Source organism: Symbioplanes lichenis (assembly GCF_030709675.1).
Lineage (GTDB): Bacteria > Actinomycetota > Actinomycetes > Mycobacteriales > Micromonosporaceae > Actinoplanes > Actinoplanes lichenis.
Window position 1 is genome coordinate 166,742 of record NZ_JAUZQD010000009.1, and the last position, 111,382, is coordinate 278,123.

A 111,382-nucleotide genomic window follows, 5' to 3' on the forward strand; every position below is an offset into this window, starting at 1 on the left:
TCCAGCCGGAAACAGCTGGATCAAGCGATGCGGATCAATGGCGGGACACCGGGACGCCGGCGGGGAGGAGGTGCTCGATCCTCGGGGGGCCTTCGGCCAGGGCGAGCGCCTTCTCCTCCTCGTGCTCGTCGCTGCCGGTGAGACGGCCGTCGTGCTGGCGGAGGTGTTCGTCCCAGGTCGGCACCTGGTAGACCTCGACGAACTCGTCGGCCTGCTCGCCGTCGCGGAAGAGGCCCCAGCGCGTCGCGCCGGTGCGGAGGCGGGAGCGGCGGACCGTGGACATCGCGTCGACGAAGGCGGCCCGGTTCTCCTCGCGGACTCGGTAGCGGGCGGTCACCAGGACCGGGCCGTCGTCGAGGTGCGGTTCGAGCATCAGGTGCGGCTCGGGCCAGTAGGTCGCGGGACTGCGGTCGCCGGCGCGCTCGTGCAGCGGCAGGCGGCGGACGGTGGCCGTACCGGCGAGCATGCAGGCCGCGGCAGCGAGATAAGCCGCCGGCAGGCCGGTCAGCTCGGTGATCTGGCCCCACAGCAGGGCGCCGAGGGCCTGGGCGCCGGCGAAGACGACCCGGTAGACGGCGAAGCCGCGGGCGCGGACCCAGTTGGGCAGGAAGAGCTGCAGGCTCGCGTTCATGCGGGAGACCTGGGCCATCCAGGCCAGCCCGGCCAGCACGAGGGCGGGCACGGCCGCGAACGGGCTCGGGACCAGGGCGACGGTGACGAGGGCGGTGGCGTAGGCGAGGCCGGAGAGGACCAGCAGGCGGTTGGGGGTGAGCCGGTCGCGGAGGCGGGGCATGAGGAGCGCCCCGAGGATGGCGCCGGCGCCGAGGGCGGCGAGCAGGATGCCGTACCCGCGGGAGCCCATGTGAAGACGCTGGGCGACCAGCGGCACCAGGCCCCACACCACGCTGCCGGGCAGCACGAACAGCACGACACGCAGCAGGATGCGGCGGACCAGCGGGGCGTACCGGACGTAGCGCTCACCGGCGCGCAGCGCGGGACCGAAGTGCTCGGCCTGGCTGCCGCTGTGCGGGGGCCGCCGCCAGCGCAGCAGCGCGAGGGCGAAGACCACGAAGGACAGGGCGTTCAGGCCGAAGACCACGGGTACGCCGGCCTGCGCGACCAGGAGACCGGCCACCGCGGGCCCGGCCGACCGCGCGAGGTTGGTGTTGACGGCGCCCAGCGACGAGGCGGCGGGCAGGGCGTCGCGCGGGACGAGTTCGGGAATGATCGCCTGCCACGTGGGCAGAGTCAGCGCCTGGCCCACGCCGAGCAGGAAGGTGAAGACCAGCAGCACCGGCGGCGGCATCCGGTCCGTGGCGGTCAGGACGGTGAGCGTGGTGGCGACCGCGAAGGAGGCCGCCTGCACGGTCAGCAGCAGCCGGCGCCGGTCGAAGACGTCCGCGAGGGTGCCCGCGGGCAGCGCCAGGAGCAGGACCGGCAGCATCGTGGCGGTCTGCACGAGGCTGACCCAGGTGGCCGCGGCGGGCTCGTCGACCAGGCGCCACGACGCGCCGACGGTCTGCATCCAGGTGCCGACGTTGCTGGCCAGCGAGCCGATCCACAGCCCCCGGAAGATCTTGTCGCGCAGCGGCGCCCAGGCGGGGGTGGTCACGCGCCCGGAGCTTACTTCCTGCGGCGGGCGCCCGGTCCGGGGCGGGGGATCACCTCCTGGTACGCGGTGACGGCGTGCCCCTGGTCACAGTGCAGCTCGTCGTGGATCTCGCCCCCGCAGTCCCGGTGCGTCAGCGTCAGCGCGGGCCCCTCGGCATCGGCCAGGTAGCGGTCGCCCCAGGTCTTCACCGCCACGAGTACGGGGTACAGGTCGAAGCCCTTCCGCGTCAGCCTGTACTCGTGGCGGACCCGGGCGCCCGGCTCCTGGTACGGCTCCCGGCGCAGCACCCCGTGGGCGACGAGGTCGGCGAGGCGGTTGGCCAGCACCTGGCGCGGGATGCCGGTCCGCTCGCGCATGTCGGCGAAGCGGCGTACCCCCAGGAAGACCTCCCGCAGCACCACCACTGTCCACTTCTCGCCGAGCACCTCCATGGCCCGGGTGATCGTGCAGTTCTCGACGGACCAGTCCAGCGAGACGGGACGGGATGTGGCCTGGGTCATAGTCACGAGGCTAAGTCTCATTGACAGACACAGCAAGCCGTGGAAATCTGCGTCCATGACGCAGACCCAGAGCCGGTCCCGCACCTTCGAGTGGACCGACCCGGCCGAGCACGCGGCGCACGTCCGCGGGATGTCCGGGCTCGAGGTGCTGCGGGCCATGGCCACGGGCGAGCTGCCCGCGCCGCCGGTGCTGCGGATGCTCGGCATCACCGGCTTCGAGGTGGCGGAGGGCAGCGTCACCGTCCGGCTGGTGCCGCAGGAGTTCCACTACAACCCGCTCGGCAGCGTGCACGGCGGCGTCATCTCCACCCTGCTCGACACGGCCGCCGCCTGCTCGGTGCACACCACGCTGCCCGCCGGCGTCGGCTACACGAGCCTCGACCTGTCCGTGAAGTTCCTGCGGCCGGTCACCCTCGCGCTGGGCGAGATCCAGGCCACCGGCGCGGTCCTGCAGCGGGGCCGCCGCACCGCCCTGGCCGAGGCGCGCCTCACCGACCCGGCCGGCCGGCTCCTCGCCCACGCCACCTCGTCCTGCATGCTCTTCGAGCAGGGCTGAGAGCCGTCACAACAGGACGTTGAGCAGGATCGTCAGCACGACCGACGCGACGATCGAGAGCAGGATCATCGACAGGCAGCCGCCGGCGCCGCCGAGGACGCGAACTTCCGTGTTTCCGATGCGCATGGGGGTCGCGTACCCATGGCAGTCGATCTCATGTCTCCGTGTTGAGGCGGGCGGCCTGCCGGGTGAGGTGGTCGCGCTCGGCGAGGTTCGGGGCCTTGCGGGCCGCCTCGGCATAGAGCCGGGCCGCCACCGAGTGGTCGCCGGCGCGTTCGTGCAGGTAAGCCGCCACCGCCGTGTGGCGCGGCAGGCCCTCGTCGAGCTCCGCGAGCGCCGCGAGACCGGCCCGGGCCCCGTCGGCCTCACCCACGGCGACGGCCCGGTTGAGCCGGACGATCGGGCTGCCGGTCAGGCGGACCAGCTCGTCGTACCACTCGACGATCTGCACCCAGTCGGTCTCCGCCGCGGTGGGCGCGTCCGCGTGCAGAGCGGCGATGGCGGCCTGAGCTTGATATTCGCCCAGCCGGTCGCGGGAGAGCGCGGTCTGCAGGATGCCGACGCCCTCGGCGATCATGCCGGTGTCCCAGCGACCGCGGTCCTGGGCAGCCAGCGGCACCAGGCTGCCGTCGGGCGCGATCCGGGCCGCCCGCCGCGCGTGGTGCAGCAGCATGAGCGCGAGCAGCCCGGCGGCCTCCGGATGGTCGACCACCGCCGCCAGCTGCCGGGTGAGCCGGATCGCCTCCGCGACCAGGTCCACGTCGCCGGAGTAGCCCTCGTTGAACACCAGATAGAGCACCCGCAGCACGGTCGCGACGTCGCCGGGCTGGTCGAAGCGGACGCCGGCGACGGTCCGCTTGGCCCGGCTGATGCGCTGGGCCATCGTCGCCTCGGGCACCAGGTAGGCCTGGGCGATCTGCCGCGTCGTCAGCCCGCCGACCGCCCGCAGGGTCAGCGCGACGGCTGAGGCCGGAGACAAGGACGGATGCGCGCACAGGAAGTAGAGCTGCAACGTGTCGTCGGTCTCGGCGGCCGGCCCGGGTGGCGGCTCGGCGTCGACCCGTTCCTCCCGGCGCCGGCGGGCCGCGTCCGAGCGGGTGGTGTCCAGGAAGCGGCGCCACGCCACAGTGACCAGCCAGCCCTTCGGGTCCCGGGGCGGGTCGGCGCGCAGGGCCTCGATGAGCGCCTCCTGGACGGCGTCCTCGGCCGCCGCGAAGTCGGCTCCGCGGCGGACGAGGACCCCGATCACCTCGGGAATGAGCTCCCTCATTCGGTGACGGTCGGCGGCTCGGCGAGGAAGGGACGCAGCTCCAGCCACTCGTGGATCGGCTTCCCGCCGGCGCCCGGCGCGGCCGACAGCTCCCCGGCCAGGGCGACGGCCCGCTCGTAGCTGTCCACGTCGATCACCATCCACCCGGCGATCAGATCCTTGGTCTCCGGGAACGGCCCGTCCGTCACGGGCGGGCGGCCCTCCCCGTCGTACCGGACGAAGGTGCCCTCCGGGGCGAGCGCCTGCCCGTCCACGAACTCCCCGGTCTGCTCCAGCCGCGCCGCGAAGTCGTTCATGTACTTCATGTGGGCCGAGATCTCCTCCTGCGTCCACTTGTCCATCGGCACGTCGTTCACCGCCGCCGGGGCGCCGCGGTAGTGCTTGAGCAACAGGTACTTCGCCATGATGGTCTCCTCGTCCGATGCCGTTGTCACCCCGGGGACGACGCCGCGCCGCCGTTCTCGACATCCTTCCGCCATTCTTTTTCCGGAATCGCGTGACGAGCTGGTCGGCCCACTCGCCCCGCCGCGGACAACCGCCGAGGTGAGACAGTCGCCCTCGGCGGCCGGATCATCCGGTGAGGGTAGCCACGTCCTACAGTTCAGGCATGATCAATGGCATCCTGATCCCGGGGGGCAACGGCCGGATCGGCACGCTGCTCGACCTGGCGTGGGAGACCCTCGCCGACCGCACCGCGCACGTCGAGGACATCACATGGGAGACCCCGCGCGGCATCCTCGACGACGACGCGGCCGCCGCCGCCTTCGTCCGGGGGCACGTCGAGGCGGCTCTGGACCGCGCCCTCGAGGTGGCGCCGCGGGCCAAGCCGGTCCTGATCGCCAAGTCCCTCGGCACCTATGCGGCCGGTCTGGCCCTCGAGCGTTCCCTGCCCGCCGTCTGGCTCACCCCGCTGCTCACCCGCCCGGTCGTCGCCGAGGCCATCACCCGCAACCCCGCGCCGCAGCTCCTGGTCGGTGGCACGGCCGACAAGCGCTGGTGGGACTCGGACACCGCCCGGGCCACCGGCAAGCAGCTGCTCGTCGTCGAGGAGGGCAGCCACTCGCTGCGCGGGCCGGGCCCGATCCGCCGTTACACCGACGTCCTCGGCGACGTCAGCACCGCGATCGAGGCCTTCCTGGACGCCCTCGACCCGCCGCGCTAGTCGATTTTGCGGAGGAGGTCGGTGAGCTCGGCCGGCATCGTGATCATGCAGTCGTGACCGGTCGGGAGGGTGAGCAGCCGCTCGCCCGCGGGGGCCGGGCGACGGGTGATGCCGGGCGGCTCGTTGCCGGTGCAGTGGATGTGCGTACGCGGGATGGCGGCCGCCGCCGGGCCGCCCAGCCGGACCGGCTGCTGGTAACAGAGGGCCGGCTCGTCGGTGAGTGTCGTGCGCAGCCAGGCGACGTCGTCCGGGTCGGTCACCCCGAAGAGCCCGTACGGCGCCGGCAGCTCGGGCAGCGGCGGGATCCGCCACGGCGTGGCCGTCGCGGCGGCCCGGTCGAGCAGGGTCCGGGTGATCGGCATGACGTCGGTCGCGGTCTCGCCGTCGACCGGCACCATGGCGTCGAGGAAGACCAGATGGGCGATGCGCTCCGGGACGCGGCCGGCCACCCCCGAGATCGTCATCCCGGCGAAGCTGTGCCCGACCAGAATCACCTCGGTCAGGTCCTCGTCCTCGATCAGCCGGACGAGGTCCTCGACGTAGGTGCCGAGCCCGATGCCGGGGCCGAGCAGGTGGGCCCGGTCGCCGTGGCCGGGCAGCGTGGGCGCGTACGCCCGGTGGCCGGCGGCGGTCAGCCGCGGGACCACCCGGTCCCAGGCGCGGCCGTCGTGCCAGGCGCCGTGGACGAGCAGATACGTGGACATGGCGGTTCCCTTCGGTGCCTCGGTACTCTTTCGGTACCGCCACCAGGGTGACCCGCCCGCCGCGGGCACCGCAATCAGGCACTTCAATGTGCCTCGGTTCACCGGAGGTAACCATGACGAGCCCGGCCGCCGCCTGCCGGCCCCGCGAGGTGCTCGACATCGTCGCGGACAAGTGGTCGCTCTTCGTGGTGCGCGGACTGGCGGACGGGCCGCGCCGCTTCACCGAGCTGAAGCGGGGCATCGACGGCATCAGCCAGCGCATGCTGACCGTGACTTTGCGCAGCTTGGAACGCGACGGCCTGCTGACGCGGACGGTCCACAACATCATGCCGCCGCACGTCAGCTACGAGCTCACCCCGATGGGCGGGACCCTGCACGAGGCCACCGCCCCGCTGATGCGCTGGAGCTTTGAGAACCTGTCCCGGATCGATGCCGCGCGCGCCGCGTACGACGCGCGCGGCTGACCGCTCAGGCGCCCGCGATCTCCGGGGCGATGTCGGCGGCCGGGGGCTGCCAGGTGGCCGCGTCGGCGTCGACCTGGTCGCCCGAGCGGATGTCCTTGATCTGGTCGGGTTCGCCGTCGGCGCCGGGGAACCAGACGTACGGGATCCCGCGCCGCTCGGCGAAGCGGATCTGCTTGCCGAACTTGGCCGCCGTGGGCGCCACCTCGGTGTTGATGCCCCGCTCGCGGAGGGAGCGGGCGATGCGGTTGCTGGCCGGGCGCACGTCCTCGTTCGGGAGGGCGACGAGCACGGCCGTCGGCACGCTGCGGGAGATGGTCAGCGCGTCCCGGCCGAACAGCAGGCCCAGCATGCGGGAGACGCCGATGGAGATGCCGACGCCCGGGAAGCGCTCGGTGCCGGAGGTCGCGAGGTTGTCGTAGCGGCCGCCGGAGCAGATCGAGCCGTAGCGCTCGTAGCCCTCCAGCGACGTCTCGTAGACCGTGCCGGTGTAGTAGTCGAGGCCACGGGCGATCTTGAGCTCGGCCCGGACCAGCCCGGGGCCCGCCTCGACGACGCGCAGGAGCTCGTCGAGGCCCTCGTCGAGGAGGTCGTTGCTGACCCCGAGCGCGCGGACCTGGTCGACGAAGGAGCCGTCCGCCGTGGAGATCGAGGCCAGGGCGAGACACGCCCGGGCCTGGGCGTCGGTGGCGCCGGCCGTCTCGGCCAGGAGCGCGGCCACCTTCTCCGGGCCGATCTTGTCGAGCTTGTCGACCGTACGCAGGACCTGGTCGGGGTCCTCGAGGCCGAGCCCGCGGTAGAAGCCCTCGCACACCTTGCGGTTGTTGGCCAGGATCGTGGCGCGCGGGATCGGGAGCGAGCGCAGGGCGTCGCCGACCACGAGCGGCATCTCGGTGTCGTAGTGGAAGGGCAGCGTGTCCCGGTCGACCACGTCGATGTCGGCCTGGAGGAACTCGCGATAGCGGCCCTCCTGCGGGCGCTCGCCGCGCCACACCTTCTGGATCTGGTAGCGGCGGAACGGGAACTGCAGCTTGCCGGCGTTCTCCAGCACGAACCGCGCGAACGGCACGGTCAGGTCGAAGTGCAGGCCGAGGCTCGCTTCGTCCGACGAGTTCGGGTCCTCCTGGAGGCGGCGGAGGACGTACACCTCCTTGGAGGTCTCGCCCTTGCGCAGCAGCTGGTCCAGCGGCTCGACCGCCCGGGTCTCCAGCGGCGCGAAGCCGTACAGCTCGAAGGTCGTCCGGATGCGCTCGACGACGCGCTGTTCGATCATCCGCTGGGCCGGCAGATATTCCGGGAAGCCGGACAGCGGGGTGGGCTTGCTCATGGGTCGTCTCTCCTAATTGGCGCGCAGTTCCCGCAGGTACGGGTTGCCGGCGCGCTCGCGGCCGATCGTCGTGGCGGGACCGTGGCCGGGCAGGACCACCGTGTCGTCGGCCAGCGGCAGGATCTTGTCCCGCAGGCTGGTCAGCATCACGGCGGTGTCGCCGCCCGGCAGGTCGGTGCGGCCGATGGAGCCGGCGAAGAGCACGTCCCCGGAGAGGCAGACCTGGTCCGCGTCCCACGAGGTGTCCTCGCCCGGCAGCCGGAACAGCACCGACCCGCCGGTATGGCCCGGCGCGTGGTCGACGGTGATCTCCAGCCCGGCCAGGGAGAGCGTGGCGCCGTCGGTGAGCTCGGCGACCTCCTCGGGCGCCGCGTAGGGCAGCCGGCCGCCGAACATCCGGGCCAGCCCCTGACCCAGGAACTTCTCCGGGTCGGCGAGAATCTCGAGGTCGTCCGGGTGCACGTACGCCGGGATGCCGCGCGCCCCGCACACCGGCGCGACCGAGAAGGCGTGGTCGAGGTGGCCGTGCGTCAGCAGCACCGCGGCGGGCTGCAGCCGGTGCTCGGCCAGCACCTCCTCCAGCCGGTCGAGCACGCCGATGCCGGGGTCGACGATCAGCGCCTGCTCGCCCGGGCCGGCCGCCAGCACGTAACAATTCGTGCCGAACGCCTGCGCCTCGAATCCGGTGACGAGCACCCCACGCCCCTTCCCGTTCCCACCTCGCGTTTCCCACCTCGCGGAGAAAGCCTAGCGGGACACACCGTACGGACCGGGACGCAACCTCGCACGCCACATTCCCAGGAGTTACCCGTACACTCGTGCGGGCGTGTGGCACGGCGCACGTTTCAGCTCGAGGAGGGGAACACCCGGTGGCTTCCAGCAAGGACCGGCAGCGGCAGCTGGCGCGGGAGAAGCTCGACCGCCAGATGGCCCGCCGGGCCGCCCGGCAGCGCCGGCGACGCCAGATCCAGGCCGGGGTCGGCGCCGCGCTCGCGCTGGTCGTGATCGTGGGCGGCGTGGCCTGGCTGAGCGGGGCGTTCGACTCCGACGACGAGACCACCTCGGCCGCCGACTCCGACGTCTGCGTCTGGACCCCGCAGGACGCCACGAGCAACACCAGCCTCAAGGACGTGGGCGAGCCGCCGACCACGGGCATCCCCACCTCCGGCACGCGCACCATGACGATCACCACGGACAAGGGCGACCCGATCACCGCGTCGCTCGATCTGACGAACGCCCCGTGCAGCGCTGCCGACCTGGCCTTCCTGGCGGAGAAGAAGTTCTTCGACAACACCACGTGCCACGAGATCACCGCCGAGGGCGCCATCCGGTGCGGTGACCCGTCGGGCACCGGGCAGGGCGGGCCGACGTACTCGATCTACGACGAGAACCTCCCCGTCGCCGATGCCGCCGCCACCGCACCTCTTTATCCCAAGGGCACCGTGGCGATGATCGGCGACCCGCCGGGCACCAACGGCAGCCAGTTCCTGATCTTCTTCAAGGACTACGCCCCGAAGACCGATCCGCTCTACTCGATCATCGGCACGGTGACCGGCGGCATGGCCACCGTCGACAAGCTCGGCAAGATCCCGACGGTGGCGGACGCCGCCGGCGACAAGGTCAAGCCGAAGGAGACCATCACGGTGAAGAGCATCACGGTGGGTGACTACACCCCCGAGGGTGCCGTAGCGTCCACCGCGCCGTCGGCTTCCAGCGAGTCCTGAGCTTTCCGGAGCACAATCCCCCAGGCACACCCCTCATCGCACCGCAGGCATACAGGAGGAACACCGTGTCGTCGATCAAGGACAGGCAGCGCGCGGCGGCGCGGGCCCGCCTGGAGAAGGAGATGGCCGAGCGCGCCACCGCCGCGAAGAAGCGCCGCCAGCGCCAGGCGGTCATCGGCGCGGCCATCGGCGTCGTCGTGATCGCGGGCGTCGCGGTCTGGGTCGTGACCGCCCTGGGCAAGGACGACACGGACAAGACCTCCGCGTCCAGTGCGCCCGCCGGCACCGTGGCGTGCCAGTGGATCCCCGAGGACGGCAGCACCGGCTCCAAGGTCAAGGACGTCGGCACGCCGCCGGCCAACGTGCCCAACGTCGGCACCAGCACCCTGACCATGGACACCAACCTGGGCGCCATCACGGCGACGGTGGACCTGGCCAAGGCCCCCTGCACCGGCGGGGCGTTCACCTATCTGGCGTCGAAGAAGTTCTGGGACAACACCAAGTGCCACCGCCTCACGACCGAGGGCATCAAGGTCCTGCAGTGCGGTGACCCGACCGCCACGGGCAAGGGCTACCGCGACACCGACGGCACCGGCGGCCCCAGCTTCAAGTACGCCGAGGAGAACCTCCCGACCAACGCCAAGCCGGCCTACCCCAAGGGCACGATCGCGATGGCGAAGACGTCGGAGCCCAGCACGACGGGCAGCCAGTTCTTCATCACGTACGCCGACACCGACCTCCCCGCGGAGTACACGGTGCTCGGCAAGGTCACCAAGGGCATCGAGATCGTCGACACGGTCGCCAAGGCCGGCACCGACAACGCCAACGGCCAGGGCGACGGTCACCCGAAGAAGGAAGTCGACATCAAGACGCTGACGATGACCGCCGCGTCCTGATCGTCCGGTCGTAGCAGAAGGGCGGGTCCCCGAGGGGACCCGCCCTTCTGTCATGCCAGCGGCTTGATGAACCGGGCCGACGCCGGGCAGATGTCCTCATAGCCGAGCTGCTGGTAGAACAGGTGCGTCCGCTCCCGGTAGCGGCTGCTGGTGATCTCCATCTTCACAGCGCCCGCCGCCCGCGCCTGCTCCTCAGCCGCCGTGACCAGCGCTTGTCCCACGCCCTTGCTGCGGTAGCGCTCGTCGACGACAAGAGCCAGCAGGCGGGCGACCTTGCCGGTGACTTCCAGCATCGGCATGACGTGCAGGGCGGCGACCCCGATCAGCTTGCCGCCGTCGTCGGCGCCGATGAGCCAGCTCGCGGGGTCGTCCCGCCAGAGCCTCAGGCGATCGGTCACCTCTCGCTCGGTTGTCGGATAGCCCAGCTGATCGAGCAGTACGGTGAGCTCCGGAACATCCTGGCTTCGAACAGGTCTCATGCGCCCAGATCCAAGACCATGGCTTGCTGAGCGGCGAGAGCGGGCATCGGCAGGCCGGCTCGGACGAGGACCGCACCGGGCAGCGTCACGCCGCCGTCGAGGGCCTGCCGCACCCACGGCGAGTGGATCCGGCCGTGGAACTGCGGCAGCCCGAAGTCGCCGACGATCCGCACGGTGTAGTCACGGTCGGGGTCGAGGCCGGGAAATTGCACCTGCCCCGACAGGACGGCCGGTGACGTGACCGTGCGCGCCCAAATGTAGACCGCACGTGTCGCGTCGGCGTCCACCACGCCGCGGAGGGTGGTGGCGGGGTCGGGCAGGTCGGCGTTCACCACGGTGCCGCGGGCGATCAGCGGGCGGATGCTCTTGTGGTACGCGATGAACGCCCGGAGCGCCGCGAGCTCGTCCTCGTCCCGGGCGGTCAGGTCCCACTCCACCCCGGCGTGGCCGAGCAGGGCGCCGGCGAAGCGGAGCGTGGTGTCCGTACGGCGGCTGGTGGTGTGGGCGGGAGACGAGCCGACGTGCACGCCGACCAGCTCCGGCGGGAGCAGCTGCATGGTCCAGCGGTCGATCATCACGCGCTCGACCGGGTCGATGCAGTCCGACGGCCAGACCCGGTCGGTGCGCGCCAGCACGCCCAGGTCGATGCGGGAGCCGCCGGCCGAGCACGACTCGATCTCCAGACCCGGATGGCGTACGCGGAGCTGGTCCATGAGCTCGTAGGACGCCCGCGCCTGCGCCGCCACGGCCACCACGTCGCCGTTCCGGCGCGAGACGGCCTCCTGGAGTTCGCGATTGTGGTCCCACTTGACGTAGGCGACGCCGTACTCGGTGATCGCCGCGCTCATCGTCGTCAGCACGTGATCGAACGCCTCGGGGTGGGTGAGGTCGAGCACATACTGCTGGCGGGTCGGGGCGCCCAGGCCCGGCGACGGGCTGAGGATCCACTCCGGGTGCTCGCGGGCCGTCTCCGAGTCGAGGCTGATCATCTCGGGCTCGAACCACAGACCGAATTCCAGCCCCTTCGCGCGTACGTGATCAGCCAGCGGCCGCAGCCCGCCCGGCCAGACCACCGGGTCCGCCCGCCAGTCGCCCAGGCTCGTCCGGTCGTCGCGCCGGCCCAGGAACCAGCCGTCGTCGAGCACGAACCGCTCGGCGCCCACCTCGGCGGCCTTGTCCACGAGCGCGCGCAGCCGGTCGAGGTCATGATCGAAGTAGACGGCTTCCCACGTGTTCACGATCACGGGACGCGGGCGCACGGGATGCGACGGCCGGGCCCGCAGATATCCGTGGAAGCGCTCGGCGAGGCCGTCGAGCCCGTGGCCGGACCAGGCGAAGAAGGCGTCCGGGGAGACGTACTCGTCGCCCGGCCGCAGCCGCACCTCCCCCGGCCGCAACGCCTCGCCGCCGCCGAGCACCGGCGCGCTCTCGGGCAGCCGCTCGATCCGCCAGTGGCTTTCACCGCTCCAGGCCAGATGGAAGCCCCAGACCTCGCCCGTCCGGTTCGCGAAGCCGGTCGTGCCGGCCAGCAGCAGGAACGGCGAATCCGGCCCGGGCTTGCCGCGGCGCCCGTGCCGATGATGCGAGCCGTCGGTGATGTTCTGCCGCTGCGGCTGGCGCTCCCGCGCCCACCGCCCGGTGAAGTCGAGAATCTCGGTCGCCCGCGGCGGCAGCGGCAGCAGGGCGGTCACCCCGGCCAGCTCGTACGGCTGCCCGGGGTCGGCGTCGTCCGCGGGCCGGCGCACGCGGTGCCGCAGCCGCACGAGCCCCTGCGGCGTCAGCTGAACCTCCAGCCCGATCCGCAGTCCGGTGATGTCGTCGGCCAGCTCCGCCGCGAGCGTGTCCTCGGTGACCCGAGCATCCACGAGCACCGGGCGCGGCGTGGTCCGCCGGCCGGCCAGATGCCCCGCAAGCCCCGGCGTGCCCGACCAGAACTCCCGCTCACCGGGCAGCAACGTCAGGCGCCGCGGGACGTCCGGCGCGTTGTGGGGCACCTCGACCACGGCACTCCCGGCCAGCGCCCGCAGGCCGGCGTCACTCAGCTCACCGAGGTCGGCCCCCCAATGCAGCACCGTGGGCACCGGCCCGGCCAGGTCAAGCGCGAGGGAGACCCCGGCCGCGCGAAAATGAACGTACGTCAAGGGTGAACTCCGAGCTGCTCGATCAGGCACTTTCATGATCAAGTGTGCCCCACCCCGTCTGGCCAGCGCTCCATCAATCGACGATGTGACGTTGGGCTTACACCAGGAGGTCCTCAACCGAGGGATGGGCGGCAGGATCAGTCATGGCCGTGGTCTGCGGATCGGTCAGACCGGCTCGGCCGTGACCCGTCGCTGACGAAGCTGCGGCACGTAACGAGCAACCGTCTCGTAGTCGCCGTCCTCATGCAGAACGGTCATGTCCATCCGCAGAGCAGTCGCAGCGATGACGAGGTCCGCAACCGACATGCCACGATGCGCGCTGCGCGGTGTGAGTTCCTTCCGAATACCGGCGACGGATCGCCAGATGTCGTCCGGAACGACAACGTAGAGATATCGATCAACGATGAACTTCTCGAGTTCGTCGCACTTTTTGGTCTCCGCGACCAGCAGCGTCTCGGTCAGAGCCGGCTCGCACACGGAGATCAGGCCGCGATTCACGAGCGTCCCCCAGCCCGGATGCACCTGCTTCCGGATGATGCGAACCAGCGCGCTCGTATCGACCAGATAGTTGACCGGCTTGCCGCCCCCGGTCACCTGAAGTCCAGTTCGCCGTTCTCGACCATGCGCTCCAACGCCTCGCCCGCGAGCCGGCGTCGCTCACGATGCTTCTCCACCAGCAGTCGAAGCCCCTCGTTGAGCGCCTCGTTGCGCGATGCCGAAATCTGGCGCTGAGCCTCCTCCAGCAAGTCGGTGTCGAGTTCGACATCCTGCCGGCCGGCGACTTCGGGGGTGAGAGCGAGGTCGGTCATGTCCGCCTCCTGCGGATCGGTCATGTGCTGACCTCCTCACCATACTTGTCGCGGCGCCAGCTGTCACCCGACAACCAAGTGGCGTTCATCCCTCAACGGGCACGGTACTCGTGTCGCAGCATGAGAAGCAGCAGCGAGCGCCGCACTCAGAGCGCCGTTACCCAGAGCGGGCCCACCCAGAGCGGGCCCACCCAGAGTGGCCCTGCCCAGAGTCCGCTCCTGCCCAGAGTCCGCTCCTGCCCAGAGCCCGCCCTCCCGGGGAAGCCCCCGCTGGCCAGTCTGACGATGAATCCGGCGCAGCGCGAAGCGCCCTGTGGACAAGGCGCTGCTGTGGATAACCCTCAGGCGCCGGAGGTGACCCGGTACGCGTCGAAGACGCCGTCGACCTTGCGGACGGCGGCGACCAGGTGGCCGAGGTGCTTCGGGTCGGCCATCTCGAAGGTGAAGCGGCTGACCGCCACCCGGTCGCGGGTCGTGGTGACCGTCGCGGACAGGATGTTCACGCGCTCCTCGCTCAGGACGCGGGTGACGTCGGCGAGCAGCTTGTGGCGGTCGAGCGCCTCGACCTGGATGGCGACCAGGAACGTCGACGCGGCGGTCGGCTTCCAGCTGACCTCGACGACGCGTTCCTCCTGGGCGCGCAGGTCCTCGGCGTTGGCGCAGTCGTCACGGTGCACGCTGACGCCGCCGGAGCGGGTGACGAAGCCGAAGACCGAGTCGCCCGGGACCGGCGTACAGCAGCGGGCGAGCTTGACCCAGACGTCGCTGACGCCCTTCACCACCACGCCCGGGTCCTGGGCCGAGGTGCGGTTGCGGGGCGGGCGGGTCGCGACGGCGGTCTCGGCGATGTCCTCGACCGCGCCCTCCTCGCCGCCGAAGCCGGCGACGAGCTTCTGCACGACCGACTGCGCGGAGACGGCGCTCTCCCCCACCGCCGCATAGAGCGAGGCGACGTCGGCGAGGTGCAGGTCGCGGGCGATGGTCGTGAGGTTCTCGCTGGTCAGCATGCGCTGCAGGGGCAGGCCCTGCTTGCGCATCGCCTTGACGATCGCCTCCTTGCCGACCTCGATCGCTTCCTCGCGCCGCTCCTTGTTGAAGTACTGCCTGATCTTCGTACGCGCCCGCGGGCTCTTGACGAAGCCGAGCCAGTCCTGCGTCGGGCCGGCCGTGGCCGACTTCGACGTGAATATCTCGATGACGTCGCCGTTGGACAGCGTCGACTCGAGCGGCACGAGCTTGCCGTTGACCCGGGCGCCGATCGTCTTGTGCCCGACCTCGGTGTGCACCGCGTAGGCGAAGTCGACCGGCGTGGATCCCGTCGGGAGGGGGATGACGTCTCCCTTGGGCGTGAAGACGTACACCTCCTGGCTGGAGAGGTCGAAGCGCAGCGCGTCCAGGAACTCGCTCGGGTCGCTGGCCTCACGCTGCCAGTCGAGGAGCTGACGCAGCCACGTCATCTCGTCGATGTGGGCCGGCGGGCCGACGATCGTCGCGCCCTTCTGCTCCTTGTACTTCCAGTGCGCGGCGATGCCGAACTCCGCCGTCCGGTGCATCGCGAACGTGCGGATCTGCATCTCGACAGGCTTGCCGGTCGGGCCGATGACTGTCGTGTGCAGCGACTGGTACATGTTGAACTTCGGCATCGCGATGTAGTCCTTGAACCGGCCCGGCACCGGCTGCCAGTTGGCGTGGATGACACCCAGCGCCGCATAGCAGTCCCGCACCGTGTCGACCAGGACCCGCACCCCGACCAGGTCGTAGATGTCGCTGAAGTCGCGGCCCCGCACGATCATCTTCTGATAGATCGAGTAGAGGTGCTTGGGCCGCCCGGTGACCTCCGCCTTGATCTTGGCGGACTTCAGGTCGAGCTGGACCCGGTTGGTCACCTGGCGCAGCAGGGCCTCGCGCTGCGGCTGGTGCTCCCCGATCAGGCGGTTGATCTCCTCGAACCGCTTCGGGAAAAGTGTCCCGAAGGCGAGATCCTCGAGCTCCCACTTGATCGTGTTCATGCCCAGGCGGTGCGCGAGCGGCGCCAGGATCTCCAGCGTCTCCTTGGCCTTCTGCTCCTGCTTGGGCCGCGGCAGGAACGTGAGGGTACGCATGTTGTGCAGCCGGTCGGCCAGCTTGATGACCAGCACCCGGGGGTCCTTGGCCATCGCCACGACCATCTTGCGGATCGTCTCCGCCTTGGCCGCGTCGCCGAGCTTGACCCGGTCGAGCTTGGTCACGCCGTCGACCAGCAGCGCCACCTCGCCGCCGAAGTCCGTGCGCATCTGGTCGAGGCCGTAGTCGGTGTCCTCGATCGTGTCGTGCAGCAGCGCCGCCACCAGCGTCGTGGTGTCCATGCCGAGGTTGGCCAGGATCGTCGCCACGGCGAGCGGGTGCGTGATGTAGGGGTCGCCCGACTTGCGGTACTGCCCCGAGTGCCACCGCGCGGCCACGTCGAACGCGCGCTGCAGCGCCCGCCCGTCGGCCTTGGGGTGCGACGCCCGGTGCGTGGCGATCAGCGGCTCGAGGACCTCGCTGACCTGGGTGCTCTGCCACGGCGCGTTGAACCGCGCGAGCCGGGCCCGGACCCGCCGGCCGGTGGGCGCGCTGGCCAGCCCGAAACCACCCGTCTCCCCCGCGGCCGGCGACATCGGCCGGGTCACGTCGGGGTCGGGCATCTGCGACCCCGTGATCGGTACGCCGTTCGCGTCGATGGGCCGGCTGAGCTGCAGCGATCCGGGGTTCGGCCGGGTCGCGGCGGCCCGCGTCGGTGCGGTGTCGGCGGGAACCGGGGTGACCGGGACCGGAGTCGCCGAGACCGGGGCTGCCGAGACCGGGGTCGGCGGGACCGGGGTCGGCGGGACCGGGGTGGCCGGGACCGGCTTGGCGCCGGGCTTGGCGGGCGCTGCGGCGTTCGTGTCGGCCTTCGGCCCGGCCGGGCCAGTCTTCGCCGGGGCCGCGGTGTCCTGAGCCGTCCTCGGTGTGGCCGGGGCCGCGGTGTCCTGGGCCGGGGCGGGCTTCGCCGTGGCCGGAGTCGCGGTGTCCTTGGCCGGGGCGAGCTTCGCCGGCGCCGATTTCGGCACGGCTGGAGTCGCGCTGTCCTTGATCGGGGCAGTCTTGGGTGTGGCCGGGACCGCGTTGTCCTTGACCGGAGCCGCCCCACTCTTGGCCTGATTCGCGCTGTCCCTGGCCGGAGCCGCCCCACTCTTGGCCTGATTCGCGCCGTCCCGGGCCGGAGCCGCGCTTTTCTCGGCCGGAGTCGCGCGGGAGGTGGCCTGCTGTCCCGCGGAAGCAGCCGTGGCCTCGCCGGCGGACCCGCCGTCACGGCCGCCCGCACCACCCGGAGCGGAGCCGGCCCGCGTCACGCCGTCATCCGTCCCCGGGGCCACGCCATCGCCCGCCACCGAGCTCGGAGCCACACTGCCGCCCTTCACCGGAGTGGAATCCACCCCATCACCCGCGACCGGAGCCGGGGCCACGCCATCGGAAGCCTTGCCGTCGGTAGCGGTGGAGGTCAGGTCAGGCTCCGCCGTCGTCGCCGCGTCACTCGGCGGCGTCGAAGCCCTGGTCGCGTCGGTCGGCTGCACCGTGCCCTCCGTCGGAGGGGCGACGTCGCTGGACACCGGCCTCCTCACGTCGCTTCTGCTCACTCGGTTGGAAACGCCATCCTACCCGTGGCCGTTCCCGGCCGCCCCGGCCCGAACCGCCGAAAGAGTGCCGGCGCCCGCACGGAACCGGATCAAACGGTCAGCAGGGCATGCACCCCGCGCGCGCCCAGCCGCTCCCGGCCCCCGAGGAAGCTCAGCTCCAGCACCACGGTGAGCCCGGCAACCGTCCCCCCGGCCCGCTCGACGAGCTCCAGCGCCGCGCCGGCCGTACCCCCGGTGGCCAGCACATCGTCCAACACCAGCACCCGCTGCCCCGCAACGAAGGCATCCCGATGCACCTCGAGCGTCGCCTCGCCGTACTCCAAGGCGTAGGAAGCCGCGAAGACCTCCCGCGGCAGCTTCCCCGCCTTCCGCACGGGCACGACACCCTTCCCGGTGGCATAGGCCACGGCGGCCGCGAGCACGAACCCCCGCGCCTCGATCCCGGCCACCACATCGAAGGAATCCGCCCCGTAATGCGCGACAATCCCGTCCGTGACCTGCCGGAACACCTCACCGTCGGCGAACAGCGGCATCAGATCCTTGAACACGATGCCCGGCTTCGGGAAATCAGGCACATCAAGCACCCGCCCGGCCACCAGCCGAGCAACCTCCGGCCCGCTGTCCCCACGCACGTCTGCGGCAGTCTCCGTCACGCGCAAAGCCTAGGCCCCCGCCGGCCCCGCCGTCCCCCAGGGTGGAACCGGCCTCACATGCCGTTGCCAGCCCGTGTCGCCCGGATGCTTTCCCCACCGAAGGCCGCACACAGCTCGACAGCCGCCGCTGGCCCGAAAACGCCGGAACGCCCCACCGCGACCCCGCCCTCCCAGGGGGAGCCCCCGCTGGTCATTCTCCCGGATTTTCAGGCGTCGCGCGGACGCCCTGTGGACAACCCCTGGCTGTGGACGACGCCCTATCGTCCGGGCGACCGTCGGGACCGGCATCGCGGCCGCTCAGATCCGGTCGCCTCCGTCGGGACCGTCTCGGCCAGGTTCACGCCCGTCGAAGCCGGCATCGCGGTCGCCCCGCCCGGGACCACGCCCGTCGACGGCGACATCACGGTCACCCCCGCCAGGACCACGCCCGTCAAGGCTGGCGTCGCGATCGCCCCCGCCAGGACCATGCCCGTCAAGACCGGCATCCTGGTCGCCGGCCGCCACGGGACCGAAGAGTTGCGGCAGGTCGATGACGTCGAAGACGCGCTGGACGATGCCCTTCAGGTTGATCAGGCGGAAGGCGATGCCCGCTTCCGAGGCGGCCAGGTAGCCGTCGAGGATGGCGCCGATCGCCTCGGAGTCGATGAAGGTGACACCGGCGAGGTCGACGAGGAGTGCGCGGGGCCGGTCGTGGTCGATGAGGGCGAAGAGGGCGTCGCGCAGCTCGTCGCGCGCGCCGAGGTCGAGCTCGCCCTCGAGGCGTACGCGACGCTCCGGAGCTGCCCCGGCAGCCTCCGTGATGATGGCGTAGCCCGGCTCCTCCACAACTACTTGTCTACCAGCAAAGATCAGCCGGGCAACCGCTGCGCGGTCACGAATTGGCATTTGTCTCGGGCGCGACGCCGGCGAGCAGGACGGGCGCCGGCCACAAGCCCAGCGAAAACCGCCGGCCACGAACCCAGAAGAAGACGCCGGCCACGAGCCCAGAAAAGACGCCGGCCACGAACCCAGCAAAAACCGCCGATCACGAGCCCAGCGGGAACACCGCCCAGATGTGCTTGGTGGTCTCCGTGGCGTACCAGCCGACCTCGACGGCGAAGGCGTTGGCGAGGTGCAGGCCGCGGCCGCCGGCGTTGATCGGCCGGGTGTCCGCCAGCTCCGGTACGGAACTGAGGTCGTGATCGGCGACGTCGATGACGAACTCGTCCCGGGTACGCAGCAAACGCGTGATCGTCGGCGGCAGCCCGTGCTTGATGGCGTTGGTCGCGAGTTCCGTGGCGACCAGCACCATGCGGTCCGGGATGTCGGCCAGGTCGGTACGCGACACCGGGGCGTGCGTGTTGATGGCCTCGATCAGCCCGGCGCGCAGGAGCCGCAGTTCACTGGTCGAGTCGAGCACCCAGACGTGCAGTTCTTCGGCGTCCGGCGGGGGCGGGGAGGTGCGCAACTGGCTCACGAAAGGCACTATGCCCGCGATCGGGGCCGCCAAGGCCGGAGACGCGCGGATGTGGCGGGAACGACGACGAAACGACGACGGCCCGCCGCCCCCCGAGGAGGGACGACGGGCCGTGCGGTGTCGCGAGAGTGTCAGCGCCGCTTCTGGCCGCCACTGGGCCGGTTGCCGGCGCCGCCGCCGCGGTTGGTGGTGCGCTTGGCGACCGGGCGGGCGCCCGGGCGGGGCGTCGTGGTCGCGGGCGACCCGGCGTACGCCGGCACCTCGTCGCCCTCCTCCGGCGCCGACCGGGCGCGCTCGCCGCGGGCGACGTCGCCGGAGCGGGCCGACGAGCGGCGGGCCAGGACGCGGGCGTTGTGGCTCTTGATCCGCGGCTCCTGGTCCTTGAGCGCGGCCAGCATCGGTGAGGCGAAGACGATCGAGGACAGGACGCCGAGGCCCATGCCGACGAAGAGCACCAGGCCGAGGTCCTTCAGCGTGCCCGCGCCGAGCAGGCCGGCGCCGATGAAGAGCAGGCCGCCGACGGGCAGCAGCGCCACGAGGCCGGTGTTGATCGAGCGCATCAGGGTCTGGTTGACGGCGAGGTTGGTGGCCTCGCTGTACGTCCGGACGCTGCCGCCCGTGATGCCCCGGGTGTTCTCCTGCACCTTGTCGAACACGACGACGACGTCGTACAGGGAGAAGCCGAGGATCGTCAGGAAGCCGATCACCGTCGACGGCGTGACCTCGAAGCCGACGAGCGAGTAGACGCCCGCGGTGAGCACCAGGTCGAGCAGCAGCGACGAGACCGCCGCGACCGCCATGCGCCACTCGAAGCGGATGATCAGGTAGACCATCACCAGGACCAGGAAGATCACCAGACCGAGGACGGCCTGCCGGGTGACCTGGCCGCCCCACGCCGCCGAGACGCGGTCGTCACTGATCTGGTCGGCCGGGACGCCGAGGTCCTGGACGAGCTGATCCTTGACCGCCGACGCCTCCTCCTGGGAGAGGGCGGCCGTCCGCACGGTGTAGCTCGCGTCGTTGCCCGAGCCGACCTGCTGGACCGTGCCGATGGTGTCCTCGTCGCCGACGTTCGCCGCCCGCAGCGCCTCGGACACCGCGTCGCGGGCGCCGTCGGTGCTCTGGACCGCGGCCGGCAGCGAGAACTGCGTGCCGCCGGAGAACTCGATGCCCAGGTGGAAGCCGCGGAAGAGGAAGCTGCCGAGCGCGAGGACGACGAGCACCGCCGCCGCCACGAACCACATCTTGCGCCGGCCCACGATGTTCAGGTTGGCTTCGCCCCGGTAAAGGCGATCGGCAAAGCTGCCGGCGGCCATGTCAGGCCTCCTTCTCGGTCGGGGCGCGCTTCACGGCGCGGCCGAGGCCGCTGACCCGCGGCGACATGAACGCCTTGGTCCGCGCGAACATCGTCATGATCGGGTGCCGGAACAGGAACACCACGACCAGGTCGAGCACCGTGGACAGGCCCAGCGCGAAGGCGAAGCCCTTCACCGCGCCGATCGACACGATGTAGAGCACGACCGCGGCCATGATGGTGATGGTGTTCGCGGAGATGATGGTACGCCGCGCGCGGGCCCAGGCCCGCGGGACAGCGCTGCGGGCACTGCGGCCCTCGTGCAGCTCGTCCTTGAGACGTTCGAAGTAGATGACGAACGAGTCCGCGGCCACACCTAGTGACACGATGAAACCGGCGATGCCGGCGAGGGTCAGCGTGAAGCCCGTGGTGCGGCCGAGCACGACCAGCGCGCCGAAGGTCAGCAGACCCGACAGCAGCAGGCTCAGGAAGATGACCGAGCCGAGCAGCCGGTAGTAGAAGAACGCGTAGATCGCGACCAGGCCCATGCCGATCGCGGCGGCGATCAGGCCGGCCTCGAGCTGCTGGATGCCCAGCGTGGCGGAGACGGTCTGGGCGCTCACCTGGGTGAAGGTGACGGGCAGGGCGCCGTACTTGATCTGGTCGGCCAGCTCCCGCGCCGTGGTGGCGTTGAACGAGCCGGTGATCTGCGACTGGCCGGTCAGCACGCCCTGGATCTCGGGGGCCGAGATGACCGTCTTGTCGAGGACCACGGCCACCAGGCAGTGGGTGGCGGTGCCGCCGGAGAGCGCCTGCGCGGCGGTGAGGCAGCTGTCGTCGGCGGCCGGCTGGAAGGCCTCGCGGGTCAGGTTCGCCCACTTGGTCTGGCCCGCGCCGGTGAAGTCGAGCGAGACGACCCACTGGCCGCCCTGCTGGTCGTACTGCGGGCTGGCGGTGTCGATGTCGGTGCCGACCACCTTGGCCTTGTCGAGCAGCATCTTGGCGCCGGTCTGGCAGGCCACGACCTGCTGGTCGACCACGTCGATGGCGCCGGAGGGGCGCTTGTCGAGCTGGTCGCAGCTGATCGTCGGCACGTTGTACTGCATCGCGGCCGGCAGCGCGTTGACCTCTTCGGGGGTCAGGGTCGCGAACGCCTTGTACGGCTGCCCGGCGGTCGGGTCCGTGGAGAGGTCGACCGTGTCGGTCAGCTTCTCGGCCTGGGCGTAGATCTTCGCGCCGACCTTCTTCTCGATCGCCGCGCGCTGCTCCTTGACGTCGGCGGTGACCGGCGCGGGCGCCGCGGAGGCCGACGGGGCCGGAGTCGCGGAAGCCGAAGCGCTCGGCGACGGTGCCGGCGCCAGCTCGACGCCCACGCCACCACCCTGGCCACCGGTCGACGCCGACGGCGCGCTCGAAGCGGCGGGGACGCTGGCCTGGGCCGACGGGGCAGCCGCGGAACCGCTCGGGGCGGCCGACGGCGCGGCGGACGGCGGGTTGACCGCGGCGGCCGCGTTGTCACCGGTCGCCTTGACGACCTTGCGGAAGCGCATCTGCGCGGCCTGGCCGACATTCTTGAGCTGGTCGTTGGCCTCGCCGGCGACGGACACCACGATGTTGCGGCTGCCCTCGACGACGACCTCGGCCTCGGCGACGCCCAGCGCGTTGACCCGCTGGTCGATGATCTTGCGGGCCTCCTCCATGCTGGTCTCGTTGGGGACCTGGCCGTTGGCCAGCAGCGACGCCTCGTAGGTGGCCTGGGTGCCGCCGATCAGGTCGAGACCCAGCTTGGGGTGCAGCCGCTCCTCGTAGCCCATCCCCTTGGTGCCCGGTCCCCAGAACACGAGCGCGTAGAGGATCGCGAAGAGGAGACCGAGAACGGCGAGCTGCCTCCCCGGATGCGGTTGGCCCTGTGGTGGTCGTGCCACGACGTTCGATCTCCTCGTGCTGAGAGCTGCCGCGGGAGCGCGGCGGCAGGTAGGGATGTGTGGGGCGTTCCGGCCGGTTTGCCCGGCGCCATTATCCACAACGCCGGGCCCTCCGCCCGACCCTGCGGCGGGCGAAAAGACACAACGCCGGCCGGCCCACCCCGGGAACGGGCAGGCCGACCGGCGTCGCGGTCAGTCCTTCTTCTTGGTCTCCACGACCGGGCTCTGGATCGGCTCGTCGGCGGCGGGGACCTCCGGCTCGGCCGGCACCGGCTCCTCGGCGAGCGCGGCCGCCGGCTCCTGCTTGAGCACCCGGGCGATCGCCGGACGGGCGTAGCGGGCGGTGACTCCCGGCGAGATCTCCAGCGTCACGACCTCGTCGTCCACCGTGACCACGGTGCCGTGCAGCCCGCCGATGGTGACGATCTCGTCGCCGGGGCCCAGCGCCGACTGCATGGCCTGCGCCTCGCGGCGCCGCTTCTGCTGCGGGCGGATCATCATGAAGTACATGACGCCGAAGAGCAGGACGATGAGCAGCAGCGGGACGAAGCTGCCGCCACCCTCCTGCGCCTGGGCTGCGAAGTAATACACGAGGTGACCTTCCGTGGGGCCGGCACCGCGGCTCGTGGCACACAATGCGGCAATAGCGACGGGCGCGAGTCTAAACCTAGATTCTGGGAACTTGATGGACGGCCTACGTCACGTTCACATCACGGAGAGATATCGCCGTTGCGTGTGAACAGGTCAGGCTGCTGCGCCGCGATGCTCCGCCCCTCCGGCGGCGTCTTCCCCAGGTGCAGCCACCCGGCGTCGGTCGCGATCCGCCCGCGCGGCGTCCGCGCCAGCAGCCCCGCCCGTACGAGAAACGGCTCGCACACCTCCTCGACGGTGTCCGCCTGCTCCCCGACCGCGACGGCCAGCGTGGACAACCCGACCGGCCCGCCCCGGAACGACTCGATCAGCGCCCGCAGCACGGCCCGGTCCAGCCGGTCGAGGCCCAGGTCGTCGACGTCGTACACCTTGAGCGCGGCCTTGGCCGTCGGAAGATCGACCACCCCGTCCCCGCGTACCTCGGCATAGTCCCGCACCCGCCGCAGCAGCCGGTTGGCGATGCGCGGCGTCCCCCGCGACCGCCCCGCGACCTCGGCCGCGCCCTCCGGCGTGATCTCCACCCCCAGGATCCGCGCCGACCGCCGCAGCAGCAGGTCGAGGTCGCCCTGCGAGTAGAAGTCGAGATGCGCCACGAACCCGAACCGGTCGCGCATCGGCCCGGACAGCAGCCCGGCCCGTGTCGTCGCCCCGACCAGCGTGAACGGCTCCACGTCGAGCGGGATCGCGGTCGCCCCGGGCCCCTTGCCCACGACCACGTCCACCCGGAAGTCCTCCATGGCGCTGTAGAGCAGCTCCTCGGCCGGCTTGGCGATCCGGTGGATCTCGTCGATGAACAGCACGTCGCCCTCGGCCAGCCCGGTGAGGATCGCCGCCAGGTCGCCCGACCGCTCGATCACCGGCCCGCTCGTGGTCCGGATCCCCGTCCCCAGCTCCGCCGCCACGATATTGGCCAACGTCGTTTTCCCGAGGCCAGGTGGCCCCGAGAGGAGGATGTGGTCGGGGGCGGTGCCGCGCTTCATCGCGCCCTGGAGCAGCAGGTCGAGCTGGTCGCGGACGCGGTGCTGGGCGATGAAGTCGGCGAGGCGGCGCGGGCGGACGCTGGCTTCCGCGTCGAGGTCGGCGTCCTCGGCGTACGGGGAAACCAGGTCGTCGTCGCTCATCGCGTGCGTCCCAGCAGGCGGATCGCCTGCCGCAGCAGCACGGGTACGGGCGGGACCTCGCCGTCGATCGTCTCGCCGACTGCGGCGACGGCCTGGTCGGCCTGCTGGGCGGACCAGCCGAGCGCGAGGACACCCTGGCGGACCTGGTCCTGCCAGCCGCCGTGCAGCGCCCCGGCGACCCCGTCGGCCCCGGTGGAGACCATGCCGACCTTGTCGCGCAGTTCAAGAACAAGGCGCTCCGCGCCCTTCTTGCCGATCCCGGGTACGCGCGTCAGGGCGGCCGTGTCCCCGGAGGAGATCGCCCGCCGTACGGCCTCGGGCTGGTGCACCGCGAGCACGGCTTGAGCGATCTTGGGTCCGATGCCGCTCGCGGACAGCAGCAGCTCGAACAGGTGCTTCTCGTCGTCGTCGGCGAACCCGTACAGCGTGAGCGAGTCCTCCCGCACGATCAGGCTCGTCGCCAGGCGGGTCTCGGCGCCGGTCTTGAGCGTGGCGAGCGTGCCCGGGGCGCAGAGCACGGCCATCCCCACGCCGCCGACCTCGACGACGGCCCGGTCGGCGAAGATCGCGGCCACCACGCCGCGCACGCTGGCGATCATCAAACGGCTCCTGTCCTGCGGATCATGCCCGGCCGGCGGGGCTTGACGGCCTTCGCGGCCTGCGCGGCCTTGAGCGCGGCGGCTTGGATCCGGTCCCGGGTGCCGCCGCGCCAGATGTGACAGATGGCGATGGCGAGCGCGTCGGCGGCGTCGGCGGGCTTGGGCGGCGCGTCGAGGCTCAGCAGCCGGGTCACCATGCTGGTCATCTGCGCCTTGCCGGCCGTACCGGATCCGGTGATCGCGGCCTTGACCTCACTCGGCGTGTACGTCTGCACGGGCAGCCCGGCCCGCGCCCCGGCCAGGATGCCGATGCCGCTCGCCTGGGCCGTGCCCGTGATCGTCTGCGTGTTGTGCTGGCTGAACACACGCTCGACCGCGACACTGTCCGGCTTGTGCTCCGCCACGAGCGCGGCGAGCGACGTGTCGAGGTGCAGCAGCCGCAGCGCGAGGTCCTCGTCCGGCTCGGAGTAGACCACGTAGTAGCCGACCAGCGTGCACGGCCGCCCGGGAACCCCCTCCACGACGCCGACGCCGCACCGGGTCAGGCCGGGGTCGATGCCGAGCACCCGCACGGTTCCCCCTCATCATCGGACGTGTGTTCGACACCCTAGTACGCCCCGCCCCGGCGCCCTCGCCCGCCACACCCGTCACCCTCTTGTGCGGTGACCTGGGTCACCTCAGCATGGAAGGGTGGCGTACCTCATCCCGCCCATGACCGACGAACCACCTCCGGACTACCTGCGCTTCGCCGCCGCCCGGCGCACGACCCTGCACCACGAGGCCGCCGCCCTGGTCGGCGGCAACGCGGATGTCGGCGACGCGATCGCCATGGAAGTCCTCACCGACATCGCCGGCCACTGGCGCCGCCTCACCTGGCGCACCCGCCTGACCGGCCACGACGCGGCCGCCGCCTTCCTCCGCACCCGCCTGACCAAACGCACCGCCCACTGGCGCGACGAGCAGCTCTATCCGGTGGAAGTCGTGCGTCCGCCGGCCCCGGCCCTCTTCACCCGCCGCCCGAGCGCCTCGGTCGCCCTCCGCCTGGCCCCCCTCACCCCCACGACGGTACGCGACCCCACCACCGCCACGGCCGAAGCCGAAATCGCCTGGCTCCACGCCTACCGCCGCTCGATGTGGTGGCGTTACGCCCGCGTGTGCGGCGGCTTCCTGCTGATCCTCTTCTACCTGATCCACTTCATGGAGCAGGCCTCCGGCACCTGACGTGGCTACGCGCTCTTGGCCCGGTATTCGGCTTCGAGCTCGGACAACAGGAGCGAGCGCTCGCGCACATAGGCCGGCGCGGGACCGGCGAGCGACAGCCGATGCAGGTGCACCATCCCGTCCTCGTGGGAACGATCGGCCGTCCGGTCGACGATCCAGTACTCCGGGATGCCGCGCGCCGCGTACCAGTGGGCCTTCTCGGTGTATTCGCCGTTCGGCGACTTCTCCGAGACGACCTCGACGACCAGCCCGAAGGCCGATCCGGGCAGGCTCGAGTAGTCGGCCTTGTCCGGCGGCAGGGTCGTGACGACCACTCCGATGTCGGGCAGGCGGCTGTCGCGAGGCAGGTCACCCCGGACGCTGGGGTCGTGGAAGACCTTCTGTCCCGCCGTACGCAGCATGAGCCAGAGACGATCCCCCATCTCTTTGTGCCAGAAGCTGGACGGGGTCATGATGACGAGATTTCCCTCGTGGAGTTCGTAGCGGAAGCCCTTGGGCAGGGCGCCGAGACCCTCGACGTCCAGCGTCTCGAGCATCGACATGTCGAGATCTTCCATAACGGCGATCACCCCCTCACCATACTTGTCGCTGCGCCAGATGTCACTGGTCAACTGACGCATTGGCTATGCCTTCTCGGCACGGTACTCGTTCTCGAGCTCCGAGAGCAGCAGGGAACGCTCCCGGACGTACGCCGGAAGCGGGCCGCCGATCGTCAGGCGGTGCTGGTGGACCTGGGCGTCGTGGGGCTTGTCCTCCGGCGCGCGGTCGACGATCCAGTACTCGGGGATGCCCTGTTCGGCGTACCAGTGGGCCCGGTGGGTGTACTCGCCGGTCGGGTGGTGGCCGGAGACGATCTCGACGACCAGCGGGTAGGCGGACGCCGGGAGGTGGGAGCATTCCAGGACGTCGGCGGGGAAGGCGGACAGCACGCCGAGGTCGGGGATGCGGCTGTCGCGGGGCCGGCCGCCGCGTACGCCCGGGTTGGTGAAGGCTTCGAAGCCGCGGTCGAGCAGCAACAGGAGAACGCGCTGCATCATGCCTTGATGCCAGAAGGTCCCCGGGGGTGCGATGACGAGGTTGCCGTCGTGGAGTTCGTAGCGGTGGCCCCGGGGCAGGCGGACGAGGTCGTCCACGGTCAGCGTCTCGACCGAGGGCAGATGAAGGGTGCTCACGATGTCCGAGCTTCCTCGCCCGGGTGTGGTCAGCTGACAAGAAACGGGGCCGGCCCACAGGTGGACCGGCCCCGCACTCGCGCTGGATCAGGCGTCGATGGCCGCCAGGATCTCGTCGCTGATGTCGGCGTTGGCGAAGATGTTCTGGACGTCGTCGCTGTCCTCGAGGACGTCGATGAGCTTGAGCACCTTGCGCGCGCCCTCCTCGTCGACCGGGACGGTCATCGTGGGGACCAGCGAGGACTCGGCCGAGTCGTACTCGATGCCGGCGTCCTGCAGGGCCTTGCGCACGGCCGGGAAGTCGGCCGGCTCACTGACGACCTCGAAGCTGTCGCCCAGGTCGTTGATCTCCTCGGCGCCCGCCTCGAGCACCGCGAGCATCAGGTCGTCCTCGGAGAGGTCACCCTTGGGGACGACGATCACGCCCTTGCGGTTGAACAGGTACGAGACCGAGCCGGCGTCGGCGAACGTGCCACCGTTGCGGGTCAGGGCCGTGCGGACCTCGGTCGCCGCGCGGTTGCGGTTGTCGGTGAGGCACTCGATCAGCAGCGCGACGCCGTTGGGGCCGTAGCCCTCGTACATGATCGTCTGCCAGTCGGCGCCGCCGGCCTCCAGGCCGGAGCCGCGCTTGACCGCGTTGTCGATGTTGTTGTTGGGGACGGAGCTCTTCTTCGCCTTCTGGATGGCGTCGTAGAGCGTCGGGTTGCCCGCCGGGTCACCGCCACCCGTGCGGGCCGCGACTTCGATGTTCTTGATGAGCTTCGCGAACATCTTGCCGCGCTTGGCGTCGATGACGGCCTTCTTGTGCTTGGTCGTCGCCCACTTGGAGTGGCCGGACATGCAAAACCTCCGTGAATCGCTACCGTGCGTCTGCGGCCTGGCGGACCATCTCGACGAAGTACCGGTGAACGCGGAGGTCTCCGGTGAGCTCCGGGTGGAAAGCCGTGGCGAGCAGGTTGCCCTGCCGAACGGCGACAATCCTACCGGCGGCGGGCCCGTCCTTGACGCGGCCCAGCACCGTGGCATCGCCGGACGTCTTCTCGACCCAGGGCGCGCGGATGAAAACCGCGTGAAAATCGCCCCCCGCGACGCCGTCGATGCCCACGGCGGCCTCGAACGAGTCGACCTGCCGCCCGAACGCGTTGCGCCGCACGGTCATGTCGATGCCGCCGAACGACTCCTGGTCCGGGCGACCGTCCAGCACGGTCGCCGCCAGCATGATCATGCCGGCGCAGGATCCGTACGCGGGCATGCCGCCGGCGATCCGCTCGCGGACGGGCCCCATCAGCCCGAACGCCAGCGCGAGGTGGCTGATCGTGGTCGACTCGCCGCCCGGGATCACCAGCGCGTCGACGTCGTCGAGCTCGGCGGGGCGGCGTACGGGCCGGGCCAGGACGTCACTTCCGGCCAGAGCCGACAAGTGCTCCCGTACGTCGCCCTGCAGCGCCAGGACCCCGATGCGCACGCTGGTCACCAGCCGCGCTCGGCCAGGCGGTGGGGCTGAGGGATCTCGTCGACGTTGATGCCGACCATGGCCTCGCCCAGCCCCCGCGACACCTTGGCGATCACGTCGGGATCGTCGAAGAACGTCGTCGCCTTGACGATCGCCGACGCCCGCTGCGCCGGGTTGCCCGACTTGAAGATGCCCGAACCGACGAAGACTCCCTCCGCGCCCAGCTGCATCATCATGGCCGCGTCGGCCGGGGTCGCGATCCCGCCCGCGGTGAACATGACCACCGGCAGCTTGCCCGCGGCGGCGACTTCCTTGACCAGCTCGTACGGAGCCTGCAACTCCTTCGCGGCGACGAACAGCTCGTCCTCCGGCAACGACGTGAGCCGGCGGATCTCCGCCCGGATCGTGCGCATGTGCGTCGTGGCGTTCGAGACGTCCCCGGTGCCCGCCTCGCCCTTCGACCGGATCATCGCCGCCCCCTCGGTGATCCGCCGCAGCGCCTCACCCAGGTTCGTGGCCCCGCACACGAACGGCGCGGTGAAGGCCCACTTGTCGATGTGGTTCGCGTAGTCGGCCGGGGTCAGCACCTCCGACTCGTCGATGTAGTCCACGCCCAGCGCCTGCAGCACCTGCGCCTCGACGAAGTGCCCGATCCGCGCCTTCGCCATGACCGGGATGCTGACCGCGCCGATGATCCCGTCGATCATGTCCGGGTCACTCATCCGCGACACGCCGCCCTGGGCCCGGATGTCCGCGGGCACCCGCTCGAGCGCCATGACAGCCACGGCGCCGGCATCCTCGGCGATCTTGGCCTGCTCCGGCGTGACCACATCCATGATCACACCGCCCTTGAGCATCTCGGCCATGCCCCGCTTGACGCGGGCGGTTCCGGTGGCGGGACGGCTGTCGGACACGATGGCACACTCCTCGGACAGGGGACGTCGCGCCGAACTCTACGAGCGGGCCGGCCGCCCGCCGACAGCCAATCGACCCCCGGGTGGACTGCTCACCGCGGCGCGAACTCAGCCCAGGGGAACGGCCAGGTCCGGCGAGTCGTCCGGCGCCGGGCGGGGCGCCACGGTCACCGGGTCCAGCAGCGTCGGGTCGACGATTTCGAAGTAGTGGGGGCGCTCGTAGCGGTGGGCCAGGCGCAGCACGCGGACCAGCGGGCGGCGGCGGGCGGTCAGGGCGTCGCGGACGAGGTCGGTGTGGACCTGGCGGGCGAGGCCGACGCGGCGGCTGGTGTCGACCAGGGCCCGGGTCGCCTCGTCCGAGACGCTCAGCGGGACGACGCGGAGCTGGCGGGTCAAATCATTCTCGGCGGCTTCGCGTTCGTCGGTGCCGGCGTCGAGGGCGAGGCGGGCGGCGGCGTAGAGCTCGACGAAGTCGGTGCGTTCGGCGACGACGGCGGCGGCCGCGGCCCGGCGGACCAGGTGGGCGTCGAGGGCGCGGGAGGCGGACTGGGCGCGCACGTGGACGCGCTCGACGCGGTGGGCCGTCCAGGCCAGATAGGCCGCCAGCAGAACCACCGCCGCGACCGAACCCAGGACCCACCACATGCGGGGCATCGTAGTGCCTCCGCGCCCGCCATGGTCACTCGCCGTGGCGTGGTCCTTGCCACTCCTCGAGCGCCAGGGGGGCGTCGATCACGCGGCCGTCGGTGGCCTCGATGGCCGCCTGGTAGACCTCCAGCACCCGCTGGGCGACGCTGGGCCAGTCGAACGCCTGGACCGCCTCGCGGGCGCAAAGGGCCAGCTCAGCCCGGCGCGCCGGGTCGTCCAGCAGGTTGCCGAGCAGCGTGGTCAGGGCGTCCGGGTCGCCGGTGGGGAAGAGGGCTCCGGCCCGGCCGCCGTCGAGCACCCGGCGGAAGGCGTCAAGATCACTCGCTGCGATCGCCGCCCCGGCCGCCATGGCCTCGGTGAGGATCATGCCGAAGGATTCGCCCCCGGTGTTGGGCGCCACATAGACGTCCACGCTGCGCAGCATGCGCGCCTTGTCCGCCTCGCTGACCAGGCCCAGGAACGTGACGCGGGAGTGCAGCGACGGGGGGATGCCCGCGAACAGCTCGTCCCGGTCCCCCGGCCCGGCGACCAGCAGCCGCAGGCCGGGCCGGGCGGACGCGAGCGCCACGAACGCCGTACGCAGATGGTCGAAGCCCTTGCGCGGCTCGGTGAACCGGCCCAGGAAGCCCAGCGCACCACCCTCGCCGGGCCACCCGGGCAGCGGGAGCGCGCCGGCGAACTTGGCCACCGCGACGCCGTTGGGGATCTCGACCGCGCCGCCGCCGAGATGCTCGACCTGCACCTTGCGGGCGAGCTCGCTGACGGCGATGCGGGCGGTGATCTTCTCGACGACGAGCTGGAGCAGGCCGGCCGAGGCGGCGAGGGCGCGGGATCGGGTCATCGCCGTGTGGAAGGTGGCGACGACCGGCCCGCGGGCGGAGAGCACGGCCAGCATCGACAGGCTCAGGGTCATCGGCTCGTGCACGTGCAGGACGTCGAAGTTGCCCCGGGCGATCCAGCGGCGTACGCGCCGGGTGGAGACCGGGCCGAAGGCGATGCGGGCCACCGAGCCGTTGTACGGGAGCGGCAGCGCGCGGCCGGCCGGCACCACGTACGGCGGGAGCTCGCTGTCCTCGTCGGCCGGGGCCAGCACGCTGACGTGGTGGCCCAGCCCGATCAGGGCCTCGGCGAGGTCGACGATGTGGTTCTGCACACCGCCGGGCACGTCGAAGGAGTAGGGCGAGACGATCCCGATCCGCACGAGCGCCGCCTCAGATCCGGGCGGCGGTGTTGAGCCACAGCTTCTGCAGCATGTGCCAGTCCTGGGGATGGTCGGCGATGCCCTGCTCGAAGGCGTGCGCCAGCCGTTGCGTGGCCTCGCGGACCCGGGCGTCGAGGGCGCCTTCGGCCGGCAGCTCGATCGGGCGCAGCTTCGCCATCGTCTGCGTCTCGGAGAACCACAGGTCGACGGCCACCAGCGGCAGACCGGTCCGGATGGCGAGCAGCGCGGGCCCCGGGGGCATGCGCGTGCGCCCGCCGAAGAACTCCACCTCGACCCCGCGGGCGGACAGATCACGGTCGGCGAGCAGCGCGACGACGTACCCCTGCTGGGCCTTCTCGGTCAGGACGTCCAGCGGTGGCCGCTCGCCGCCGGTGTGCGGCAGGACCTCCATGCCGAGCTTTTTCCGGTACGCGAGGAAGCGCTCGGCCAGCCCCTCGGGCTTGAGCCGCTCGGCGACCGTGATCATCTTGTAGTCACGTGACGCCAGATAGGCCGCGGCGGCGTCCCAGTTGGCGACGTGCGGCAGTGCCAGGATGACCCCGCCCTCGGCCAGCATCGCGTCCAGCTCCGCCTCGTGGACGAGATGGAAGTCACGCAGGTGGTCCTGCTTCGACTGCGAGGGGAGGCGGAAGGCTTCCATCCAGTACCGGGCGTACGAGCGCAGGCCGTCGCGGACCAGAGTGTCGAGCTCCGCCTCGGGCACCTCAGGGCCCACCACCTGGCGCAGGTTGCGCCGCAGCCGCTGGGTGCCGGGCCCGTTGCCCCGGGCGGCCCGGTCGGCGGCCGCCCGGAAGAGCGCACGGGCAGCCGGCAGCGGCAGGGCCCGGACCAGCCGCCACCCCGCCGCGTAGCCGAACTCGGTGAGCCTGTCCCTCACGAAGGCCGGTCCGACTTCGCCGCGTGGATCAGCCGCTGGAAGACGGTGATCACCGAGAGCAGCGCCAGCACCCACAGCGCGGCGGGCAGGCCCCAGTCGAGGCCGAAGCCGCCGAGGATGCCGCCGATGCCGAGGATCACCAGCCGCTCGAGGCGCTCGGCGATGCCGACGTCGGCGTTCAGGCCGAGGCTCTGCGCGCGGGCCTTCACGTAGGAGACGACCTGCCCGCCGACGAGGCAGACCAGGGCGGCCCACCCCCCGTTGTACGGGTTGCCCTCGCCGACGAACAGGTAGTAGACGACGGCCGCGAACACGGCGCCGTCCGCGACCCGGTCCATCGACGAGTCGAGCAGGGCACCGAAGTGGCCGCCGCCGCCGCGCATCCGGGCCATCGTGCCGTCGAGCACGTCGGTCAGGGCGGAGGCGGTGACGATGAAGGTGCCCCAGAGGAGCTGCCCCCGGGCACCGAAGACGGAGCCGATGAGCACGCCGACGGTGCCGGCGATGGTGACGGCGTTCGGCGAGACGCCGATGCGCAGGAGGAAACGGGCGGTCGGATTGACGCCGTACGCGACGACGGCACGGGCGGGCACGCTGACGATCTTTGCCATGGCCGTCCCACCATAACGGCGCGCGACCACCGGCGACACCGCGCGCGTCACGCGTCGCCGGATCGTCATCCGACCCGGGCCCGCTGCTCACCAAGGGTTGCCCTCACGACTGCGCTGGGTGTCCCATCCATAGACGTGAGGTAACAGCAGGCCACCGCGGACCGCCGGCCCCCGGTCCGGAACAATGGCCGGCAGGGGTCGAGGAGGAGCAATGGCGCTGAAAACACAAGATCAACCCGGACCGGTGGTGACCGAACCCGGCAGAGTACGCAACGTGGTGCTGGTCGGCCACTCCGGCGCGGGCAAGACCACGCTGGCCGAGGCCCTGCTGGCGGCCACCGGGACGATCCCGCGGGCCGGCACCGTCGCCGACGGCACCACGGTCAGCGATCACGACCCGGCCGCCGTGCGGCAGCAGCGTTCCGTCGCCCTGGCGTGCGCCCCGCTCGTCCACGGCGGGGTGAAGGTGAATCTGCTCGACACCCCCGGCTATGCCGACTTCGTCGGGGAGCTGCGCGCCGGCCTGCGGGCCGCGGACGCCGCGCTCTTCGTCGTCTCGGCCGTCGACGGCGTGGACGACGCCACGGTCGCGCTCTGGGAGGAGTGCGCCTCGGTCGGCATGCCGCGCGCGGTCGCCATCACCCGGCTGGACCACCCGCGCGCCGACTACGAGGGCACCCTGCAGGACTGCCAGGACGCCTTCGGCGAGAATGTGCTGCCGATCTACCAGCCGATGCTGGGCGACGACGGCGACTCCATCGCCGGGCTGATCGGGCTGGTCACGCTGCGGGTGCTGGACTATTCGGCGGGCTATCCGCCGGTCGAGGGCCAGGCCGAGACCAACCACATGATGCCGATCAAGGACGACCGGGACACCCTCATCGAGGCGATCATCGCCGAGAGCGAGGACGAGGACCTGATGGACCGGTACGTGGCCGGCGAGCTGATCACCACGGCCACGCTGATCCCGGACCTGGAGAAGGCCGTGGCCCGCGGCACGTTCCACCCGGTGATCCCGGTCTGCGCCGCCACCGGGGTGGGCCTGGACGCGCTGCTCGACGGGCTCGTCAACGCGGCGCCCTCGCCCCTGGAGCACGACCTGCCCGTGGTCACCGGCGTCGACGGCAGCCCGCGCCCGCCGCTGACCTGTGACCCCGAGGGGCCGCTGGTCGCCGAGGTCGTCCGGACGACGATCGACCGGCACGTCGGCCGGGTGTCGCTGGTCCGCGTGTTCTCCGGCACATTGCGCCCCGAGCAGGTGCTGCACGTCTCCGGCCACGGCCTCACCGAGCGCGGCCACCCCGACCACGACACGGACGAGCGGGTCGCCCACGTCTACTCCCCGCTGGGCGCCCAGCTCCGCGAGGTCGCCGCCTGCGTGGCCGGCGACATCTGCGCGATCACCAAGTCGGGCAGCGCCGAGACCGGCGACACGCTCAGCGCCAAGGACGACCCGCTGCTCATGGAGCCGTGGGTCATGCCCGAGCCGCTGCTCCCGATCGCGGTCGTCGCCAAGTCCCGCTCGGACGAGGACGCCCTGGCCAAGAACCTCGCCCGCCTCGTCGCCGGCGATCCGACCCTGCGCCTGGACCGCAACCCCGACACCCACCAGCTCGTCCTCTGGTGCATGGGCGAGGCGCACGCCGAGGTGGTCCTCGACCGTCTGCGCGCCGGCGGGGTCGACCTCGACACCGAGCCGGTCCGGGTGGCGCTGCGCGAGACCTTCACCGCCCCGGCCAAGGGCCACGGCCGGCACGTCAAGCAGTCCGGCGGCCACGGCCAGTACGCCGTCTGCGACATCGTGGTCGAGCCGCTTCCCCGCGGCTCGGGCTTCGAGTTCGTCGACAAGGTCGTCGGCGGCGCCGTGCCGCACAACTACATCCCGTCGGTGGAGAAGGGCGTCCGCGCCCAGCTCGACCGCGGCCTCACCGCCGGCCATCCGGTGGTCGACGTCCGCGTGACCCTGGTCGACGGCAAGGCCCACAGCGTCGACTCGTCCGACGCCGCCTTCCAGACGGCGGGCGCCCTGGCCCTGCGCGAGGCCGCCGAGGTGGGGCAGGTCACGCTGCTGGAGCCGCTCGACGAGATCGTCGTCCGGGTGCCCGACGACTATGTCGGCCCGGTCATGAGCGACCTCTCCGGCCGCCGCGGGCGCCCCCTCGGCACGGACACCGACGACGACGGCCACGCGCTGGTCCGGGCCGAGGTCCCGGCCACCGAGCTGATCCGGTACGCCGTCGAGCTGCGCGCCCTCACGTCGGGCGCGGGCACCTTCACCCGCACGTACCTGCGGCACGAGCCGATGCCCGCCCACCTGGCCGAAGCCGCCCGCAAGGAACACAGCTAGTTACGATCTCCGGCATGGCGACGCGGCTCGTACAGGTCAACATGAAGGCGCACGACGACGCCGCACTGGGCGCCTTCTGGGCGGCGGCGCTCGGCTGGAGCGTCTCCAGCGAGGGCCCCGGGGTGACGAACCTGGAGCCCGCGGGCTTCGCCTACCCCGGCCCGGCCGCCGTCGTCCTCGACCTCGTCGCCTCGCCGGAGCCCAAGACGGGCAAGAACCGCGTCCATCTCGACCTTGCGACCAGCTCGAAGGCCCATCAGGCGGAGCTGGTCGCGCGGCTCGAGGGGCGGGGGGCCAGGCGCGTGGACGTGGGGCAGGGCGACGTCCCGTGGGTGGTCATGGCCGATCCGGAGGGCAACGAGTTCTGCGTGCTGGACTGGCACGACCCGGACTCGGACACCGGACCGGTCGCCTCGGTCGTCGTCGACTGCGCGGACCCGGAGGCGATGGCCCGCTTCTGGGGCGAGGCCACGGACTGGACGCTGCTCAAGGTCACCGGGCACAGCGCGGTGCTGCGCTCCGCCGCGGGCGTCGGCCCCTATCTGCAGTTCCTGCGCACACCCGACGTGAAGGCCGGCTGGAACCGCGTGCATTTCGACGTCCGTCCCTACCCCGGCGACGACGCGGCGGACGAGGTGGCCCGGCTGCGAGCGCTGGGCGCCACCGTGATCGATCTCGACGTCCCGTGGACCGTTCTCACCGACCCGGAGGGCAACGAGTTCTGCCTGCTCACGGCAATGTGACCGCGTTCGCGGCCAGGTGTAGCGGCTTCGTGACCTGCTCGATGATCTGCCGCTTCCACGGGTTGAAGCGCAGCGTCCGCAGCCCGTAGTTGCGGAACGCCACCGAGAAGCGCCCGCCCGGCACCATGTCGCCGGCCATCTTGCGGCCGTAGGCCAGATTCTTCTCCACGTACGGGCGCATCACCGTCTCGTACCCGGCGAAGGCCGCCGCGTGGTCGTCCGTCGCGGCCAGCGCGCGGCCCAGCACGTACGCCCCGACCAGCGCGAGGCTCGTCCCCTGCCCCGACGCCGGCGACGGGCAGTACGCGGCGTCGCCGAGCAGCGCGACCCGCCCCGACGAGTAGCGCGGCAGCTCGACCTGGCTCAGCGAGTCGAAGTACGGCTCAGGGCCGGCGTCGAGCGCGTCGAGGAACGAGTCCACCCGCCATCCCATGCCGGCGAACCGCTCCCGCAGCACCTCCTTCGGCCGGACCGCGCCGAGCGGCGGCGACGCGAAGACCAGGCCCACCCGCGCCGGGTCGCCCGGCCCGGTCTGATAGGCGAAGACCATCCGCCCCGGGTCGCTGAAGAACACCTCCTCCCGGTCCAGGCCGAGGTCCGGTGGCACGTCGAAGATCGAGATGTACGCGCCCAGATGCCGCAACCGCACCTCCCCCAGCACCTGCCGCCGGGTCGCCGAGTGCAGCCCGTCCGCCCCGACGACCAGGTCGAAGCGCCGCGAGCCGCCCGACGCGAAGGTCACGTCCACCCCGTCGGGCGTCTCTCGCAGCGACGCGATCGAGTCCCCGAAGACGGTCGACTCGTCGGCCAGGATCGTGACCAGGTCGGTCCGCATGATCTCGAGGTCGTCGCCGCGCCGCCCCATGAGCAGGTTCGCGTCGAGCGAGGCGATCCGCCCGCCGTCCGCCTTGACGTAGGTGACCGTGCGCATCCGCGTGTCGGCGGCGCGGGCGGCCTCGAACAGGCCCATGCGCTTGAGCACTTCGACGGCGGCGCCGCGTACGTCCACCTTGTAGCCGCCGTCGCGCCGAGCCGGCGCCCGCTCGACGACCGTCGGCCGCAGCCCGCCGCGGCGTAGCCAGTGGGCGAGGGCCGGCCCGGCGAGCCCCGCCCCGGAGATCAGAACCTCTCGCTGTGTCATGCACCGAACTATACATACGTCTTATACGCTTGTATAGATTCTAGGATGGCGGCCATGGGACACCGCGAGAACCTGCTCGAAGGCGCCAAGCGCTGCCTCGCCGAGAAGGGCTATGCGAACACGACCGCGCGCGACATCGTGGCGGTGTCCGGGGCGAACCTCGCGTCGATCGGCTACCACTACGGCTCGACCCAGGCGCTGATGACGGCGGCCATGCTCAGCTCCATCGAGGAGTGGGGCGACGCGATCGGAGCAGCGCTGGCCGGTGAGGGAGACGACGATTCCCCCGACCCCCTGGTGCGTTATTGGCGGCGAGTGCTCGGCACCCTCGACACCCAGCGCGCGCTCTGGGTGGCCAGCGTCGAGGCGTGGGTCCAGGCGGAGCACCAGCCCGAGCTCAAGGCGCAGCTGGCCGCCGGGATCCAGCAGGGCCGCAGCGGGCTGGCCGCGATGCTGACCGGCAAGCCGGAGGACAGCCTGGACGACGAGACCGTACGCGGCCTGGGCTCGGTCGCCATGGCGCTCATGTCCGGCGTCATGATCCAGTGGCTCACCGACCCGGCGCACGCCCCGTCGGCCGAACAGATCGCCGCGGGAGTCCGCGCGCTCGCCGCCCTCTGAAAGACTCAGGACCACCGGCGCGCGGCCGATGCGCAAGCCCATGAGAAGACGCCGGGAGAGCCGCGCGGAGGAAAGCACCGGAACGCAGTGGACGCTGGAGCTCCACCACCAGCCGATCTTCACGGCCGGCGGCGACGTCCGGGAGCTCGAGGCGCTGCTGCGCTGGCACCACCCCGAGCACGGCCTCCGGCCCGCCGGCGCGTTCCTCGACGCGGGTCACCGCGAGCTGACGGCCCGGATCCTGCACGCCGCCGCGACGGCGACGGCGGGGTGGCGTACGCAAGGTCATGAGGTCCGGGTCGTGGTCAACCTGGCGGCGGACGACCTGCTCGACGAGGGCCTGCCCGCCCTGGTGACCGCGAGCACCGCGCGGGCCGGCCTGCCCGCGGGCGCGATCGCGGTGGAGTTCAAGGAGGCCGCCCTGGCTCGGGACCCGGCGGCGGCCGCGCGGGCGCTGACCCGGCTGGCCGGGGCGGGCGTCGCCGTGGACCTCGACGGCGTCGGTGCCGGGGGCACACACTGGCTGACGGTCGCGCAGGCGCCGGTCTCCCGGCTGCGGCTCGACCGTGATCTCGTCCGGCTGCTGCCCGAGAGCATGGCGGCCGAGCGCATCGTCGCCGGCCTGCTCGGCATCGCCCGCGACCTCGGCCTGGGCGGGGTCGCCGTCGGGGTCGAGAACCGGGTCGCCGCCGAGCGGCTCATCGCGCTGGGCGTGGACGGCCTGCAGGGTTACGGCCTGGCCCGCCCGCTGCCCGCGGCGGAGGTCGCCGGCTGGCTCACGAACTGGAGGGAACTGCGGACCACGCCTTCGCCAGCAACTCTCTAGTGTCGCCGAGCAGCTGCGGCAGAATCTTCGTCCGGCCGATCACCGGCATGAAGTTGCCGTCGCCGCCCCACCGGGGCACGACGTGCTGGTGCAGGTGCGCGGCGATGCCCGCCCCGGCGACCGCGCCCTGGTTCATGCCCAGGTTGAAGCCGTGCGGGCTGCTCGCCTGCCGGATCGCCCGCATCGCCCGCCGCGTGAAGGCGGCCAGCTCCACCGTCTCCTCGTCGGTCAGGTCGGTGTAGTCGGCCACGTGCCGGTAGGGGCAGATCAACAGATGACCCGGGTTGTACGGGTAGAGGTTGAGCACCGCGTAGACCCGCTCGCCCCGCGCCACCACCAGGCTCCTCTCCGGCGGCAGCCCGGTCGCCAGGCAGAAGGGGCAGCCCGTCGGCTCCTCGTAGCCCTCCTCCGCGTCCCGGTCCTCCCCGGAGACGTAGCCCATCCGGTGCGGCGTCCACAACCGTTCCAGCCCGTCGGGTTCCCCTGGCGTCTCGCTCACGCCCACACATTAATCGCACAGCAGATCCGGGGCTCGTGGCGTCTGCGTGGGGAAGAGTGTCCATCGGCGGGAGGCCGGATGAGATTCGAGGAGTTCGCCGCGGCGCGCTCACCCGCGCTGCTGCGGTACGCGATGCTGCTCAGCGGCGATCGCGAACAGGCCCGGGACCTGGTGCAGGAGGTGCTCACCCGGGCCCTGGTGAAATGGCGGCGCGTCGAGGGGACCGACGAGCCCTACGCGTACGTGCGCCGCATGCTCACCAACGAGTACCTCTCGTGGCGCCGGCGCCGCCGGGTCCCCACGGTTCCGCTGCTCGACACCCTGGACCGGCACGCCGGCGACGCCCCGGCCGCGGACGGCCTGATCGAGGGCGCCTACGCCGGCGCCGCCCGAATCCACCGCCGACGCAAGATCACCGCCACCGTCACGGCCGCCGTCGCCGTGGTCGCCGTGGCCGCCGGGCTCCCGCTCGCCCGGCACCTGGAGTCCGCGCCGCCGCTGCCCGTGACGAACGGGCCGCGCACCGAGACCCGGTCCACCGTGACGGTCGACCCGGACGCCGACTTCGTCGTGTGGGGCCGCCAGTCCACGATCGACCGGCAGACCCTCTACGTCGACCGGAACGGCAACGCCACCGACGGCGAGCCGAACTACACGGTCGTCGTGCAGTCGGAGGACCGGTTCAAGCCGGCCGACCTGCCCGCCGGGGAGCCGGTGCGGGTCGGCGACCACGACGCCCGGCTGCTGCCCTCGCTGCGCAAGGACAACGGCGGCGTCCCGAACACCCTGTCCCTCGCCTGGCAGAACACCGACGGCAGCTGGGTGACGATCGCCCCGGACCACGACGGGGACAAGGAGACGCTCCTTGCCCTCGGCGCGGCGCTGCGGGGCTCGGAGCCCGAGCCGGTGATCGGCCCGTTCCAGCTGACGACGACGCCCCCGGGGTTCGCGGTGCGCCAGGTCAGCACCAGGGCGGTCGAGGTCATGCTGCTCGCCGCCCCGGACGCCCGGGTCTTCGGCGACAGCGCCATCGACTACGTCAAGGGCGGCGTCATCGTGGAGCTGGAGATGCGCAACGCCGACAACGACAAGTTCCTCAGCGAGCTGGGCCCGGCCACCGACACGGTGCAGGGCTCACCCGCCTGGTACTCGATCGGCCGGACGAGCAAGAGCGGCAACTTCTACCTGCGGACAGCCACGTGCCACGTGCGGGTCTGGACCCGGGACCACGCCGACTTCCCCCGGGAGGACGCGAAGCGGCTGCTGGAGTCGGCTCGCATCGGGGCCTGCGACAGCAAGGACGGCTGGGGGCCGGTCGCGCCTTAGAACCGTTCGAGGGGTACGGGCGGCTGCCGCCCGTACCCCTCGAAGGTCTTAAGCGGTGGGCCCGGCGTTGGTGCGCGAACGGACCACCTCGACCACGTGGGCGATCGCCTCGTCGAGCGGAACATTGTTGCGCTGCGAGCCGTCCCGGTAGCGGAAGGAGACCGTGCCGCCGCTCACGTCGTCGTCGCCGGCGATCGCCATGAACGGGATCTTCTGCTGCTGGGCGGTGCGGATCTTCTTCTGCATGCGGTCGGTGGAGTGGTCGACCTCGGCCCGGATGCCCTGCTTGCGCAGCTTGTCGGCGAACTCCTGCAGATAGTCGCCGTGGTCGTCGCGGATCGGGATGCCGACCACCTGGACCGGGGCGAGCCAGGCCGGGAAGGCGCCCGCGTAGTGCTCGACCAGCACGCCGAGGAAGCGCTCGATCGACCCGAACTTGGCCGAGTGGATCATCACCGGCTCCTGCCGGGTGCCGTCGGCCGCCTGATATTCAAGGCCGAAGCGGGCCGGCTGGTTGAAGTCGTACTGGATCGTCGACATCTGCCAGGTGCGGCCGATGGCGTCCTTGGCCTGCACGCTCATCTTCGGGCCGTAGAACGCCGCGCCGCCCGGGTCGGCCACCAGCTCGAGGCCGGACTCGGTCGCCACGTCCTCGAGCACCTTCGTGGCGATCTCCCACTGCTCGTCGGAGCCGATGAACTTGTCGCTCTCCGGGTCGCGGGTGGACAGCTCGAGATAGAAGTCGTCCAGCCCGAAGTCGCGCAGCAGCGACAGCACGAAGTTCAGCAGGTGCTTGATCTCACCCGGGGCCTGCTCCGCGGTCACGTACGAGTGGGAGTCGTCCTGGGCGAAGCCGCGCACCCGGGTCAGGCCGTGGATGACGCCCGACTTCTCGTAGCGGTAGACCGAGCCGAACTCGAACAGCCGGAGCGGCAGTTCCCGGTACGACCGGCCGCGCGACCGGTAGATCAGGTTGTGCATCGGGCAGTTCATGGCCTTGAGGTAGTAGTCCGCCCCCTCCATGTGGCTCGGGGGGAACATCGTGTCCTTGTAGTACGGCAGGTGCCCGGAGGTGTGGAACAGCCCCTCCTTGCTGATGTGGGGCGTGCCGACGTACTGGAAGCCCTCCTCGATGTGCCGCGCGCGGACGTAGTCCTCCATCTCGCGCTTGATCACACCGCCCTTGGGGTGGAAGACGGGCAGGCCGCTGCCGATCTCGTCGGGGAAGCTGAACAGGTCGAGCTCGGTGCCCAGCTTGCGGTGGTCGCGGCGCTCGGCCTCGGCCAGCCGGGTCTGATAGGCCTTGAGGTCGTCGCGGCTGGCCCACGCGGTGCCGTAGATCCGCTGCAGCTGCGGGTTCTTCTCATTGCCCCGCCAGTACGCGGCGGCCGAGCGCATGAGCTTGAACGCCGGGATGAGCCGGGTGCTCGGCAGGTGCGGGCCGCGGCACAGGTCGCCCCAGACGCGTTCACCCTTGCGGTCGATGTTGTCGTAGTGGGTCAGCTCCCCGCCGCCCACCTCCATGACCTCGCTGTCGTCGACGTCGCCCTTGATGTCGACGAGCTCCAGCTTGTAGGGCTCGTGCGCCAGCTCGGCCTTCGCCTCGTCCAGGCTCGCGTATTCCCGGCGCCGGAAGGTCTGGCCGCTCTTGACGATCTCCTGCATCTTCTTCTCGAGCTTGCCGAGGTCGTCGGGCTGGAACGGCTTCTCGACGTCGAAGTCGTAGTAGAACCCGTCGGTGATGAACGGCCCGATGCCGAGCTTCGCCTCCGGGAACGTCGCCTGCACGGCCTGCGCGAGCACATGCGCCGTCGAGTGCCGCAGCACGTTGAGCCCGTCCGGCGTGTCGAGCGCCACCGGCTCGACCTCGGTGTCGGCGGCGGGCGCCCAGTCCAGGTCGCGCAGCCGGCCGCTCGGGTCCTTCACCACGACGATCGCCTTCGGACCGTTGCTGGGCAGGCCCGCGGCGGCCACCGCGTCGGCCGCCGTCGTCCCGGCGGCTACGACGAGAGCGTCGGACACGGTGGTTCTCCTCACGGTCTTGTGATGGGTCAATGACGATGCTAATGCGGTCGCCCCCGGCACCGGCTCCGTGGGTACCGCCGGGTGCGTCGGCCGGCTGGCATCGAGACTAGATGTCGTACGACACAATCACGCACGGCCGGGCTTCGTTCGGACGTACCATCGAGACCAGGAGGTACGGCGATGACAGCGACCAGTGGCGCGGCGCCCGGCTCGCGCTATGCGGACCAACGGCATTACGTCGTGCCGGCGAGCCTCGCCGATCTGCGGGGCCCTCGACGCGGGCAGATCACCCTCGACCGCTCCCTCGACTGGTCCGGCGACAGCACCTACGACCTCGACGATCCCGGCGACCTGCAGGTGATGTACCAGACCGTGCTGAACCAGGCCGCCACCCCCGACGATCTCGCTCGCTGCCTCGACGCCGGCACCCTTCGCCGGATATGGCCGGCCCTGTGGCTCCCCGACCGGCTGCGAGCCGTGTGGCAGGCCCGGTTCCCGGAGCTCACCACCTCGCCGCGGACTCTCGCCGGCTGATCGTGGACCCGGCCCACCTCAAGCTGGCCGAGATCGGACTCCGGGTCGCAGGCCGTTACGGCTTCGCCCTCGCCGGCGGATACGCCGTCCAGATTCACGGCATCCTCGAACGCCCCAGCGAAGACGTCGATCTCTTCACCGCCTGGGATCGTCGTGATGAGTTCGCCGCTGCCGTCGAGGCCGTGATCAGTGTGGTTGCCGCACTGGTGACCGGCCGCTACACCCGCGAGCAACTGCTCGGGCTGGCGGAGGAGGCCGACGCGGGCTTCGACCGCCGCGTCTTCGCCGACCTCGTGGCGATGATGCAGCGCTACCCGGACCGGCGTTTCGCCGCCTATGGCGTCCCTCCTGAACGCATCGCGGCCATGCGCGAGCGCTTCGCCGAGTGGCATGACGATCTAGTCAACCGGCAGTAGTCACTGGACCGTCAGCCATTCCGGCAGCGGCTCGCGGGCGTCGAGCCATTCCTTCGGTACGCCCTCCGCTCCCGTGAAGGCGGCCACCACCCCGCCCGCCATGGCCGCCGTGGTGTCCATGTCCCCGCCCGCGGCCACGCACGTCTCGACAGCCGTCCGGTAATCGCCGAGGTGGTGTGCCGCAACCCACACCGCGAAGGGCACCGAGTCGAGGGCCAGCGCGCCGGAGCCGTTGCCGAGCTCGTAGGCGGCCTCCTCCGCGGTCTTCAGGCGCACGGCCCTGGAGAGCGAGCCGCGCACCCGGCTGTCGGGGGTGTGGGCGATCACCGCGCCCAGCAGATCCACCGGCTCACCGCTCAACCGGGCGCCGGCCGCGGCCGCGGCGGCGACGGTGACCGCCACGGCGCCGGCGACGCCTTCGGGGTGGGCGTGGGTGACCTCGGCGGCCCGGGCGCCCTGCGCGGCGGCGTGGGCGAGTGAGTCGGCGTGCCAGGCGCCCAGGGGTGCGGCCCGCATGGCACCGCCGTTGCCGGCCGAGCCCTGCCCGTCGAAGGCGGCGGCCGCGGCGATCGGCCACGGGGTGCCCGCCCGGATTCCGCGCAGGGTCATGAGCGCCCCGCGCCCGTAGCCGCGGCCGGGGTCGAAATGCCGCCCGAGCAGCTCGGCCAGGCGGTCCTGATCCAGCACCAGCTCGTCACCGTCGGTGATCGCATTGACGACACAGCATGCTTCCTCGGTGTCGTCCGTCCAGCGCCACGGCGGGGCGCCCGCATCGCCACCCAGCGCGCCGACCGCATCACCGACGGACAGGCCGATGAGGCTGTCGGCGGCGAGGGCCGCCCGGGTGCCGGGAAAGAGTGTGAAAGGCATCGGAGAACGGATTCTAGCTCACCCTGCGTGATTCAATCATGGCCCTGAATGACGGATTCGGTCTATGCCGCCGCGTGCACTACCTTCTTCGCATGGCCACGGTGTTGCTCGTCGAGGACGATCACGTCGTGCGCGGTGCGATGCTGCGGTCCCTGGCCGACCGCGGGCACGCCGTGCACGCCGTCGGCACGGCGCTCGACGCCCTGCGGCGCGTGGCGGCCGAGACGCCCGACCTGGTGGTGCTCGACCTCGGGCTGCCCGACCTCGACGGCTCCGACGCGCTGCGGATGCTGCGCGGCATCACCGACGTGCCGATCATCATCGCGACCGCGCGCGACGACGAGCAGACCGTCGTGCGGCTGCTCCGCGCCGGCGCCGACGACTACATGGTCAAGCCCTTCACCGGCGCGCACCTCGACGCCCGCATCACCACCGTGCTGCGCCGCGTCGGGCGGGCCAGCCGGGCCGCCCAGCCCGCCGTGCACGAGGTCGGCGAGCTGCGGGTGGATGTCGGCGAGCGCAGCGCCGCGCTGGGCGACCAGCAACTCAACCTGACCCGCAAGGAGTTCGACCTGCTGGCCTACCTGGCCGCGCGCCCGGGCCGGGTGGTCTCCCGTCGTGAGCTGTTGGAGGAGGTATGGCGACAGCCGTCAGTCGGCGAGGACCAGACGATCGACGTGCATCTGTACTGGCTCCGTCGGAAACTGGGCGAATCCGCAGCGAAGCCGCGCTACCTGCGCACCGTGCGGGGGGTCGGATTCCGGTTGGTGGCGCCGGACTGAGGGCCCGGCTGGCCTGGACCACGGCCGCCACCACCGCCGTCGCCGCGTTGTCGTTCCTGGTCCCGCTGGGCTGGGAGCTGCGCTCGGACCATCGCGAGCAGGCCCTGGCGGCCGCCGCCGAGAGCAGCGCCCGGGTCGCCGGGGCGGTCACGGCCGGCGCTTCCAAGAAGGGTCTCGAGGCCGCGGTCAAGTCCGCCCCGAACGCGGTGCTGCACTACAACGGCGCCACCACGAACAGCCGGGTCAGCCCGACGGATCTCGCCGCGGCCTCCGCCCGGACGAAGGAGCAGGAGGTCGACGGCGGGCTGGTCCGGCTCGAGCCGGTCACCGCGGGCGGCAAGACGTCCGTGGTGGAGGTCTTCGTCAGCGACGCCGAGCTCGCGGAGGGGACGGCCCGCGACTGGTGGATCCTGCTCGGCATCATGGCGGGGCTCGTGCTCGGCGCCGTGATCGTGGTCGACCGGCTCGCGCGGGGCGCCGTGGTGTCCGTACGCAATCTGGTGCAGGCGGCGATGGCAGTCGGCGGCGGTGATCTCGGGGTGCGGATCCAGCCCTCGGGGCCGCGCGAGCTGGCCGAGGCCGGCTACGCGTTCAACCGCATGGCCGACCGGCTCGTCACCTCGCGCACCAGCGAGCGGGAGCTGGTGGCCGACCTGTCGCACCGGCTGCGCACGCCGCTGACCGTGCTGCGGCTCGACGCCGAGGCGCTCGACCCGGACGACACGCAGATCATCGACCTGTCGGCGGCCGAGGTCGACCGGCGGCGCGGGATCCGGCGCATCCGGCAGGCGATCGTCACCCTCGAGGGCGAGGTCGACCAGCTCATCAACACCACGCGCGCCGCGGTGGCGGCCCAGGTGGCCGAGGCGCCCGAGGAGGGGCTGTGCGACGCCGCCGAGGTCGTCCGCGATCGCATGGTCTTCTGGTCCGCGCTGGCCGGCGACCAGAACCGCAAGCACCGGGTGGTCGGGGCTCAGCTGCGGATTCCCGTACCGGTGGCGCGGGCCGAGCTGGCCGCGGCGCTGGACGCCGTCCTGGGCAACGTCTTCCGCTACACGCCGCAGGGCACCGCGTTCGAGGTCGCCCTCACCCGGCGTGACGGCTGGGTGGCGTTACGGGTCGACGACGCCGGGCCGGGCATCCCCGATCCGGAGAAGGCGCTGCAGCGCGGCCAGAGCGACCAGGGCTCGACCGGCCTGGGCCTGGACATCGCCCGGCGCGCGGCGCAGGACGCGGGCGGCTCGGTCAGCCTGGCCCGGGCGCAGCTCGGCGGGGCCAGCGTGGTGATGCTGCTCGCCGACGCCGAGGCCCCGCCGAAACAGGCGAACCGGTTCGGCCTGGTGGGCCGGCTCGCGCGCGAGCGTGACCAGGCCCGCCGCAAGAAGACGGACGGATCGTGAGACATGGCCGGGAATTACCCCATCAGCGCATGCCTTGCTTAGATCTGGATTAAAGGCGTTCCCCTGACGCGGGCGGGCTGGCACTCTCGGACCCGATCCCATCCGGCTTCGCGGCCCGATGTCCCGCAGCAGTCCCCACGCCCTGGGTCCGCGAAGCCCCCGCGCGGTGGGAGGTGGTCACCCCATAGCCCCCTCCCACCGCGCACCCGCTGCACGAGGAGATGGTTTGTCCGCCCACCGACGGCTCGCGCTTCGTGGGGAAGCATCCAAGGGACGCCCGCACCGCTGGCTGCCCCTGGCTCTGGGCATCGCTGTGCTCGGTGTCGGCGGCGTCGTCGGCCCCGGGATGGTGACCGGCACCCTGCGCGGCGGCAGCAGCGGCGACACGACGGAGACGGCCACGGGGCTGCCCGCCGACAACCGCGGCAACGGCATGGTGTTCGCCGGGCTGCGGGCGCCGGCGGCGGACTCGCTGTGCTCGGGCACGTACGTGCTGGACACCGAGACCTGCACCACCGGGCCGGACACCGCCCCCGCGGGCCTGGCCGTCGGTGCCGACGTGGCGCCCGTCACGGCCAAGGCGGCCGAGCCGCGGACCCCCGAGCGCGAGGCGGCCGTGGTGCCCGCCGACGCCGAGGTCATCCGGGACGAGGGCGGCGTCGCGCTGTCGGCCACCGCGCCGGGGCTGATCCCCGACTTCGCGCCCGGCGACGCCGACTTCGTGATGGGGCCGCACGACGTGGCCTGCGCCGGCGACGGCCGGACGGGCAAGCGCCTGCAGACCCTCTACCTGCACGAGTACGGGACCCCGAGCCGCTTCACCGACTATCTCGGCTCGATCCGCACGTGGACGGCCGGCGTCGACCAGATCTTCGACGCCAGCGCGGCCGAGACGGGCGGCTCCCGGCACATCCGGTACGTGACCACGCCGAGCTGCCAGGTGGACGTGGCCGAGGTCCAGCTGCCCGCCGGCGCCCTCGCCTCGTTCCCGGCCACGATCGCCGCGCTGCAGACGCTGGGCTACAACCGGACCGACCGCAAATATCTGATGTTCGCCGACGCCAACGTCTACTGCGGCATCGCGTCCTACGTGCCGGACAACCGGCGGGGCTCGGGCAACCGCAACAACGGCGGCCCCTCCTACGGGCGGGTGGACGCCGGCTGCTGGAGCTCCGCGATCGCCGCCACCGAGACCACCCGCATGCTCGGCGCGGTGCTCCAGGGCTCCCCGAACGCCACGGGCGCCGGGCGCTGCACCGACGACTTCGACCTGCTCTGCGGCCCCGACCGCTCCGGCGCGAAGGTCCGCTCGGTGTGCCCGCCCAGTCACGAGCTGCTCCTCGACTGCGGCCACGACGACTACTTCAGCACCGACCCGGAGCCGAAGAGCTGGCTCGACCTGAACTGGAACGTCGCCCTGAGCGAGTTCCTGCTGCGCGGCGACGGCGGCGACGACGTGCCGGACGCCCCCAACGCGCCCGCTGCCGCCTCCGCGTCGCCCTCGGTGCCCGCCGGCATCAGCGGGGGCATCGCGGACGGCGGCGGCGACGGCGTGGCGCCCTCGGGCAGCTCACCGGTGGCCGCTCCGGCCGGTGCGGTGCAGGCTGTCCTGGAGGTACGCGACCAGGACACCACCTCCGTGCAGCTGCTCTGGAGCGCCGCGGCGCCCACCGCCAAGTACGAGGTGGAGGTCGACGGGGTCAAGGTCGCCACCACGTCGTCCACCCGCGCGCGGCTGGTCGGCCTGCGGCCCGGCAGCAAGTACACCGTCGTGGTCCGCAGTCCCGGCACGAAGTACGCGGCCAAGGGCGTCGCCCGGTCGGCGCCCGCGGCCCGCCCGGCGGCGAACGCGTGGTTCGTCCTGAAGAACTCGCTGACCGGCGGGTCCGCGGATCTTTACGCGGCCCGCGACGCGGACGGCACCCCGATCACCCTGGGCGACGCGGACGGCGACGCCCAGGAGCAGTGGCAGCTGGTCCCGGCCGGGACGGACACGTTCTCGCTCCGGTCCCAGGCGTCCGGCAAGTGCGTCGTGCCACTCGGCGGCAACCCGGTGGCCGGAGCGCCCCTCGTGCAGGGCGACTGCGGCCGCGACGACGGCCGGTGGCGGCTCTTCGCCACCCCGTACGGCTTCAGCCTGCGGACGGACGTCGGTGGCCTGGCCGCCGGCGTCGGCTCGCAGCGCTACGGCTGGGCGCGGCTGCTCGTCCTGCAGCAGCCGGACCAGGCCCGGCACCAGAGTTGGACCGCGGTGCCCGGCTGAGGCCGGGCCCGTCTACCGGCGGCGGATCCGCCGCCCGGAGGAGAAGACATGTTGGACACGGATGTACGCCCCGAGCTCGAGACGGACGAGGACGACCGCGGCGGCTTCAACCGGCGCCGCCTGATCCGGGTGGTGGCGGTGCTGACCCTCGGCATCCTCGCCGTCCTCGCCGTCTGGCAGGACCCGGTGCACGCGGGTCTTTTCTAACTTCCCGCCGTGTAGTCGTCGATGGCGGTCAGCAGCTGCTCCTTGCCCGCGTGGTCGAGGAAGGAGGCGCTGACCGCCGCCTTGGCGAGCCCGGCGACGCCGGCCGCGTCCAGGTCGAGCAGGCGGGCCGCGACCGCGTACTCGCCCTCCAGGGTCGTCCCGAACATCGGCGGGTCGTCGGAGTTGATCGTCACCGGCACGCCCGCCTCGACGAAGAGCGGCAGCGGGTGGTCCTCCAGCGCCGCGACCGCGCGGGTGCGCAGGTTGGACGTCGGGCAGACCTCGAGCGCGATCTGATGCTCGGCCAGATAGGCCAGCAGCTGCGGGTCGCGCGCGGCGGACGTGCCGTGGCCGATGCGCTCGGCGCCGAGCTCGCGCAGCGCGTCCCAGATCGTCTCGGGGCCGGTCGTCTCGCCCGCGTGCGGGACGCTGTGCAGCCCGGCGGCGCGGGCCTGGTCGAAGTACGGCTTGAACTGCGGCCGCGGCACCCCGATCTCCGGCCCGCCGAGCCCGAAGCTGACCAGCCCGTCCGCCTTCTCCTCCAGCGCGATGCGCAGCGTCTCCTCGGCGGCGGCCAGCCCCGCCTCGCCCGGGATGTCGAAGCACCAGCGCAGCTCGATGCCGAAGTCGCGGGCGGCCGAGGTGCGCGCGTCCTCGATGGCGGCGACGAAGGCGGGCGCCGCGATGCCGCGCTTGACGCTGGAGTAGGGCGTGACGGTCAGCTCCGCGTACCGGACCTGCTGGCGGGCCAGCTCGCGCGCGACCTCGTACGTGAGGGTGCGCACGTCCTCGTCGTCGCGGATCAGGTCGACGACGCTCAGGTAGACCTCGATGAAGTGCGCGAAGTCCCGGAACGCGAAGTAGTCGGCCAGCGCCGCCGGGTCCGCGGGCACGGGCGAGGTGCCCTCGTGCCGGGCCGCCAGCTCGGCGACGATCCGGGGCGACGCCGAGCCGACGTGGTGCACGTGCAGCTCCGCCTTCGGCAGGCCGGCGATGAAGCTGGTCAGGTCGGTCACGTCACTCTCCCTTTGTGCGCTACCACGAAGATGCGGCGGAACGGGAAGGCCACATGTCCGCTCCGGGCAGGGTAGACCTCGGCCAGGCGCGCACCGAGGGAGGTACGGAAGGCGCGCCACCGCGTGTCGTCCAGGGCCGCCTTGACCGGGCGCAGGGCGGTGCCCTCCATCCAGGTCAGGACCGGATGGTCGGGGCCGGTGGCGGGGAGCAGGTGGAGGTACGTGGTCTCCCACGCGTCAACCGTGGCGGTCGGCAGGAGCCGGGCCGCATAGCCCGCCGCGTCGTCGACCGGTGCGTCCCTGATCCCCCGGATGTCGTACTCCTTGCTGTGGGCCAGCTCCCGCAGCGCCCGGTGCGAGGGGGCGTCGAAGTTGCCCGGCACCTGCATCGCGAACCAGGCATCGTCGGGGAGCGCACCCATCCAGGTGCTGATCAGCTCCTGGTGCCCGGGCACCCACTGCAACGCCGCGTTCGTCACGACGACATCGGTCTCGTCGTCCGGCCGCCAGGTCGCGATGTCCTGCTGCTTCGCGTCGATCCTCGCCTTCGCGATCATCTCGGCGGACGAGTCGATGCCCTTGACGCGGGCGGCCGGCCAGCGATCGGCCAGGGTGGCGGTCAGCTCACCGTCGCCACACCCCAGATCCATGACGGTACGCGGCTCTCGCGCACCGATCCGGGCGACGAGATCGGCGAAGGGGCGCGAGCGCTCGCCGGCGTAGCGGCGGTAGACGGCGGGATCCCACATGGCGCCTCCTGTTATCAAACCGTACGTACGTCTTGTTTGCACCGTACCATCGGGCGGTTACTGTTCACGGTGTGGAAAAGCGCAGCTTCGGCCGGTTGGGCCGCGACGTCGGAGTGATCGGTCTGGGCGCCTGGCAGCTCGGCGCCGACTGGGGAGAGGTCACCGAGGAGGACGCCCACGCGACCCTCGCCGCGGCCGTGGACGCGGGGGTCACGTTCATCGACACCGCCGACGTCTACGGCGACGGGCGCAGCGAGCAGGTGATCGGCAGCTTCCGCAAGGAGCGCCCCGGCCTGACCATCGCGACCAAGATGGGCCGCCGCCTGCCCCAGGAGCCGGAGAACTACACGCTCGGCAACTTCCGGGCGTGGACCGACCGCTCCCGCGCCAACCTCGGCGTCGAGACGCTCGACCTGGTCCAGCTGCACTGCCCGCCCACCCCCGTCTTCTCCAGCGACGAGGTCTACGACGCGCTCGACACCCTCGTCGAGGAGAAGCGCATCGCCGCGTACGGGGTCAGCGTCGAGAAGGTCGACGAGGCGCTCGCCGCGATCGCCCGCCCGGGCACCGCGAGCGTGCAGATCATCCTCAACGCCCTGCGCCTCAAGCCCCTCGAGCGCGTCCTCCCGGCGGCCGCCGAGGCCGGGGTCGGCATCATCGCCCGCGTCCCGCTCGCCTCCGGCCTGCTGTCCGGCCGCTACGACGAGCACACCACCTTCGCGGCCGACGACCACCGCACCTACAACCGCCACGGCGAGTCCTTCGACGTCGGCGAGACCTTCTCCGGCGTCGACTTCACCACCGGCCTCGAAGCCGTACGCCGCCTGCGCCCCGCCGTCCCCGACGGCTTCACGATGACCCAGTTCGCCCTCCGCTGGATCCTCGACCACCCCGCCGTCACCGTCGTCATCCCGGGCGCCCGCAACGCCGGCCAGGCCCGCGCCAACGCCGCGACGGCCGCCCTGACCCCGCTCCCGGCCGAGGCCCACGAGACGGTCCAGGCGGTCTACGACGAGCTGATCCGCCCCCAGGTCCATGACCGCTGGTGACCGTCGCCCGGGCCCCCAGCCCGGCGACAACCACCCCACCCCCGGCCCCGCCCCTCGCGGCGGCCCGGGCGCTCCCGGCGTGCCCGGCGGCTTCCCCCACGCGGGCGGCCCCGGCGCGGGCGTTCCGGGTGCGGGCATTCCGGGTGCGGGCGCTCGCGGAGCGGGCAATCCTGGCGCGGGCGGCCCCGGCGGTCCTCGCATCACCGGCTGGCAGCCTGCGAACGGCCAGGGGCAGCCCGCCGCGGGCCGGCCGCAGCCGTTCGGCGGGCGACCCGGCGCGGGCGAGCCCCAGCCCTTCGGCGCGCGACCCGGCACAGGTGAGCCTCAGCCCTTCGGCGGGCGACCCGGCGCAGGTGAGCCTCAGCCCTTCGGCGCGCGACCCGGCGCGGGCGAGCCGCAACTGTCGCGGCCGGTTCCGAGCCAGCCCGAGCCGAACGCCGCGGACACCATCGTCACGACCGGCCCCCTCGTGAGCAGCCGGCCCACCGGTTCGCCCGGGGCGGCGGGCGACGCGGACGCGACCAGCGCCTACCCGGAGGTCTCCCGCCCGGTGTCCCCCGAGTCCGGCCCGAGACCGTCCGCTTCCGCCGGCCCGATCTCCGGCTCGCCCGGCGCCACGCCGGCGGGGGACGGGTCCGGTGGCGCGGAGGTGCCGCTCAAGGGCTGGAGCTGGCTCACCGCCGGCATGCTCGCCCTGGTCGCCGGCGTTCTCTGGACCGCGCAGGGCCTGGACGTCATCGAGGACAGCCTCCTCAGCGGCCAGTCCGCCCTCATCTTCGCCGGCCCGGTCGTCGCCGTCGCCGGCCTCGCCCTGATCGTCACCGGCGTCCGGGTCCGCGCCCGCTTCAAGCGCGAGCTCACCGCCGCGGACCCCGCCACCGCCTGACCCACCCACCGCCTGACCGACCCACTGCCCGGCCCGGCTCCGCCCATCCGCGGAGCCGGGCCGGCGGCACGGCATGCGCGCGGTCTCTCGCTCGGCCCTCGCATGATCCGGCGGCTACGGCGGCAGGGTCGCCACGCCCGCCGTCGACTATCCGACTATGCGTCACCGGGCGGAGCAAGAGCCGACGATGCGTCACCGGGCGGAGCAAGAGCCGGGCGGCCATTACGCACTGTGCCGACAAAGAGTCCGTGCCGCCGGAAGGCGGAAGCCGAGTCGCGACCGCAAACCCGCAGTCCCCGGCGCCCGCGGCAAAGGGTCACCCATCGAGCGGCGCCACGAAACTGCCCCGCGAACGTGCACTTTCGGTCATCGGCAAGAAATGCAGCCTGCACTTTCGTGCACCGGGCGAAGCGACTCACCCGACGAGTCATCGGAAGCCTGACCGGGAAATGCGGAACCCCGCTCCCCCGGCAGGCGACCGGGACAACGGGGTTCATCGCTGGAGCCGGTCTCCGCCAGGCGACCGGCTGCCGGCGTCGCCGCCGACGGGGTTGGTCTCAGATGGGGCGAACCTGCTCCGCCTGCGGGCCCTTCTGACCCTGGGCGATCTCGAACTCGACCCGCTGGTTCTCCTCCAGAGTGCGGTAGCCGCTCGTCTGGATGGCCGAGAAGTGGACGAACACGTCAGCACCCCCGCCGTCGACGGTGATGAAGCCGAAGCCCTTGTCTGCGTTGAACCACTTCACGGTTCCTTGCGCCATGCTGAACTCTCCTTCTGAAAATTCCGGCCCCATGATGCAGGGCCGATGGTCGTTTTCGAGCAGCGGCGCCGCGCACGGCCTTCAGAAGGAGCTGCCCGTCGCGGAAAGGTCGTCCCCGCGAAAGGCTTACCACCTGAACCACTTACACAAAAACTGGCCACACTGTACCCGAAGAACCGCCCCCGAGGCTTCCCCTTGAGCGAATCGAATGCAGTTAGGCCGATGTCGAGGCAGCGCCAAGGGGCGATCGGCGGCGGGCACGGAAAAGGCTCCCGGCATCGCCGGGAGCCTTGACCACGGTCTATGCGTGCCGGGGTGGTCAGTCCGGCCAGGAGCCGGTCACCTTGCGGACGCCGATGTCGCCACCGCGCTGCACGGCGGCCCGGACGACCGAGAAGATCGCGCCCTGCAGGGCGGCCGCGGCGAGAATCTCGCCCCAGCCCCGGTCCTCGTCGTGCGGGTCCGGCGCGTCGTCGTCGCCGGCGGCCAGCTTCCAGACCTCCTTGAAGATGACGCCCGCGATGGCACCGGCGGCGAACCCGAGGGCGAGCCCGACCGGCTTCGTGGCGACCTTCTGGAGCTTGCCGCTCACCGGCGCCTCCCCCGGACGATCAGGATGATGCCGACCAGGGCCACCCCGGCGGCCAGCAGCGCCGCGTAGTTGACCGGGTTGCGGCGCACCTGCTCGGGGGCCTTGTCGAGGACCGTGTCGACGGTGCCGGACTCGCGCACCTTGTCGTTGGCCAGCGCCACCTTCTGCTCGGCCTGGGCCGTGGCGGCCTTGACCTTGCCCGTGGCGGCCGCGGCGGCCGTGGTGGCGGCGTCGCGCACCTTGCCGGTCGCGTCGTGCAGCTGGGCCCTGGCCTTCTGCTTGGTGACCTCGACCTGCTCCTTGGCGCGCGCCTTCACGTCGGCCTTGGCCGCGAGCGCCTGGACGGTCTCGCCCAGCTCGGCCCGCGTCTGCTTGATCTCCTCGCGCAAAGCCTCGACGTCGGGCTTGCCCCCGGATCCGTTCTTGTCGCTCATGCCCGGCTCCTACCGCTCTTGATCGCGTGCTTGACCTCGTCGACGTCCGCCTTGGCGCTCTCGATGGCGGACTTCGGCTCCGGCGGGACGGCCTGCGTGACCTGCTTCTTGCCGAGCAGCGCCAGCACACCGGCCGTGGCGAACAGCACCACGGTCCAGATCAGCGCGGCCGCCCACAAGGGCAGGAAGATGTCGAAAACGATGATGAGCGTGGCGATGAGCGCGCCCACGCCGTACATCGCGAGTACGCCGCCTCCGCCGAACAGACCCACACCGATGCCGGCGTGCTTGCCTTTCTCGGCCAGCTCCGCCTTCGCTAGTGCGATCTCGTCCCGGACAAGGCGGGTGATCTGTTCGCTCGCCTTCTGGACCAATTCCGAGGTGGACTGGTCGGTCCCCGGACGGACCGGGCTACCGTTCAGGACATCGGCCATGGTGTCCTCCTTTCACAGCACGTGTATGCCCTGCGTAGCGGCAAGTCAATCCTCGTACCGGCGGGTCACCTCAGGCGCGTTTTCCGCCCGATCCGGCAGACACGGGCGAACCCGTCGCACCGCCGCCTCCCGGCCCCGGAAGCGGCACGGTGCCGGCATCCGGCCCGGCCCGGAAACCCGGCCCGGCGGAGGAGCCAGGCCCGGCGGAGAGGCCGGCCTCGGGGGAAGGCTCAGGCTCGGCGGAGGGGCCGGTGAAGGCCGCCGCCCGCTCGTCCCCGTCGCTCGCCCCGCTGAAGACCAGCGCGTCGTCGGACGGCGGCGCGCTCACGTGCGTGTCGTAGTCGTCCGCCCCCGCACGGCGGGCGGCTCCGGGCGTACCCCGGACGGCCTTGGCGGTTTCCAGGCCCGACCGCTCGATGTTGGTGACGTCCGCGCGCATCCGCGGCAGCGAGTCCTTGCGGTGCTCGAAGACCCACGCGACGAGCCGCTCGCGGACGAGGCAGCGCAGGTCCCACAGCGAGGGCGCGTCGTTCGCGCTCACCAGGGCGCGCAGCCGGATCATGCCGCCCGTGGCCTCGGTGACCTGCAGCACGCAGACCCGGCCGTCCCAGAGCTCGGTGCCCTCGCAGACGGTACGCAGCTCGGCGCGCAGCGGCTCCACGGGCAGCGACCAGTCGACGTCGATCTCGGCGGTGCCCAGGACGGCGGAGCCCCGGCGCGTCCAGTTCTGGAACGGCTTGGTGGTGAAGTACGAGGTCGGCATGATCAGCCGCCGGTCGTCCCAGATCTGCACGGCCACGTACGTGAGGGTGAGCTCCTCGATCCGGCCCCACTCCCCCTCGACGACCACCACGTCGTCGACCCGGACGGCGTCGCTGAACGCCAGCTGCAGACCGGCGAAGACGTTGCCGAGCGTGCTCTGCGCGGCGAGCGCGGCGACGACCGAGACGAGGCCGGCCGAGGCGAGCAGGCTCGCGCCCACCGCCCGTACGCCGGGAAAGGTCATGAGCATCACGCCGATGGCCACGATCACGATCGCCGCCACGGTCACCCGGCGCAGCATCTGCACCTGGGTCTTGAGCCGCCGGGCCTTCATGTTGTCCGACACGTCGGTGCGCCACCGGGAGAGCGCCAGATCCTCCAGGACCAGCAGCAGGGCGCCGGTGAGCCACGCCACCGCGCCGATCACGAACAGCACGAGCGTGTGCAGCACCCCGGCTCGCGCGGGGAAGTCGCCGCCGAAGCCGCGGACGGCCGCCTGCACGGCGAACACCGTGGCGGCGAACAGGAACGGCCGGTGGGCCGTGGTCGCCAGGTCGCGCAGCAGCTGAGACTTGCGGCCGAGACGTTGCGTGATCCGGTGCAGGATCTCGACGACGACGATCGCCGCGGCGGCCGCCGCGGCCACGGCGAGCAGGACTTTCAGAACGCTGGGCACGTGGTTCCCTCTCCTCGGGAGTCTCTTGCCAGCGACCTAGCTTGCCCCTTCCGGCTGTGGGTTCCACCTGGTTCGGCCAGGTCCGGGCTTGGTGTTGATCACATCTTCATCGGGGGTCCCAGGAGGTAACACGCGCGCAAAGAAGCGGCCGCCCGTGCCAGGGCGGCCGCTTTCGTGAAGTCAGGTGTCAGACCTTGCGGTAGCGTACCTGGAAGAAGCAGTAGATGCCGAACGCGGCGACGCCGAGGGCGATCAGGCCCAGCGCCCACGGCCCGTACGACTTCGAGGCCAGCGTCTTCACCGCGGCGTCGAGGCCCCGCGCCTTCTCGGGGTCGTACTGGACGGCGGCGGTGACGACCAGCGCGCCGGCGATGCCGTAGGCCACGCCCTTGGCGGAGTAGCCGGCCTGGCCGAGGCGGGTGGTGGTCTTGCGCACCGACGGGCTCATCTGCTGGGTGTTGAGGTGCTTGAGGAAGCCCTTCTTCACGCCGTAGATCACCAGGCCGATGCCGACGCCGAGCACGACCACGCCGATCAGGCCGACCAGGAAGCGGCCGCCCGAGCTGTCCATGAGGGTCGACGCGCCCTGCTGCGAGCTGTCACCGGTGGTCGAGCCGCTGCCCTGGAGGACCTTGATGCCCAGGTACGCGAAGTAGAGATAGAGGATCGTGCGGCAGCCCGACAGGACCCGCTCGGCGAGGGCCTGCTTGTCCTGCTCGCCGCTCTCGCCGATGGCCGCCTCGAACGCCTGCCACAGGGCGAGGCCGATCATGCCGACGACCGTGATGACCACGAGCGTCTTGCCGAGCGGCTGCTGGGCGAGCGTCTGGAAGGCCCCGGACTGGGAGCCCTCCGCGCTGGAGTCCCCGAAGGCCAGCTGCAGGGCGATCCAGGCGAAGAGCAGGTGAATGACGCCGTACGCGACGAAGCCGCCGCGGGCGAGATATTCGAGCGGCTTGCTGTCGGCCGCTCGCGATGCGGTGCTGCGAACGTGGGAGGAGGCAGTCATGGCCACGTATGTGACCCGGCGTAAATTTTTTCAAACCTGCTGTACGCAGCAGCTATGTGTGCTAGCGCGACACCTGGATGCCGATCTGGTCCGCGGTGATGCTGTCGAGCGACACCTGGAGCCCGCCGACGTCGACGGCCTGCTGCCCCTTGGTCAGCTGGATCTGCTCGCCGGCGACCTCGAGGGTCACGGTGTTCTGGTCGGCGCTGACGAACTTCGCCTCGACGCCGAGCACGCTGGCGCTCGCGTTGACGGTCCGGTCGATGGTGACGGTGCACTGGTCCAGGCCGCAGGAGACGTTGTCGCCCCCGCATCCGGTGAGCAGGCCGAGGCCGAGCGCGGCTGCGGTGAACAGGGCTGCGATACGCGGTGCGGTGTTCATCACCTGGTCAAGGGTACTTGGCGTGATCCAGCTTAAGCTCGGAGTCATGGACGTCTCTGTCAAGGACAACCCGGCGCAGCACCGCTTCGAGCTGCTGACCGCCGACGGCGAGGTGGCCGGCTTCGCCACCTATCGCGAGCGCGACGGCGTGACCGTCGTGGTCCACAGCGAGGTCGACCTCTCGCACCGCGGCGAGGGCCTGGGCAACAAGCTGGCCCAGGGCACGCTCGACCTGCTCCAGGGCCGCGGGGCGAAGGTCTACCCCGCGTGCCCGTTCTTCGCCCACTACGTGACCGAGCACCACGACTGGGACGCCATCCTGGTCGACTAGACCGCCTTCAGGAGCTTGTGCTCGAGGACGACGGGCACGGCGAGGGTCTTGTAGCCGACGCTGTCGAAGAGGACGGTCATCTTGTCCTCCTCGTAGCCCATGACCATGCCCTCGCCCCACTCCGCGTGGCTCACCTTGCTGTGCACCGCGAAGGGCTCGTCGCCCGTGCTCTCCTCGACCTCTTCGGCCACGCCCTCGGCGCAGTTGTCGCAGTGGCCGCAGACCTTGGTGACCTCTTCGCCGAAGTAGGCGAGGAGGGTCTGCGTACGGCAGGCGTTGGTCTCGGCGAAGGCGCGCATCATGTCGGTGCGCGACTTCTGCACGGTCTGCTGCCGCTCGAAGAGCTCGGCGGCGAGCGTGGCCGCCCGGTCGGGCCGCGGCGCGTACCGCGGGACCGTCCACTTGCTCCCGTCGCCGGCCTTCGCCGCGCCGGCCTGTTCGAGCAGGGCGAGGAACTGGCCGAGCTTGCGCGGGCCGAGGCCGGTCTTCTCCTTGAGCGCCGTCTTCGTGGTGGGCCCGGCGCGCAGGGCCGCGGCCAGTTCTTTCAATTCCACGGGATCGGGGCTGCCGCCGGCGAAGAAGCGCTGGATGCCCTCGTCCTCGGCCCGCCACAGCAGCAGGGCCCGGCCCGGCTCGCCGTCGCGGCCCATCCGGCCGATCTCCTGGAAGTAGCTGTCCGGGGAGTCGGGCAGGGCGACGTGGGCGACCCAGCGGATGTTCGGCTTGTCGATGCCCATGCCGAACGCCGACGTGGCGACCATGATGTCGATCTTGTCGGCGGAGAAGTCCTCGTGCCGCTGCTCGCGCTCGCCCTTGCTCATGCCGCCGTGGTAGTACTCGGCGGGATAGCCGGCGTCCGTCAGCTTGGCCGCCAGCTCCTCGGCCGACTTGCGGGTGGCGACATAGATGATGCCGGGCCGGTTCGTCTCGTCGAGCAGGTTGGTCAGCCGGCGCCAGCGGTAGTTCTCGTCGGGGCAGTAGGCGACCTCGAGGAAGAGGTTCTTGCGGTCCAGCCCCGAGACGTGGATCTCCGGGTTCTTGAGCCCCAGCCGCTCGATGATGTCGTCGCGCACCGGCGGCGACGCCGTGGCGGTCAGGGCCAGGACAGGCGGGCGGCCGATGCCCTTGATCAGCTGCCCGAGCTGCAGGAAGTCCGGACGGAAGTCGTGACCCCAGGCCGAGATGCAGTGCGCCTCGTCCACCGCCACGAGGCCGGGGCGCAGGGCGCGTACCTCGGACAGGCGCTCGGGATCGCTGAGCTGCTCCGGCGTGATGAAGAGGAACTCCGCCCGGCCCTCGCGGATCTCCTGGATCGCCTCCCGCTGCTGGGCGGGCGTCTCGGCCGAGCTCACCCGGACCGCGCGGACAGCCGGGTCGTCATAGGCGTTGAGCGCGGCGATCTGGTCCTGCTGCAGCGCGAGCAGCGGGGAGATCACCACCGTGGGGCCGGGCAGCAGGACCGCCGGGATCTGGTAGATCGCCGACTTGCCGGCCCCGGTGGGCAGGACGACCAGCGCGTCGCGGCGGCGCAGGACCGCCCGCATGGGCTTGAACTGGCCGGGGCGCAGGGAGGGCCAGCCGAAGTGCTTGCGCGCCACTTTGCGCAGCCGGGGCCCATAGATCGGGAGCTTCATCGAGCGTCCGTTCTGCCCCGGCCACTCCCGCACCAAACCTTGCTCCCCCGCGGCGGAAAACCGAAAGGAACCCAAATCAGGAGCCATGCTTAGGCAAAATCTCGCTCGCGTAGAGATCGCACAGACCCTGCCAGTTCGGGCCGGTGTTGGCGACGTAGACCTCGTCGAAGCCCGCGTCCTCGTACTGCTTGAGCTGCTCGAGGTGCGGCTCCACGGCGTTGCCGCAGACGAAGGCCTCCTTGATCATGTCCTGGGTCACGAGCTGCGACGCCTGCTCGAAGTGCTTGGGCGCGGGCAGCACCTGGGACAGCTCACCGGGCACGCCCGCGTTCGGCCACTTCTCGTACGCGATCCGGGCGCCCTCCTCCTCGGTGGGCGCGAACGCGGCCTTGAAGCCGGCCTGCGCGGTCCGATCGCCGCCGCCCTGCTGCCGGAACTGCTTGACCAGGTCGCCGTCGGGCATCGTGCTCACATAGCCCTCGCCGATCCGCGCCGCGACCTCGACCGCCTTGGGCCCGAACCCGGAGACCAGGATCTCCGGCGGCGCGGCCGGGAGCGTGTAGACCCGCGCGTTCTCGACCGTGTAGTGCTTGCCGCGGTAGGAGACGTTGCCGCCCTTCCACAGCTCACGCATGATCTCGACGGCCTCCTCGAGCATCTCCAGCCGCACGTCGGCCTCGGGCCACGCGTCGCCGAAGATGTGCTCGTTGAGGGCCTCGCCCGTGCCGATGCCGAGCCGGAACTTCCCGCCCGTGAGCACCGCGCTGGTGGCTGCCGCCTGCGCGATCACGGCTGGATGGATGCGTACGGTCGGGCAGGTCACCGCGGTCGTGATCGGCAGCGACGTCGCCTGGCTCAGCGCGCCGATCATGCTCCAGACGAAGGCGCTCTGGCCCTGGGCGTCGACCCACGGGTGATAGTGGTCCGAGATCCACAGCCCCGAGAAGCCGGCCCGCTCGGCCGCCTTGGCCTGCTCGATCAGCTCGGCCGGCGTGTACTCCTCGCAGGACAGGAAGTATCCGATTCTCATGGCGACCGGATACCCGCCGGATCACTTCCGGAACATGCGCTTGATGGCCCAGATGAGGAAAATCGCCGCGAGTGCGACACCGAGCAGGCGAACGGCGTGAACCTCGGACCAGTCCACCCCGGATGCGGCTTCCATCACAGCGGCCAGCCTAGCGGTCCCACAAATAGGAAGGTTTGTTGACTATACCGGGTAAGTGGGAGACCATCGGTCACCGAAGGGAGACGTGTCCTCCGGGGGGAGGCCGCGTCACATGCTTACCGGAGGTTTCCGACGTCATGCCGATTCCTGACGAGTTGTCCGAGCTGGCCGCGGCGGTGCTGCAGCCCGGGTTCGAGGGCACCACGGTGCCCGGCTGGGTGCGCCGGTGGCTCGGGGAGGGTCTGGGCGGCGTGGCGCTCTTCGCGCGCAACGTCGAGAGCCCGGCCCAGGTCGCGGCGCTCACCGCCCAGCTGCGGGCCGAGCGCCCCGACGTCATCGTGGCCATCGACGAGGAGGCCGGCGACGTCACGCGCTTCGAGTCGCGCCAGGGCAGCTCGCGCCCCGGCAACCTGGGCCTGGGCAGCATCGACGACGTCGAGCTGACCGGCGCCGTCGCCCGCGACCTGGGCCTCGACCTGGCCCACGCCGGCATCACGCTCGACTACGCGCCCGACACGGACGTCAACAACAACCCCGACAACCCCATCATCGGCGTACGCGCCTTCGGGGCGGATCCCGCCCTGGTGGCCCGGCACGGCGCCGCGTGGATCCGGGGCCTGCAGGACGCCGGCGTCGCCGCGTGCGCCAAGCACTTCCCGGGTCACGGGGACACGGCCGTCGACTCGCACCACGACGTCCCGGTCATCGGCCACGACCTCGCCCGCCTGCGCGAGGTGGAGCTGGTCCCGTTCCAGGCCGCGATCGCCGCCGGGGTCCGCTCGATCATGACCGGTCACCTGGTCGTCCCGGCCCTCGACCCGGAGCTGCCCGCGACCCTGAGCCGCCGCATCCTCACCGGGCTGCTCCGCGAGGAGCTGGGCTTCACCGGTCTCATCGTCACCGACGGCATCGAGATGCAGGGCGTCCGCCGCAAGTACGGCCTGGAGGGCGCCACCGTCCGGGCCCTCGCCGCGGGCGCCGACGCCATCTGCGTGGGCGGCGACCACGCCGACGAGCACACCGCGATCCGCCTGCGCGACGCGATCGTGGCCGCCGTCCGCGCGGGCGACCTGCCCGAGGAGCGCCTCCGCGACGCCGCCGCCCGGGTGCGCGAGCTCGCCACCTGGACCGTCGGCATGCGGGCCCGCACCGTCACCCCCGGCACGGCCGTGGCCGGCCCGTCCGCCGTCGGCCGCGCCGCCGCCCGCCGGGCCCTCAAGGCGACCGCCACGACGGACGCGCCGGCCCTGCCGCTGCGGGTCCCGGCCCACGTGGTCGAGTTCGCCCCGCCGCGCAACATCGCCATCGGCGCCGAGACCCCGTGGGGCGTCGGCGCTCCCCTGAGCCGCCTGCTGCCCGGCACCACGTCCGTCCGCCTGAGCGCCGACGACCTGGCCGGCATCACCGACCCGGCCGCCCCGGTCCTCGCCGGCGCCACGGGCCGCCCGCTGGTCCTGGTGGTCCGCGACGTGCACCGGCACCCGTGGATCGCGGACGCGGTGGCGGCCACACTGGACGTACGCCCGGACGCGATCGTGATCGAGATGGGCGTTCCGGTCGCCGTCAGCGGCGGCCTGCACCTGGCCACGCACGGCGCGACCAGCGCCTGCGGCGAAGCGGCGGCCGAGCTCCTCGCGGGCGCCGCGGTCCCCGAGCCGGCCGAACAGGCCCTGGCCGCCTGACGACCGGGAGCACCCCGCGGGTCCATCGACATTGGTCAAAGACTCAACTATCTTACCGATGTCGATGCCTGCGGGGTGACGCCCGCTGTCGAAAGGTCCGCCTTGAACAAGCGCATTGCCGCCGTCCTGACCGGCGGGGCGTTCGCCCTGACCGCCTCCCTCGGCCTCGCGACCGCGGCCTCAGCCACCCCCGGTCCCGGCGACACCCCGTCGCCCACCCCCTCGGTGAGCCCGTCCGCACCGGACGTTCCCGGCACCGACCTCCCGGCCCTCCCCGGCACCTCGGGCACGCCCGTCACCCCCGGCGTCCCGACCGCACCGGGCGGCGGCGCCCCGGGCGTGCCGGCCGGCCCCGCGATCATCACCGCCGACGAGGCCAAGGCGATCGCCCTCACGGCCAGCGGCGGCGGCACGATCACCAAGTTCGAGCTCAAGGACGAGAACTCGGACCACCCCGAGTACCGCGCCGAGATCCGCAACGGCCGCACCGAGCACAAGCTCCGCATCGACGCCCGCACCGGCGTCATCACCCGCCACGACATCAAGAACTGAGCCACCCCGGCCGGCCGGGCGGACAGCCGGGGAAAATCGCTACCACCCCCTGCGCCGCCCGGCGCGCGACAATCGGGGACATGACCGAGCTCGGCACCACCCTGCGCGCCTGGCGCGACCGTCTCTCGCCCGCGGCGGTCGGGCTGCCGGCCGGTCACAACCGCCGGGCCCGAGGGCTGCGCCGGGAGGATGTCGCCGAGCTGGCCGGCATTTCCGTCGACTATCTCGTCCGGCTCGAGCAGGGCCGGTTCGACAGCCCGTCCGCGCAGGTGGTCGCCGCGCTCGCCCGGGCTCTGCAGCTCGACCCGGCCGAGCGCGACCATCTCTACCGGCTGGCGGGCCTCCACGCGCCGGGCGCCGGGGAGATCAGTGACCACATTCCGGCGAGCGTGCAGCGGGTGGTGCGGCGGCTCGGGGACGCCGCGGTGGCCGTCTTCGCCGCCGACTGGCAGCTGCTCTGGTGGAACAAGACCTGGGCGGCACTGTGCGGCGACCCGCTGACCGTGCCACCGACGCGCCGGAACTTCGTACGGGACACGTTTCTCCCCGACGGGCCGCGGCTGACCCAGCACAGCGTGACATCGCTCGTCGTCGGCTCGCCGGAGGCCGCGCTCGTGGCCGACCTGCGCCGGGCGACCGGTCGCTTCCCGGCCAGCCGGCGTCTCGCCGCGCTGATCGAGGAGCTGACGGCCGGCAGCCCGCGCTTCGCCGAGCTGTGGGCGGCCGGGACGGTGGGCCTGCACTACAACGATCAGAAGATCGTCGACCATCCGGAGGCGGGCCCGGTCGCGGTGGATTGCGACGTGCTCACCGACGGCGAGGCCGACCTGAAGATCGTCGTCATGAGCGCGGTCCCGGACTCCGCCGACGAGGCCAAGCTGCGCCTGGCCGTCCTGGCCGGCAACTGACGGTCACCAGGGCAACGGGCCGTTCTCGTCCTGGAGGGTGCCGGTCGGGCCGTCCACCAGGGTGGCGAGCCGGGCGACGACGGCGGCGCTCTCCTCGGCCGGGCGCCCGATGCCGTAGGCGGCGGTGAAGTCGGTCGCCGTGGCGCCGGGCTCGACGGCATTGAACCGGATGCCCGGGTACGCCTTGGCGTACTGCACGGTGAGCATGGTGGCCGCCGCCTTGGACGCCGCGTAGAGCGTGAGCGGGAGGGCGTACTCCGGTCGATCGGGGTTGGTGACCGCCCAGAAGGACCCCATGCTGCTCGACACGGTGACCACCGCCGGGGTTGCCGACCTCCGCAGCAGGGGCAGCGCCGCCTCGGTGACCCGGACGACCCCCACCGCGTTCACGTCGAACGCCCCCAGCGCCGTGGGCCCGTCGACCGCGCTGTCCGCGAGGATGCCCGCGTTGTTGATCAGGAGGTCGAGCCGGCCCTCCGCGGCGTCGATCGTCGCGAGCGCGGCCCGGACCGAGGTGTCGTCGGTCACGTCGAGCTGTACGTATCGGACGCCCAGCGCGGCGGCGGCCTTCTCCCCCCGCTCGGCGTCCCGGGAGCCGAGATAGACGACATGGCCCTGCTCGTGCAGCTGCCGGGCGGTCTCGAAGCCGATGCCCTTGTTGGCCCCGGTGATCAATGTGACTGTCATGCCCCGAACGCTAGGAACGGCCGGCGGGCCCAGCCAGACTCCTCCGCTGCCGGGGGCATGACAGGACCCCCGATATTCCGTGTACGCCGTCCTACGCTGGACCGGTGGGTGAGACGACGAACGCGCTGGGCGCCTTCCTCCGGGCCCGGCGTGAGCTGGTGACGCCGCAGCGGGCGGGCATCCCTGGCGGGGGTGTGCGGCGGACGCCGGGGTTGCGCCGCGAGGAGGTCGCCCTGCTGGCCGGCATCAGCGCCGACTACTACCTGCGGCTGGAGCGTGGCCGCAACCGCAACCCGTCGGTGCAGGTGCTCGAGTCGATCGCCCGCGTGCTGCGCCTCGACGCGGAGCACCGCGCGCACCTGATGGCCCTGGCCTGCGAGTTCCAGCCGCCCGTGCGGCGACAGGCCCCGCCGCCCTCCGCGCTCGACCTGATGGCCTCGCTCGCCCAGCCCGCCTTCATCGAGGACCGTGGCTTCGACATCCTCGCCGCGAACGACCTCGCCCGGATGCTCTCGCCCCGCCTCGTCGCGGGCGGCAACCAGCTGCGCGACCTCTTCCTGGACCCGGACGAGCGAGCCCTGCACCGCGACTGGGAGATCGTCGCGGAGTGCTTCGTCGCCGGCTTCCGGCAGGCGGTGGGCAGCGACGGCGGCGACCCGCGCTTCGCCGGGCTCACCGGGGAGCTGACCCGGGCGAGCCCGCACTTCCGCCGGCTGTGGGCCCGTCACGAGGTCCGCGGCCACCGCAGCGCCCCGATCCGCCTGGACCATCCGCGGGCCGGCGAGCTGGTCCTCACCCGCGAGCAGCTCACCATCAGCGGCACCGACGGCCTGAAACTGATCGTCTATCACCCCGAGGCCGGCTCGGAGACCGCCGGGAAGCTGAGCCGGCTCGGCCCGGCCGGGACCACGGTGCCGCGCGTCACCCACTGAGACCGGCGGGCCGATCGCTCCGGCGCCCGCGTCAGCCCGACAACCCGGCGCGCGTCGGCGATGAAGCCGGCGCTCGGCTGCACGGGTGAGGGGCGTGCGTCGGCCCCGGAGCCGGTGCGTCGCCACCGGGGCCGCGACCCGGCCGGCACTGCCCGCGCCGAGTGGTGGTCATGGGGTGAGAATCGCGCGGCCGCGGACCCGGCCGGCGGCGAGGTCGTCGATCGCCTCCTGGAAGTTGTCGAGGGCGTACTTCTGGGTGTGCAGGGTGACCTTGCCCTGGGCGGCCAGGGCCATGAGGGCGGCGAGGTCGTTGTACGAGCCGACCAGGTTGCCGATCACCGAGATCTCGGCGGAGATCAGGTCGATCGTGGGCACGTCGACGTTCTCGCCGTAGCCGACCACGTGGTAGTCGCCGGCGCGCCGGGTCATCGCGAGCCCCTCGGCCGTCGAGCCGCCCTCGCCGACGAAGTCGATCACGACCTCGGCGCCGTGGCCGGCGGTCAGGTCGCGTACCTGGTCGATCTGGGTTCCGGCGGCGACGATGCCGTGCCGGGCGCCGATCTGCAGGGCGAGTTTGACCGCGTCGGGGTTGCGGTCCACGACGATGATCTCGGCAGGCGACAGGGCGGCCAGGACCTGGATGCCGATGTGACCGAGCCCGCCCGCGCCGATGAGCACACATCTGTCGCCGGGGCGCAGGCGACGGGCCGCCTTCGCGACGGCGTGATAGGCCGTCAGTCCCGCGTCGGCCAGCGCGGCGACGTCGGCCGGTTCGAGCCGGTCGTCGATCTTCACGACGCTGCGGGCGGAGGTGCGCAGATAGTCGGCGTACCCGCCGTCGGTGTCGATGCCCGGGAACCGCGACACCTCGCAGTGCACGTCGTCGCCGTCCCGGCAGGCCCGGCACAGTCCGCAAGTGATCAGCGGGTGGAGGATGACCTTGTCGCCCTCGGCCACGTTGGTGACCGCGCTGCCGACGGCGGTGACCCAGCCGGCGTTCTCGTGCCCGATCGTGCAGGGCAGCGTGACGCCCGACTTCTCCGCCCATTGTCCTTCGAGGATGTGCAGGTCGGTCCGGCAGACACCGGCGCCGCCGATCTTGACGACGACATCGTGCGGGCCTTCGATCGCCGGCTCCGGCACGTCCTCCATCCGCAACTTCTCGTGGTAGCCGGCGACGCGGACGGCTCTCATGTCAGCACCTCGTTCTCGTAGCGGGTGGCCAGCAGGCCCCGGCAGAAGTGGGCGTTGCCCTCGACGGAGATCCGCACCGAGCGGGCGCGGCGCAGTTCGAGCGGGCCGGGCGGGCCGCCGTACTGATCGGTGAGCAGCGGCTCGGACCCGTCGAGCGACAGGCCGAGCGCGGCCCGGTGCCGGAACACGGGGTCGCCGTCCGGCACGTCGGCCAGGGTGAGCTCGGCGACGTTCCGGGGCAGCAGCCTGGTGATCGCCCGCTCCATCGCGACCACGTACGCCTTGCGCCGGAAGGTCTCCCGCAGCTCGTCCAGCGACTCCAACGCCTCGTGACCGAACGTCTCGCGGTAGCCCTTTCCGGCCGCCAGACCGCGATTGATCAGCTCGGAGTCGTGGTGGTCGTCCAGCTCGACGACGACGTGCCGGACGCCGGGGACATCGGCCACCGCGTCGTACGCGTCGGAGGCCATCAGCCACGCGAAGTTCGGCGCGCAGAACGACGTGGGCAGCCGCAGGTGCACTTCGACCGCGGCCCCGTCGATCGCCACGGACCGCACGAACCCGAGCTCGGTCAGCGGCCGGTCCAGCTCGGGGTCGACCACCGTCGCGAGCGCCGCCCACACCTGGTCCCTCACGACGCGGCCGCCGGCTCGCGCGGTCCCGTCAGCGGCTCACCCGCGTCGGGCAATCGGAGGCGCTCGGGCACGTCCAGGTCATAGAGCCGGGCGGCGTTCAGACCCAGGACCTTCTTCTTCTGTACGGTCGTCAGCGGCGCGTACTCCGTCATGCCGGCCGGGATCTGGAAGTCCACGAACCGCTCGACCAGCCATTTCGGCGTCCACAGGGCATAGTCGCTGGAGAACATGATCCGGTCCTCGCCGAGCCAGTAGAGCAGCTCGCCCATGATCTGCGCGAAGTACCGCGGCCGGGTGTGGATGAACGGCATGGCGACCGCGAGCCCGGCGTACACGTTGGGCTCCTGCGTCGCGATCCAGCAGAAGTCCTCCAGCCGGGGCAGCCCGCAGTGCTCGACCACGAACGTCAGGTCGGTGAAGTCGGAGGCGACGTGGTCGACGTCCGCCACGTCGAAGGCGTCGCGGTCCAGCGGCCGGATCGTCGGTCCCTTGTGCACGTGGATGTTGCGGATGCCCAGCTCACGGGCGACTTCGAGATATTTGTACGCCCACGGGTCGGTCAGCTTGTAGCCGCGCGACTGCCCGTGCCACTCGGCCGTGTAGAGCTTGACCCCCGTGAGCCCGAACCGCTCGGCGTCGGCGCGGAGCTGGTCGAGCCCCGCCTCGCCGTTACGCGGGTCGAAGCAGTGGTTGTAGGTCAGCTTGTCCGGGTGCTTGCGGGTCAGCTCCCACGCCTCGTCGGTCTGCCCGAAACCGGTGCGGTAGAACTCGCCGAGCAGCGCGGGCTGGAAGATCGCGTGGTCCACGTAGCCGTCGTCGAACAGGTCGCGCATCAGCCGGTCGCTGCCGTAGTAGAGATAGTCCTCGTACGGCCAGAGCTCGGACTCCGGGCTCAGGTTGCGGTGATAGTCGTAGAAGCAGTCGATGAACTGCTTGCCGTGGATGTTCCGCTGGTTCCCGGGGCGGGCGTCCCACAGCGCGATGTGGGCGTCGACGATGAAGTAGTCCTCGCCATCCTTGCGATACATGGCCTGCCTCCCTCAAGTGACGCCCGTCACGCTAGGACGGCTCTCACGATGCGGGCAATGCATGCACATGTCTCACCTTGAGACACGCTGCGACCAGGCAACTCGGCGTACGCTGTAACGCGGACATCGCTGGGAGTACACGTGGACGACACATTGGTCAACCAGCCGGCGCCCGCGCGGCTCCGCGACTCGTGGCTGCGCAGCGAGCGCTACGGCGTCCCGCCCGACGAGATCAGCCCGGTCTTCACCGACGGCTTCGACACCGGGTCGCTGCTCTACGACTGCGCGACCGAGGTGCTCGCCGGACTCCAGGCCACGATCGCCAACGAGCCGGTCGCCCTGATGGTCGCCGACCGAGACGGCTTCGTGCTCGCGCGGCTGTGCCCCGACACGACGATCCGGCGGTCGCTCGATCGCGTGCACCTCGCGCCCGGGTTCTCGTACGCGGAGAAGAACGCCGGCACCAACGGCCTGGGCCTGTCGCTCGCCGACCGCGCCCCCACCCTGGTCCGCGCCGACCAGCACTATTGCACCGGACTGAGGCGCTACACCTGCGCGGCGGCGCCCGTGCTCGGTCCCGTGCCCCCGCAACTGGCCGGCAGCGTCAACCTGACCACCTGGTCCGACGCGTCGTCCGGCCTGCTGCTGGCCCTCGCCCAGGCCGCGGCGGGAGCGACGAGCGCGCTGATGCTCGCCCGCTCCCGCACCTCCGCCGACGCCCCCCGGCGCCTCACCCGCCTGGAAAGCGTCGAACGCGACGAGATCGTCCGCTGCCTGGCCGAACCCGGCATGACCATGACCCGCGCGGCCGAAGAACTCGGCATCGGCCGCGCGACCCTCTACCGCAAGATCGCCTACTACCGCATCGCCGCCCGCTGACCCGCCTCCGACCGGCGACCGGCGGTGGGCCGTCCCGGGCCGGTCGAACTGCACCACGACCACGACTTCGGAGTCCTCCGGCCGCTTGGTCGTGATGGGCCAGTGCCGGCTGGGCGGCGCCGCCATGCAGGAGATCGGCTATGTGAAGAACAGGATGCCGATCAGCTGGATCAGCAGGATGGATCCCATTCCGACGCCGAGACCCCACCGGAACTGAACGGGGATGCGGCTGATCCATCCGTTGTTCTCCACGGCCCGGTCGGTCGCGGCTCCTTCGGACTGGGCGTCCCTGTCCGAGTTCTCCTTCGGCCGCGACGGGGGCGCACCGGACTCGCTGCACTCCGCCGCCTCGGGCCGAACGGTCAATGTGTTCAGCGAACCTGCGACTTCCGCGAGCCTCTCGACCGATGCGTCGACGCGGGTGACTGCCTGGTCGACTCGGCTCGCCCCCATTTCGAGCGTCGCGGACACGTATTCAGCGTTTCCCAAGGCGGAAAGGTCTGGCATGTTCTCCACTGCTCGGGCGAAGCTCTGCAACGGACCGCTGTAGTCCACCAAGTGACCGATGGCCTCGGCCGACCGGGCAAGCACTGGCGTGTGGTCATGGAGAAAGGACAACATGCCGGCCGAACGTTCGAGTGACGCCAGACCGTCAGGGTCGACGGTCTGCCGGCGGAACGGCTCGTCGACAATCTCTTTCAAGGTGGCAACCACCTCGTCCGCGACACCTCGGAGATCGCCGATGGCCGTGAGGACTTCGTCCCGCTGCTCCGACGCGGCCTTTTGCAAGTGACTGAGGAGCTGCTCCTCTGTGAGGTGCGACAGTCCTTTGATGCGCGAAGCCAGCGCTCGCTCGCGCCGCTCCTTCCACTGCCGCAGGACGTCAGCGGGGAACTTCTTCTCGTTCAGCTTGTTGTCCACTGCGGTGTGGTGGAACTTGCACAGCAGTATGAGGTTGTCGAAACTCCTGCGCTCCTCCAGGCTCAAGTCTCCGCGCCCTCGCGGTCCCCGTTCCCCGGCGGACTGGATGTGTGCCCGGTCATCTACTCGCACGCGGCGCGGACCGGCGGGTCGTGCTGCAGGCCATGCACTCGGTCGTCGACTGGCTGGGCTTCGCGGTGTGGGGGACGGGCGCTGGTCCGCTCGCTGAGCCTGTCGCCGGACAGTGGCGTCCTGGAGAACATCGGCGAGCGTGTCGCAGGCATCGGCGGGCGCTGGGGCGTACTCCGGACGGGGTCGTGCGTTTGCCGCCGCGGCCTAACGGTTAGATCGGGGGCGCGACCTTCCTGGGCGCGACCTGAGGAGTGAGGATTGCTGTGACGGACGAACCGTTGTACGCCCAGTTCGGCTTCACCGACGCCGAGTGGGGGCTGCTCGTCGGCCTGCCGCAGGCCGTGCTGACCGCCGCGAGCGTGGCCGAGCGGGACAGCGCGCGCAAGACGCGGCAGGAGGCGCAGGCCGGGCTGGACGAGATCTCCGACGCGCGGGCGTCGGCCAGCCCGCTGGTCACCGCGGTGGCCAAGGCGGTGCTGGCGGCGACGGGCGACCCGGATCGGGGCGAGGAGCTGCCCGTGATCGAGCCGGCCGACCCGGTCGGTTACGCGCAGGATGTCATCACCCGGGCCGCCGAGGCCAACGCGCTGCTGGCGGCGAAGGCGACCCCGGCCGACGCGGAGACCTACAAGCACTGGCTGGTGGAGATCGCGGAGAACGTGGTGGGCGCGGCGTCCAGCGGCGGCGTGCTCGGGATCGGCGGCGACCAGGTCACCGACTCCGAGCGGGCCTTCCGCGACGAGCTGGCCAAGGCGCTCGCGGACTGACGGGGCATGGCCCGGGACGAAGTGCCCGGGCCATCACAGCAGGTCGTAGGCTGCGGCCACGGCCGCGGCGCGGTCGCGGACACCCAGTTTCGCGTACGCGTGCAGCAGATGCGTCTTCACGGTCGCCTCGCTGATGAAGAGTCGCCGCGCGGCCTCGCGGTTCGAACAGCCCTGTGCGATCAGCCGCAGCACTTCGAGCTCGCGCTGGCTCAACGCCGAGGCCGCCGGGGCCCGCAACTCGCCCATCAGCCGTCCCGCCACGGCCGGCGACAGCACCGACTCGCCGCGGTGGGCCGCCGTCACCGCCCGGAAGAGCTCGGCCCGCGGTGTGTCCTTGAGCAGGTAGCCGGTCGCGCCGGCCCGGATGGCGGGCAGCACGTCGGTGTCCGTGTCATAGGTGGTCAGGACCAGCACCCGGGCCCGGGAGCCCTGGTCGCGCAGCGCCTTGATCGCGGTGACGCCGTCCATGCCGGGCATGCGCAGGTCCATGAGCACCACGTCGGGGTCGACCGCCCGCGCCACGACGAGGGCCTCCGCGCCGTCGGCGGCCTCCCCCAGCACCTCGAACCGGTCCTCGCCGGCGAACATCCCGCGCAGGCCGTCGCGGACCACCGGATGGTCGTCGACGACGATCAGCTTGATCATGCGGCGCCGCCCAGGGCCGGGGCCGGCACGCACGCGGACAGCGCGGTGCCCGAGCCCGGCTCCGACTCGATCTCCAGCGAGCCCGCGATGCGGTGGAGCCGGTCGCGCATGGCGGTCAGGCCGTAACCGCCGGCGGCCGTACGCTCCCTCGGGGCCGCCGGGTCGAAGCCGGCGCCGTCGTCGCGGACGTCCAGGGTCACAAGGTCCTCCATGTAGGACAGGGTGAGCGCGACGCGGCCGGCCGCGGCGTGCCGGGCCACGTTGGCCAGGGCTTCCTGGGCCGTCCGCAGCAGGGTTGCCTCGATCTCCGGCCGCAGCGGGCGCGGCGGGCCCGTCGTGATCAGCTCGACGGGCACCCGCTGCTGCGCGGTCCACGCCGCGGTGATCTCGGCGAGCGCGTCCGGCAGGGTCGCGGCGTCGAGCGGGCGGGGGCGCAGCGCGTGCACCGAGCGGCGGGCCTCGGTGAGGCTGTCGCGGGCCAGCCGGCGGGCCGTGTCGAGGTGCCGCCGCCGGTCCGTGGGCCGGTCCGCGGCCTGGTCGGCGGCCTCCAGCTGGGTGACGATGCCGGTCAGCCCCTGCGCCAGGACGTCGTGGATCTCCCCGGCCAGCCGCTGCCGCTCGTCTTGGACGCCGGCCTCACGCGCCTGGACCAGCAGCTGGGCGTGCAGGCCGGCATTTTCCTCCAGGGCGGCGGTGAGCTGCTTCATCATCTCGGCCCGGCGGGCGTGCGCGGCGTTGGTGAGGGTGCTCAGCAGGGTCATCGCCACCCCGATGCCGATGTTGAAGCCGAGCACCGTGGCCAGCGCACCGTAGTCCTCCGGGCGGCCGTAGACGCCGAAGCCACCCATCTGCGAGGTCGCGGTGCAGACGCCGACCGCCGCCGCTCCGAGGAGCTGCCGGCGCCGGCCCAGGGCGTGCAGCAGCAGGTAGCCGGTCCAGGCGTAGAACCCGTACAGCGGGTTGGTCCAGACCAGCACCGCGCTCAGCGTGACCAGGCCCGCGAAGAAGAATCCCATCAGGCGCCGCCGGGACTCCCACCCCGGGTGCAGCGTCACGAACCACAGGATCCAGAGACCGGCGACCGCCGCGACGGCCACCGACAGGCCGAGCGGCTTCCGGTCGATGGTCGGGTCGTCGCGCGTGACGACCGCGAACACCGTGGCGCCGGCCAGCGCGAGGTAGGGCATCAACCGCAGGAACCGGTCCAGGCGGCGCCGGGTGGCGTCCACGTGAGCCTCCTAACTCCAGCGGAAGAGGCGGGCCGCGGCGAGCCCGGCCACCAGGATGTACGCCACCAGCACGGTAAGCGAATCCCAGGCCGGCCACGACCCCGTCATCGCGTCGACCAGCGCCCGCTCCCCCGCGCCGAACGGGGTGAAGTCGCTGATCCGCCGGAGCACCTCGGGGAAGACCTCCCGGGGCGTCCACAGCCCGGCGAAGAACATCAGCGGGAAGAAGACGAGCGTGCCGATAGAGTTGGCGGCCTTGCCGGACGGTGCGACCGCCGCGATGACCAGGCCCAGGACCAGGGCGGTGCCGGCGCAGGCGAGGAAGGCCACGAGGTACGCGACGGGTTGCCGGGGCAGGGCGACGGCGTAGAGGATCCGGCCGGTGACCAGCACGAGCGCGATGGCGGCCACCGCGGCCAGGAGGTTGGTCAGCAGTTGGGCGGCGAGCAGGGCGGCCGGGCGTACCGGGGTGGCGGCCAGGCGCCGCAGCACCCCCCGTTCGCGGTACGTGGCCAGCGCCGGCGGTGCCACCTGCAGACCGAGCGACCCGAGGGCCATGACGACGGCGATGGCGACGTAGACGTCGACGATCCGCAGGCCCCCCAGCGCGCCGACCGGTTCCCGGAAGTCCGGCACGGCGCCGAGGATCACCACGAGCAGGGCCGGGAAGAGGACGGTGAAGAACACCTGGGCGGGCTCGCGGCGGAAGAGGCGCAGTTCCTGGGCGGTGAGCTTGCCGAGCGTACGCATGGTCAGGCCCCGTTCCCACGGCTCGTCAGGCGGACGAAGGCGTCGTCGAGGTTGTCCTGCTCGACGCGGAAGTCATGGGCGATGATCTGGTGCGCGGCCAGCGTGGCGGCGACCGCCTGGACGACGGCGCCGGTGCCGGTGACCTCGATCCGGTCGCCCTCCTGGCGTACGGACTCGACCTCCGGCAGATCCGTGAGCAGCACCTCGTCGAGGGGCACCGACGGCCGGAAGCGCAGCCGCCGGAGCGCGCCGGCCCGGTCGACCAGTCCGGCCGGGGTGTCCAGCGCGACGACGGCGCCCCGGTCGATGACGGCGATCCGGTCGCAGAGGCGCTCGGCCTCCTCCATGAAGTGGGTGACCAGCAGCACCGTGACGCCGCGGTCGCGGACTTCGCGGATCAGGCTCCAGGTGTCCCGGCGGGCCTGCGGGTCGAGCCCGGTGGTCAGCTCGTCCAGGATCGCGATGCGCGGGTTGCCGACCAGGGCGAGCGCGATCGACAGGCGCTGCTGCTGGCCGCCGGAGAGCCGGCCGAAGCGCTCCTTCAGCTTGCCGCCGAGACCGAGGTCGCCGGCGAGCGCGCGCCAGTCGGCCGGATCGGGATAGAACGCGGCGAAGAGCTCGAGCGCCTCGCCGACGGTGGTCTTCTCGGGCAGCCGGCTCTCCTGCAGCTGCACGCCGACGAGCTCGCGCAGCTCCCGGTCGCCGCCGGCGCGGCCGAGCACCCGGACCGTGCCGCCGTCCGCGGTGCGCAGGCCGGCGACGCACTCGACGGTCGTGGTCTTGCCCGCGCCGTTCGGGCCGAGGATGCCGAAGATCTCCCCCGTCTCGACGGCGAAGGAGACGTCCCGGACCGCGACCGTGTCCCCGTAGCGTTTGGTCAGATGGGTGACCTCGATGGCTGACATGCCTTCGAGCATCGCGGCCGGGCGGGGTCACCGCGTCGACCGGCGGACTGCTCCGCCGGTCAACCGGTTGGTGGATGTGCGGTTACGCCACGGCCTCCGCTTCGGCCTCGGAAACCCGGCGGCCCGCGACGGCGGAGTAGACCGAGCCGACCTGGGCGGCGACGCGCTTCCACGAGTACGCCTGGCGGGCCCGGTCGAGCGCCGCGGTGGCGTACGCGAACCGGCGCACCTTGTCGTTGATCAGCCGGCGCAGCGCCCCGCCGAGCGCGCGGGGGTCGCGGGCCGGGACGAGGTCGCCGGTCAGGCCGTCGACGATCGTCTCCTTGATGCCGCCCACGGCCGCCCCGATGACCGGGACGCCGCACGCCATGGCCTCGAGCGGCGCCAGCTCGAACTGCTCCCGCCAGCCGGCCGCCACGAGCAGGTCGGCCGAGCGGTACCAGCGCGGCATGTCGGCCGCCGGCACCGCGCCGACGAGCCGCACCCGATCGGCGACCTGGAACTTCTCGGCCATCGCGCGCAGCTTGCGGGCCTGCGGGTCGGTGCCGAGCTGCCGGGCCGGCGGGCCGCCGACGACGACGCACTCGGCGTTCGGCACGAACCGCATGGCCTCGATGACGTCGGTGAAGCCCTTGTGCTCGACGAGCCGGCCGACGCTGAGGATGCGGGGCCGCTCCGGGTCGCGCTCGATCGCCGGGCCCTCCGGGGTGAAGAACCGCTCGCTGTCGACGCCGGCCGGGACCACCGCGAGCCGCGAGCGCGGCACGCCGATGCGGACGAGGCCGTGCAGCTCGTCCTGGCTCTGGGCCACGACCCGGTCCACCGCCCGGCCGAGCGCGCGCTCGTAGCCGGTGCGGGAGGCGCCGCTGCCCGGCTGGGCGGCGTCCGGCAGGGTGTCGCCGGCGAGCTCGTGGAACGACTGGACGACGGGGATGCCGACCTGACGGGCGGCGGTCACGGCCGCGAGCCCGCTGGTCCAGTAGTGGGCGTGGGCGACGTCCGGCAGCCAGTCCGACTCGCGCCACTCGGTGCGCAGCCACTGGGCGAAATCCCCCATGTGGGGCAGCAGCGCCTCGGCGGGCAGCGAGCGGGCCGGGCCCACCGGGACGTGCACGACCCGGACCCCCGCGCCGAAGGTGCCGACGGCGGGCTGGGCGGGGTCGTCGCGGCGGACGTAGACGCGGACGTCGTGGCCCAGCTCCGCGAGGGCGGTGGAGAGCTCGGCGACGTGGCGCTGCTGAGTGCCCGTCGCCCCGCCCTCGGCGGTCAACGGGGTGGCGTGCTCGGCGATCATCGCAATGCGCACGGGTCCTCCTCCGACAGCTCGGTCCGGGAGAAGACCGGAGTAATGGCTGGAGATACGCGGAGCGTCTTGCCCTGAGCCCGTACGGGTAAACATGGCCCGTGCGGGTACATGACGCTCGTGGCTATCGTGCAGCGTACCGTGGCGGCCCCGCCGGACCGGGTCTTCGCCGTCCTCGCGGACGGGTGGACCTACAGCGACTGGGTGGTGGGAACGGTCCACATCCGGGACGTCGACAAGAGCTGGCCCGCCGTGGGCGCCAAGTTACACCACAAGGCCGGGCCGTGGCCGTTCTCCCTGCAGGACGAGTCCGAGGTGCTCGAGGTCGAGCCGGACCGGCTGCTGACCCTCCGGGCCGGCCTGTGGCCCGCGGGCGAGGCGACGATCAAGTTCGAGCTGGCGCCGGACGGGCCGGGCCGCACCCGCGTGACCATGTACGAGGACTTCCACGCGGGCCCCCTGCACTGGATCCGCAACAAGATCAACGACCTCGTCCTGCACCGCCGCAACATCGAGTCGCTGCGGCGTTTGTCGGACATCGCCATCCGGGAAAAGAACTCTGTATGAGCCAGGTTGTCGTCATCACCGGAGCGAGCGCCGGCGTGGGCCGCGCTGTCGCCACCGCGTACGCCCGCCGCGGCGCCCGACTGGCCCTGATCGCCCGCGGGGCGGCCGGGCTCGAGGGCGCCTCCCTGGAGGCCCGGGCCGCCGGCGCCGCCGACGTACGCACCTTCCAGCTGGACGTGGCCGACGACGAGGCCGTCCGCAAGGCCGCCGACGAGGTCGCGGCCACATGGGGCGGCATCGACGTCTGGATCAACGACGCCATGGTGTCCGTCTTCGCCCCGGCCTGGGAGATCTCCCCGGCCGAGTACAAGCGCGTCACCGAGGTCAACTATCTCGGCACGGTCAACGGCACCCTCGCCGCCCTCGCCCACATGCGCCCGGCCGCGCACGGCACGATCGTGCAGATCGGGTCCGCGCTGGCCTACCGCGGCATCCCGCTGCAGGCGCCGTACTGTGCCTCGAAGCACGCCATCCAGGGCTTCAACGACTCGCTGCGGGCCGAGCTGCTGCACGACGGCAACAAGGTCAAGCTGTCCATGGTCCAGCTCCCGGCCGTCAACACCCCGCAGTTCTCCTGGGTCCGCACCCGCCTGCCCAACCACCCCCAGCCGGTGCCCCCGATCTATCAGCCCGAGGTCATCGCCAAGGCCGTCCTGTGGGCCGCCGACAAGGGCAAGCGCGAACTCAACGTGGGCGGCCCCACCCTCAAGACCCGGCTGGGCAACATCGCGGCGCCGGCCTTCCTCGACTGGCTGCTCTCGAAGGACAAGGAGGGCTACCAGGGTCAGCAGACCGGCGAGAAGATCGACCAGGCCACCTGGCAGGACAACGTCGACAAGCCGGCCGACGACGTCCGCGACCACGGCTCGCACGGCGTCTTCGACGACCAGAGCCGGACGAGCTCTTTCGCCCTGTGGCTCACCACCCACAAGCCCCTGGTCGGCGCCGCCTCAGCCGGCCTCGCCGGCCTGGCCGCCACCGCCCTGCTCCGCCGCCGCTGACCGGCGGCCGGGGCGGGCCAGCTCCAGATAACGCTCGAGATAGCGATCCAGCAGGCCGTCGAAATCCTCGGCGGCCTGCTGCCACAACGCGTCGAAGGTCGTCCTGTACGCCCGGATGTCGGCGCTGCCCTGCGTGGTGAGACCCGTGTTGAGCAGGTCTATCTCGACGCACTGGTCGTCGAGGATGTCGAAGCCGTGCATGGGTGGCACCGCCCATTGGCGGTCGAACGGGACGACGCCGATGTCGACGTTGTCCTGCCGGACGGCCGTGCGGAGACGCTCGATCTGACCGAGCATCACCGCCGCCGGGCACAGCAGGTTGGCGAGCGCACCCTCGGCGAGGAGGAAGTGGAATCGCTTGCGGCGGCCGGTCAGCACCTCCTGGCGCTTCATCCGGGCGGACACGGCCTCCGCGACCGCGCCGTAGCCGAACGCGGCCAGGTCGAACTTGCCCATGACCGCGCGGGCGTACTCGCTCGTCTGCAGCAGCCCGTGGATCATGACCGGCTGGAAGACGCGGTAGGTGGTCGTGGCGGCCTCGAGCTCCGCCATGCGCTCCTGGTTGCGCACGAGCCCGGAGCCGGTCATCCGCCAGTCGGTCATGCGGTTCTGCATCCGCATCACGGCCCGGGCGACCAGCCGGCGGCCCTCGTCCTCGCCGAGGTCGAGGGCGCGGGCGATCGTCCCCACGTCGCCGGGCTCCGTGGTGCCCGCGCCGGTCTCGATGCGGGAGATCTTGGCCTGGCTCATCCCGACGATCTCGCCGAGCTGACGGCCGGTCAGCCCGCGCCGTCGCCGGTGCCGGGCCAGCTCCTCCCCCAAAGTCGGCTCCGGCCCGGCCTCGATCGCCACGACTCCTCCTCAGTCCAGCCGGCGAGCAGCCTCCCGCACGAGCTCCGCCGGAATCCGGACCACCAGCTCGCCGTCCGGCAGCGCGCCGGCCCCGGCGACGGCCTCCACGGCATAGCCCTGCACCAGCACGTCCGCGCCGTCCCGGTAGATCGTCGGGCAATTTCCCGACGAGCATTGCGCCGCAATGGTGATCAAATCGGAGGTGTCAACCGTGTCCACACAAATATTTTAAATGTGCAAATTGCAGTCATCTGCCCAGGGCGGCGACTGCGGCTCGCCCCGGACCCGCGGCTGCCACTCGGGCCCGGCCGGGGCGAGACCGATTCACGCGATTCATCAGCTTCGAAGCCGCAACCCTGCGTGAAGGCATCGACGGCGATACGAACGCTACCCAAGTGGCCCTTCTCGGCGCCAGAGCGCGGATTCGCGCCATCAGAATATGCATGCGGTCTTGAATCAGGATCACGCAGAGTAGGGGGTGGGCCACATCGCGCGGCCATGAGCCGCCCAACGAAGGGGACGTCATGAGCGATCTCGCTGTCATCGGCCTCGTAGCTGCCGTCCTGATGTTCATCGTGCTCATCGAGTTGCTGAGCGCCGCCGTGCCGCTGCTGATCGTGGTGACCCTCGTGCCGCCCGCCGAGCGGCCCGCGCTGGCCGACTGCCTGGCCGCGGCCGACAGCCGGCGGCGGTTACGCCTCTGGCCGGCGTTACGGGCGGCGGCGGAGGCGAGGCGGCGGACAGCGCATCAGCGGGACGGCAGCGTCCCGGCGGACGCCGTGCGCCGATGGGACGAAAAGGCCGGGACCGTGCGTCAGCGGTAGATCAGCTTCTGCGCGCCCCCGACCACGCCGCGGTAGAGCGACCCCGTCACCCACCCGTTCCGGGCCAGGGCCGCGCGGGCGGCATTGGCGCCGGGGGCGCCGTGCACGCCGCCGCCGGGGTGGGCCGACGAGCTGGCCATGTAGAGGCGGTCGATCGGGGTGTCGGCGCGGCCCAGGCTGGGGATCGGGCGCAGGAAGAGCTGCTGGAAGGCCGCCGCCGTGCCGCCGCCGAGGGCGCCGCCGACCAGGGACGGGTTCTCCTTCTGCATGTCGGCCGGGCTGTAGACGTTGCGGCCGACGACGAGCTGCTTGAAGCCGGGCGCGTGCTCCTCGAGGACCTGTTCCATGCGGTCGACGTGGGCGGCGATGTCGTCGGCTTGCCAGCCCTGGCGGTGCGGGAGATGGGTGTACGACCAGACCGACTCGGTGCCTGCGGGCGAGCGCGCCGGGTCGCTGGTCGTCATCTGGCCCAGCAGGAGGAACGGGTGCTCGGGCACCTGGTCGGTGGCGAGCTCGGCCGAGTAGCGGGTGAGCCCGTTCATGTCGGCCCCCAGGTGCACGGTGCCGGCGGTCGCCGCGGCCGGGGTCTTCCACGGGATCTTGCCGGAGAGGGCCCAGTCGACCTTGACCGTGGCGCCGTCCCAGCGGAAGTGGGCGAGGTCCTCGGTCAGCCGGGGCGGCAGCCAGCGCTCGCCGACCAGGTCGAGGTAGAGGGCCGGGGCCGGGACGTCGGCGAGGACGGCCCGGTCGGCGCGCCAGTTGCGGCCGTCGGCGCTGCGGACGCCCATGGCCCGACCGGCGGCGACGAGGATCTTGGTGACCGGGGTGTCGTACTCGATGCGGCCGCCGCGCGACTCGAGCCGGGCGACCAGGGCGTCGGTGATCTTGAACGCGCCGCCCTCGGGGACGGGCCAGCCGTACTGCTGGCCGAGCATGGCGAGCAGCCAGCCGTAGACGCCGCCGCCGGCCTCCTCCGGGGACAGGTCGGTGTGCAGGGCACAGCCGGCCAGGGCGAGCTGTGGTCCCTCGCCGTCGAAGAGCTCCGACCCCAGCTCCCGTACGGACAGCAGCAGTCGCCGGGCCAGGCGCAGCGAGCCGCCCGTGCCGAGCTTGCGGACCAGCCCCACCCCCGTCCGTACGGGCGGGAACGGCGTCAGGACGGCGTCGAGGATGCTGTCCGACACCTCGCACCAGTCGGTGAACGCGTTCTTCCAGCGCTCGCCGTCGCCCGGGGCGAACTGCTCCATCGACGCCATGGTCGTCTCGAGGTCGCGGTTGATCGTGGCGGCGCGGCCGTCCGGGAGGAGATGGGTGAGCACGTCCGGGGCGTGCCGCCAGTGCAGCCCGAACTCGTCGAGGCCGAGGCCCTTGAGGACCGGCGACGCGTACCCCAGGGGGTAGAAGGAGCTGAACAGGTCGCTCAGATAGCCGGGAGCCGTGACATAGCCGGACCGGACGGCGCCGCCCGGCTGCGGGGTCGCCTCGAGGACCTGCACCCGCCAGCCCGCGTCGGCCAGAAGATTCGCGGCGACGAGCCCGTTGTGCCCGGCACCGATGACGATCGCGTCCGCTCGTTCCACTCCGGCGACGGTACCCCTCGCCGTTTGCTGCAAACCCCCGCCGGGTAGTGATCGATGCGCACTCTGTGACGAATGGGAGCCTGCCGATGACCGCCTCCACCGCGGCCCTTCCGGCCAAAGTGCGTCAGCTGCACTGGTCGACCTGGCGCGGGGCGGTGTGGCGCAGCGTCAAGGGCTATCTCGACGACGAGTGCGGCGACCTGGCCGCGGCGCTGACCTATCAGGCGGTGCTGGCCGTCTTCCCGTCGGTCATCGTCATCGTCGCCCTGGTCAACCTGGTCACGGACGGCGCCACGGCCGTGCAGTCGGTGCTGGACATGCTCGACGACCTCGGCGCGGGTTCGGTGGTCGGCAACGAGGCCTTCACCTCGGTGCTGAACGCGATCATCGCCCAGGACAGCTCGGCCAAGGTGCTGCTCAGCGTCGGTCTGCTCGGGGCGCTCTGGTCCGCCTCGGGCTACGTCGCCATCTTCACGCGCGCGTCCAACCGGATCTACGGCGTCGCCGAGGGCCGGCCGTTCTGGAAGCTGCGGCCGCTGCAGATGCTGCTGAGCGCGGTCGCCCTGGTGCTGATGGCGCTGGTGGGCGTCGGGCTGGTGGTCAGCGGGCCGCTCGTCGACGCGGTGGGCGACCTGGTGAACGCCGGGGACACGGCGCGGACGGCGTGGTCGATCGGGCGGTGGCCCGTACTCGTGCTGATCCTGATGTTGTTGCTCTCGCTGTTGTTCTGGATCGCCCCGAACGTCAAGCAGCCGCGCTTCCGCTGGATCACCCTCGGCGGCACGGTCGCGCTCCTGGCCTGGGCGGTGGCGTCCGCGGGCTTCGGGCTCTACGTGGCGAACTTCAGCTCCTACGACCGGACGTACGGCAGCCTGGGCGCGATCATCGCCTTCCTCGTGTGGCTCTATCTGGCCAACTCGGCGCTGATGCTCGGCGTGGAGATCAACGCGGAGGTGCAACGGGGGCGCCGGCTGCAGGCGGGCGACTCCGGCGACGATCCGACCCTCCCGCCGGCAGAACCTGCGGAGTGATTGTTTAGCCGAAAAACGCTCGGGAACCACTCTGATCGTGAGGCACTGAACTACCCGACAAGGAGTGAGTCATCGTGAGCACCGTGACCGAGTCCGTCGACGTCGATGTTCCCGTGCGCACGGCGTACAACCAGTGGACCCAGTTCGAGGAGTTCCCGAACTTCATGGGTGGCGTGACCGAGATCCGCCAGCTCGACGACACGACGACGCACTGGAAGACCAGCATCGACGGCGTCAAGCGCGAGTTCGACGCCAAGATCACCGAGCAGCTGCCGGACGAGCGGGTCGCGTGGACCAGCGTCGAGGGCAGCAAGCAGGCCGGCGTGGTGACCTTCCACCGGCTGGACGAGAACAAGACCCGGGTGACCTGCCAGATGGACTTCGAGCCGGACGGCGTGGTCGAGCAGGCGGGCGACAAGCTCGGCTTCCTCGACCGTCAGGTCAAGGGTGACATGAAGCGCTTCAAGGAGTACATCGAGGGCCGCGGCGGCGTCGAGTCGGGCGCGTGGCGGGGCCAGGTGGACCGGCCGCAGCCGTGATCCGCGAGCACTGATCGGGAGGGCCGCCGGGAAACCGGCGGCCTTTCGCATGCGAGAGCGCGATTCGGGGTAGGCGAGGGACATGACTGATCGCGAAGAAACCGGCCAGTGGCGCGACGAGGAGCGGCTCTCGACCGCCGACCTGAGCAGTGCCATGGCGAGCTACGACCTGGACGGTCAGGGCGACCCGACGGACAACGACGCCGGCGAGGAGCAGGCCTTCGGGCACGACAGCCGAGTCAGTGACGCCGCCGACCCGGGCGCTACCGACCCGGACCGCGAGTTCCGCCCGAGCACGACGGGACGCACCGGCCCGCACTGAGCGTCCGCGGCAGCGCCACGGTCACCGCACCCGCCTCCGGCCGGACATCGATGGCGTACCGGTTCTCCCCGGCGCCGGCGGCGTTGCCCCGGAGGCGGGTGGCTCGGGTGCTGGTCAGCACCGTGCGCGGTCCCGCGGTCGTCCGGCGGGACCAGGGCACGCTGAGCGCTCCGGCGCCGGCCCGCAGACGCAGGCGGATCGCGGTGCCGGCGGGTGCGGCGACGCTGAGCTCCCCGACCGGTCCGGCCACCACCAGGGGTACGGACCCCCGCGGCCGCGGCAGCCGCACGCTGACCAGCCCGGCGGCGGACCCGAGGGTGACCCGCCGGAGCCGCCCGGCGGCCAGGTCGAGATGCTTCTCCCCGGCTCCCGCGGGCAGCCGCAGGTCCCAGCGCACCGACCGGTTGAGCAGCACCTCGACGACGTCGGGCCCGTCGGCCCCGGTCGTCCCGAGCCGGACGCGGACCTTGCCGCCCCGGACCGTCACCCGCGGCACCAGCCCGGAGCCCGCCGGGGTGCTCACCCGGTAGAGCTGGTCCGGCAGGCTCACGAGCCGCACGACGACCCGCGAGGCGGCGTCGGAGACGGTGAGCTCGCCCGTCGTCCGGCCCCGCAGCGGCCCGGTTGCCAGATGCACGCTGTCACCGGAAGACGACGCGCCGGAGTGCGGGACCCGCGTGGGCGACTTGTCGCGAGTCGCAAATGGCGACAGGCTACAACTCGCCGTCATCATCATCGCGAGCAGGACAAACACGGCCATGCCGGCCCGAGTGGTGCGGTGACGACGCTGCGCAGTGGGCACCATCGGACAACCCGAGATCGGCCGAAAGGGTGACGGCGACGGGCCGTCATCGGGTAAGACTGGCCGAATGCGATCTGCCGGTTTCCTCTCCGAGAAGCAGCGCCGCCTCGCCTGGGTGGGCTTTCTGCTCGCCGCTTTCCAGGCCCCCGTCGCGGCCTCGCTGATCAACGATGCCTCATGGCTCTTCGCCGTCGTCGTCGCCCTCGTGGTGGCCACGGTGATCATGGCGGACGACGCCCAGCGCCGCCGCCCGCAGCAGGCCGAGGCCGAGTAACCCCGTTTCCGCCGGCACCGTCGCCGGCTTTCTCCGCGCCACCCAGCCCCGGGTCGCCGGCCGTTCGCGAGAGCCGACGGACCGATCGAGCGCGCGCTGACCGGTGTGACCGAGCGCATGCCGACGGGCCCGGCCGGGCAGGGCCCCGGTCAGGCTGTCGCGTCGCGCCGGGCACCTCCGGCCGGCGGGTGTCAGGTCGTCGCGTCCTCCCGGGGGCGGGACTCGTGGCCCGGCACGCCCGGGCTGCGGCGGCGTTCCTTCATCTCCGCCTCGAAGAGGTGGCGCCGGCCCCCGGCCAGTTCGTCGCGCGCCGCCTTCTCGACGGCGCGGAAGTCGGACCAGTAGCCGTCGTCGAACTCCTCGACCAGCTGGAAGGTCCAGCGGCCGGGCACGACGTTGCGCCCGATCAGCTCGCGCTCGATCCGCTCGGCGAGCTCGCCGTGCCCCGCCTTGCGGAAGAGCGCGACCGCCTCGTCGAGGCCCAGGTCGGCCTTCCCCACGAGCTGGTGCAGCGAGTAGAGATGCCCGCGGACCCGCTCGACGGTCTCGAGGCTCTCGCTGAGCTTGCCCAGCGCCTCGAGCGTGGTGTCGTCCAGCCCCTCGGGCCGGCGGTGCGCGTCGTCGGGCGGCGTGGTCATGACCGACGCAGTTCCCCGGGCGCGGGCACTGAAACCGATCCGCACCGATCAGGGGACCCGAGGCACTCCCGACCGTTCCTACCTTTGGTTCTCATGAATGGCCTGTTCAGCGGCGCTGCCGCCCGTGCTGCCCTGCGTTCCGCCCACGCCTGCCTCGACGAGCTGATGAGCGCCGTCGGCGTCACCGGCTTCGCGGCCGCCGACCGGTCCCCCGGTCTGCTCGCCACCGTCGACCAGCACACCGCGGGCATCCGCGACAGCCTGTCGACCGACGCCCGCCCGCTGACCCCGATCATCCTGGCGGCCTACGCCGAGGGTGTGCGGGACGCCGCCTTCAAGCACGGCTGGCGCCCGCCGGCCGGCGACATCGACTGGGCCGGCAACGACTGGGTGCTGAACCGGCTCCTGGCCGTCTGCTCGCTCGCCCGCACGCTGCCCGCCGCCCGCTGACCGCCGCCCTCCCCTGACAGGCCCGGGGCCGGCCCTCCTCACCAGGAGTGCCGGCCCCGCTTCTCTTTTCCCGCCGGTTTTTCCCCGCCGACTCGCGGCGAGAGCTTCGCTGATCCCCGGCGGACTCAGGGCGAGAGCTTCGCCGATCCCCGCGGACTCGGGGCGATCGCTGATCCCTGCGGACTCGGGGCGATCGCTGATCCCTGCGGACTCGGGGCGAGAGCTTTGCTGAATTTCGCATGATCACGGCGAGAGCGGGAAATCCGACAGTCACCGGGCAGGAGCGCCCGGACCTACGCACACCAGCGGATTCGGCCGCCCGTACCGGGTGGGTCCGGACGTCCGTACGGTACCCCCATCGTCCGAACGGCCCAGTCGGGCTACGCTTCAGGGCATGGCCGGCATGGGGAGCCCTTCCGCGATGACCACGCTGCCCACGCAGCCGGGGGACGCGCCGGCATCGACACGTGGCTGCGCCGAGCTGGTCGCCGCGCACCCGTGGCACGTCACCGACCTGGGCGAGCGCGACCGGTGGGACCCGGTCCTGGCCGCCACCGTCGACCTGGTCCTCGCGTCGCCCGTGCCCATGTCGCTGGTCTGCGGCGAGCGGTTCGTGCTGATCTACAACGACGCCTTCGCGGACATGCTCGGCGCGAAGCACCCGGCCGCGCTCGGCTGCCCCGCGGCGGAGGTCTTCGGCGAGGGCTGGCACGGTCTCGGCGACATCATCGCGGAGGTGCTGCGGACCGGCCGGCCGTTCCTCGAGGCGGAGGCCCAGGTGTCGGTCCCGCGCGGCGGTCACGTCGAGCAGGCGTCGTTCACCAGAGGCCATTCCCTCGTACGCGACCAGCACGGCACCCCGCTCGGCGTGCTGACCGTGGCGGCGGAGACCACGCAGGTCACGCGGCGGCTGCAGTCCCTGGGCGAGCTGACCTCCCGGCTCGCCGCCGCGCTGACGGTCGACGACGTGGCGCGCGTCGTGCTGGCGTACGCGATGACGTCCTTCGATCTTGATCATTGTGTGTTCGCGGTCGACGACGGCCAGGAGTACCGCTTTGTCCGGCGGATCCGGGGCGAGATGATCGACGAGGCCGACGAGCGGCTGCCGCCCCTGTGGAAGCGCATCGGGCCGGTCGCCGGCTCGCCGCTGGTGGCCGCGGCGACCAGTGGCCGGCCGTCCTTCCAGGCCGACGGCGCCCCGCTGGCCGAGGTGGCGACCGACCGGCACGAGCGGCGGATCCGCGCGCTGGCCGCGATGCCGCTGCGCACGCCGTCGCTGCGCGGCGCGGTGACCATGGGCTATCGCACGGCCCACGCCTGGCTGCCCGCCGAGCGCGCCCTGCTCTATGCGGCGGCCGAGCTCATCGCGCAGGCCGCCGAGCGCGCCCGGCGCTTCGAGGCGCAGCACGGCACCGCGATGCTGCTGCAGAAGTCGATGCTCCCCGAGCACCTGCCGGAGCTCGACCGGTTCCGCATCGCCGCCCGCTACGACGTGGGCGTCGACGGCAACGCGGCCGGCGGCGACTTCTACGACGCGTTCGAGCTGGCCGACGGCCGGCTGGCGATGGTGCTGGGCGACGTGGCGGGGCACGACGTGCGCGCCGCCGCGGTCATGGGCCAGGTGCGGGCCGCCCTGCGCGCGCTCGCGCTGACCGATCCGGCGCCGCCGACCGTGCTCGCCGGGCTGGACAGGCTGGTCGGCTCGCTGGGCGCCGAGTCACGCAACGAGGAGATCTTCGTGACCGTCGTCTACGGGGTGCTAGACCCCGCGGACGGCACGATCACGCTGGCCAGCGCCGGGCACCCGCCGCCCGTGCTGCGCCGCGCGGGGCGCCGGGCGACGGCGGAGCTGGTGGCGGTCCCGCCGGGGGCGCCGCTCGGGCTGGGCGGGGTCTGGCGGTCGGGCACGGTGCGGCTCGAGCCCGGCGACACGATCCTCATGTTCAGCGACGGCGTCGTCGAGCGCCGGGGGCAGCCGCTCGACGACGGGCTCGACGCGCTGGTCGCGGCCACGGCGGCGGCGGCCGGCGGCGATCCGCGCAACCTGTGCTCGCTGGCCACGGCCGCGGTCGAGGGGCGTACGGACGATGATGTGGCGGTCCTGGCGGTCGAGCGCGCCGTCGCGCTCAGCCGGTCCGCGACCATGCAGGTGCCGGCCGAGCCGACCGGGCCGAGCCGGGTGCGCCAGTGGATGACGACGCGGCTGCGCGAGTGGGCGGTGCCCGAGCCGGTCATCGGCGCGGCGATCCTGTGCACGAGCGAGCTGACGACCAACGCGCTCCTGCACGCGGGCACCCCGGCCCAGGTGCACATCGACCTGAGCGCCGAGCGGCTGCTGGTGTCGGTCGCGGACACGGGCACGCGCGGCAGCGTCACCCGGGCCCGCACCGACACGCTGAGCAGCCGGGGCCGCGGGCTGGGCCTGATCGAGGAGCTCAGCGACACGTGGGGCACCGATCCCTCGGTGCGCGGGTCCACGGTCTGGTTTGAAATGTTGATTCCCTAGGTAACCAACTGCATATGGCAGCCAACCGTGGAGTGCTCTTCGACGTCGACGGAACCCTGGTGGACACCACCTACCTGCACGCGGTCGCGTGGTGGGAGGCGATGCGCCAGCACGACCACGACGTGCCGATGGCCGAGATCCACCGGGCGATCGGCATGGGCTCGGACAAGCTGCTCGACCACCTGCTCGGCGACGAGCGCGACCAGGACCAGGACGAGCGGCTCAACACCGCGCACGAGATCCTCTACGGCGCCTGGTGGGAGCGGCTGCGCCCGCTGCCCGGGGCGGCCGATCTGCTGCACGCGGTCGCCGATCACGGGCTCGCCGTGGTGCTCGCCTCCTCGGCGCAGGCCCCCGAGCTGAAGAAGCTGCGCGCGGTGATCGGCGCCGACGACGTGATCGCCGCCGCCACCTCGTCCGCGGACGCCGAGCAGAGCAAGCCGGCGCCGGACATCCTGCAGGCGGCGCTCGACCAGTCCGGGGTCGACCCGGCTCAGGCGGTCTTCGTCGGCGACGCCGTGTGGGACGTCCAGGCGGCCGCGAAGCTGAACATCCCGTGCATCGGCCTGACCTGCGGCGGCACCAGCGCGGCCGAGCTGACCGACGCGGGGGCGGTGGCGACCTACGACGACCCGGCCGCGCTGCTCGCCGCCCTCGACGACTCGGCGATCGCGAAGCTCTTCTAAGCGCGTCGCCAGTCGTCGCTCGTCAGATGGGACCCCGCCTGGGGTCCCATCGTCAGCATGCCGCCGTCGACCGGCCAGGACGCGCCGGTGACATAGGACGCCGCCGGACTCGCCAGGAAGGCGACCACGGCGGCGATCTCCCGGGCGTCGCCGGGGCGGCCGAGCGGCACGCCGGGGCGCGACTCGGTGCGCGGGTCGACGTCCTCCTGCCCGGTCATCGGCGTCGCGATCTCGCCCGGCGCGACCGCGTTGACGGTGATGCCGTACTCCCCCAGCTCCTGGGCCATGACCTTGGTGAGCAGGCCGAGGCCGCCCTTGGCCGCGCAATAGGCCCCGGCGCCCACCCGCGGCGCCGTCTCGTGCACGCTCGTGATGTTGACGATCCGGCCGCCCCGGCCCGCGGCGATCATCCGGCGGGCGGCCCGCTGCGCGCAGAGGAACGGGCCGTCGAGGTCCACGGCGAGCACCTCGCGCCACTGCTCCCAGCCGGTGTCGACGACGGGCGTCGCGATGCCGGTGCCCGCGCAGTTGACGAGGACGCCCAGCTCGCCGCCGAGGGCGTCGGTCAGCTGGTCGACGACGTCGGCCGCCCCGGGCAGGCGGGTCAGGTCGAGGTCGCGGATCTCGGCCTTGCGGCCGGCGTTGCGTACCTCGTAGGCGGTCTGCTCGGCGTGCTCGTCGTCGCGGTGCCGGGTGACGCCGATGTCGTAGCCGGCCTCGGCGAGCGCGACGGCGACGGCCCGGCCGATGCCCGACTCGCTGCCCGTGACGATTGCTGTGCGGGGATGCATGGCCCCGGCGTACCCCATGTCGATGTGAACAACCGTGCATGAGCGCGCGGTTCGCCGGGCAGAACTGGCGCGTGCAACTGTCTGACCTTCTCTTCGCCCTCTTCGGAGTGGGCGCCCTGCTGGCCGGGATCCTCCCCCGGCTGCTCGAGCGTCGCCCGTTGTCGATGCCGATCGTGTTCCTGGCGCTGGGCATGGTGGTGTTCGCCGTACCGCTGGGGCTGCCGGACGTGGACCCCCTGGCCCATCCGAAGCTGACCGAGCACCTCACCGAGGTCTGCGTGATCGTGGCGCTCATGGGCGCCGGCCTCAAGATCGACCGGCCGCTCGGCAAGGGGCGGTGGACGTCGACGTGGCGGCTGCTGATCATCGCCATGCCGGTGACCATCGGGGCGGTGGCGCTGCTCGGCTGGTGGTGGGCCGGGCTGGTGCCGGCGGCGGCGCTGCTGCTCGGCGCGGCGCTCGCCCCGACCGACCCGGTGCTCGCGGCGGACGTGCAGGTCGGCGAGCCCACCGACAAGGAGGACTCCGAGGACGAGGTGCGCTTCGCGCTGACGTCCGAGGCCGGGCTCAACGACGGGCTGGCCTTCCCCTTCGTGTACGCGGCCATCGGGCTGGCCGCGGCCGGCTTCGCGTGGACGGACTGGGCCCTGAAGGACGTCGGCTACAAGGTCGGTGTGGCGGTCGTGGGCGGGCTGGTCATCGGGCGGCTGCTCGGGCGCCTCTTCTTCCGCCCCCGCAATCACAAGCTGCGCCTGGCCCATCACTCGGAGGGGTTCCTGGCGCTGGCGGCGACCTTCCTGGCGTACGGGATCGTCGAGGTGGCCGGCGGCTACGGCTTCCTGGCGGTCTTCATCGCCGCCCGCGGTATCCGATCCGCGCAACGTTCGCACGAGTACCACCAGGTACTGCACGACTTCGCGGAGCAGATCGAGCGGCTGCTCACCGTCCTGTTGCTGCTGTTGCTCGGCGGCGCGGTGGTGAGCGGTGTGCTCGCCCCGCTCACGTGGCCGGCCGCGTTGATCGGCTTGGCCCTTGTCCTGGTGATCCGTCCGGTGTCAGGATTCCTGTCGCTTCGCGGTGCCCCGGGTCGCACGACCGAGCACTGGGTCATCGCGTCGTTCGGCATCAGGGGGATCGGGTCCTTCTACTACCTGGCGTACGCCATGGAGCACGCCGAGTTCCCGAACGTGGATGTCGTATGGGCGACAGTGGCGTTTGTCGTCTTGGTGAGCGTGGTGTTGCACGGCGTCGCGGTGACGCCCGTGATGCGGCTTCTGGACCGAAACAACGATCGGTCGCGTACCCCGGAAGAGCGACACGCTCAGTAATCGACATTACTCAGTGTGATTGCTTCTCCGCGAAACCGTAGTTTATTTAGGACATTGAACCCGCGGGTAGTGGCAGAGCGTATTCATAGCTGTAAAGTGATCCCCACCTTCCCCCAGCCGGAATTCCACGATGGACGACGAAAGGTGTGGCCGATGCGGATACGGGGCTTTGCGCCGGGGACACCCTGCTGGGTCGAGCTGGCGAGTGCGGATCCCGCGCGGGCGGCGGAGTTCTACGCCCGGCTCTTCGGCTGGGAGCCGGCCGGCGACCGCTTCAAGCTCAACGGCCGCGCGGTGGCCGGGCTGACCCGGGCCGGCGCCGACCGGCCGGCGGGCTGGCTGACCTACCTGACCGAGCACAACCTCGAAGCGTCGATCATCCGCGTCACCGAGGCCGGCGGGCGCATGTGCACCGAGCCTGCCGAGGGCCGCGGCGGCCGGGCCGCACTGATCGCCGACCCGGCCGGCGCCGTCCTCGGCATCTGGGAGCCGCGCGACTTCACCGGCGCCCAGGTCGGTGGCGAGCCGGGCACCATGACCTTCCCCGAGCTGCTCACCGACGACGCCGTGGCCGCGGCCAACTTCTACGGCCAGGCGTTCGGCTGGCTGCTCCGCGACGAATACGGCAGCGACGGCACCCGCGGCGAGTGGATCACCACCGCCCACGACGCCATGGCCGGGCTGGCCCCGAGCCGCGGCGGCAGCTGGTGGCGGGCCGCCTTCCAGGTCGCCGACTGCACCGAGACCCTCGAGGATTGCCGGGCCTACGGCGGCACGGTCGTCACCGGGGTCTCCGAGACCGGCTTCGGCACCTATGCGGAGCTGCTCGACCCGTGGGGCGCGCCCTTCTCCATCGCGGCGCCGGCGCAGATCCCGATCGAGCTCACCATGCAGATCTCCCCGACGGCAGGCATGGAGCTGACCTTCGGCGGGTACTGATACACCCGTTCGAAAGAATGCTTCGCCTTTGCTTCGCATGTGATGGGAGACGTCATGGCCACCGGGCAGGACACCGATAACACCTCCAACACGATCAAGGACCCGTCGGACTGGACGACCGGCGACGAGCCGGCCACCGGCGCGCAGCAGTCCTACCTGCACACGCTGGCGTCCGAGGCGAACGAGGACGTGCCGGAGGAGCCGACCAAGGCCGAGGCTTCGCAGCTGATCGACGAGCTGCAGCAGAAGACCGGGCGCGGTCAGTAGTTCTTCATTTTCTTGAGAGAGGCCAGCTTCGGCTGGCCTTTTTCATGCCGTCCACGTCAACTTGGGTTGACATCGCTCTCATGTCAACCTATGTTGACAGCATGACCGAAGCGACCGATCTCGCCGCGGCGGCGGGCAGCACCGATCCCCGGATCGGCCTGCGCGCGGTCGTGGCGCTCCGCCGCCTCCTCGAGGGCCTGGAGCATCTCCAGGTGGCGAACGCCCGGCGCAACGGCTGGTCCTGGCAGGAGATCGCGGACGCCCTCGAGGTGACGCGCCAGGGCGTACACAAGAAGCATGCGAAGACGGTGCCGGCGCAGGACCCCCGGGAGGGCTGAGAGATGTTCGAGCGATTCACCCACGAGGCGCGCGCGGCCGTCGTCCGCGCGCAGGTCGAGGCCCGGGAGCTGGGCCAGTCGCCGATCGGCACCGAGCATCTGCTGCTCGCGCTGCTCACCGCGGCCGGCGTCGAGTCGGCCCCGGCCCTGACCGGCCAGGGCGTGAACGCGGTCTTCGTCCGGTCCGAGATCATCCGCCGGGTGGGCACGGGCACCGGTGCCGGAGCCGGCGCCGCGCCACTTTCGCCCGAGGACGCCGAGGCGGAGGACCGGGAGGCGCTGCGGGCGATCGGCATCGACCTGGACGCCGTGCGCCGGGCCATCGAGGAGAACTTCGGGCCCGGGTCGCTGCGCCTGCCGCGCGCGGCGCATCCGGAGCGCAAGGGGCGGATGCGCAAGTTCTTCACGCCGGGGCACATCCCCTTCTCGGCGCGCAACAAGAAGGTGCTGGAGCTGTCGTTGCGCGAGGCGCTGCGGCTCAAGCACAACTACATCGCGCCGGAGCACATGATGCTGGGCCTGCTCCGCGAGGGGAAGGGGCTGGCGTCGCAGATCCTGGCCGAGCGGGGTGTGGACTTCGACGCGCTCCGGGCCGACATGACGCGGTCGCTGCGGTCTGCTGCCGCTTGATCTCTTGCGTCAGCGGGCGTCGGGGCTTATTCCCTGGCGTCGGCGGGCGTCGGGGGCTCATTCCCTGGCGTCGGCGGGCGTCGGGGGCTTATTCCCTGGCGTCGGCGGGTATCGGGGGCGCCATGACGTATCGGGTCGAGTACAACGGCGAGGAGCTCGAGGTCGCCACCCTCGATGCCGCGCTGGACAACGCGAAGCACGCCATCGCCGCCGATGCCGGGACCATCGAGGGCTGGACGGTCGAGCACGACGAGACGATCAACGACTGGTTCGTCCAGGGCGTGCTCGACGGCCGGCAGGTCGGCCCGACCGCGGTGGTCACCGGCCCCGAGCCCACCCTGCCCGCGCAGACCCTGACCCGCCACGCCCCGGACCGCGCCGAGACCGAGGTGCGCCGGATGTCCTGCACCGGCGCCACGCCGGCCGAAGCGCTCGAGATGGCGGCGGCCTGGCTCGCCGGCCGCCCGAACATCGTGGACGTCGACGACCTGGGCTGGCACATCGTTCGCGGCGGCTACGAGGTCACGCTCTACTACCGGAGCTGAGCGCTCTCAACTTTGTCGGCGCCGGCCTTGTCGGGCTCGGCGGCCCACTCGGCCAGGGCTGTCTCGGTGGTCAGTTCGTCGAGGCCGAGGACCGCTGCCCCTTGGAGGGGGCCGTCGTCGCCGTGCGCGGCGTCGACCACTTCCGGCGGGTGGGTGCGGTGGAAGGCCATCAACCCATCGAGGTACGCCTCCCGGAACGCGACCGGGTCCGCGGCGCGCACCAGCGGGCCGATCCCGCCCAGGGTCACGGTCGCCGGGTCGTGGGCGTTGACGAGGGCGCCGATGCCTCCGCCCAGCGCGGCGGCGACCTTGGCCACGGCACTCCGGTGGTTCTGCGCGGTCAGGATCGTGCGGGCGAAGGCGACGGGGTCTTCCGGTTCGTTCCGGCCCAGGTGGCGGGCGAGGGCGCGGCCGTCGACCTCCAGGTCCCAGCAGCCGCGGGCGCCGCACGGGCAGCGGAGGGTGCGATCGCCGTAGGGCTGGTGGCCGAACTCACCCGCGGCGCCGTACGAGCCCGTCGCGGGGCGGCCGTCGACGATCACCGTGCCGCCGAGCCCCACGGCGACGATGAGGTGCAGGGCCGTCGGGGCGCCGATCGCCGCGCCGGTGCGGGCCTCGGCCACCCCGGCGAGGGTGGCGTCGTTGCCGAGCAGCAGCGGCAGCCCGGCCGCGACCGGGGTGAGGTCGACGTCACGCCAGCCGAGCGTGGCCGACTGGACGAGCCGGCCCGCGTACACCGTGCCGGAGACGGCGAGCGAGACGGCGCGCAGGCGGTGGGCGTACCGGAGACTGGTGGTCTCCACCCGCTCGCGCATGGCCGCGAGCACCGCCGGCGCCGACCGCGAGGCGTGGCGGGTCGCGGTCACCTCGCCGAGCGTGCCGTCGAGGGTGACCACCGCCGAGCGCCACTCCTCGGTGCGCAGGTCGAGCGCGAGCAGCACCGGTCCCTCGGGATGCGCGGTGAGCACGGTGGTGGGGCGGCCGCGACCGGCGCGCGGGGCGGGTGCCTCGTCGAGCAGGCGGCCGGACCGCAGCCGCCCGGTGATCTCGGTCGCGAGGCCGCTGGCCAGTTGCAGCTCGCTCACCATCGCCGCGCGCGTGCCGCCGGGGTTGCGGCGCACCCAGGCGAGCACCTGGGCCGCGGTGTGCCACCGGGCCGCACCGGCTCGCAACCGCGCGGAGCTTGCCATGACCATGGGACACCGCCTTATCCTCGTGGTACGAGAATATTCGCCCCGCTTTCGGAACGAGGAACGCGCGTGGACCTGACCAGTATCGAGGCGGTGCTCTTCGACATGGACGGCACCCTCGTCGACTCCGACGCCGCCGTGGAGCGGGCCTGGGCCACCTGGGCCGGCGAGTACGGCGCCGACATCGACGCCGTGCTGGCCGTGGCGCACGGCGCGCCGGCCGGGCGTACGGTCCGGATCATCCGCCCCGACCTCGACGACGCCGGGGTCGCGGCCGCCGCGGCGCGCCAGCTGGAGCTGCAGTACGACGACCTGTCGGACGTGGTCCCGACGCCCGGCGCGATGGCGCTGCTGGCCGGGCTGCGGTTGCCGTGGGCGGTGGTGACGAGCGCGGATGTCCGGCTGGCCAAGGCCCGGCTGGGCGCGGCCGGCATCGACGCGCCGGTGCTCGTCACGGTCGAGGACATCAGCGCCGGCAAGCCGGACCCCGAGGGGTACCTCCGCGGGGCCTCTTTGCTGGGCGTCGCGCCGGCGCGGTGCCTGGTCGTGGAGGACGCCGAGGTGGGCGTCGCCGCGGGCCGGGCCGCGGGGGCGGTGGTGGCCGCGCTCAAGGGGGTCGACGGTGACCTGCGGATTCGTGACGTGGGCGAGCTGATTCCGTTGCTGGCCCGATGAGCGCGGCCCCACCCGGCGGTGGCACATTGCGTGGCGGCGTTGGCGCTTCGGGCTTTGCTGCTTCGGGCGGCGGGGCGGTGGTGCGGCAGGCGGCGATCGCGCAGAGTTCCATCGGGTACGCGATCACCGGGCTCGGCGCCTGCCTGGTGCTGCTGGCGCAGGATCTTCAGGTACGGCCGGAGCAGCTCGCCTGGCTGCCGACCACCTTCGGCGCCGGGCTGCTCGTGGTGGCGCCCGCCGGGCCGTACTTGCTGCGGCGCGGCTCCCGTCTCTCGCTCGTCGCCGGGGCACTCCTCATCGCGGTCGGCGCCATCCTGCTGGCGACCGCCGCCGCGGTGCCCGTGGCCGCGGCCGGCGCGCTGCTGCTCGGCATCGGCGGCGCGGCCTTCGTACTGGTGACGCCGGCCATGCTCGCCGGGCCCGCTGCCGCCGGGCGGCTGACGACGGTGATCGGCCTGTCGAGTGCGGCGGCGGTTGTGGCCCCGCTGGCGATCGGAGCCTGGGACACGACCGGCGTCGGCACCGGGCGGCTCGCGTTGCTGGTCATCGTGCCGCCCCTGGCCGTACTCATCTTTGATGTCTGCCGCCGGCCGTCCCCCTTGCCGGCTCCGGCGGTGGCCACAGTGGATGGTCAAGGCATGCGGCGGGGGCCGGTCGTCCGCCGATGGGGAGTCGTGGTGCTGGCCGTGTCGGTGGAGTTCTGCTTCACCATCTGGGGCGTGGCGCGGTTGACCGGCGCCGGGGCCGGGACGGGGGCGGCGGCCCTGCTCAGTACGGCGTTTCCGCTCGGCATGGCGTGCGGCCGGCTGGCGGGCCCGTGGCTGCTGTCCCGGCTTCCTGTCGTTCCGGCCGGTGCTGCGGTGACCGCCGCGAGTGCTGTTCTGATGGTGGCGGCCGGCTCGCCCGTACTCGTGACGGTGGGGCTGGCCGGGGCGGGGCTGGGCGTCGCGACGCTCTACCCCGTGACGCTGGCCCGGCTGGTCGGCACTCCAGGTTTGTCCGCCGCGCACGCCGCGTCCATCGGCGCCTTCGCTTCCGGTACGGCCATCGTGGCGGCCCCGGCCGCACTCGCGCGCCTGGCCGACGTGGCCGACCTCCGGCTGGCGTACCTCGTGACCCTCCCCCTGCTCGCGGCGATGCTCGTGCTGCACCGCCGCGGCTGAGGGTCCCGCTCCTCACCGGCTCGCTACCGTAGCAAGCCTTCGGGTCGACGTCGCCCGCTCCACCAGGCATCCATCTCCGCCGGCTGAGCTCGACCGGCCTTCCGGCTTCCCGCCCGCCGGCGCCGACGGGACGTTGCCGGTTTACTGCGGGAAGCCCTTCGGGTCGACGTCGCTCGTGGAGGCGTTGCCGCCGACCACCGGGGTGAGGGTGATGGTCCAGATCGAGGAGCTCGTCGACGTGGTCGTGAACTTGAACGTGTCGTCGAACTTGCTGAAGTTACAGCCGCGGGTGAAGCCCTTCTTGCCCGCGTTCCAGTCCTCGCCCGACGCCGTGTAGACGCGGTACGTCCCGTCCTTGATGCCCTTGACGGTGTAGGTGCCGCCGCCCCGGACGTACACGGTGAAGGCGGCCTTGTTGTTCTTCACGAGCGAGATCGTCGTGTCCTCGGCGCCGTTGACGATCTTCAGGTGACCGAGGCCACTGGTCGTGGCGCGCGCCTTGACATAGGTGCCGGTCTTGAGGCGACGGTTCTGTTCCTTGGGGGCGGCCGGGAGGAAGGTCCCGAACTTGTACGCGACGTCGGCCTGGGACAGCTTCTTGACGTCCTCGCGCAGGCTGTCCGCCCAGCCGGAGGTGAGCACCGTCGCGTACGGGGAGGCCGCCGGGCACGACTGCTTGGCGCCCGCCGTGTCCTCGATCATGTCGCCGAGGCTCTCCAGCTCGGAGGCGACCTGGGCGTGGACGCTCTCGGTGCCGGTGGGCGGCGCGACGGCGCGCAGCTTGCCGGCCTCGGCGCGGATGCTGCTCGCGGCGGCGGGGGCGGCCTTGGCGAAGGCGCCCGGGTCGCCGGTGCTCAGCTTCCCGAAGGTCGACTTGAGCGCCTGGTCGGAGCTGGTCAGCAGCTGGGCGTACTGCTCGGGCGACAACGCCGCCGCGGTGCTCGGCGTGGCCTCGGCGGTGGACGTGACCCGGGTGTCACTCGCCGTGGCCGCGGTGTCGTCGTCACCGCCGATGACGCTCCGGGCAACGCCGCAGCAGCCGACGACGAGCAGGGACGCCACCGCGACGCCGACGATCAGGCCGGTCTTCGACTTCTTGGCCGGTGGGGTCGGGCCGGCGAAGGGGGACGGCTGCCCGAACGGCCCGGGCGGCGGCGGCAGGCCGGGGCCACCGGGCTGGGGGTAGCCGGCCGCACCCGGCGGCGGGTAGCCCGCACCACCCGGCGGCGGGAAACCTGTTGGGCCGGGCGGCGGATAACCGGCGGCGCCCGATGTCGGATAGCCGGCCGGTGGGTAGCCCGGGGCACGAGCAGCCGGGTAGCCGGAGGTCTCGGCGGGCGGGTAGCCCGGGGCTCCGTAAGCGGGGTAGCCCGGGGCACCTGGAGCCGGGTAGCCGGACGTCGGGAAAGCGGGCGGCGGCGCGAAGCTCGCGTCCGGCGTCACACGCACTGTGACGTCCATCGGACCGTGCGGAGTGTCGATGCGGAGGACGGCACCGTCCACCGTGCCCGGCGGCACGGGCACCGCGATCTGCCCCGTGACCGGTGACCAGATCGCGGCGGTGGTGCCGGCGACTGCCGCGGCGTGCGGAACCTCGATCGTGGCGCTGTTGAAGCTCTGCTCCCCCGTCATACCGAGGAGTATGGCCGAGCGGAGACCCCGTTGGCTGCCCGGGATCAGTCACAAACTCGGCACGGACCGGCGCTTCGGGCGTACCCGGGGGATTGGTGAATTTTGCCCCCGACCGGCCGGCGGGACGGCCCGTCCGTTGAGTTGATCAAAGATCGCCCGGGCGGCGGACCGGCCACCGCCCGAGGGGCCGATCGTCAGGCTGTGATGAGGAACATGGCGCCCACGCCGAGCAGGACCAGCAGCAACATGCCGATCATGAGGACGCGCTCGGACACGTCCGCGGCGGTGGTGGAGGTCACGGTCGTGGTCAGGGGCTCGGTCGTCATGGCTGTGTCCTTCGACGCGTGGCGGTCGGCTCGGGATGCGGCGGCCTGGGGTGCGGCCTACGGTGAGGGCGTCGTCGACCTCGGAGGATTGACCGTGCCACCGGAAAAACAGGAACACGAGGACTGGTTCCTGACCGCCGACGAGCGGGACAACCCTGACTCGGAGATACCCACCTGGTCCGGGGGAAACACGGCCGAGCCGCTGATTCACGGAAAAACGTATTTCGACCGGTTGGTGACGGAAGTGGAAGCGCTGGGTGAAGGAGATCACCTCTTCTTCACCGACTGGCGCGGCGACCCCGACGAGCGGATGCGTGACGAAGGTCCCACCATCACGCGGCTCTTCGCCGACGCCGCGCGCCGGGGCGTGATCGTCAAGGGGCTGCTGTGGCGCTCGCACGTCGACAAGCTCGCCTACAGCGAGGAAGAGAACCGCAACCTCAGCGAGGAGATCGCGGACGCGGGCGGTGAGGTCCTGCTCGACCAGCGTGTACGCCGAGGTGGCTCGCACCACCAGAAGCTGGTCGTGCTCCGGCACCCCGGCGCCCCCGAGCGTGACATCGCCTTCGCCGGTGGCATCGACCTGTGCCACAGCCGCCGTGACGACGAACACCACCACGGCGACCCGCAGGGCCTGGCCATGAACAAGGCGTACGGCGACAACCCGCCCTGGCACGACGTCCAGCTGGCGCTGCGCGGTCCCGTCGTCGGTGTCCTGGATCTCACCTTCCGCGAGCGGTGGAACGACCCGACACCGCTCGACCAGCACGGCCCGATCTCCACGGTCACGGACAAGCTCAAACACGCCGACATGCGCGCCGACCGGCTGCCGGACAGGCTGCCCGACCCGCCCGAGTGCGGACCGCACGCGATCCAGGTGCTGCGGACCTATCCGTCGATGCGCCCGCCCTACTCCTTCGCGCGCAACGGCGAGCAGACGATCGCCCGGGGCTACACGAAAGCCATCAAACGGGCGCGCCGGCTGATCTACCTCGAAGACCAGTACCTGTGGTCGACCGAGGTCGCCCAGCTCTTCGCCGAGGCGCTCAACACCAACCCGGAGCTGCACCTCATCGCGGTCGTCCCCCGCCACCCCGACGTCGACGGCCGCTTCGCCCTCCCGCCGAACCAGATCGGCCGCGAGGAGGCGATCTCGCTCTGCCGGCGGGCCGCCCCGGACCGCGTCCACGTCTTCGACGTCGAGAATCACGAGGGCACCCCCGTGTATGTCCACGCGAAGGTCTGCGTCATCGACGACGTCTGGGCCAGCGTGGGCAGCGACAACTTCAACCGCCGGTCGTGGACGCACGACAGCGAGTTGTCCTGCGCCGTGCTGGACCCGACCCGGGACGAGCGCGAGCCCGCCGATCCCGCCGGCCTGGGCGACGGCGCCCGCGTCTACGCCCGCGACCTGCGCCTGGCCCTGCTGCGCGAGCACCTCGACCAGTCCGACGACACTCATCTCGTCGACCCCGAATCCGCCGTACGAAAGGCCAACGCCACCGCCGACGCCCTGCGCGACTGGCACAAGGGTGGCCGGCAAGGCGACCGCCCGCCGGGTCGCCTGATGCCCCATGAGACCGGCAAACTCCCGTGGCACCAGCGCCTCTGGGCCCTCCCCGCCTACCGCCTGATGTACGACCCCGACGGCCGCTCCTACCGCGATCGCCGCAACGGCGTCTGGTGACCCACCGACCGTGCGCGACGGCCAGTCACCGGCGCGGCGGGTAGTGCCAGGTCTACCCGGGAAGTACATCTCGCGGGCTGTCGGGCACCCATCGCGCGGACCTAGCGTGACGGTGTGTCCACTTTTCCCGCACTTCTCAACCGCCGGTACCTGGTCACGGCCCAGCCGTGGCGTGCCCTGCTCTACCTCGCGACCACCCTTCCGATCGCCGGCCCTGTCGCCTTCGTGACCTGGACGCTCGCCCTGCCCTACGCCGCCACGCTCGGCTGGCTCAGCGAGGGGCGCGCTCCGACGCGTACCCTCCTGGTCCTCATGGTTGTCGCCCTGGTCGGCTGGGTCGCCTGCGGTCCGCTGCTCGCCGTGCCGCTGGCCGCCGTCGAGCGTGCCCGGCTCGCCCTGGTCGACCCGCGTCCGCTGCCGTCGCCGCACCAGCCCGTGCCACAGGACCCGATCGCCTGGCTGCGCACCCGTTACACCGAGACCGCCACGTGGCGCGAGGTCACGTACGCGTTGTTCCTCGGGCTGGTCGTGCCGGCCGCCTATGCCATCTTCGCCTTCCTCGCGGTGCTGGACGTGGCGTTCGTGCTCAGCCCGTTCTATGCGAGCGGCGGCTCCGCCGGCTGGACCTTCGGCGTGTTCACAGTGGACAGCGTGGCCGAAGCGGTTCCGTTCGCGCTGCTGGGCATGGTCCTCGCCCCGCTGCTGGTCTATGCGCTCGGCCTGATGGCGGCGGGCCAGGCGGCCGTGACGCGGGCGCTGCTCGGCGACCGCACCGGGGTGCAGCTGCGCGAGGTCGCCCGCTCCCGGGCCCGCCTCGCCGACGCCTTCGATCTGGAACGCCGCCGCATCGAGCGCGACCTGCACGACGGCGCCCAGCACCGGCTGACCAGCCTGACGTTGCACCTGGGCATGGCCAAGCTCGACGTCCCCGCCGACTCCCCCGCCGCCGAGCCGCTGGGCCGCGCCCACGAGCAGGCGAAGGAGCTCATGGTCGTGATGCGTGACCTCATCCACGGCATCCGCCCGCAGCAGCTCACCGATCTCGGCCTGCCCGCCGCACTGCGCGAGCTGGCCGGTCGCTCTCCGATCCCGGTCGCGGTGACTGTGACGGACGGCGTCCCGCGACCCAGCGAGCAGCTCGAGGGCACGGCCTACTTCGCCGCGTCGGAAGCCCTCGCCAACGTGGTCAAGCACGCCGGTGCCACCCGCGCCGACCTCTTGCTCACGCGCGCCGGCGACGTGCTGGTCCTTGAGGTACGCGACGACGGTCACGGCGGCGCCGATCCGGCCGGAGGCACGGGGCTCACCGGTCTCGCCGATCGGGTGGCCGCCGCCGGGGGCAGGCTGCTGCTGTCGAGTCCGCCCGGCGGCCCCACTCTGGTCCGCGTGGAACTGCCGAGCGCCGCATGACCACGGTGGTGCTGGCCGAGGACGGGGTCCTGCGCTATCTCCTCAAGGACCGGGTCGCCGATGTCCAGGACTTCGCCGACTCCCTCCACCGGGTGGCCGCCGGCGCCACCGTCATCGATCCCGAAGTCGTCCGCCGCCTCCTGCAACGCCCGCCCGACCCGCTGGCCGCCCTCTCCCCGCGCGAGCACGAGGTCCTCGCCCTGGTCGCCGAAGGCCACTCCAACTCGGCCATCGCCGGCCGCCTCTACGTCACCGAGGCCGCGGTCGCCAAGCACGTCGGCACCATCCTGACCGAACTCCACCTCCCACCCGCCGAAGAGACCAACCGCCGCGTCCTGGCTGTCCTGACCTACCTGAGAGCCTGATTCACCTGCGTGCCGGGGCGGAGCTGCCACTCCGCCGGGTACCAGATCGGCGTCGCCGGATCGTCCGTCAGGGCCATCCGGATCTGCCACGCCGCCATCGACGGCTGTCCCGCCGCTTCCCATCGGTCCAACAGCTCTCCCGCCTCTCGCGCGTACCGTGCCGCGTCCTCACCCGTGGCCAGCACCGACCCGTCGGGCAGGATCGCCGCTCCACCGGTACCCGCCTCGTCCAGCAGCACCAGCGGATTCTGCGACTGTCCACTCAGCGGAGCCTGTGTCGCCCGCTCATGCCACACCCCGGCGGCATATTGCAGGTCCCGATAACGCATCGGCCCGACAGCCTCGGCCCACCGCGCCGGCGCCGCCTGCTCCAGCAGACTCGTGTCAGTCCGGTCGACCGGTGCGGGATGGCTCCGCGGATGCCGGGCCAGCAATGGCCCCGCCGCGCTCATGAACCCAGAGGCGCACACCACCTGAGCGACGACCTCTCCCGTGGCAGCCCGCCGGGCGAGCAGAACCGGATGCGACCCGGCGTGCTCGACCGGCGCCACCACCGGCCCCTCACCCACCTGCTCGAACCACCGCGGCGACAGCCCCGACACGGCAACGGTCACGATCACCCGGTCGAACGTCTCCCCCGGCGATCCCTCGTATCCGTCCCCGGTCAGCACTCTCACCCCGTCGATGCCCGCCCGGACCAGCACGGAGCGCGCCCGGGCCGCCACATCCTCCTGAACGTCCACACTGGTCACCTCCGCTCCGAGCGCCCGCATCAGCGCGGCGTTGTATCCGGTTCCGGCTCCGATCTCCAGCACTCGCTGCCCGGGCCGCACGTCCAGCGCCTCGAGCATGATGGCCATCAGCGACGGCTGGCTCGACGAACTCACGGGCACGCCGCCGGCGACCTTGGTGACCAGGACGTCGTTCTGGTACACCGCGTCGAGGAACCCGGCGCTGCCCGGCGAGGCCCATGTGCCGTCCCGCCGCTGGAAGCCCTCCGCCACGAACACCTCCCGCGGCACCGAGGCGAAGGCCGCGGCCAGCTCCGGCGGCAACGGTCCCCCGTCCCGCTCGATCTCCGCCACGAACCGCTGCCCCAGGTCAGCCACGCCTCCACCGTAGGGCGCCGCCCCGCCGTCCGCGCCTCACCCGCCCGATCCACCTCGTCCGGGCAGCAACTCCGGCATGAACGGGACACCTTCGGGTGGCGTGACGCCGACGACGATCGTCATGTCCGCACCGCCGCCACGGCCGCGCGCAGCCGGTCGGGCACGTCACTCTCGTGATACGGCCGTTCCGACGGCTCGATGTGGTCGAGGAAGTCCTGGTAGATCGTCGCCGAGCGCAGGGCCGCCACCGGCCGGTACAGCGCCAGCGCCGTCCCGGGGTCGCATCCCGGCACCGACTCCCGCCAGCGGGCCGCCCACTCGGCGAGCAACCGCGGCTGCTCCGGCAGCCCGTCGGTGAGCCGCAGGATGTCGAAGGCCGGATGCCCGACCACCGAGTCGCCCCAGTCCACGATCACCCGGCTCGTCGCGGTCGCCCGGACGTTGCCCCCGTGCAGGTCGCCGTGCACCAGCGTGTCCGGCACACCGCACGCCTCGATCGCGGCCAGCCGGGCGGGCAGCTCGTCCACGAGATCGGTCAGCCCGTCGATGGAGTCGAGCCACGGCTCCGCCACCCGCGCGAAGCGGTCGCCCTCGCGCCGGCGGTCGGGCACCCCGGCGGCGAGCAGATCCCCCGTACGCCCGGCGAACTCCACCTGCACCGGATGAAACTCCCGAGCCACGGTCGCGCACAACTCGGCTCCGCTGTCGTACCTGTCCTCCCCTGGCACGTGGGCCAGCACCGACCGACCGGCCTCGCCCACCGCCAGCACCTCGGGAACCAGCCCGTGCGCCACACCATCGAGCAGTCGCAACACCGCGGGCTCGTGCGCGAAGAACCACGGCACCTGCTTGAGCCACGCCACCGGGCGCCCCGCCATGTCGATGCGCCACAGGGACGACAGATTCCACGTACGCTGCTGCACCGCCACCGTGTCGCCCGGCCCGAGCGCCTCCAGTGCCCATGCCACCGACGCGTCCGGGCCGCCGGGCACGGCCCACGGCGCACGCAACGGCTCCGGCGCCAGGTCGGCCGGCCCGACGGCGGTCACCGACTCGAAGGGCTCCAGGCTGACACCGATGTCTCCGTGCGCCTGGGCGAGGTAGACGACCTCGCCGCCGGGAGGCGCCGGCCGGTCCGCGGCGAGCAGACGCAGCACGGTCACCGTCACGCCGTGTTTGAGACGGGCCGCCTCGACCACGTCCGACGCTTCCTGCCACCAGGGGAGCCCGACCTCGAACGAGGGCAGGGCTCCCAGAACACTGCCCGCCTGGTCGACGAGCACGAGAGTCACGTTGCGGTTCATGCCAGCGAAGCTAGCCCTCGAACGGATTCTTGGCCGGTGCATAAATCGGGCCTGTGGATAACTTTTCCGCCCGTCCGGAGCGTCTGTGGATAACTTCCGGCCCCCTCCCGGAACCGGTCTAACGTCGCATGCAGGAAGCGATCACGACCGACGCACGGGAGGAGCAGTCATGAGCCGAGTCTCAAGTGGTGGCCTCGTAACGGACCTGCAGCGCCGGCCCGTCCGCCCGGCCGTGCAGGCGCAGCCGGGCCATGCCCCCGTCCGGGAAGATGTCGAGGCGCACATGTGTCGCGGTGGGCACGACAGGGATCGGGAAGCGATGCCGCGTGTCCGGGCTCAGGCGCACCTGTGGCAGCAGCTCGAACCAGTCGGCGGGGTCGTCGAGCAGGCCGATCCGGGCGTCGATGCCGCGCAGGGTCGCGCTGCCGGGGGCGTTGCCCTTGAAGTGGCTGGTGTCCAGTTCGGCCAGTTCGATCACGGCCGGGGTGGCGAGCTGCACGAGGACCCAGTCGTTCCCGTCGTCCCGGCGGCGGGAGGTCTCCCACCCGTCGCCCATCGACCGGGCCAGACCGGGATTGATCAGGTTCTGCGGGTGACCGTAGAACATGTTGCTGCAGCTGGCGATCCGCGCGCCGAACTCGGCCGCGGCGACGTCGAAGACGCTGGGCAGGAGCATCGGGTCGGGCACCGGCTCGCCGTGCACCCGCAGCCGGGCGACGCCGCCGTCGGGATAGATGGCCAGCCGCACGTGGGTGAAGCGCCGGCGGGAGTCGACGGCGAAGAGGTTCTGACTGTCCCCGGCCAGCGGCGACCGCGGCACCAGCGGCTCCCAGTCCGCCGCGATCAGCTGGGCGGCGTCGGGATAGCCCTCGACCGCGCAGCCCTCGACCGAGGCGAAGGGCGGATAGTTGCCGGTGAAGAAGGCAGTGTCGATGTCGACGCCGTGCACCACGCCGGGCGCGCCGAGGCGGACGATCGCCGTGTCGTGGCCGGGCTCGCGCCGGCGCCGGGTCTCCCAGCCGTCGTAGACCTGACCCTTCTGGCCGAAGGTCCGCGGCGCGAAGACCGGCGCGGCCGGGTCGACCAAGTGGTCCGCGGCGGCGAAGAACTCGTCGTCGGCGTGCACGACCCCGCCGCCGAAGACGCGCGACGCGAGGTCGGGCAGGAGCGTGAAGTCTTCCATCAGGAGCCCTCCCGGGTGAGGAACCGGCCCCGCGGCTCGGCTCCGGTCACGATCTGCCCGCGCAGCCAGGTGGTGCGGACATGACCGGTCAAAGTCTTTCCCGCGTACGGCGTGACGGGGTTGCGGTGGTGCAGCTCCGCCGGATCGACCCGGAAGGTCGCATCGGGGTCGAAGGCGACGAGATCCGCGTCGGCCCCCACCTCGAGCCGTCCCTTGGCGGTAAGACCGGCCAGGTCGGCCGGGCGCCGGGCCATCCACGTCACGACGTCGGCCAGGCTGTGCCCGCGTTCCCGGGCGGCCGTCCACACGACCGGCAGTCCGAGCTGCACCGACGCGATGCCGCCCCACGCCTCGGCGAAGTCGCCGGTGTCCTGCCGCTTCAGATCGGGGGTGCACGGCGAGTGGTCGCTCACGACGCAGGTGATGAGGCCGTCGGCGAGGGCCGCCCAGAGCCGGTCGCGGTTGGCGCTGTCCCGGATCGGCGGGCAGCACTTGAACTCGGTCGCGCCCTCGGGGATCTCGGCGGCGTCCAGGGTGAGGTAGTGCGGGCACGTCTCGGCGGTGACCCGTACGCCCTCGGCGCGCGCGGCGGCGATCAGCGGCAGCGCGGAGGCGGCCGAGAGGTGCAGGATGTGCACGCGTGCCCCGGCCTCGCGGGCGGCGGCGATCGCGGTGGCCACGGCGGCGTGCTCGGCCTCCGGCGGGCGGGAGGCGAGGAAGTCGGAATAGGCGGCGGAGGAGGCCGTCTCGTGCAGGTGTTCGGGATCCTCGGCGTGGACGACGAACTGGGCTTCCACCGCGGCCAGCGCCTCGGCGAGCTGAGTGGCGTTCAGCGGCGGGAATTCGGGGACGCCGGAGTCGGCCAGGAAGGCCTTGAAGCCGTAGACGCCGGCGCCGTGCAGGGCGGGCAGGTCGGCGACGTTGCCGGGGATCGCACCGCCCCAGAACCCGACGTCGACGTGAATCTGGCCGGCTGCCGCCTTGCGCTTGATCTCCAGGGCCTCCACCGAGACCGTGGGCGGCAGGCTGTTGAGCGGCATGTCCACGATGGCGGTGACACCGCCCGCAGCGGCGGCCCGGGTGGCGCTGGCGAAGCCCTCCCACTCCGTACGCCCGGGCTCGTTGACGTGCACGTGCGTGTCGACGAGACCGGGCAGCAGCGCGAGCTCTCCCAGGTCCACGTCCTCGACGGCGGGCACCTCGGCGGCGTACTCGTCGACAGCGACGATCTTTCCGGACCGGACCGACACGGCAGCCGCGCGTACGCCGTCGGGGGTGACAGCGCGGCGGGACCGCACGACGAGATCGACCATGGATCTGACATTAGTGCCCCAGCGTTGCCGGGCGGTCACGTCGCGCGAAGCGCACCGGCGCTAAATCAAGGCCAGCAGGTCGTCACGCGCGAAGCCCACGGTCTCCGCCGAGAGGGCGCCGCAGTCGAGCCCACGCAGCAGATAGTTCGCCAGCGCACGCGCCGTGGCGGGCTCGTCCAGGATGCCGCCGGACTGCCGGTCGAGATAGCGGCGCAGGCGCAGGACCGCGGCGTCCATGCCGTCGGCGAAGAACGCGTAGGTCGCCGCGAACCGCGTCGGAAGCTGCGCCGGATGCAGGTCCCAGCCCTGGTAGTAGCCGCGTTCCAGCGAGCGGCGCACCAGGCGGTGATGCAGCGCCCACGCCTCGTGCACCGCGACGTCCGTGCCGACGGGCAGGATGTTGGTGGAGCCGTCGGAGAGCCGGACGCCCGTGCCGGCGGCGGCCGCCTGCATCACCGCCTTCGCGTAGTCGGCCACCGGATGGTCCATCGCCTGATGTGCCGCCGCGACCCCGGCGGCGGCGCTGTAGTCGTACGTCCCGTAGTGCAGGCCCGTGCAGCGTCCGGCGGCCGCGGTGATGAGCCGGGCCACGGTCGCCCCGCCGTCGGCGCCGAGCACCGCCGCCGGCAGCTCGACCTGGATCTCGAAGCGGAGGGTCCGGGCGTCGAGGCCGTACGCGTCCTCGAGGCGCTCGCAGAGGGCGACCATCGCGGTGACCTGGTCCACCCCGCTGACCTTGGGCAGGGTGACCACGAACGGGTCCGGATAGTGCGTCAGCCACAGGTCGAGGGTGCGCAGAGCCCGGTGGCGCGTCGGCGCCTCGAGCGACTTGATCCGCAGGCCGAGGAAGGGCGGCCGGGGGCCGTCGAGCAGCACCGCGGCCGCCTGCTTGACGGCCGCGTCCTCCTGGTCGTCGTCGCGGACGCCGTAGCCGTCCTCGAAGTCGACCCGCAGGTCCTCGATCGGCTCGGCGGTGAGCTTGGCCCGCACGCGCTCTTCGAGAGCCGCCGGGAAGGGCACCGGCGGGTGCTGATCCAGGACGCCGAGAGCGAGCGTGCCCCACTCGCGGAAGCCGGCGATCCGGTCCGCGGGGATGTAGACGGTGTGCACCGGCTGCCGGACGGGCTGCTCCCCCGGATAGCGCTCGCGCAGGAAGGCGTCGTGGGCGGCGAGCCGCTGGTCGAGCCCGGCGTAGTCGTCGTCGCGGAGCCGCACGGGTCAGTCGATCGCGTCGTAGGCGGCGGTCGTGAGGAAGTCCGCGAAGTCGTCGGCCAGCGCGACCCGCTCGAAGAGCTTGCGGGCCTTGTCGAAGCGGTTGCCCGGCGGCTGGTCGATCTTGGCGAGCTCCTCGTCCTCGAGCCGCTGGACCAGCTCGGCCGTGATCGGGGTGCCGTCGTCGAGCGTCACGCCGTTGTGGATCCACTGCCACACCTGCGAGCGCGAGATCTCGGCGGTGGCGGCGTCCTCCATGAGGTTGAAGATCGCCACAGCGCCGTTGCCACGCAGCCATGCTTCGAGGTACTGCAGGGCGACGGAGACGTTCGAGCGCAGGCCCGCCTCGGTGACGGCCCCGCCGGTGGCGCCGACGTCGAGCAGCTGGGCGGCCGTGACCTCGACGTCGTCGCGGCGGCGGTCCAGCTGGTTGGGGCGGTCGCCGAGCGTACGGTCGAAGATCTCGCGGCAGATCGGCACGAGGTCGGGGTGGGCGACCCAGGAGCCGTCGAAGCCGTCGCCGGCCTCGCGCTCCTTGTCCTCCCGGACCTTGGCCAGCGCAACCTCGTTGACCTGCGGGTCGCGGCGGCTGGGGATGAAGGCCGCCATGCCGCCCATGGCGAAGGCGCCGCGCTTGTGACAGGTCTGGACCAGCAGCTCGGTGTAGGCCCGCATGAACGGCGCCGTCATCGTCACCGCCGCACGGTCGGGCAGGACCATCGCCGGGTTGTCGCGGAAGTACTTGATGATGCTGAACAGGTAGTCCCAGCGGCCGGCGTTGAGGCCGGCGATGTGCGGGCGCAGGGCCCAGAGGATCTCGTCCATCTCGAAGGCGGCCGGGATCGTCTCGATCAGCACCGTCGCGCGGATGCTGCCCTGCGGGATGCCGAGCGCGTCCTGGGCGTGGGTGAAGACGTCGTTCCACAGCGCGGCCTCGTGGTGGGACTCCATCTTGGGCAGATAGAGGTACGGGCCACTGCCGCGCTCGATCAGCTCGGCGGCGTTGTGGAAGAAGTAGAGCCCGAAGTCGACCAGCGCCCCCACGGCCGGCCCGCCGTCGACCGTCAGGTGCCGCTCGTTCAGGTGCCAGCCCCGGGGACGCATGACGATCGTCGGGTACGGGCCGGCACCGAGCTCGTACGTCTTCTTCCCGGTCTCGAGGGTGATCGTGCGGCGGATCGCGTCGTAGAGGTTCTGCTGGCCCTCGACGACGTTGGCCCAGTGGGGCGTGTTCGCGTCCTCCAGGTCGGCCAGCCAGACCTTGGCGCCGGAGTTGAGCGCGTTGATCGTCATCTTGCGCTCGGTCGGGCCCGTGATCTCCACCCGCCGGTCGGTGAGCGCGGGCGGGGCGGGCGGCACAGTCCAGTCCCCGGCGCGGATCTCGGCCGTCTCGGGCAGGAAGTCGAGGCTGCCTCCGGCGGCGATGTGCGCGCGGCGCTCGGCCCGGCGGGCGAGCAGCTCGTCGCGGCGAGGCCGGAAGCGCCGATTCAGCTCTTCGACGAACGCCACGGCGTCGGCGGACAGGATCTCAACCACGAGCGACTCCCTTCGGCGGGGCTTCCCTCGTACGTTATCGGTCCCGTGACCGCCGCGCCGCCGCTGCCGCAAAGACAAGGGGCACGGCGATGGCCCCCGCGGGGAAACGGGGGCCATCGTGTTACCGGGGAACGGGGGTTCGGGCTCCGGGACTCAGAAGGTCGGCGTGGTGCCGCACTTGGCCTTCTGGGTGAGGCAGATCTTGACCAGGTCGGAGAGCTTTTCGGGGTCCCAGGCGTTCATGAAGTCGCCGTGGATCGAGGAGGCCATGCCCGAGGAGAGCTTGAGGCCGTCGCCGCCCAGGGTGTCGTAGTTGAGCATGAAGGACAGGTTCGGCACCGCGACGGGGAAGTCGCCCTGGCACTTGCCGTTGACCGCGTTGCCCATGTGCGACTTGTGGTCGGGCGAGTCGATGTGCTTGCCGTCCCAGCAGTCCTTGAAGGTGAGCTGGTAGATGAGGTGGCCGCCGCCGCACTTGGGCCAGTTGCCGTCCGCGCTGCGGCCGATCTCGCCGCCGGTGCACCAGAACTGGCCGTTCTTGCCGGCCGGGGTCGGCTCCTGCAGCTTGGCGTCGCCCTGGACGATGCGCAGGCCGGGCGGGAAGGGCTTCATGTCCGAGGGGTCGGGCAGCCGGGATCCGTAGTAGACCCGGAAGCTCTCCATCGGCACGACCTTGCCGTTCTGGGTCAGCGTCGGCGCCCAGTAGGCACTGAAGTCGCCCGGGGCGTCGCAGGTCGTGGACTTGCCGCTCAGCAGCTGCTCGTTCGTGGTGTTCGCGTCGACCTTCGGGCCGAAGAAGGTGTGGTTGTGCGAGGCGCCGGCCATCTTGGGGAAGACGATCGGGTCGTCGTCGGCGTAGCCCGACACCTCGCAGTTGGTCTGGAACTCCGCCACGCGGACCGCGTTCGAGGGGACCGGCTTGAGCGCCACGGAGTTGAAGTAGTCCAGCTCCTTCTGCCAGGCGGCCTGGTCGACCGGGACCCAGCCGCCGGGCGCGGAGCTCGACGACGCCGAGGGGGCCGGCGTGGCCTTGGTCGTGGAGGGGGAGGCGGAGGGGCCGCTCGACGCGGCCCCCGCCGGGCCGAAGGTGAACCAGTTGATGTTCACGAAGTCGGAGCGCGACTTGCTCTTCAGGACCGCGAAGAGGGTCTGCTTGCCGGACGGCACCGACGCGGCCTTGGCGTTGACGGTCGTCCAGGTCTGCCAGCCCTTGGTGCTCGCGACCGGGAAGGTGGCCAGCAGCGTGCCGGTCTGCGTGCCCTGCCGGATCTCGATCGAGCCGCCCTCGGAGTTGTTCGAGGCGACGCGGGCGGTCCAGGCGGCGCCGGTGACGGACACGTTGTCGTAGCGCATCCAGTCGCCGCTGGTGAGCCAGCCGACGTTCTTGCCGCCGTCCTTGTCGCCGGTGCCCTCGGTCTGGGCGCCGGAATTGGCGGCGTAGGACTCGGCCTGCACCCGGCCCGGGACGGTCACCTCGTCGGCGCTGGCGCCGGCGATGTAGACGCCGCTGCCGCCCAGCGCCACGGCGATCGCGGACGCGAGAGAGATGCGAGTAATGCGCCGGCGCTTCTTTCCCGGGTCCGGCGGGGCCACGTGGGCGGGGGCTGGTGTCCGCATCGCGAATCCTTGTCAGTTGAAACGTCCCGTGCTGTGCCGCGACAGAGTATGCGCAGGCCAGAGGGCTTGTTTCAACTCGCGGAAGAAGACTTAAGACGGCCGGGGAATTCGCCGCAGGTGGCCGCGATCCCGCCATTCGATAACGCTTTTCCGGCCGTCCAGCTTGAAGTCTTCCTTAAATACCGTGCGTCATTGCCGCATCAACGCGCGGTGCGCCTGACGGGCGCGGCGGGCGAGCGTCTCCGCATCGGCCCGCACGAGTTCGCCGCGCTCGACGACCGGCCGGCCGCCGACCAGGGCGAGCTCCACCGGGGCCGCCGGACCCAGCACGAGCGCCGCGACCTTGTCGTCGATGCCCGCGTGACCCAGCCCGTCGAGCCGCCAGAGCACGAGATCGGCGAGTTTACCCACCTCGATGCTGCCGATGTCGTCCTGCCGCCCGAGACACCGCGCGCCGCCCATCGTGCCCAGGCGCAACGACTCCCGGGCGGTCATCGCCGCGGGGCCACCGCGCTGCCGGGCCGTGTAGAGCGCCTGCCGCAACTCCTCGCCCAGGTGCGCGGCCTCCTGCGACGCCGACCCGTCCACGCCCAGCCCCACGGGCACCCGCGCGTCGAGCAGC

General features: G+C 71.9%; 119 protein-coding genes and 2 pseudogenes (1 of these 121 only partly in view). 49 read left to right on the top strand and 72 right to left on the bottom strand.

Features of this window, described 5'->3' with window-relative positions:
• Positions 1–34 precede the first annotated feature (34 nt).
• Positions 35–1,612 (bottom strand): MFS transporter, encoded by a 1,578-nt coding sequence (locus tag RAN62_RS22705; protein WP_305786734.1) that lies wholly within the window; start codon positions 1,610–1,612, stop codon positions 35–37.
• Positions 1,613–1,623: 11 nt separating this feature from the next.
• On the bottom strand, positions 1,624–2,112 hold the full coding sequence (locus tag RAN62_RS22710; protein ID WP_305786735.1) for a winged helix-turn-helix transcriptional regulator: 489 nt from the start codon (positions 2,110–2,112) through the stop codon (positions 1,624–1,626).
• A gap of 55 nt (positions 2,113–2,167) precedes the next feature.
• Here RAN62_RS22710 and RAN62_RS22715 point away from each other — a divergent pair, with 55 nt between their 5' ends.
• The gene (locus RAN62_RS22715; protein WP_305786736.1) at positions 2,168–2,668 is read left to right on the top strand and encodes a PaaI family thioesterase; all 501 of its coding nucleotides are present in this window, start codon (positions 2,168–2,170) and stop codon (positions 2,666–2,668) included.
• A gap of 154 nt (positions 2,669–2,822) precedes the next feature.
• Here RAN62_RS22715 and RAN62_RS22720 read toward each other — a convergent pair whose 3' ends face one another.
• Together RAN62_RS22720 and RAN62_RS22725 are read right to left on the bottom strand one after the other, a co-directional pair.
• On the bottom strand, positions 2,823–3,938 hold the full coding sequence (locus RAN62_RS22720; RefSeq protein WP_305786737.1) for an RNA polymerase sigma factor: 1,116 nt from the start codon (positions 3,936–3,938) through the stop codon (positions 2,823–2,825).
• Positions 3,935–4,342 carry a YciI family protein gene (locus tag RAN62_RS22725; protein ID WP_305786738.1) on the bottom strand — a complete coding sequence of 136 codons (408 nt, stop codon included), beginning with the start codon at positions 4,340–4,342 and terminating at the stop codon, positions 3,935–3,937. The genes RAN62_RS22720 and RAN62_RS22725 overlap by 4 nt, the downstream gene beginning before the upstream one ends.
• A gap of 203 nt (positions 4,343–4,545) precedes the next feature.
• Here RAN62_RS22725 and RAN62_RS22730 point away from each other — a divergent pair, with 203 nt between their 5' ends.
• Entirely contained in the window at positions 4,546–5,100 is a 555-nt protein-coding gene (locus tag RAN62_RS22730; protein ID WP_305786739.1) for an alpha/beta hydrolase, read from the top strand.
• On the opposite strand, the gene RAN62_RS22735 is transcribed toward RAN62_RS22730, so the two are convergent.
• Positions 5,097–5,804 carry an alpha/beta fold hydrolase gene (locus RAN62_RS22735; RefSeq protein ID WP_305786740.1) on the bottom strand — a complete coding sequence of 236 codons (708 nt, stop codon included), beginning with the start codon at positions 5,802–5,804 and terminating at the stop codon, positions 5,097–5,099. The two genes, RAN62_RS22730 and RAN62_RS22735, sit on opposite strands and share 4 nt — an antisense overlap.
• A 113-nt stretch (positions 5,805–5,917) precedes the next feature.
• Here RAN62_RS22735 and RAN62_RS22740 point away from each other — a divergent pair, with 113 nt between their 5' ends.
• Positions 5,918–6,268, top strand: coding sequence for a winged helix-turn-helix transcriptional regulator (locus RAN62_RS22740; RefSeq protein ID WP_305786741.1), 351 nt, complete (start codon positions 5,918–5,920; stop codon positions 6,266–6,268).
• Between the two features lie 4 nt (positions 6,269–6,272).
• Here the strand turns inward: RAN62_RS22740 and hisS are convergent, their stop codons facing one another.
• Both hisS and RAN62_RS22750 read right to left on the bottom strand, forming a co-directional pair.
• Positions 6,273–7,592 carry a histidine--tRNA ligase gene (gene hisS, locus RAN62_RS22745; RefSeq protein ID WP_305786742.1) on the bottom strand — a complete coding sequence of 440 codons (1,320 nt, stop codon included), beginning with the start codon at positions 7,590–7,592 and terminating at the stop codon, positions 6,273–6,275.
• A gap of 12 nt (positions 7,593–7,604) precedes the next feature.
• Positions 7,605–8,288 (bottom strand): MBL fold metallo-hydrolase, encoded by a 684-nt coding sequence (locus tag RAN62_RS22750; protein ID WP_305786743.1) that lies wholly within the window; start codon positions 8,286–8,288, stop codon positions 7,605–7,607.
• Positions 8,289–8,461: 173 nt separating this feature from the next.
• Here RAN62_RS22750 and RAN62_RS22755 point away from each other — a divergent pair, with 173 nt between their 5' ends.
• Together RAN62_RS22755 and RAN62_RS22760 are read left to right on the top strand one after the other, a co-directional pair.
• Positions 8,462–9,316 (top strand): peptidylprolyl isomerase, encoded by an 855-nt coding sequence (locus RAN62_RS22755; protein WP_305786744.1) that lies wholly within the window; start codon positions 8,462–8,464, stop codon positions 9,314–9,316.
• Between the two features lie 65 nt (positions 9,317–9,381).
• Positions 9,382–10,212, top strand: coding sequence for a peptidylprolyl isomerase (locus tag RAN62_RS22760; RefSeq protein WP_305786745.1), 831 nt, complete (start codon positions 9,382–9,384; stop codon positions 10,210–10,212).
• A 50-nt stretch (positions 10,213–10,262) separates the two neighbouring features.
• Here the strand turns inward: RAN62_RS22760 and RAN62_RS22765 are convergent, their stop codons facing one another.
• From RAN62_RS22765 to ruvC, 14 genes are all read right to left on the bottom strand, one after another.
• On the bottom strand, positions 10,263–10,691 hold the full coding sequence (locus tag RAN62_RS22765; RefSeq protein WP_305786746.1) for a GNAT family N-acetyltransferase: 429 nt from the start codon (positions 10,689–10,691) through the stop codon (positions 10,263–10,265).
• Positions 10,688–12,832, bottom strand: coding sequence for an alpha-galactosidase (locus RAN62_RS22770; RefSeq protein ID WP_305786747.1), 2,145 nt, complete (start codon positions 12,830–12,832; stop codon positions 10,688–10,690). Before RAN62_RS22770 ends, RAN62_RS22765 begins: the two co-directional genes overlap by 4 nt.
• Positions 12,833–12,997: 165 nt before the next feature.
• A complete protein-coding gene (locus tag RAN62_RS22775) occupies positions 12,998–13,426 on the bottom strand; it encodes a PIN domain-containing protein (RefSeq protein ID WP_305786748.1) in 429 nt (142 codons plus the stop codon).
• Positions 13,423–13,665 carry a hypothetical protein gene (locus tag RAN62_RS22780; protein WP_305786749.1) on the bottom strand — a complete coding sequence of 81 codons (243 nt, stop codon included), beginning with the start codon at positions 13,663–13,665 and terminating at the stop codon, positions 13,423–13,425. The genes RAN62_RS22775 and RAN62_RS22780 overlap by 4 nt, the downstream gene beginning before the upstream one ends.
• Positions 13,666–13,982: 317 nt before the next feature.
• A complete protein-coding gene (locus RAN62_RS22785; protein WP_305786940.1) occupies positions 13,983–16,361 on the bottom strand; it encodes a RelA/SpoT family protein in 2,379 nt (792 codons plus the stop codon).
• A gap of 1,007 nt (positions 16,362–17,368) precedes the next feature.
• Positions 17,369–17,932, bottom strand: a complete 564-nt coding sequence (locus RAN62_RS22790; RefSeq protein ID WP_305786750.1) for an adenine phosphoribosyltransferase — start codon at positions 17,930–17,932, stop codon at positions 17,369–17,371.
• A gap of 297 nt (positions 17,933–18,229) precedes the next feature.
• Positions 18,230–18,757, bottom strand: coding sequence for an STAS domain-containing protein (locus tag RAN62_RS22795; protein WP_305786751.1), 528 nt, complete (start codon positions 18,755–18,757; stop codon positions 18,230–18,232).
• Positions 18,758–18,956: 199 nt separating this feature from the next.
• Positions 18,957–19,388, bottom strand: coding sequence for an ATP-binding protein (locus RAN62_RS22800; protein ID WP_305786752.1), 432 nt, complete (start codon positions 19,386–19,388; stop codon positions 18,957–18,959).
• Positions 19,389–19,519: 131 nt separating this feature from the next.
• The gene (gene secF, locus RAN62_RS22805; protein WP_305786753.1) at positions 19,520–20,704 is read right to left on the bottom strand and encodes a protein translocase subunit SecF; all 1,185 of its coding nucleotides are present in this window, start codon (positions 20,702–20,704) and stop codon (positions 19,520–19,522) included.
• 1 nt (position 20,705) lies between these two features.
• Positions 20,706–22,607 carry a protein translocase subunit SecD gene (gene secD / locus RAN62_RS22810; protein ID WP_305786754.1) on the bottom strand — a complete coding sequence of 634 codons (1,902 nt, stop codon included), beginning with the start codon at positions 22,605–22,607 and terminating at the stop codon, positions 20,706–20,708.
• A 192-nt stretch (positions 22,608–22,799) separates the two neighbouring features.
• Positions 22,800–23,198, bottom strand: coding sequence for a preprotein translocase subunit YajC (yajC, locus tag RAN62_RS22815; RefSeq protein WP_305786755.1), 399 nt, complete (start codon positions 23,196–23,198; stop codon positions 22,800–22,802).
• Between the two features lie 119 nt (positions 23,199–23,317).
• Positions 23,318–24,379 (bottom strand): Holliday junction branch migration DNA helicase RuvB, encoded by a 1,062-nt coding sequence (gene ruvB, locus RAN62_RS22820; RefSeq protein ID WP_305786756.1) that lies wholly within the window; start codon positions 24,377–24,379, stop codon positions 23,318–23,320.
• Positions 24,376–24,978: a Holliday junction branch migration protein RuvA gene (gene ruvA, locus RAN62_RS22825; protein ID WP_305786757.1), complete on the bottom strand. Its 603-nt coding sequence runs from the start codon at positions 24,976–24,978 to the stop codon at positions 24,376–24,378. The genes ruvB and ruvA overlap by 4 nt, the downstream gene beginning before the upstream one ends.
• A complete protein-coding gene (ruvC, locus tag RAN62_RS22830; RefSeq protein ID WP_305786758.1) occupies positions 24,978–25,550 on the bottom strand; it encodes a crossover junction endodeoxyribonuclease RuvC in 573 nt (190 codons plus the stop codon). The genes ruvA and ruvC overlap by 1 nt, the downstream gene beginning before the upstream one ends.
• A 118-nt stretch (positions 25,551–25,668) precedes the next feature.
• Here ruvC and RAN62_RS22835 point away from each other — a divergent pair, with 118 nt between their 5' ends.
• Positions 25,669–26,199, top strand: a complete 531-nt coding sequence (locus RAN62_RS22835) for a hypothetical protein (RefSeq protein WP_305786759.1) — start codon at positions 25,669–25,671, stop codon at positions 26,197–26,199.
• Between the two features lie 5 nt (positions 26,200–26,204).
• Here the strand turns inward: RAN62_RS22835 and RAN62_RS22840 are convergent, their stop codons facing one another.
• From RAN62_RS22840 to pgsA, 9 genes are all read right to left on the bottom strand, one after another.
• On the bottom strand, positions 26,205–26,768 hold the full coding sequence (locus tag RAN62_RS22840) for a Uma2 family endonuclease (RefSeq protein WP_305786760.1): 564 nt from the start codon (positions 26,766–26,768) through the stop codon (positions 26,205–26,207).
• A 54-nt stretch (positions 26,769–26,822) separates the two neighbouring features.
• Positions 26,823–27,371, bottom strand: coding sequence for a Uma2 family endonuclease (locus RAN62_RS22845; protein WP_305786761.1), 549 nt, complete (start codon positions 27,369–27,371; stop codon positions 26,823–26,825).
• Between the two features lie 87 nt (positions 27,372–27,458).
• Positions 27,459–28,211, bottom strand: a complete 753-nt coding sequence (locus RAN62_RS22850; protein ID WP_305786762.1) for a YebC/PmpR family DNA-binding transcriptional regulator — start codon at positions 28,209–28,211, stop codon at positions 27,459–27,461.
• Positions 28,212–28,230: 19 nt separating this feature from the next.
• Entirely contained in the window at positions 28,231–28,845 is a 615-nt protein-coding gene (gene pdxT, locus RAN62_RS22855; RefSeq protein ID WP_305786763.1) for a pyridoxal 5'-phosphate synthase glutaminase subunit PdxT, read from the bottom strand.
• Positions 28,842–29,738 (bottom strand): pyridoxal 5'-phosphate synthase lyase subunit PdxS, encoded by an 897-nt coding sequence (gene pdxS / locus RAN62_RS22860; protein ID WP_305786764.1) that lies wholly within the window; start codon positions 29,736–29,738, stop codon positions 28,842–28,844. Before pdxS ends, pdxT begins: the two co-directional genes overlap by 4 nt.
• Positions 29,739–29,846: 108 nt before the next feature.
• Positions 29,847–30,392 (bottom strand): hypothetical protein, encoded by a 546-nt coding sequence (locus tag RAN62_RS22865; protein WP_305786765.1) that lies wholly within the window; start codon positions 30,390–30,392, stop codon positions 29,847–29,849.
• Positions 30,393–30,417: 25 nt separating this feature from the next.
• Entirely contained in the window at positions 30,418–31,587 is a 1,170-nt protein-coding gene (locus RAN62_RS22870; RefSeq protein ID WP_305786766.1) for a glycosyltransferase family 4 protein, read from the bottom strand.
• Between the two features lie 10 nt (positions 31,588–31,597).
• Positions 31,598–32,485 carry a phosphatidylinositol mannoside acyltransferase gene (locus RAN62_RS22875; RefSeq protein ID WP_305786767.1) on the bottom strand — a complete coding sequence of 296 codons (888 nt, stop codon included), beginning with the start codon at positions 32,483–32,485 and terminating at the stop codon, positions 31,598–31,600.
• Positions 32,482–33,096, bottom strand: a complete 615-nt coding sequence (gene pgsA, locus RAN62_RS22880) for a phosphatidylinositol phosphate synthase (RefSeq protein WP_305786768.1) — start codon at positions 33,094–33,096, stop codon at positions 32,482–32,484. The genes RAN62_RS22875 and pgsA overlap by 4 nt, the downstream gene beginning before the upstream one ends.
• 211 nt (positions 33,097–33,307) lie before the next feature.
• Between pgsA and RAN62_RS22885 the strand changes: the two genes are divergently transcribed.
• Complete coding sequence (locus RAN62_RS22885; RefSeq protein WP_305786769.1) at positions 33,308–35,443, top strand: elongation factor G-like protein EF-G2; 2,136 nt, start codon at positions 33,308–33,310, stop codon at positions 35,441–35,443.
• Between the two features lie 14 nt (positions 35,444–35,457).
• The gene (locus tag RAN62_RS22890; protein ID WP_305786770.1) at positions 35,458–36,186 is read left to right on the top strand and encodes a VOC family protein; all 729 of its coding nucleotides are present in this window, start codon (positions 35,458–35,460) and stop codon (positions 36,184–36,186) included.
• Here the strand turns inward: RAN62_RS22890 and RAN62_RS22895 are convergent.
• Positions 36,173–37,327 carry an FAD-dependent monooxygenase gene (locus tag RAN62_RS22895; RefSeq protein WP_305786771.1) on the bottom strand — a complete coding sequence of 385 codons (1,155 nt, stop codon included), beginning with the start codon at positions 37,325–37,327 and terminating at the stop codon, positions 36,173–36,175. The genes RAN62_RS22890 and RAN62_RS22895 overlap by 14 nt on opposite strands.
• 54 nt (positions 37,328–37,381) lie before the next feature.
• Here RAN62_RS22895 and RAN62_RS22900 point away from each other — a divergent pair, with 54 nt between their 5' ends.
• Both RAN62_RS22900 and RAN62_RS22905 read left to right on the top strand, forming a co-directional pair.
• The gene (locus RAN62_RS22900) at positions 37,382–37,948 is read left to right on the top strand and encodes a TetR/AcrR family transcriptional regulator (protein ID WP_305786772.1); all 567 of its coding nucleotides are present in this window, start codon (positions 37,382–37,384) and stop codon (positions 37,946–37,948) included.
• Positions 37,949–37,988: 40 nt separating this feature from the next.
• The gene (locus RAN62_RS22905) at positions 37,989–38,774 is read left to right on the top strand and encodes an EAL domain-containing protein (RefSeq protein WP_305786773.1); all 786 of its coding nucleotides are present in this window, start codon (positions 37,989–37,991) and stop codon (positions 38,772–38,774) included.
• Here RAN62_RS22905 and RAN62_RS22910 read toward each other — a convergent pair.
• Positions 38,725–39,216, bottom strand: a complete 492-nt coding sequence (locus tag RAN62_RS22910; RefSeq protein ID WP_305786941.1) for an HIT family protein — start codon at positions 39,214–39,216, stop codon at positions 38,725–38,727. The genes RAN62_RS22905 and RAN62_RS22910 overlap by 50 nt on opposite strands.
• Positions 39,217–39,351: 135 nt before the next feature.
• On the opposite strand from RAN62_RS22910, the gene RAN62_RS41195 reads away from it, so the two are divergent.
• Entirely contained in the window at positions 39,352–40,599 is a 1,248-nt protein-coding gene (locus tag RAN62_RS41195) for a sigma factor (protein WP_369077189.1), read from the top strand.
• A 48-nt stretch (positions 40,600–40,647) separates the two neighbouring features.
• On the opposite strand, the gene thrS is transcribed toward RAN62_RS41195, so the two are convergent.
• Positions 40,648–42,621: a threonine--tRNA ligase gene (gene thrS / locus RAN62_RS22920; RefSeq protein WP_305786774.1), complete on the bottom strand. Its 1,974-nt coding sequence runs from the start codon at positions 42,619–42,621 to the stop codon at positions 40,648–40,650.
• Positions 42,622–42,804: 183 nt separating this feature from the next.
• On the opposite strand from thrS, the gene RAN62_RS22925 reads away from it, so the two are divergent.
• Positions 42,805–43,158: a hypothetical protein gene (locus RAN62_RS22925; protein ID WP_305786775.1), complete on the top strand. Its 354-nt coding sequence runs from the start codon at positions 42,805–42,807 to the stop codon at positions 43,156–43,158.
• A gap of 2 nt (positions 43,159–43,160) precedes the next feature.
• On the top strand, positions 43,161–43,574 hold the full coding sequence (locus RAN62_RS22930; protein WP_305786776.1) for a nucleotidyl transferase AbiEii/AbiGii toxin family protein: 414 nt from the start codon (positions 43,161–43,163) through the stop codon (positions 43,572–43,574).
• On the opposite strand, the gene RAN62_RS22935 is transcribed toward RAN62_RS22930, so the two are convergent.
• Positions 43,575–44,444 (bottom strand): ADP-ribosylglycohydrolase family protein, encoded by an 870-nt coding sequence (locus tag RAN62_RS22935; RefSeq protein ID WP_305786777.1) that lies wholly within the window; start codon positions 44,442–44,444, stop codon positions 43,575–43,577.
• Positions 44,445–44,536: 92 nt separating this feature from the next.
• Here RAN62_RS22935 and RAN62_RS22940 point away from each other — a divergent pair, with 92 nt between their 5' ends.
• The 4 genes from RAN62_RS22940 (at position 44,537) to RAN62_RS22955 (ending at position 49,096) form a co-directional block, all read left to right on the top strand.
• The gene (locus tag RAN62_RS22940; protein ID WP_305786778.1) at positions 44,537–45,226 is read left to right on the top strand and encodes a response regulator transcription factor; all 690 of its coding nucleotides are present in this window, start codon (positions 44,537–44,539) and stop codon (positions 45,224–45,226) included.
• 47 nt (positions 45,227–45,273) lie between these two features.
• Positions 45,274–46,626 (top strand): HAMP domain-containing sensor histidine kinase, encoded by a 1,353-nt coding sequence (locus RAN62_RS22945; RefSeq protein WP_305786779.1) that lies wholly within the window; start codon positions 45,274–45,276, stop codon positions 46,624–46,626.
• A gap of 226 nt (positions 46,627–46,852) precedes the next feature.
• A complete protein-coding gene (locus RAN62_RS22950) occupies positions 46,853–48,889 on the top strand; it encodes an RICIN domain-containing protein (protein ID WP_305786780.1) in 2,037 nt (678 codons plus the stop codon).
• Positions 48,890–48,937: 48 nt separating this feature from the next.
• A complete protein-coding gene (locus RAN62_RS22955) occupies positions 48,938–49,096 on the top strand; it encodes a hypothetical protein (protein ID WP_305786781.1) in 159 nt (52 codons plus the stop codon).
• On the opposite strand, the gene RAN62_RS22960 is transcribed toward RAN62_RS22955, so the two are convergent.
• Together RAN62_RS22960 and RAN62_RS22965 are read right to left on the bottom strand one after the other, a co-directional pair.
• Positions 49,093–50,112, bottom strand: a complete 1,020-nt coding sequence (locus tag RAN62_RS22960; protein ID WP_305786782.1) for an adenosine deaminase — start codon at positions 50,110–50,112, stop codon at positions 49,093–49,095. The two genes, RAN62_RS22955 and RAN62_RS22960, sit on opposite strands and share 4 nt — an antisense overlap.
• Positions 50,109–50,861: a methyltransferase domain-containing protein gene (locus RAN62_RS22965; RefSeq protein ID WP_305786783.1), complete on the bottom strand. Its 753-nt coding sequence runs from the start codon at positions 50,859–50,861 to the stop codon at positions 50,109–50,111. The genes RAN62_RS22960 and RAN62_RS22965 overlap by 4 nt, the downstream gene beginning before the upstream one ends.
• A 71-nt stretch (positions 50,862–50,932) precedes the next feature.
• On the opposite strand from RAN62_RS22965, the gene RAN62_RS22970 reads away from it, so the two are divergent.
• Together RAN62_RS22970 and RAN62_RS22975 are read left to right on the top strand one after the other, a co-directional pair.
• Positions 50,933–51,910 carry an aldo/keto reductase gene (locus RAN62_RS22970; RefSeq protein WP_305786784.1) on the top strand — a complete coding sequence of 326 codons (978 nt, stop codon included), beginning with the start codon at positions 50,933–50,935 and terminating at the stop codon, positions 51,908–51,910.
• Between the two features lie 469 nt (positions 51,911–52,379).
• Positions 52,380–52,796 (top strand): hypothetical protein, encoded by a 417-nt coding sequence (locus RAN62_RS22975; RefSeq protein ID WP_305786785.1) that lies wholly within the window; start codon positions 52,380–52,382, stop codon positions 52,794–52,796.
• 557 nt (positions 52,797–53,353) lie between these two features.
• Here RAN62_RS22975 and RAN62_RS22980 read toward each other — a convergent pair.
• The 7 genes from RAN62_RS22980 to RAN62_RS23010 all read right to left on the bottom strand — a co-directional run bounded on the left by RAN62_RS22980 (position 53,354) and on the right by RAN62_RS23010 (position 57,846).
• The gene (locus tag RAN62_RS22980; RefSeq protein WP_007075740.1) at positions 53,354–53,557 is read right to left on the bottom strand and encodes a cold-shock protein; all 204 of its coding nucleotides are present in this window, start codon (positions 53,555–53,557) and stop codon (positions 53,354–53,356) included.
• 319 nt (positions 53,558–53,876) lie between these two features.
• On the bottom strand, positions 53,877–54,149 hold the full coding sequence (locus tag RAN62_RS22985; RefSeq protein WP_305786786.1) for a DUF4235 domain-containing protein: 273 nt from the start codon (positions 54,147–54,149) through the stop codon (positions 53,877–53,879).
• Positions 54,146–54,583, bottom strand: coding sequence for a DUF3618 domain-containing protein (locus tag RAN62_RS41395; RefSeq protein WP_438874536.1), 438 nt, complete (start codon positions 54,581–54,583; stop codon positions 54,146–54,148). The genes RAN62_RS22985 and RAN62_RS41395 overlap by 4 nt, the downstream gene beginning before the upstream one ends.
• Positions 54,580–55,017, bottom strand: coding sequence for a phage holin family protein (locus RAN62_RS22995; protein WP_305786787.1), 438 nt, complete (start codon positions 55,015–55,017; stop codon positions 54,580–54,582). The genes RAN62_RS41395 and RAN62_RS22995 overlap by 4 nt, the downstream gene beginning before the upstream one ends.
• 70 nt (positions 55,018–55,087) lie before the next feature.
• A complete protein-coding gene (locus RAN62_RS23000) occupies positions 55,088–56,455 on the bottom strand; it encodes a mechanosensitive ion channel family protein (protein ID WP_305786788.1) in 1,368 nt (455 codons plus the stop codon).
• 187 nt (positions 56,456–56,642) lie between these two features.
• Positions 56,643–57,464: a DUF1206 domain-containing protein gene (locus RAN62_RS23005; RefSeq protein ID WP_305786789.1), complete on the bottom strand. Its 822-nt coding sequence runs from the start codon at positions 57,462–57,464 to the stop codon at positions 56,643–56,645.
• Between the two features lie 61 nt (positions 57,465–57,525).
• A complete protein-coding gene (locus RAN62_RS23010) occupies positions 57,526–57,846 on the bottom strand; it encodes a hypothetical protein (RefSeq protein WP_369077193.1) in 321 nt (106 codons plus the stop codon).
• A 46-nt stretch (positions 57,847–57,892) separates the two neighbouring features.
• On the opposite strand from RAN62_RS23010, the gene RAN62_RS23015 reads away from it, so the two are divergent.
• Entirely contained in the window at positions 57,893–58,177 is a 285-nt protein-coding gene (locus tag RAN62_RS23015; RefSeq protein ID WP_305786791.1) for a GNAT family N-acetyltransferase, read from the top strand.
• Here the strand turns inward: RAN62_RS23015 and RAN62_RS23020 are convergent.
• Both RAN62_RS23020 and RAN62_RS23025 read right to left on the bottom strand, forming a co-directional pair.
• On the bottom strand, positions 58,174–59,811 hold the full coding sequence (locus RAN62_RS23020) for a RecQ family ATP-dependent DNA helicase (protein WP_305786792.1): 1,638 nt from the start codon (positions 59,809–59,811) through the stop codon (positions 58,174–58,176). The genes RAN62_RS23015 and RAN62_RS23020 overlap by 4 nt on opposite strands.
• 76 nt (positions 59,812–59,887) lie before the next feature.
• The gene (locus tag RAN62_RS23025) at positions 59,888–60,841 is read right to left on the bottom strand and encodes a TIGR03557 family F420-dependent LLM class oxidoreductase (RefSeq protein WP_305786793.1); all 954 of its coding nucleotides are present in this window, start codon (positions 60,839–60,841) and stop codon (positions 59,888–59,890) included.
• A gap of 275 nt (positions 60,842–61,116) precedes the next feature.
• On the opposite strand from RAN62_RS23025, the gene RAN62_RS23030 reads away from it, so the two are divergent.
• The 3 genes from RAN62_RS23030 to RAN62_RS23040 all read left to right on the top strand — a co-directional run bounded on the left by RAN62_RS23030 (position 61,117) and on the right by RAN62_RS23040 (position 64,121).
• Complete coding sequence (locus RAN62_RS23030; protein ID WP_305786794.1) at positions 61,117–62,661, top strand: glycoside hydrolase family 3 protein; 1,545 nt, start codon at positions 61,117–61,119, stop codon at positions 62,659–62,661.
• Positions 62,662–62,763: 102 nt separating this feature from the next.
• Positions 62,764–63,213, top strand: coding sequence for a PepSY domain-containing protein (locus tag RAN62_RS23035; protein WP_305786795.1), 450 nt, complete (start codon positions 62,764–62,766; stop codon positions 63,211–63,213).
• 80 nt (positions 63,214–63,293) lie between these two features.
• Positions 63,294–64,121, top strand: coding sequence for a helix-turn-helix transcriptional regulator (locus RAN62_RS23040; protein WP_305786796.1), 828 nt, complete (start codon positions 63,294–63,296; stop codon positions 64,119–64,121).
• A 3-nt stretch (positions 64,122–64,124) separates the two neighbouring features.
• Here RAN62_RS23040 and RAN62_RS23045 read toward each other — a convergent pair whose 3' ends face one another.
• Positions 64,125–64,808, bottom strand: a complete 684-nt coding sequence (locus RAN62_RS23045; RefSeq protein WP_305786797.1) for an SDR family NAD(P)-dependent oxidoreductase — start codon at positions 64,806–64,808, stop codon at positions 64,125–64,127.
• Positions 64,809–64,912: 104 nt separating this feature from the next.
• Here RAN62_RS23045 and RAN62_RS23050 point away from each other — a divergent pair, with 104 nt between their 5' ends.
• Positions 64,913–65,740, top strand: a complete 828-nt coding sequence (locus RAN62_RS23050) for a helix-turn-helix domain-containing protein (protein ID WP_305786798.1) — start codon at positions 64,913–64,915, stop codon at positions 65,738–65,740.
• 168 nt (positions 65,741–65,908) lie between these two features.
• Here the strand turns inward: RAN62_RS23050 and RAN62_RS23055 are convergent, their stop codons facing one another.
• The 3 genes from RAN62_RS23055 to RAN62_RS23065 are packed head-to-tail and all read right to left on the bottom strand — an operon-like array spanning position 65,909 to position 68,597.
• Positions 65,909–66,934 (bottom strand): NAD(P)-dependent alcohol dehydrogenase, encoded by a 1,026-nt coding sequence (locus tag RAN62_RS23055; protein WP_305786799.1) that lies wholly within the window; start codon positions 66,932–66,934, stop codon positions 65,909–65,911.
• The gene (locus tag RAN62_RS23060) at positions 66,931–67,569 is read right to left on the bottom strand and encodes an iron-sulfur cluster assembly protein (protein WP_305786800.1); all 639 of its coding nucleotides are present in this window, start codon (positions 67,567–67,569) and stop codon (positions 66,931–66,933) included. The genes RAN62_RS23055 and RAN62_RS23060 overlap by 4 nt, the downstream gene beginning before the upstream one ends.
• Entirely contained in the window at positions 67,566–68,597 is a 1,032-nt protein-coding gene (locus RAN62_RS23065) for an amidohydrolase family protein (RefSeq protein ID WP_305786801.1), read from the bottom strand. Before RAN62_RS23065 ends, RAN62_RS23060 begins: the two co-directional genes overlap by 4 nt.
• A gap of 141 nt (positions 68,598–68,738) precedes the next feature.
• Here RAN62_RS23065 and RAN62_RS23070 point away from each other — a divergent pair, with 141 nt between their 5' ends.
• On the top strand, positions 68,739–69,476 hold the full coding sequence (locus tag RAN62_RS23070; protein ID WP_305786802.1) for a helix-turn-helix domain-containing protein: 738 nt from the start codon (positions 68,739–68,741) through the stop codon (positions 69,474–69,476).
• 138 nt (positions 69,477–69,614) lie between these two features.
• On the opposite strand, the gene RAN62_RS23075 is transcribed toward RAN62_RS23070, so the two are convergent.
• Positions 69,615–70,463, bottom strand: a complete 849-nt coding sequence (locus RAN62_RS23075; RefSeq protein WP_305786803.1) for a hypothetical protein — start codon at positions 70,461–70,463, stop codon at positions 69,615–69,617.
• 86 nt (positions 70,464–70,549) lie between these two features.
• On the opposite strand from RAN62_RS23075, the gene RAN62_RS41400 reads away from it, so the two are divergent.
• Positions 70,550–70,744, top strand: a complete 195-nt coding sequence (locus RAN62_RS41400; RefSeq protein WP_438874537.1) for a hypothetical protein — start codon at positions 70,550–70,552, stop codon at positions 70,742–70,744.
• Between the two features lie 48 nt (positions 70,745–70,792).
• Positions 70,793–71,296: a hypothetical protein gene (locus tag RAN62_RS23080; RefSeq protein ID WP_305786804.1), complete on the top strand. Its 504-nt coding sequence runs from the start codon at positions 70,793–70,795 to the stop codon at positions 71,294–71,296.
• Positions 71,297–71,329: 33 nt separating this feature from the next.
• On the opposite strand, the gene RAN62_RS23085 is transcribed toward RAN62_RS23080, so the two are convergent.
• The 5 genes from RAN62_RS23085 to RAN62_RS23105 all read right to left on the bottom strand — a co-directional run bounded on the left by RAN62_RS23085 (position 71,330) and on the right by RAN62_RS23105 (position 76,131).
• On the bottom strand, positions 71,330–71,941 hold the full coding sequence (locus tag RAN62_RS23085; protein ID WP_305786805.1) for a response regulator: 612 nt from the start codon (positions 71,939–71,941) through the stop codon (positions 71,330–71,332).
• Positions 71,938–73,170 (bottom strand): sensor histidine kinase, encoded by a 1,233-nt coding sequence (locus RAN62_RS23090; RefSeq protein WP_305786806.1) that lies wholly within the window; start codon positions 73,168–73,170, stop codon positions 71,938–71,940. The genes RAN62_RS23085 and RAN62_RS23090 overlap by 4 nt, the downstream gene beginning before the upstream one ends.
• A gap of 9 nt (positions 73,171–73,179) precedes the next feature.
• A complete protein-coding gene (locus RAN62_RS23095) occupies positions 73,180–73,920 on the bottom strand; it encodes an ABC transporter permease (RefSeq protein ID WP_305786807.1) in 741 nt (246 codons plus the stop codon).
• A gap of 2 nt (positions 73,921–73,922) precedes the next feature.
• Positions 73,923–74,825, bottom strand: a complete 903-nt coding sequence (locus RAN62_RS23100) for an ABC transporter ATP-binding protein (RefSeq protein ID WP_305786808.1) — start codon at positions 74,823–74,825, stop codon at positions 73,923–73,925.
• An 82-nt stretch (positions 74,826–74,907) separates the two neighbouring features.
• Positions 74,908–76,131, bottom strand: a complete 1,224-nt coding sequence (locus RAN62_RS23105; protein WP_305786809.1) for a glycosyltransferase — start codon at positions 76,129–76,131, stop codon at positions 74,908–74,910.
• Positions 76,132–76,248: 117 nt separating this feature from the next.
• Here RAN62_RS23105 and RAN62_RS23110 point away from each other — a divergent pair, with 117 nt between their 5' ends.
• Positions 76,249–76,695, top strand: coding sequence for an SRPBCC family protein (locus tag RAN62_RS23110; protein ID WP_305786810.1), 447 nt, complete (start codon positions 76,249–76,251; stop codon positions 76,693–76,695).
• Entirely contained in the window at positions 76,692–77,696 is a 1,005-nt protein-coding gene (locus RAN62_RS23115; RefSeq protein ID WP_305786811.1) for an SDR family oxidoreductase, read from the top strand. Before RAN62_RS23110 ends, RAN62_RS23115 begins: the two co-directional genes overlap by 4 nt.
• On the opposite strand, the gene RAN62_RS23120 is transcribed toward RAN62_RS23115, so the two are convergent.
• Positions 77,646–78,548 (bottom strand): helix-turn-helix domain-containing protein, encoded by a 903-nt coding sequence (locus tag RAN62_RS23120; RefSeq protein WP_305786812.1) that lies wholly within the window; start codon positions 78,546–78,548, stop codon positions 77,646–77,648. The genes RAN62_RS23115 and RAN62_RS23120 overlap by 51 nt on opposite strands.
• Before the next feature lie 9 nt (positions 78,549–78,557).
• Complete coding sequence (locus RAN62_RS23125; RefSeq protein ID WP_305786813.1) at positions 78,558–78,767, bottom strand: hypothetical protein; 210 nt, start codon at positions 78,765–78,767, stop codon at positions 78,558–78,560.
• Between the two features lie 305 nt (positions 78,768–79,072).
• Here RAN62_RS23125 and RAN62_RS23130 point away from each other — a divergent pair, with 305 nt between their 5' ends.
• Positions 79,073–79,372, top strand: coding sequence for a hypothetical protein (locus tag RAN62_RS23130; RefSeq protein WP_305786814.1), 300 nt, complete (start codon positions 79,073–79,075; stop codon positions 79,370–79,372).
• Here RAN62_RS23130 and RAN62_RS23135 read toward each other — a convergent pair.
• Positions 79,363–80,985 (bottom strand): phytoene desaturase family protein, encoded by a 1,623-nt coding sequence (locus RAN62_RS23135; protein ID WP_369077190.1) that lies wholly within the window; start codon positions 80,983–80,985, stop codon positions 79,363–79,365. The genes RAN62_RS23130 and RAN62_RS23135 overlap by 10 nt on opposite strands.
• A gap of 53 nt (positions 80,986–81,038) precedes the next feature.
• On the opposite strand from RAN62_RS23135, the gene RAN62_RS23140 reads away from it, so the two are divergent.
• From RAN62_RS23140 to RAN62_RS23150, 3 genes are all read left to right on the top strand, one after another.
• On the top strand, positions 81,039–81,983 hold the full coding sequence (locus tag RAN62_RS23140) for a YihY/virulence factor BrkB family protein (protein WP_305786816.1): 945 nt from the start codon (positions 81,039–81,041) through the stop codon (positions 81,981–81,983).
• 74 nt (positions 81,984–82,057) lie between these two features.
• Positions 82,058–82,522, top strand: a complete 465-nt coding sequence (locus RAN62_RS23145) for an SRPBCC family protein (RefSeq protein ID WP_305786817.1) — start codon at positions 82,058–82,060, stop codon at positions 82,520–82,522.
• A gap of 82 nt (positions 82,523–82,604) precedes the next feature.
• Positions 82,605–82,844, top strand: coding sequence for a hypothetical protein (locus tag RAN62_RS23150; RefSeq protein WP_305786818.1), 240 nt, complete (start codon positions 82,605–82,607; stop codon positions 82,842–82,844).
• On the opposite strand, the gene RAN62_RS23155 is transcribed toward RAN62_RS23150, so the two are convergent.
• Positions 82,786–83,481, bottom strand: a complete 696-nt coding sequence (locus tag RAN62_RS23155; protein WP_305786819.1) for a toast rack family protein — start codon at positions 83,479–83,481, stop codon at positions 82,786–82,788. The genes RAN62_RS23150 and RAN62_RS23155 overlap by 59 nt on opposite strands.
• Before the next feature lie 232 nt (positions 83,482–83,713).
• Between RAN62_RS23155 and RAN62_RS23160 the strand changes: the two genes are divergently transcribed.
• Positions 83,714–83,920 carry a hypothetical protein gene (locus tag RAN62_RS23160; protein WP_305786820.1) on the top strand — a complete coding sequence of 69 codons (207 nt, stop codon included), beginning with the start codon at positions 83,714–83,716 and terminating at the stop codon, positions 83,918–83,920.
• A gap of 191 nt (positions 83,921–84,111) precedes the next feature.
• On the opposite strand, the gene RAN62_RS23165 is transcribed toward RAN62_RS23160, so the two are convergent.
• On the bottom strand, positions 84,112–84,558 hold the full coding sequence (locus RAN62_RS23165; RefSeq protein ID WP_305786821.1) for a hypothetical protein: 447 nt from the start codon (positions 84,556–84,558) through the stop codon (positions 84,112–84,114).
• Positions 84,559–84,651: 93 nt separating this feature from the next.
• On the opposite strand from RAN62_RS23165, the gene RAN62_RS23170 reads away from it, so the two are divergent.
• The 3 genes from RAN62_RS23170 to RAN62_RS23180 all read left to right on the top strand — a co-directional run bounded on the left by RAN62_RS23170 (position 84,652) and on the right by RAN62_RS23180 (position 88,200).
• Positions 84,652–85,008 (top strand): DUF6401 family natural product biosynthesis protein, encoded by a 357-nt coding sequence (locus RAN62_RS23170; protein ID WP_305786822.1) that lies wholly within the window; start codon positions 84,652–84,654, stop codon positions 85,006–85,008.
• Between the two features lie 394 nt (positions 85,009–85,402).
• On the top strand, positions 85,403–87,514 hold the full coding sequence (locus RAN62_RS23175) for an ATP-binding SpoIIE family protein phosphatase (RefSeq protein WP_305786823.1): 2,112 nt from the start codon (positions 85,403–85,405) through the stop codon (positions 87,512–87,514).
• 14 nt (positions 87,515–87,528) lie between these two features.
• Positions 87,529–88,200, top strand: coding sequence for an HAD family hydrolase (locus RAN62_RS23180; protein ID WP_305786824.1), 672 nt, complete (start codon positions 87,529–87,531; stop codon positions 88,198–88,200).
• Here RAN62_RS23180 and RAN62_RS23185 read toward each other — a convergent pair.
• A complete protein-coding gene (locus RAN62_RS23185; RefSeq protein WP_305786825.1) occupies positions 88,197–88,991 on the bottom strand; it encodes an SDR family oxidoreductase in 795 nt (264 codons plus the stop codon). The two genes, RAN62_RS23180 and RAN62_RS23185, sit on opposite strands and share 4 nt — an antisense overlap.
• 38 nt (positions 88,992–89,029) lie before the next feature.
• On the opposite strand from RAN62_RS23185, the gene RAN62_RS23190 reads away from it, so the two are divergent.
• The 7 genes and pseudogenes from RAN62_RS23190 (at position 89,030) to RAN62_RS23215 (ending at position 93,038) form a co-directional block, all read left to right on the top strand.
• Positions 89,030–90,319, top strand: coding sequence for a cation:proton antiporter (locus RAN62_RS23190; RefSeq protein ID WP_305786826.1), 1,290 nt, complete (start codon positions 89,030–89,032; stop codon positions 90,317–90,319).
• A 153-nt stretch (positions 90,320–90,472) separates the two neighbouring features.
• Positions 90,473–91,258, top strand: a complete 786-nt coding sequence (locus RAN62_RS23195) for a VOC family protein (protein WP_305786827.1) — start codon at positions 90,473–90,475, stop codon at positions 91,256–91,258.
• Between the two features lie 54 nt (positions 91,259–91,312).
• Positions 91,313–91,525: a DUF3072 domain-containing protein gene (locus tag RAN62_RS23200; protein WP_305786828.1), complete on the top strand. Its 213-nt coding sequence runs from the start codon at positions 91,313–91,315 to the stop codon at positions 91,523–91,525.
• Between the two features lie 101 nt (positions 91,526–91,626).
• The gene (locus tag RAN62_RS23205; RefSeq protein ID WP_305786829.1) at positions 91,627–91,863 is read left to right on the top strand and encodes a helix-turn-helix domain-containing protein; all 237 of its coding nucleotides are present in this window, start codon (positions 91,627–91,629) and stop codon (positions 91,861–91,863) included.
• A 3-nt stretch (positions 91,864–91,866) separates the two neighbouring features.
• A pseudogene (locus tag RAN62_RS41200) lies at positions 91,867–92,100 on the top strand (Clp protease N-terminal domain-containing protein); the annotation flags it as partial.
• A gap of 153 nt (positions 92,101–92,253) precedes the next feature.
• On the top strand, positions 92,254–92,493 hold the full coding sequence (locus RAN62_RS41205; protein ID WP_438874538.1) for a Clp protease N-terminal domain-containing protein: 240 nt from the start codon (positions 92,254–92,256) through the stop codon (positions 92,491–92,493).
• 122 nt (positions 92,494–92,615) lie between these two features.
• Complete coding sequence (locus RAN62_RS23215) at positions 92,616–93,038, top strand: hypothetical protein (protein WP_305786831.1); 423 nt, start codon at positions 92,616–92,618, stop codon at positions 93,036–93,038.
• On the opposite strand, the gene RAN62_RS23220 is transcribed toward RAN62_RS23215, so the two are convergent.
• On the bottom strand, positions 93,026–94,228 hold the full coding sequence (locus RAN62_RS23220; RefSeq protein ID WP_305786832.1) for an ROK family protein: 1,203 nt from the start codon (positions 94,226–94,228) through the stop codon (positions 93,026–93,028). The two genes, RAN62_RS23215 and RAN62_RS23220, sit on opposite strands and share 13 nt — an antisense overlap.
• Positions 94,229–94,297: 69 nt before the next feature.
• On the opposite strand from RAN62_RS23220, the gene RAN62_RS23225 reads away from it, so the two are divergent.
• Complete coding sequence (locus RAN62_RS23225; protein ID WP_305786833.1) at positions 94,298–94,903, top strand: HAD-IA family hydrolase; 606 nt, start codon at positions 94,298–94,300, stop codon at positions 94,901–94,903.
• Positions 94,904–94,929: 26 nt separating this feature from the next.
• Positions 94,930–96,066 (top strand): MFS transporter, encoded by a 1,137-nt coding sequence (locus RAN62_RS23230; protein WP_305786834.1) that lies wholly within the window; start codon positions 94,930–94,932, stop codon positions 96,064–96,066.
• 141 nt (positions 96,067–96,207) lie between these two features.
• On the opposite strand, the gene RAN62_RS23235 is transcribed toward RAN62_RS23230, so the two are convergent.
• Positions 96,208–97,698 (bottom strand): flagellar basal body-associated FliL family protein, encoded by a 1,491-nt coding sequence (locus tag RAN62_RS23235; RefSeq protein WP_305786835.1) that lies wholly within the window; start codon positions 97,696–97,698, stop codon positions 96,208–96,210.
• A gap of 194 nt (positions 97,699–97,892) precedes the next feature.
• Positions 97,893–98,024: a hypothetical protein gene (locus RAN62_RS23240; RefSeq protein WP_305786836.1), complete on the bottom strand. Its 132-nt coding sequence runs from the start codon at positions 98,022–98,024 to the stop codon at positions 97,893–97,895.
• Here RAN62_RS23240 and RAN62_RS23245 point away from each other — a divergent pair.
• The 3 genes and pseudogenes from RAN62_RS23245 to RAN62_RS23255 all read left to right on the top strand — a co-directional run.
• Positions 98,023–99,711, top strand: coding sequence for a phospholipase D family protein (locus RAN62_RS23245; protein WP_305786837.1), 1,689 nt, complete (start codon positions 98,023–98,025; stop codon positions 99,709–99,711). The genes RAN62_RS23240 and RAN62_RS23245 overlap by 2 nt on opposite strands.
• 114 nt (positions 99,712–99,825) lie before the next feature.
• A complete protein-coding gene (locus tag RAN62_RS23250; protein ID WP_305786838.1) occupies positions 99,826–101,121 on the top strand; it encodes a sensor histidine kinase in 1,296 nt (431 codons plus the stop codon).
• Between the two features lie 35 nt (positions 101,122–101,156).
• Positions 101,157–101,486: pseudogene (locus RAN62_RS23255) on the top strand (helix-turn-helix domain-containing protein); the annotation flags it as partial.
• Here the strand turns inward: RAN62_RS23255 and RAN62_RS23260 are convergent.
• The 8 genes from RAN62_RS23260 to RAN62_RS23295 form a co-directional block, all read right to left on the bottom strand.
• Positions 101,471–102,595 (bottom strand): protein-L-isoaspartate O-methyltransferase family protein, encoded by a 1,125-nt coding sequence (locus RAN62_RS23260; protein ID WP_305786839.1) that lies wholly within the window; start codon positions 102,593–102,595, stop codon positions 101,471–101,473. The pseudogene RAN62_RS23255 and the gene RAN62_RS23260 sit on opposite strands and share 16 nt — an antisense overlap.
• Before the next feature lie 119 nt (positions 102,596–102,714).
• Positions 102,715–103,899 carry a phosphotransferase family protein gene (locus RAN62_RS23265; RefSeq protein ID WP_305786840.1) on the bottom strand — a complete coding sequence of 395 codons (1,185 nt, stop codon included), beginning with the start codon at positions 103,897–103,899 and terminating at the stop codon, positions 102,715–102,717.
• Positions 103,900–104,080: 181 nt separating this feature from the next.
• Positions 104,081–105,082, bottom strand: a complete 1,002-nt coding sequence (gene alc, locus RAN62_RS23270) for an allantoicase (RefSeq protein ID WP_305786841.1) — start codon at positions 105,080–105,082, stop codon at positions 104,081–104,083.
• Complete coding sequence (gene allB, locus RAN62_RS23275; RefSeq protein ID WP_305786842.1) at positions 105,082–106,395, bottom strand: allantoinase AllB; 1,314 nt, start codon at positions 106,393–106,395, stop codon at positions 105,082–105,084. Before allB ends, alc begins: the two co-directional genes overlap by 1 nt.
• Before the next feature lie 60 nt (positions 106,396–106,455).
• Positions 106,456–107,610 (bottom strand): DUF6986 family protein, encoded by a 1,155-nt coding sequence (locus RAN62_RS23280; protein ID WP_305786843.1) that lies wholly within the window; start codon positions 107,608–107,610, stop codon positions 106,456–106,458.
• A 3-nt stretch (positions 107,611–107,613) separates the two neighbouring features.
• Positions 107,614–109,143, bottom strand: coding sequence for a malate synthase A (gene aceB, locus RAN62_RS23285; RefSeq protein ID WP_305786844.1), 1,530 nt, complete (start codon positions 109,141–109,143; stop codon positions 107,614–107,616).
• A 153-nt stretch (positions 109,144–109,296) separates the two neighbouring features.
• The gene (locus RAN62_RS23290; protein ID WP_305786845.1) at positions 109,297–110,760 is read right to left on the bottom strand and encodes a DUF1996 domain-containing protein; all 1,464 of its coding nucleotides are present in this window, start codon (positions 110,758–110,760) and stop codon (positions 109,297–109,299) included.
• 189 nt (positions 110,761–110,949) lie between these two features.
• Positions 110,950–111,382: the final stretch of an 8-oxoguanine deaminase gene (locus tag RAN62_RS23295; RefSeq protein WP_305786846.1), read on the bottom strand. 917 nt of this gene lie beyond the right edge of the window; 433 of the gene's 1,350 nt are visible here — the last part of the coding sequence; its start codon lies off the right edge, out of view; it ends in the stop codon at positions 110,950–110,952.

Coding starts and splice junctions, on each gene's coding strand:
- RAN62_RS23240 (WP_305786836.1), bottom strand. CDS start 98,024: ATGACGACCGAGCCCCTGACCACGACCGTGACCTCCACCACCGCCGCG.
- RAN62_RS22980 (WP_007075740.1), bottom strand. CDS start 53,557: ATGGCGCAAGGAACCGTGAAGTGGTTCAACGCAGACAAGGGCTTCGGC.
- alc (WP_305786841.1), bottom strand. CDS start 105,082: ATGGAAGACTTCACGCTCCTGCCCGACCTCGCGTCGCGCGTCTTCGGC.
- RAN62_RS22965 (WP_305786783.1), bottom strand. CDS start 50,861: ATGTGGGATCCCGCCGTCTACCGCCGCTACGCCGGCGAGCGCTCGCGC.
- RAN62_RS22735 (WP_305786740.1), bottom strand. CDS start 5,804: ATGTCCACGTATCTGCTCGTCCACGGCGCCTGGCACGACGGCCGCGCC.
- RAN62_RS22865 (WP_305786765.1), bottom strand. CDS start 30,392: ATGCCCCGCATGTGGTGGGTCCTGGGTTCGGTCGCGGCGGTGGTTCTG.
- hisS (WP_305786742.1), bottom strand. CDS start 7,592: ATGAGCAAGCCCACCCCGCTGTCCGGCTTCCCGGAATATCTGCCGGCC.
- RAN62_RS23130 (WP_305786814.1), top strand. CDS start 79,073: ATGAGCGATCTCGCTGTCATCGGCCTCGTAGCTGCCGTCCTGATGTTC.
- RAN62_RS23040 (WP_305786796.1), top strand. CDS start 63,294: ATGACCGAGCTCGGCACCACCCTGCGCGCCTGGCGCGACCGTCTCTCG.
- RAN62_RS22895 (WP_305786771.1), bottom strand. CDS start 37,327: ATGACACAGCGAGAGGTTCTGATCTCCGGGGCGGGGCTCGCCGGGCCG.
- RAN62_RS22715 (WP_305786736.1), top strand. CDS start 2,168: ATGACGCAGACCCAGAGCCGGTCCCGCACCTTCGAGTGGACCGACCCG.
- RAN62_RS22765 (WP_305786746.1), bottom strand. CDS start 10,691: ATGAGACCTGTTCGAAGCCAGGATGTTCCGGAGCTCACCGTACTGCTC.
- RAN62_RS23265 (WP_305786840.1), bottom strand. CDS start 103,899: ATGAACCGCAACGTGACTCTCGTGCTCGTCGACCAGGCGGGCAGTGTT.
- allB (WP_305786842.1), bottom strand. CDS start 106,395: ATGGTCGATCTCGTCGTGCGGTCCCGCCGCGCTGTCACCCCCGACGGC.
- RAN62_RS23180 (WP_305786824.1), top strand. CDS start 87,529: ATGGCAGCCAACCGTGGAGTGCTCTTCGACGTCGACGGAACCCTGGTG.
- RAN62_RS22885 (WP_305786769.1), top strand. CDS start 33,308: ATGGCGCTGAAAACACAAGATCAACCCGGACCGGTGGTGACCGAACCC.
- RAN62_RS22905 (WP_305786773.1), top strand. CDS start 37,989: ATGAGAAGACGCCGGGAGAGCCGCGCGGAGGAAAGCACCGGAACGCAG.
- RAN62_RS22935 (WP_305786777.1), bottom strand. CDS start 44,444: ATGCCTTTCACACTCTTTCCCGGCACCCGGGCGGCCCTCGCCGCCGAC.
- RAN62_RS22910 (WP_305786941.1), bottom strand. CDS start 39,216: ATGGGCTACGTCTCCGGGGAGGACCGGGACGCGGAGGAGGGCTACGAG.
- RAN62_RS23100 (WP_305786808.1), bottom strand. CDS start 74,825: ATGTCAGCCATCGAGGTCACCCATCTGACCAAACGCTACGGGGACACG.
- RAN62_RS22740 (WP_305786741.1), top strand. CDS start 5,918: ATGACGAGCCCGGCCGCCGCCTGCCGGCCCCGCGAGGTGCTCGACATC.
- RAN62_RS23150 (WP_305786818.1), top strand. CDS start 82,605: ATGACTGATCGCGAAGAAACCGGCCAGTGGCGCGACGAGGAGCGGCTC.
- RAN62_RS22925 (WP_305786775.1), top strand. CDS start 42,805: ATGACAGCGACCAGTGGCGCGGCGCCCGGCTCGCGCTATGCGGACCAA.
- RAN62_RS22780 (WP_305786749.1), bottom strand. CDS start 13,665: ATGACCGATCCGCAGGAGGCGGACATGACCGACCTCGCTCTCACCCCC.
- RAN62_RS23235 (WP_305786835.1), bottom strand. CDS start 97,698: ATGACGGGGGAGCAGAGCTTCAACAGCGCCACGATCGAGGTTCCGCAC.
- RAN62_RS23085 (WP_305786805.1), bottom strand. CDS start 71,941: ATGATCAAGCTGATCGTCGTCGACGACCATCCGGTGGTCCGCGACGGC.
- ruvA (WP_305786757.1), bottom strand. CDS start 24,978: ATGATCGCCAGCGTGCGCGGCGTGGTGGCCGCGATCTTCGCCGACCGG.
- RAN62_RS22955 (WP_305786781.1), top strand. CDS start 48,938: ATGTTGGACACGGATGTACGCCCCGAGCTCGAGACGGACGAGGACGAC.
- RAN62_RS23290 (WP_305786845.1), bottom strand. CDS start 110,760: ATGCGGACACCAGCCCCCGCCCACGTGGCCCCGCCGGACCCGGGAAAG.
- pgsA (WP_305786768.1), bottom strand. CDS start 33,096: ATGGCAAAGATCGTCAGCGTGCCCGCCCGTGCCGTCGTCGCGTACGGC.
- RAN62_RS23195 (WP_305786827.1), top strand. CDS start 90,473: ATGCGGATACGGGGCTTTGCGCCGGGGACACCCTGCTGGGTCGAGCTG.
- RAN62_RS23200 (WP_305786828.1), top strand. CDS start 91,313: ATGGCCACCGGGCAGGACACCGATAACACCTCCAACACGATCAAGGAC.
- RAN62_RS23220 (WP_305786832.1), bottom strand. CDS start 94,228: ATGGCAAGCTCCGCGCGGTTGCGAGCCGGTGCGGCCCGGTGGCACACC.
- RAN62_RS23055 (WP_305786799.1), bottom strand. CDS start 66,934: ATGAGAGCCGTCCGCGTCGCCGGCTACCACGAGAAGTTGCGGATGGAG.
- RAN62_RS41395 (WP_438874536.1), bottom strand. CDS start 54,583: ATGAGCGACAAGAACGGATCCGGGGGCAAGCCCGACGTCGAGGCTTTG.
- RAN62_RS23245 (WP_305786837.1), top strand. CDS start 98,023: ATGGCTGTGTCCTTCGACGCGTGGCGGTCGGCTCGGGATGCGGCGGCC.
- RAN62_RS23205 (WP_305786829.1), top strand. CDS start 91,627: ATGACCGAAGCGACCGATCTCGCCGCGGCGGCGGGCAGCACCGATCCC.
- RAN62_RS23020 (WP_305786792.1), bottom strand. CDS start 59,811: ATGAAGCTCCCGATCTATGGGCCCCGGCTGCGCAAAGTGGCGCGCAAG.
- RAN62_RS23065 (WP_305786801.1), bottom strand. CDS start 68,597: ATGTATCGCAAGGATGGCGAGGACTACTTCATCGTCGACGCCCACATC.
- RAN62_RS23010 (WP_369077193.1), bottom strand. CDS start 57,846: ATGAACACCGCACCGCGTATCGCAGCCCTGTTCACCGCAGCCGCGCTC.
- RAN62_RS23160 (WP_305786820.1), top strand. CDS start 83,714: ATGCGATCTGCCGGTTTCCTCTCCGAGAAGCAGCGCCGCCTCGCCTGG.
- RAN62_RS22730 (WP_305786739.1), top strand. CDS start 4,546: ATGATCAATGGCATCCTGATCCCGGGGGGCAACGGCCGGATCGGCACG.
- RAN62_RS22890 (WP_305786770.1), top strand. CDS start 35,458: ATGGCGACGCGGCTCGTACAGGTCAACATGAAGGCGCACGACGACGCC.
- RAN62_RS23045 (WP_305786797.1), bottom strand. CDS start 64,808: ATGACAGTCACATTGATCACCGGGGCCAACAAGGGCATCGGCTTCGAG.
- RAN62_RS22940 (WP_305786778.1), top strand. CDS start 44,537: ATGGCCACGGTGTTGCTCGTCGAGGACGATCACGTCGTGCGCGGTGCG.
- RAN62_RS23175 (WP_305786823.1), top strand. CDS start 85,403: ATGGCCGGCATGGGGAGCCCTTCCGCGATGACCACGCTGCCCACGCAG.
- RAN62_RS22710 (WP_305786735.1), bottom strand. CDS start 2,112: ATGACCCAGGCCACATCCCGTCCCGTCTCGCTGGACTGGTCCGTCGAG.
- RAN62_RS22900 (WP_305786772.1), top strand. CDS start 37,382: ATGGGACACCGCGAGAACCTGCTCGAAGGCGCCAAGCGCTGCCTCGCC.
- RAN62_RS23025 (WP_305786793.1), bottom strand. CDS start 60,841: ATGAGAATCGGATACTTCCTGTCCTGCGAGGAGTACACGCCGGCCGAG.
- RAN62_RS23190 (WP_305786826.1), top strand. CDS start 89,030: ATGAGCGCGCGGTTCGCCGGGCAGAACTGGCGCGTGCAACTGTCTGAC.
- RAN62_RS22850 (WP_305786762.1), bottom strand. CDS start 28,211: ATGTCCGGCCACTCCAAGTGGGCGACGACCAAGCACAAGAAGGCCGTC.
- RAN62_RS23005 (WP_305786789.1), bottom strand. CDS start 57,464: ATGACTGCCTCCTCCCACGTTCGCAGCACCGCATCGCGAGCGGCCGAC.
- RAN62_RS23165 (WP_305786821.1), bottom strand. CDS start 84,558: ATGACCACGCCGCCCGACGACGCGCACCGCCGGCCCGAGGGGCTGGAC.
- RAN62_RS22995 (WP_305786787.1), bottom strand. CDS start 55,017: ATGGCCGATGTCCTGAACGGTAGCCCGGTCCGTCCGGGGACCGACCAG.
- secF (WP_305786753.1), bottom strand. CDS start 20,704: ATGGCCGCCGGCAGCTTTGCCGATCGCCTTTACCGGGGCGAAGCCAAC.
- RAN62_RS41205 (WP_438874538.1), top strand. CDS start 92,254: ATGCGCAAGTTCTTCACGCCGGGGCACATCCCCTTCTCGGCGCGCAAC.
- RAN62_RS23115 (WP_305786811.1), top strand. CDS start 76,692: ATGAGCCAGGTTGTCGTCATCACCGGAGCGAGCGCCGGCGTGGGCCGC.
- RAN62_RS23185 (WP_305786825.1), bottom strand. CDS start 88,991: ATGCATCCCCGCACAGCAATCGTCACGGGCAGCGAGTCGGGCATCGGC.
- RAN62_RS22725 (WP_305786738.1), bottom strand. CDS start 4,342: ATGGCGAAGTACCTGTTGCTCAAGCACTACCGCGGCGCCCCGGCGGCG.
- RAN62_RS23030 (WP_305786794.1), top strand. CDS start 61,117: ATGCCGATTCCTGACGAGTTGTCCGAGCTGGCCGCGGCGGTGCTGCAG.
- RAN62_RS23140 (WP_305786816.1), top strand. CDS start 81,039: ATGACCGCCTCCACCGCGGCCCTTCCGGCCAAAGTGCGTCAGCTGCAC.
- RAN62_RS23095 (WP_305786807.1), bottom strand. CDS start 73,920: ATGCGTACGCTCGGCAAGCTCACCGCCCAGGAACTGCGCCTCTTCCGC.
- RAN62_RS41195 (WP_369077189.1), top strand. CDS start 39,352: ATGAGATTCGAGGAGTTCGCCGCGGCGCGCTCACCCGCGCTGCTGCGG.
- RAN62_RS23015 (WP_305786791.1), top strand. CDS start 57,893: ATGGACGTCTCTGTCAAGGACAACCCGGCGCAGCACCGCTTCGAGCTG.
- RAN62_RS22720 (WP_305786737.1), bottom strand. CDS start 3,938: ATGAGGGAGCTCATTCCCGAGGTGATCGGGGTCCTCGTCCGCCGCGGA.
- RAN62_RS23170 (WP_305786822.1), top strand. CDS start 84,652: ATGAATGGCCTGTTCAGCGGCGCTGCCGCCCGTGCTGCCCTGCGTTCC.
- RAN62_RS23215 (WP_305786831.1), top strand. CDS start 92,616: ATGACGTATCGGGTCGAGTACAACGGCGAGGAGCTCGAGGTCGCCACC.
- ruvB (WP_305786756.1), bottom strand. CDS start 24,379: ATGAGCGACGACGACCTGGTTTCCCCGTACGCCGAGGACGCCGACCTC.